Here is an 85,759-nt window from a genome sequence, read left to right on the forward strand (position 1 = left end):
GCTCCCGGGAACGCCGCCGCAACTCTTCATTGACCGAGGGGCTGCGGGGGGACATGCTGTTAACTCCTGCGTTGACTGGCTGAGAGCCAATATACTCAGCAGGTCTCCGGATGTCCGCCCCGACGCGGCCAGGACTCCGGTCGAGCTGCCTGGGTCGGGCGACGCGGGGGATCGTCCGACCCGGGCGGCTGTGGTGTCGGTGACGCGCCTGAGACCCGCACCTTTGCAGATCGCAGGGGTGGGGTTGTCGCTCTGTGCTCGCCCTTTGGGTGGATCCTGCGATCCTGCAAACCGCAGGCAGCGGTGCGCCGCGCATTGCTGCTGGTCCATGCGTACCGCCATGTGCCGCGACAGGCTGAGCGAGACGGTTCCTGCTTTCTGTTCCTGCTTTCTGCGCGGCGGTGCCGACCGCTCCCCGGCTGCCGATGGTCTGGCCGCGCCACGTACGAGCTGGGACTCCTCTCCGTCGCGCACGGGCGGAGGCGAACGCACCGATCGTGATCACCTGCAACGAGCCGCCGGCCATTGATCGTTCGGATCGCCCCGCCCCACCCGCTCCAGGCGGACGATGCCGATGTCGGAGCGTGGGAGCCGAGCGAGGCCGCTGTCCTCACTCTGGACGGCAGCCTCGCTGTCTGTCTGAGAGGCTCACTTCAGATCCAGGGCGGCACCACTCAGGACAGGGGCTTCACGCTGTTCCGGTCGTCTCGGCGGGACGGTCCCGGGCTCCGGCGGACAGCAATTCCATGAGGCGTTGCCAGGCCGGGGAGGAGCCGGTGACATGGGAGTACATCAGGGTGAGCGCTGCGGGTTGGGCTTGTCCGCGCTCCGGGTGGCGGGCGTCCCAGGCAGCGATGGCGGTGGCGAGCTCGACGAGCCGGGGGTCGTCGGGGGCGCGGTCGAGGGCCTCGTCACAGGCCCGGTAGAGAGCGCGGAAGTCGGGGTCGGCCAGGGCCGCGTTCTTCTCGGCGACCCATTGGGGTACCGACCGCGGTGACAGCGCTACGAGCATGATCCAGACGTCGCGCTCGATACGAATCAGCCGCTCGCTGATGCCGAGGGCGCGTACGCGCTCAAGGATGTCGATGATCTCGGCCGGCAGGAACAGGGCGTCACCGGCAGCCAGTTGGGCTATGTTGCGGCGGTGGTGGGTGAGATCGCGGATCCTTTCCACCAGTGTCCGGTCGATCTCGGCGACGGCTTCGGCGAACTCCTCGGGCCGGGCGGCGAGGAGCTCCTCGACACGGGCCAGCGGCACGCCGGCGTCGGCCAGGGTTTTGATGCGGATCAGATCCACCACGGCCTGGGCGTCGTAGCGGCGGTAGCCGGAGGCGTCGCGTGCGGGTTCGGACAGCAGGCCGCGCTGATGGTAGTGCCGCACGGCGCGCACCGTCACGCCCGCGTGGGCGGCGAGCTGGCCGATGGTGAGCATGAACCGCCCTTTCCGTACACGCGCTGCCACAGGTCATGGACGGCTTCGGTGACGGCGTCCGGGCAGTCGAGGTGGATCGTACTGTGCCGGGCCCGGTCGAGGGCGCGGTGCTCGCCGTGCCTCACCGAGGCCGCCAGGGCTTCGTAGAGCCGGCACTTGTCCTGCGCCATCTGCCTCAGGGCCCGCTTGGACATGAGCAGGCGCATCGCCGGGTCGGTGCCCAGCGCGGTGAGCGCGATCAGTGGTACGTCGGGGAGGCTGCCCCCGGCCCGCAGTTCGTCGCGCAGCCGCGGCTGATCGCTGCGCTCCTGCGCGCCGGCCCGCAGCCATGCCAGGTCGAGGTGCCGCTCGATGAGCGGCTCGCACACCTGCTGCGGCCACGACGCGAACATGCGCCGGTAGTAGCCGCGCGAGAGGAGGCGCACCAGCCGCAGTACCGGCGTGCCCGGGACCTTCTGGGACCTGAGGTGCGGCAGGTAACGGTCCCAGTCCTCGTGAAAGGAGTCGAGGTAGACGAAACCCGCCACCTCGTCGGGAAACAGTTGCGCGAAGCGGCGCGCGTAGGCGCCGCCAAGGGAGTGCCCGACGAGCACGTACGGACCGGGGACGTCGGCCGCGTGCAGCAGCAGGCGCAGCTCGGTGGCGACCTCGGCGGCGGTGCGCGGCAGAGCTGCCGGGCCGCTCCATCCCGTACCGGCGCGGTCGTAGAGGACGGAGGTGGTGAAAGCGGCAACCCGCTCGTGGACGTTGAGGTAGTCCAGGCCGACCGCGCCGGCACCGGGCAGAAAGACGACGGCCGGGCCTCCGGTGCCCGAGCGGTGGAGGAGCAGGCGCCGTCCCCCGACATCGTGGAAGTGGCCCAGGGGGGCCGGGTGTGAGGTGTGCATGAGATCGATGGTGCAAGCCTGACGCAGGGTCAACGTCAAGTCGTTGTCTGCCCCGACGGCCATGTGGCGCGGGAGCCCGGACTTCGCGGCGAGGTGGCGGCTCGGGGTGTCGTGGGAGCAAACCCAGCTCGGGATGCGGCCTTGGGCGGTGATGTCTGTCGCTCCACCAGCGTCCATTGCCGGTGAGGGCGGCGCGTTCGGGGAAGGAAGCCCAAGCCTGGGCGGCCGGCGAGGAATCAGGAGCCCCGCGGGCCGAAGGCCGGGGTGAGGCGTCGAAGGGACGAGATGGGCACCGATCACTCCGGGGGATGTGGGGAAGCGGGCGGTGCAGCACGGTCTCGCGCCGCACCGCCCGTGGAGGCCGGTGGCCTGCTGTCAGGCGCAGGCCTCGGTGCCGTGGGTGGCCCTACTTTTGCGCCGGGCGTGTTCGGATATGGGCGTTCGTTGCTTCTTCGCGGTGCAGGAGTGCGGGATCAGGGCGTTTGCGCGACCAGTTGGTCGGCGAGTTTGCACAGTCGGCGGACCGTGCGGTCTTCCATGGCGACCGGAGCGGCCGGGGAGAGCGCGGTGCGGTCGTAGTAGGCACCGGGAACGAGTTCGGTGGCCGGGTCGCACAGGCGCGCCACGCGTTCGGCGCCCTCGGTGGCGGGGTCGCCTTCGTGCGCGTACAGAGGGAGCAGGGCGGTGTCGCACACACCGGGGTGCACGCTGACAGAGGTCCACGGCGCCTCGGCCCGGGCGAAGATGGTCAAGGCGAGCTGGGACTGGGCGTAGGCGGCGAGCCGGGAGTACCGCTTGGCGCGGTGGGGGTCGTTCCAGGTGATGGAGGCGGTGCGGTGGGTGGAGGAGGACACGTTGATCACGCGGCTGCCCGGGCGGGCGCTGAGCGGCCCGCGAAGTTCGTGGGTGAGGAGGTAGGCCGCCAGGAAGTTGACCTGAAGGGCCAGTTCGTTGCCGTCGTCGGTCATCGTGCGGCGTTCGGGGGCGGCGACGGCGGCGTTGTTGACGAGGACATCGAGGGCGGGGTGCTCGTCGGCGACGCGGGCGGCCATGGCCCGTACCTCATTGAGGCGGCTGAAGTCGGCGACGGCCAGGCGCAGCTTCAGGACGTTGGCGCCTGCGGCCACCAGGCGGGCGATGGCGTCGTCACCGGATGCCTGGTCCGGAGCGTGCACGATGACCGTATCGCCCCGGGCGGCGAGCAGCCGGGCGGTCTCCCAGCCGATGCCGGTGGTGGCGCCGGTGACCAGCACAGACCTGGAGGCAGGCGAGACAGCGAAAGACATGAGAATCCACTCCGGGAAGGAAAGTGCGGCGGTGCTCCGCTGGGCGGGGCGCTGCCGTGCGAGCAGAGAGCGGACATCGGGAGCGGTATGCGCGCCGACGAGCCGCTGCGAAGGGAAACGACGCGGGGCCGAGCCGTGAGCGCAGCCGTAACGTCAGTGGGGAGAGGGGCTACCGCCCTGACAGCGAGCAGCACACCGAGCCGGGCAGCGCCGTATGCGGCGGCCGGTCGTCATGGCGTAGATGGCTGTTCACACCCCCATTGAAGAAGGCGGAGCGTGTGGGTTCAAGCGGTACTCGGTCTCCCTGACGCCCTTCTGACACGCCGGACGCACGCTCTTCCGACCGCGCTCCCCTTCCCGCGACGGCACCACGGGCAGATTCCCTGCTGCTTGTCCTGCGTGGGTGCTCAATGGTTGGCGGGCGGCACCGGAGTGCCGCCACGGCATTCGTGTCGCCCATCGGCAACGGCTGGCGCGGCGTGTTCGGCAACTTCTCCACCCCGGACGACAGGGCAACCATCGTCATGGCGTGCGGCGACAAGGCGGCTGATGACCTTGTCGTCAACCTGCGGGCCCAGTCCCGGAACAAGGGCGCCAGGAAGCGCGATGAGCGACGGGCCCGGTTCGCGCGCATCGCCACGCAGACCGCCGTGCAGGCCGCCGAGCAGGCCGGCTGCAAGGCGCCCCCCGGACAGGAGATCAACCGGGTTCCCAATGTCCCGCCATTGATATCGATGACGCCGAGGGGGAAAGCCACCGGGACATGTACGGGAATCAACGCTCCTGTGCTTGAGAGCGTCGCCGATCCGCTCGCCCCCATGGAAGACTGCTTTGTCCTCGACGAGAAGGGCGAGCCGTCATTCCGGCTGGCTGCCTACTACGGCCCCTTCGTACAGCACGGACGTGTGGATACTTCGGTTCGAGGGGGCACCTTCACCACACCGGCAGGCAGCTCAGACGGCCTGTACTGGACCTCGGTGTCCTGCCCGAAGCAAGGCGGTACGGCCTTTTATACGGCGGAGACGCTGCGCACCTCCGGAACCTTCACCCAACCCGATGCCGCCGCCCAACAGGCGGGACTCACACACTTCGTCAGACGATCAGCACAGGCTCACGGCTGCAGCCTGAGGCTCGCAGCCGCCGAAGGAGTGGGGCGCGAACAGCGTTGAAATGCCCTCGAATCGGCAGCGGCCACCGCTGCAACGGACGACCGTGAGTGTGTGGGGGGCTGGAGCAGGTGGCGGGCGAGCCAGGCGCCGCAGTCGCGGGGGCGGGACCTCAGCGAATGGTGTGCCGTGAGCCGAATGCTGTGATCGTGAAGGGCCCGTCGAGCTCGTAGTTGCCGCCGCGGGCGATACGGCGGACGGCGCCGACCCGGTCCACCGAGTCGCGCCACTCCTGGGCGGTGTCCGGGTTCTTCGGGTGGGTCAGATCATCGGTCCGTACGTCGAAGAACGCGTCGAGCCACTCCTTCTCCCCGGCCTTGGACGGAGCGCCGACCTTGTCGGTGGTGCGCTCGATGAGCGCCGGCAGGGCGTCGGCGTCGCTGCCGGTGCCGTGCTGGATGGCGGCGTCATACAGTTCGGCGCGGGCCAGAGCGGTGCTCAGGCCGAGCCGGTCGGCCTGGTCCCTCGCGGGCTTGTAGTAACGGTCGTCGACCTGCTGATCCTGGACGTGCCGGAACCGGTCGTCCTGCGCCGCCTGCTTCCAGGCAGCGATGTAGTCGGCCTCGGGTAGGCCGCCGGCGTCCGCCTCCTCGTTCGCCTGCCGTTCCAGCGCGGGTACGAAGCGGGCCAGCGGGTTGCCGGGGACCTGCCGGGTGTAGGCGCGGATCACCTTCAGCGCGTCACCGTCCCCGGTCGTGAAGCCGGCCCGGCCGGCGGTGATGCCCCGTCCGTCGTGCAGATTCTCGGCGTAGCCGTACTGGATCTCCGGCGTGCCGTTCTCGAACACGCTGACCAGCTGGTCCGCCCGGCGCCGCTGGTCTGCCGTGAGGGCGTGGCCGCCCGCGGAGGCGGTGGCACCCGGCTGCCCAGGACTCGTGCCGATGTCCGGCGTGCCGGACCGATCGGCACCGCAAGCGGTTGCTCCGGCGGCGACGACCAGGGCCAGCGCAGCAGTGCGGAGCATGCGAAGCATGCGTCGATGGCGGATGCGGGTGTGCAAGATGATCCTCCCACCGAGATCCTAACGGTGGTTTGTTGACCACGAGCGGTGGTGGCGGGCGGCGGAAGCGAGAGCCTGAGCCTGTGCACGTATGACCTCGGCTCGGTCGGAAAGACCGGTCGATGCCGCCCGCAAACCGGCCGGGCACGGCCCCGGCCACCCTGGCGACTGGAAGCCGGTCTCGACGTTGCTGCCCCCCATCTGTCGGCGAAAGCTGCGAAGCCCCTCTGGCCCAGCTCGCGCCGCTGTGCCGCGACGTCGGCAGGCGTGGTGCGCTTCTCGGCGTACAGCTGGGTGGAGTCTGGCTGTCGCATCGTCTTGAGTGCCGTGCCCACCCTCTCCGCGCTGTTTGCCGGATGCATCCCTGTGTCGGATCACGTACGAGTGGGAGCAATGGGGCGGTGCGGGGGATCGCCTGACCCATGCGGGTGTCATCTCGGGAGCGCGCTCTTGACGCCCGCAAGCCGAGCCGCCATGCGCACACGCCCCAGGCCCGTCAGGGCGCATGTCGGCTGCGGCCGGACCGGGAATTCGCCGGCCCGGCCGCAGGCTCACGAACGCCGTGTTCTCGACGTACAGCGTGCTCGACGCCGGCGGCTCCGTACGTGCTGGACGGTCGGGCCGCCCCGCGCGGTGCTGCCGGCGGCGCGTCCGCGTGCGTCCACGCCCGGCCGTCCTGCGCGAGGCGTGGCTACCGGCCCGATACGATCCACCGTCAGGGAGTGCCGACGGACGTGCCCAAGGCCGCGCCGACGGCCTCCGGCTGCGGAGCGCGCACTTCCTTCGGCCGTGGCGGAGTGAACGTCACGGGCAGGGAGAGCAGGCGGCGGGAGACCCAGGCCGACTGCCACTGCAGCTCTGCCTCGGGCACCGCCAGCTCCAGGTCCCTGAGCGTGCTCAGCAGGATGTCGATGCCCGTCTCGGCGATGGCCTGTCCGATGTCGCGGCCGGGGCACTCGTGGGGGCCGGTGGAGAAGGCGAGGTGACCCGAGTTGTGGACGACCGGGCGTCCGGGCTCGCGGGCGGCGGGGTCCGCGTTGGCCGCCTCGATCCCCAGGATGATCATGTCGCCGGCCTTGATCTGCTGGCCCGCGATGGTCATGTCGCCGGCCGCCCAGCGGGTGGGCAACAGTCCGATCGGCGGGAGGTCCCACAGCACCCGCTCCAGGGCCTCGGGCAGCGTCATCTGGCCACTGGTCAGGTCATGGCTGAACTGACGCTGCGTCAAGAGCACCAGCAGGGTGTTCGCGATCAGCGCGACCGTCGGCGTGTAGCCGGCGACGAAGATCATACGCAGGTGCTCGACGACCTCCTGCTCGCTGAGGCCCGCCTCGTGGTCCAGGAGCCGGCTGACGAAGTCCCGGCCGCCGACGGTGTTGGCGACGCCCTCACCGGCCCGCCTGCGCCGGACGAGCTCCTCCATGGTGCGGGTGACGAACGCATTGCCCTCGGCGGCCCGCTCGTTGCCGCTGGTCAGATCCCGCACCGCGGTCACCAGGGCGGGGCTCTCCTCCTCGGGCATGCCGTACATCCAGGCCATCACGAGGGCCGGCAGCTGCGCGGCGTACTCGGTGACCAGGTCGGCGGTGCCGCGGGAGGCGACGCAGTCGATGAGACGGTTGGCGTACCGGCCGATGTAACGGCGCAGGGAGTGCCGGTTGAAGTCCAGGCTGTCGACCACGGCGCTGCGCAGCCGCGCGTGGGGCACGCCGTCCTCGAACGCCACGATCGGCTGGTACGCGGTCATCGGCGCCAGGGGGTGGTCCGCCGGGATCCGGCCGTCCTGGTAGACGCGGCCGCGGCGGGAGTCGCAGACCACGCGGGAGTTGCTCTGCATGACATCGCGTATCGCGTTGTAGCCCAGGACCAGATAGGCCGGGATGTCGCCGGGAACGAGGACCGGCGCGACGTCCCCGTACTGCCTGCGCAGCTGTTCCAGCACCGGGCCCAGGGGCTCGGCGTCGGGGCCGTAGATCCGCTGCCAGGGACCGCCGGCGCTCCGGTCGTGCGCAGGACAGCCGGGAGGCGGTGCCGGTGCGGACGGGGAACGGGGGTCTGGATACGTCATGGTGCCTCCCAGCGGCAATACGAGCGGGCCCCTGCTGCCCAGCCCGCCGTTTCGCGCTGTGGCTTCCGGCTCCCCCCCGGTGCTGGGACACATCACGCCCTGTGCGACGACACACAGGGCGTGATGATCAGCATTGTCAGCAGCCTACCGTTCAACCGGACGCGTGATCAGCTGAGTCGGAGCCGGCCGGCCAGGGCCGATGACGATGGGGGGAGTACGGTCAGGAAGCTGTCCGCCTTCGGTGGCGGCCGGCGGCGGGGCGGACTTCCGGGCTGTTCAGCGGCCCGGCCGACTGGGTGTGGGGTTGCGCGGCTGCACCGTCATGGGAACCCGGTCGGGCCGGGCGACAGCGGAGATCACCTGCCGCGGGGTGTGGCCGCTGACGGGGGTCATGCGCCAGTCGCGCAGTACCTCCGCGATGGCGATGGTGGTCTCGGCCAGGGCGAATTGATCGCCGATGCATTTGCGGTTGCCGCCGCCGAAGGGCATGAACGACCGCTTGGTCCCGGGGTTCAGCCACCGGTCCGGGTTGAACGTATGGGGGTCCTCGAAAGCCTCCGGATCGCGGTGGACGGCGTACATGCTGAACGCCACCTCGGTGCCCGCGGGCAGCGTGACATCGGCGAGGGTCACCGGCGCGATGCTGCGGCGCATCAGGAATGTGACACCGTGCAGGCGGATCACCTCGTCCAGCACCCGGCGGATCAGGGTCAGCCGGGGGACGTCTTCGATGGTCACCGGGCGGTCGGGGCCGACGACCTCCAGGACCTCGGCCACCACCTGCCGGTCGACCTCGGGGTGGTGCGCCAGGTAGTGCCAGGCCCAGGCCAGGGTCGAGGCCGTGGTCTCGGCCCCGGCGAAGAGCAGCGTGGCCACCTCGTCGCGGATCTGGACGTCGCTGAGGCGGACCGGAACGTCGTCGTGGACCTGCGCCCGCAGCAGCTGTGCGAGGAGGTCGTCGTGCTCCTCGGCGTGGCCGCCGGCGTGTGCGGTGGTGATGACCTGGTCGATCACCTCGGTCAACCGCGCGGACGCCCGGTCGAAGACGCGGTTGTAGCGCACCGGCAGGCGATCCAGGATCTTCGGTGAGGCAGCGCGCTTGAGGAGCATGTCCAACAGCACCGGCAGCTCGGTACGGATCGTTTCCACCGCCGGTGTTCCGACGTCCGTGCTGAACAGCGACATGGCAATGGAGTCGATCGAGTAACCGGCGGACTCCTTGTAGATGTCCACCTGCTGACCCGGCTGCCAGGAATCCGACAGGCGCCGGGCGTTGCGGCTCATGATCAGGGAGTAGTCCGCGATGCGCTTCGGGCCGAAAAGGGGTGCGAGGAAGCGGCGGTTGCGCTTGTGCAGCTCCCCGTCCGCGGTGCTCAGCCCCTCGCCGGCCAGTCGCTTGAGCCGCTGGAAGAACCGGCCCTTCTCGAACCACCGGCCCTTGTCCACCAGGACCTCGTGCAGCCGCTCGGGTGTGGTGGCCATGTAGACGGGCATCGAGCCGAGCTGGATCCGGACCAGGCCGCGGTCGTCGGCGTGGTCCCGCAGCGACAGGAAGAAGCCGAAGGGATCGCGGATGAGAGTCGGCGCGTGCCCAAGGAGGGGCAGGGCGCCCGGCACGCGGGGTATCGGTCTCGTTGCGACGGAGGAGGCGGTGTCCATGGCCACGTCGGGTGTCCTTTGCTGTCGGCGGCGCTGAGCACCGAGGTCCGGGCAGGTCGTTGATCAAGTCTGCCCATAGTGCGCCGCGACAACGCGGAAAGGGAATGCGGGAGTCCACACCGTGGGAGCGGCGTGGCCGGGAGTCGTGGACGAGGGCTCGTTGATTGCTGCATCAGTGCAAGTGGGAGGGGACGTGCGGGGGCGTCGGGTAAGGGGTGGCGCGCGAGGAGCGCGAAGCGGAACGGGCTGCTCCGCGCGATTACGCTGCCTCCATGGACCTCACCGAGCAAGAAGACGACATTCTTGGCCATATGTGGCTCAAGTCCGGTGAATCTGTGCGAATTCGCGACTTATGGAGAGAGATCAACGAGTCTCGTGCCCTCGGCGGCGAGAAGCCCTATGCCTACACCACGGTGGCCACGGTGGTGCAGAACCTCAAGGGCAAAGGAGCCGTGGAGAATGCTGGTGGCCGGCTCGACGGCTACCGTCCCGTATACGCCCCGGAGGCGCGAGCGGGGGACCGGATGGCGCAGGCGTGGAAACGTGCTCCCGACCCCGACGCCGCCATGCGGCACTTCCTGTCGGAGATGACCGAGGGGGAGCTGGGCTGCGTCGAGCACGCCCTCGCCTCCGTGCGCGCACGCCCCGCCGCCCGGCAGGAGGAGCCGTCGGCAAGTGAGCGGCCGACGCCGCAGGAGCAGCTCCTCCTGCCCCCGGCCGCTGGCGGAAGGGGGCGGCGCGGTGAGCGTCACAATGACCCGAACGTACTGATCAGCGGCTTGCTCGAACTCCAGATGAAGGCTCGCGGGACCACCAAACGCGCGGTCGCGAACCGTATCGGGATCCACGAGAAGACGGTCGCGAACCGCATGGCGCGGGCGGCCGGGCTGCCCTCGGAGATGCTGGGGGAACTGGTCGAGGCCCTGGAGACGCCGGACGACATCAGCGCTGCCATCTTCCGGCTCGCCGGGCGCGTCGCTCCGTCCAGGAAAGTTGTCGCCCCCCAACTCTCCCCGGACCTGCCCGCCTACCGGGCCTACCTGGACAGCATCAAGCGCCCCTCTGTCCTGTACGGCATCGGATGGCGCGTCGTGTACTACAACCAGGCCTATCGCGAGCTCTTCTCGCCAGGGCCGCACATCCCCGTGTTTCCCGGGGCCATGCCGCTGGAGAACGGCGTCCTGTACATGCTTCGGCATCCGAATGCCGCCCGGCTCCTGGGCGCCGGCGACATGGAAGCGTACGACCGGCACTGGCGCACCCTCGCGCTGGCTCACTTCGCGGCGGTGTACCAGGAAAACCGGGACCACCCCGAGCTGCAGTACGTCCTGCACGAAATCGAGAAGAGTCCCGGTCTCTACGCCTCCTACCGAAGCGTTGCGAAATGGATCCGGGAACACGGCGACACCGCCGTCAGCAGCGAGCCGCGGCCGTTCTTCGACCCGCGCGGCGAAGGACGCGTCACCCGGGCCCAGGTGCTGACCGAGGCGCATCCGGGCAGTCCGCTGCAGCATGCCACCTGGGTCATCGAGGGCGACGTCGTCGACGACTGACGGTACCTCTGACGCGGTGGCGCGCACGGCAACCAGGATTACTACGCGCCGTCGTCGAACGGGAAAGCCGTGTTCCATTCCGTGGCATGAGCGCTCCGGACCAGCAATGATGGTCCCGGCCACCCCGCACACAGCCCAGCCGGAACGGGGCCGGGCGAGGCACGCTCCACGCCCGTCCAGCCTGCGAGGTGGCGCCGTGAACGTCGACCCGGACCCGGTCGGCGCCCGATCGACCAAGGCCCGGCCCGCGTGAGCCGGCCGGATCTCAGGGGGACCGCAATGACATCGGGACACTGCTCGGCTCCTGGGAGCCGCAGCTGACGCGACGCCACGCGTCAGTTCCGGAGTTCCGGGGCAACTGCTCCGGGCGCCGGGCCCGGCAACAGCCGGCGCGCTGTTGCGGGCAATCCGCGCCATGCGCAGCAGAACACTCCGAAGGCCGGTGGCCGCCCCTCCGCGGGAAGGGGCGGCCACCCACGACCTGCACTCCAGAAAATCCGTGACCGACCGCGGCCTGCGCCGGAATATACGACTGGACCACGCAGGGGATGGCCCAGCCTGAATGACGGTGCTTGCTTCTCTCGCCTCCGCGTTCCGATGCGCAGTGAAGGGTTTCCTCATGTGCACACATGCGAGCGGGCTGTCCCCGCCATGATCTCCGCCACGGCGGCGGCGCCACGGTGGCGATGACCGAATTCCTGTACTCCCGACCAGGGTTGGCCCCCCACGCCGGGTGGCGGGCTGGAAAACCGGCGCGCCGGAGACTTCTTGTTCTCCGCCGCCCAGGAACGGACGCCGGAACACCCCCTGGCGCCCGCGGCCCGTCCGGGGTGCCACCCGCTTCCTGGGTGGCACCCCGCACTCCCTGTTCGATCTATTCAATGCGGTCGAGGAAGCCGAGCACCCGGCGGGTGACCTGCGTTGCGGCGTGCTCGTCGTACGACGGCAGGCTGCTGTCGGTGAACAGGTGCCGGTCGCCGGGGTAGAGGAACAGCTCGGCATCCAGCGCCGTTTCGACGAGCGCGCGGGCCGCGTCCACATCGCCCTCCCCGGCGAAGAACGGATCCCCGTCCATGCCGTGGACCTGTACGGGGACATCCTGGGGCCATGCCCCGGCGAACTCCGAGACCGGGAGGCACGCTTCGAGCAACAGCGCACCCTTCGCGCCGGGACGGGTCTGGGCCAGCTTCTGTGCCGGCAGGACGCCGAGCGAGAACCCGAGGTGGACGAGTCCCGCAGGCAGCCCTTCGGCGGCGCCGGTTCCGCGAGCGATCACCTTGTCGAAACCGACACTCTCGGCGTAGCCGACGCCTTCATCGAGGTTCTCGAATATCTGCCCGTCGAACAGGTCGGGGACGTGGACGGTGTGTCCGGCCCGTCGCAGCTACTCGGCGAACTCGCGGATGCCGGCGGTCAACCCGTGCCCGTGATGGAAAACCAGCACCTCAGCCATGCTGCTCCCCTCGTGTTGCGGTAGCCGGGCGGCACCGCGGCACGAGTATGACCCACAGCACTGACACCCATGCGCAGCCGGTGCTGAATCGAGGTCTCTCCGCATCAGCGGCTGACCGCGATGACAGGGCCGCGCCCCAACCGAGCCACGGGCTGCTCCCGATGGCACGCCGCAGCGACGCGCAGCGGATCACCATCACCAGGGGACGACGCCCTCGTCGTCGAAGAAGCCGCCGCGTGGTCCGTCGTCCGGCAGGGTGGCGAGCCGGATGGCGATCGCGGCACCCTGCTCGGGGGTCCGCGGCGCGTTGAAGCCGGTGAAATCGGTCGCCACGTAGCCGGGGCAGCAGGCGTTCACGATGACAGGCGTATCGGCGAGCCGGCGGGCGTACTGGGCCGTGACGCTGTTGAGCATGGACTTCGACGGCGCGTACGCGGCCATGACCGGGCCGGTCCGCAACGTCAGCGAGCCCATGTTGCTCGACATGTTGACGATGCGCGGCGCGTTCGCGCGGCTGAGCAGCGGAAGCATCGCGTTCGTCACCCGGACCACCCCGAACACGTTGGTGTCCAGCACGGCGCGGACGACATCGAGGTCGAGCGTGGTCGGATCCTGCGCGCCACCGTCGGTCCGGCCGGAGATGCCCGCGTTGTTGACGAGCACGTCGAGCCGTCCCGCCGTCCGCTCGATGGTCGCTGCCGCCGCGGCGACGCTGGTGTCGGAGGTGACGTCGAGCGCGACCCCGAACGCGTCGACGCCCGCGGCCCGCAGCTGCCCGACGGCCTCCTCGCGCCTGGCGTCGTCGCGAGCCCCCACTGCGACCGTGAAGCCGATCGCTCCGAGACCCTGTGCGATGGCGAGACCGATTCCCTTGTTCGCGCCGGTGACCAGCGCGGTCTTCGTGTTGTTCACCCGATCCATGCTCGGCGGGCCGTGCGTCGCCGTCCAATATCGGATCGGTGGGCTGTGATACTCGGCGGGTATCAGTAGGTAGGCTGCCCACGTGGACGATCTGGAGACCCGTGAACTGCGGTACTTCCTCGCCGTCGCCGAGGAGTTGCACTTCGGACGCGCCGCCGGCCGGCTCGGGATCGCACAGCCGCCGCTCTCGCGCGCGATCCGCCGGCTGGAGCAGCGGCTCGGTGTCCAGCTCCTCGACCGGGACCGCCGTGGGGTGGCGCTCACCGATGCCGGCAGAGTGCTGCTTCGGGAAGCCGGCGCGGCCCTCGACGCGATCGCGGCCGCCGCACGCCGGACGCGGCATGCGGGGAACCCGAAGCGGCCGCTGGTGCTCGTGACGAAGGCCGGGGCATCCCACGAGCTGCTGCGGCGGCTCCTCGACGCGCTTGCGAGCGAACCCGGTGCGCCACCGGTCGAGGTCCTCCTGTGCGAGGTCGGCGAGCAGGCGGGGCTGCTCCGCGACGGGCATGCCGACGTGGCACTCATGCACCGCCCGTTCGACGACCTCGCCGGATTCGACACCGAAGACCTCTGCGTCGAAGGCCAGGTCGCGATCCTCCCCGCGGGGCATCCGCTCGCAACACGCGAGCGGCTCACGCTGGCGGATGTCCGTGACGTGCCGGACCTGCCGATCGCTCGATGGCCCCGGCTCGACGGGTCCTACCCGGACGGCCCCGGGCCGGAGGTGCGCACCCAGTCGCAGCTCGCCCAGCTCGTGGCACTCGGCAGAACGCTGCTCGTCATCCCCGCCTCCAGCCGTGCCTGGCAGTGGCCCGAACATGTCGCGGTGCCCGTCGTCGACGCCCCGGAAGTCACCACAGTGATCGCCTGGCCGCCGGGCAGTCGCTCCCTGGCGGTCGCATCGCTCGTCCGCTCGGCAGCCGAACTCCGCGACACGGGGCAGCCTCCGCCCGTCGGCCCGGTACCGCCCGACCGCGCGCAGTGACAGTGATGGCGACAGCGCGCCACCATCTGATTCCGCCGCGCCCGGAGCCGTGTAACTGCCTCGTGCAACGATCGAGAGGCGGCTGATACGGGCCCTCGGGACGGCCGCAATACGGGGCTGGCTCACTCGTCGGCAGAGGCGCATTCCAGCGCCTTCCGGACCGAGTCCGGCGCAATCCGGACGCCCCTCACGTCCCGAAGGAGCAGACATGACCACGCAGGCCATGCCGCACGCTCGGCGGCCCGAGCGCACCGCGCTGCGTACCGCCCTCGCCGTCGCGGTGACCGGTACCGCCATCGCCCTCCCGACGAGCACGGCGTTCGCCGCGCCCGGAGGCGGCCACGTCAAGGAGGTCAAGGCTCAGAGCGGCGAAACGCTGAAGCTGGACGGCAAGTCCGGCAGCGTCAGCGTCCAGGATCCCGAGCACGGCTTCACCGGTGTGCTGAACCACGACAAGCCCGGCCCGGTGCAGAGCCGGATGGATCCGAACGGCACGTACACGCTGGTCTTCCCGAAGCCCGCGGCGCAGGCGGACGCCGCGACCAAGGTCGTCTACAAGCACGACGGGAAGACCACGCAGACCTTCGACCTTCCCAAGGGCTCCGCGGCCGACGGCCGCTGACCGCTCCGCCCGACCGGCGGCCCCCGGCGCCATCCCATCCCTCGGCCGGGGGCCGCCTCCGGCCGAGGGCGGGCCTCCAGGCATCCGTGCTGATCGCGATGCCCGCGGACCGGTGGGTACAGGGGAGCCGGTCTCGCGCGTGCAGGATTTCCGAGCGGCCGCGGTGCGGTTTCCCGGCATCGTGCCTGTGCCCGCAGAACTTGCGCCCGCAGAACCGGCGGAATCCTCGATCCGAGTAACACGCCGATGGTCTTTCGGCTGCCTACGGCAGGTGATTTCACCTGCCCGCCCAGGAAAGACCGTATCCGTACCGAAGTTTTCCAAGAGCCGTTCTTATTCTTTGCCCGGATCCGGTTGTATCTCGTGGTCGGCCCCCGCCCATCTCGTGGTCCGGGACGCTTTTACCGTGGTCGGTCGCTGATTGGCGGACGACATTTTACGGAACGTTGGTGCGGGGCTGTAAACGCCGGACCCGCAAGTGCCTTCTATACGGTCGGATGCCCGCAGCGGCATTCGACCGTCTGCACGCTGAAACAAAGGCTCTCGATGTTCTTGCCCCCCTTCCCTTTCTCCCGCGCTCCCCTGGAGACAAAACCACCGGCAGCCGATGACGATGACACGACCGGCCGTACGGGGACCGCGGCCGGCAACAGCACAGCCGGTGCGGCGGTCTTCCGGGGCGCCCCGGCGCACCCGCCACGGACCCTGCTCGATGTGCTGAACGCCTCAGTGGCCGCCCACCCCGGGGCGCCCGCCCTCGACACCGGGGACGAGGTGCTCGACTACCGTTCCCTGGCAGCAGAGGTCGGCCGGCGCGCCCATGTCCTCACGGCGCGCGGCATCGGGCCCGGTGACCGGGTCGGCGTGCGGGTCGCCTCCGGCACGGCGGAGCTGTATCTGTCCATCCTGGCGGTGCTGCGCAGCGGTGCGGCCTACGTGCCGGTCGACGCCGACGACCCGGAGGAGAGGGCGGCCTCGGTCTTCCGCGAAGCGGGGGTGTGCGCGGTGCTCGACGGCGCGGCCGAGCCGCGACGCTCGGGCCCGGAGGGCGACTACCCGCCGCCCGGAGTCCACGACCGCCCCGCATCGCCAGGTCCGGACGACGACGCGTGGATCATCTTCACCTCCGGGTCGACCGGCGCGCCCAAAGGAGTCGCCGTCACCCACCGGGCCGCCGCGGCGTTCGTGGACGCCGAGGCGGGGCTGTTTCTGCGGGACGGCGACCGGCCGTTGGGGCCGGGCGACCGGGTGCTGGCCGGACTGTCCGTGGCCTTCGACGCCTCCTGTGAGGAGATGTGGCTGGCCTGGCGGAACGGCGCGTGCCTGGTGCCCGCGCCGCGCTCGCTGGTGAAGGCGGGACATGAGCTGGGGCCGTGGCTGGTCGAGCGTGGGATCACGGTGGTCTCCACGGTGCCGACGCTGGCCGCGCTGTGGCCGGACGAGGCCCTCGCCGCCGTACGGCTGCTGATCGTGGGCGGGGAAGCCTGCCCCGCCGGGCTCGTGGAGCGGTTCGCCACCCCGGGCCGGGAAATGTGGAACACCTACGGGCCGACCGAGACCACCGTCGTGGCCTGTGCCGAGCGCATGCTTCCCGGAGCGCCGGTACGGATCGGGCTTCCGCTGGACGGCTGGGACCTGGCGGTCGTCGACGCCGACGGGGCGCCGGTGCCGTACGGCGCCCCGGGCGAGCTGGTCATCGCCGGCGCGGGCCTGGCCCGCTATCTCGACAGGGCCAAGGACGCCGAGCGCTTCGGCCCCTGTCCGGCTCTCGACGCGCGGCGCGCGTACCGTACGGGAGACGTGGTGCGCGCCGACCCCGAAGGGCTGGTCTACATCGGACGCGCCGACGATCAGGTCAAGGTGGGCGGCCGGCGGATCGAACTGGGGGAGATCGACGCGGCGTTGGCCGACCTGGACGGCGTCCGCGGGGCCGCCGCGGCGGTGCGTACCACTCCGGCCGGCGGGCGGATCCTGGTCGGTTACGTGGTGACGGAGGACCGGCCCGGCACGGGAGCAGGGGCCGTCTTTCGTCCCGAGTCGGCGCGCAAGGTCCTGGCGGACCGGCTGCCCGCCGCGCTGGTGCCGGTACTGGCCGAGGTCGCCGAGCTGCCCACCCGTACGTCCGGAAAGGTCGACCGGGACGCGCTGCCCTGGCCACTGCCCGCGGTGACGACGGGCCCAGGTGCCACGGATGCCCATCGGTCCGGCGGTCCGGACGCGCAGGAGGCAGAGGAGGCAGAGGGCGCCGGGAGCAGCGGCTCACGCGGAGATCTCCGCGGCACGGCCGCGCGGCTCGCCGACGCATGGCAGGAACTGCTGGGCGTACGGCCCGGCGCGGACAGCGACTTCTTCGCCCTGGGCGGCAGCAGCCTGAGCGCCGCCCAACTCGCCTCCAGGCTTCGTATCGACCACCCTGGTGTGTCGGTGGCCGACCTCTACCGGCGACCGGTTCTGCGGGAAATGGCGGCCCATCTTGAGACGCTGACTCCGCCTCAGGCGCCCGCCGTCACCTCGAATGACAACAGCATCCGTGAAGGCAGCGGGGAGGCTGTCGGCAACAAAGGAACTCACGGCAGTGGAGGCGGAGCGGCAGGCCGTGGCGCAGCGCCCGCCGAACGTCGCAGAGGCCGCCGACGTACAGGCCCGGGGTGCGCGGGTCTGGGACGTACAAGCCCGGGACATGAGGACCCGGTGCCCGCGGACACCGGCGCCACCCGCCCCGGCCAGGCCCGCCGCGAGCCGTCCGGCACCGGCCCCGTCCGGCCCGTTCCGCGCCGCGCCGGCGCCTTCCAGATCGTCGTCCAGACCCTGCTGTACGGGCTGACCGGGCTGCGTGTCGCGGTCGGGCTGGCCGCCGCCGACAACGTACTCGGGCTGCTGGCTCCGCAGACCTGGGCGCCGCACACCTCCTGGTGGGTGGTCTTCGCCGGCTGGCTGGTGCTGTTGAGTGCCCCGTCCCGGTTCGTCGTCGGCGCGCTCGCCGCCCGTACGCTCACCCGCTCCATCACCCCGGGCACGTATCCCCGGGGCGGACGGGTCCACCTGCGGCTGTGGGCCGCCGAACGGACGGTGGCGGCGTTCGGCGTGCCCGCGCTGCTGGGCACGCCGTGGGCACGGCTGTACGCACGGGCCCTGGGCTGCCGGGTCGGCGCCGACGTGGCGCTGCACGCCATGCCGCCGGTGACGGGGCTGGCCGAGTTGGGCGAGCGCGCCAGCGTGGAGCCGGAGGCCGATGTGTCCGGCTGGTGGCTGGACCAGGATGTGCTGCGCGTCGGAGCCGTGTGCGTGGGGGCGGGGGCCCGGGTGGGGCACCGCTCGACGCTGATGCCCGGCGCCGTGCTGGGCCCCGGTGCCGAACTGGAGCCCGGCGGCTGCCTGGACGGGACCGTACCCGCCGGACAAGCCTGGACCGGCTCGCCCGCCCGGCCCGCCGAGGACCACGCGCGTACGGCGGGCAGCGACTGGCCCGCCTCCCGCCCGGCCCGCTCCCGGCGCTGGACCGCCGCTTACGCCCTGACCCTGGCCGGACTGCCGGTGCTGCCGCTGCTGGCCGCACTGCCCGCGCTCACCGGCGTCTACGCGCTGGTGCATGACTGCGCGACGCTCTCCGACGCGGCACTGCGGCTGTTCGCCGCGGCCCCCGCGATCGCCCTCGTCACCACGGTGTGCTGGATCCTGCTGGTCGCTGCCGTGGTCCGGGTGCTGGGACGCGGCATCCGGCCCGGTACGTATCCGGTGCGCGGCCCGGTGGCCTGGCGCGCCTGGCTGGTCACCCGGCTGCTGAACGGCACCCGGAGCAGCCTCTTCCCCCTGTACGCGAGCCTGGCCACCCCCCTGTGGCTGCGGCTGCTCGGCGCCCGGGTCGGCCGGCGTGCCGAGATCTCCACCGTGCTGCCGCTGCCGTCCCTGCTCACCGTCGAGGACGGCGCCTTCCTCGCCGACGACACGCTGGTGGCACCGTACGAACTGCGCGGCGGCTGGCTGCGCCTGGGCACCGCACGTGTCGGACGGCGGGCGTTCGTCGGCAACTCCGGGATCGTCGGCCCCGGCCGGGAGGTCCCGGACCAGGCGCTGATCGGCGTGCTGTCGGACGCGCCCGCGCACAGCAAACCCGGCTCGTCCTGGCTGGGGCGGCCCGCGCTCCCGCTGCCGCGGATCCCCTCGTCCGCCGACCCGGGCCGTACCTTCGAGCCGCCGCGCCGGCTGGTGCTGGCGCGGGCGGCCGTCGAGCTGTGCCGGGTGCTGCCGCTGATGTGCTCGGTGGCGCTGGCCGAAGTGGTGCTGATCGGCGAACAGTACGCCCTGAGCGCCGGCGGGTTCGGGCCGGCGGCACTGGCGGGCGGGGCGCTGCTGCTGCCCTGCGCCCTCCTGGCCGCGTTGCTGGCAACCGCCTCCAAATGGCTGCTGGTCGGGCGTTTCCGCACGGGCGAGCATCCGCTGTGGTCGTCGTTCGTATGGCGCAACGAGCTGTACGACACCTTCGTGGAATCGCTGGCCGTACCGTGGATGGCCGGCGCCTTCACCGGCACGCCCGTGCTGAACTGGTGGCTGCGCAGCCTGGGGGCCCGTATCGGGCGCGGCGTGTGGTGCGAGACGTACTGGCTGCCGGAAACCGACCTGGTCACGCTCGGGGACGGGGTCAGCGTCAACCGCGGCTGTGTGCTCCAGACGCATCTGTTCCACGACCGGATCATGCGGCTGGACGCCGTACACCTCGCGGCGGGCGCCTCCCTGGGGCCGCACGGGATAGCGCTGCCGGGCGCCACGGTCGGCGAACGGGCCGCCGTCGGGCCGGCGTCCCTGGTGATGCGCGGCGAGACCGTACCGGCCGGCACCCGGTGGGCGGGCAACCCGATCGCCGGTGAACGCCACGGTGCGGTGCCGCCGCCGGGTGGGGAAATACCGGAGGCATTGCCAACCGGCAGCGGGAGCGCGGAAATGGCCCCGGCACGCCAGGCCTGCTGAGCCGGAACAGCGCGGGGCGGCGGACCGACGGACGTCGGCCGCCGCCCCTGCAAGCGCCGTCAGCGGCCTGCCCTGTGCGGATCAGAAGCCCGCGGCTTCCTTGCGGCGCAGCTCCGACCATGCCCGGGCGCCGAGTTCGGGGCGCAGCAGTACATCGGCGGCGGTGCAGGCCAGCGCCTCGGCGGAGGCCAGCATCGCCTTCCTGCCCTCGGGGCGGCCGGCCGCCTCGGCGAACCGGGGGGTGTGGTCGGACTCGTCCGGGCCCAGGATGGCGACGAAGGGGTGGATCGCGGGGACCCGGGCGCTGACGTTGCCGATGTCGGAGGAGCCGAGGTAGACGCCCGGGGTGGGCTCTCCCACCGTCATGCCGGCGCGTGCGAGGTGCCCGGCGAAGCTCTCGGACAGTACGTCGTTGTTGCGGAAGTGCTCGTAGCGCACGGATGCCTGCGCGACCTCCGCCCTGGTGCCGGTGGCCAGGGCGACGCCCTCGGCGCACCGGGTGAGTTCCGCCGTCAGCTCGTCCAGGAGGCGCCCGGTGACTCCGCGGAGTCCGAAGCGGCCCTCCGCGTACTCCGGCACGATGTTCGTGGCCCGGCCGCCCTCGGTGACGATGCCCTGGATGTGGGAGCCCTCGGGCAGCCGGCGCTGCACCGTGGCCAAGGCGGTGAACAGCTGGACGAGCGCGGCGAGGGCGTCCCGGCCCTCGGTGGGGTTGCCGGTCGGGTGGGCGGCGCGGCCGTGGAAGCCGACGCGGTACTGCACCTGGGCGGTCAGCGGGGCGGACGACCAGCTGTGCACCCCGGGGTGGAACATCAGCGCGGCGTCGACGCCGTCGAAGACTCCGGCTTCCACCTCTATCGCCTTGCCGCCACCGCCCTCTTCGGCGGGGGTGCCGACGACGAGCAGGGTGCCGTCGATGTCCGGCAGGGCGTTCCGGAGGGCCAGCGCCGCGCCGAGTCCGGCGCCCGCTATGAGGTTGTGGCCGCACGCGTGCCCGAGGTCCGGCAGCGCGTCGTACTCCAGCAGGAGCGCGACACACGGCCCGTCGCCGTTTCCGGTACGGGCCGTGAAGGCCGTCTCCAGGCCGGCCACGTTCCGCTCGACGGTGAATCCCGCGCTTTCGAGTTCCTTGCCGAGCAGGGCGGCGGACCGGTGCTCCTCGAAGGCCGTCTCGGGGTGCCGGTGCAGTTCCAGGGCGATGTCCCACAGCCGGGGCGCCAGTTCCGCTGTCGCGCGCCCGATCCGGTCGTGGACGCTCTCGGTGCTGGGCAAGGGTTCCTCCTGGAGATGGCGGTGTCGGGGTGGGGTGTTCAGTGGGCGGGGTCAGGCGAGGGTGCCGGCGCGCCGGCGGATCCACGGGGTCATGGCGGCGATGAGGATGCCGAGGAGGATGGCGGCGGCGCCGGTGGCGCCGAAGTACACGAGGTCGGAGACCTTGCCGTAGTACCGGACGAGTTGGGCGCCGATGCCCGCGCCCATCGCCGGGGCGCAGAACCACACGGCCAGGGTCTGGCCGTGGAAGGCGCGCGGCGCGAGACGGGTGGTGACCGCCATGCCGACCGGTGCGAGCAGCAGTTCGGCCACGGTCTGCGTCAGGTACACGAGGACCAGCCAGGGCGCTGCCACGCGGTCGCCCTGCGTCAGGGCCACGGCCACCGGTATCAGCAGGAAGGACGCTCCGACGAAGAACAGCGAGGCGCCGAACTTCAGTGAGGTGGCGGGCTGCCGCGGTCCCATCCTGGTCCACAGGGAGGCGAGCAGCGGTGCGAGCAGCAGGCCGGCGCCGGGGTTGACCGCGAAGAACCACGAGGACGGGAAGTGCCATCCGAACAGGCCGGCGTCCGTGCGTTCGGCCGCGAACAGGGTCAGCACCGAGGAGAACTGGTTGAAGATCGTGTAGAAGGCCGCGGCGGCCACGAACAGCGGGACGTAGGCGGCCAGCGCGCTCTTCTCGCCGCGCTCCGTCCGGGGGCTGGCGAACATGACCACGAAGTAGACGACCGGTACCGCGACCGAGACGCCGGTGATCAGGTCGATGCCCGCCTCCAGCGTCAGCGTGCCGGTCAGGCCGGCCACGCAGCCGGCCACGGCCAGCGCGAGGACGACGGCACCGGCGCGCCGGGCGGCCCGCGCGCCCCGGCCGGGCGGGAGCGGCGCGTCGGGCCGGTCGGCGCTGTCCGGCAGGTGACGTCGGCCGAGTACGTACTGGACGAGACCGAGGGTCATGCCGGCGGCGGCGCAGGAGAAGCCCCAGTGGTATCCCCAGCCCTGCCCGAGCCAGCCTCCGACGATCTGCCCGAGCAGCGCCCCGATGTTGATGCCCATGTAGTAGAGCGAGAAGCCGGCGTCCCGGCGGACGTCGTCGCGGCGGTACAGCTTGCCGACCACGTTCGCGGCGTTGGGCTTCAGGAAGCCGGTGCCCAGGATGATCAACGCGAGTCCGGCCCAGGTCGACCAGGCGGTGGGCACGGCCATGGCGTAGTGGCCGCAGGCGATCGCCACACCACCGACGAGTACCGACCTGCGGCCTCCGATCAGGCGGTCCGCGAACCATCCGCCGACGACCGACAGCAGGTAGACGAGGGTGCCGTACGCGGAGACGAGGGAGGCGGCGGTGCCCCGCTCCATGCCCAGCCCGCCGCCGGCGGCCGTGTCGGACAGATAGAGCACCAGCAACGCCTGCAACGCGTACCAGCTGAAGCGCTCCCACATCTCGACGCTGAAGAGCGTCACCAGGCCCCGGGGATGGCCGAAGAACCACCGGTCGGCCCCGGTCTGCGGACCGTCCGGCGGAGAACCCGGCTGCTTGCCGCTCGTCAGCACCATGGGGCCGTCCTTCGCTGTCGGGCCGATGCTCGATCGGCGCGAGGTTCTTTCCCGGGGCCGGACGGCCGGGAAGCGCCTGCGGCGGGACGCGCCGTCGCGCCCGGGCCGCCGTATCAGTCTTGACAGCCCTCCCAGGGCTGTCCACGACCTGTTTCCTCTACGTGCCATGCCTGGCGGGCATGGACCGGGACCGCAGGGCGCCGGGGGTGCGGAGCGGGAGCGGTGGGGGCGCGTGCCGGTCAGGCAACGCTCGCGTCGGGGAAGGTGCGGACGCAGAAGTCGCGCACCTCGGTCACGCACCGCCCGATGAGTTCCGCGGCGTAATGCGTACCGTTCCAGAGGGCGAACAACGGCAGATCGACGCGTTCACCCGGGGCGGGACCGGTGATCACCAGCGGAAGCAGGCCGTAGTGCGGTTCGTCGGCGACGACGGCCACGCCCTGCCCGCGGGCCGCCAGCGCCTGGGCGGCGCGCGGCAGGTCCATCTCCTGTACGGACTGCCGGCCGAGCGGGCCGGACATCCTCGACAGGTGCTCGTCGAACACCCTGCGTGCGGAGTAGGCGCGGGTGGGAACGATGAGCCGCTCCTGTACGAGATCCGCCAGCGGCACGGTGGAGCGTCCCGCCCAGGGATGTCCGGCGGGCACCTGGGCGAACACCGGGAAACGTACGACGAGACGGACCTCCAGGTCGGTCGCGCCCGGATGCGAGGAGAAACCCAGATCGGCCTGCCCGCTGGACACGGTATCGACGACGGCCGCCGTGGGAACCTCCCTCAGGTTGAGCACCGCGTGCCGCGAGACGGCGGCCAGCGGGGCGAGCACGTCGTTGATGGTGGTCACCGTGGAGGCGGCCGTCAGGCACGGCTCCCGGCCTTCGGCGAGGGTGCGCATCATCGCCACCGCCTGGTCGTGCCGGGTCACCAGATCGCGGGCGACGGGCAGCAGGCGGGCCCCGGCCGGGCTGATGTGCAGCCGGCCACGGTGGCGTGCGAAGAGTTCACAGCCCAGGGAGGTCTCCAGCTGACGGATCTGCCGGGACAGCGAGGGCTGGGCGACGTGCAGGGCTCGCGACGCCGCCGAGACGGACCCGGTGCCGGCCACCGTCAGGAAGTAGCGGATCGTGCGGATCTCCATGGCGTCTGTTTACCAGGAGCGGGCGGCGGCCCGGCCGCGGACACCGTCGCGGACGGCGATGAAGCCGGTCAACTCCGCGGGGAATTCCGCGAGTAGGCGGGACGAATCCCGGCTCACGAAGGAGCGCGCCCTCCCCGGCGACGGGCGCACGGATTCTTAGAAACTTCTTAAAACCATTTGCTAAGGTCGGAAACGGGTCGGCACCCGACGACGTGCGTGTCCGGCCGCAGGAAACCGGCCAAGAACGCCTCGATGCCGAGAGAACCCCGGCGCGTCCGGCGGGCGGGGGAGGTGGACGCCACGAAGCGCCACGTCTGCCCGGTGGCCGCGTCCGTGCCGTACCGTAGCCGCACGGGCCCGCCGGAATCCTGCTCCGGTCGATTACGGCCGGTCGGTGGAGAAATCCTGCGATGAATCTGCCCAAGTGAGGTGCAGGGGTGCCGATTGAGCGCCTTCCCTCGGGGAGCAGCCTTTCCTTGAATGTCCCGCCGGGCCGTACCGGCTTGCCTTTCGCGCCTTTCAGGGGGCGCGAATTCCTCCAGGCGTGTGGAACGACGGAAGCAGAACGACATGAACGACGACGGGCGGGGCGAGGCGGCAGACCGGGGCGGACCGTACGGCGTGCCCGTGCGCCGGACCGGCCCCGCGCACGGTGCGGACCCACTCATACCCACCGGGCGCGCGGACGAGCTGGCGGCCCTGGACGCGGTGGCGCACGAGGCGCTGGCGGGGCGGATGCGGGCCGTGCAGCTGGAAGGGGGCGCCGGGACGGGCAAGTCCACGCTGCTGCACCACTGGCTGGACACCGTCCCCGACTTCCGCGTCCTGCGGGCGCGGTGCTGCCTGCTCCAGCGCGATGTCGCCTTCGGCACGGCCCGGCGGCTGCTGCACCCGCTGCTCGCCGCCGCCGGTGCGGCGGAGCGCCGGTCGCTGCTGGCGGATGCGGGGGAGGCGGTGGCACGTCTGCTGGGCCCCGAGGAGCCCGGGGGCGATGACGGCGGGCCGCACCCGGACGGCACCGTCGAGGTGCTGGCGGGACTGGACCGCCTGGTGCTGCGGCTGGCCCGGGAGCATCCGCTGCTGCTGGCGATCGACGATCTCCAGTGGGTCGATCCGCTGTCGCTGCGGTGGCTGGCGCGCCTGGTCAACCGTACGGACGCCTATCCGGTACTGGTGGCCGTCACCACGCGTACCGGCGAACGCCCGGATCCCGGCGCCCTGTTCACCGACCTGGTCCATCCCGCCACCTGCCGCACCCTCACGCTCCGGCCGCTCACCCCGGCGGACGTGGAAGCCCTGGTGGCCGCGGAGTTCGGCGTACCCCGCCCGGACCCGTCCTTCTGTACCGCCTGCCACGCCGCCACACAGGGACACCCCCTCTTCCTGCGCGCTCTGCTGGGCGACGCCCGCAGCAATGGCCTACGGCCCACCCACGAAGACCGGGACAAGATCGCGGACTTGAGCCTGTCCGCGCTCGTGCCCGAGATCGGGCACTGGCTGAGCCAGGGCTCCTCGACCCTGACCGAGCTGGCACGGGGGATCGCGATCCTGGGCGACGGCATGCCGCGGGCGCTGCTCGCGGCCTACTGCGGCACCGGCAAGGCCGTGCTCCGCTCCGCCGAGCGGCAACTGCGTTCCCTCGGGGTACTGCGCGAAGGCGAGGACCTGCGGTTCATCCACCATGTGGTCCGTGAGGCGGTGCTGGCGCAGTGGTCTCCCCAGGAGGTCGGTGCGGCCCACGCGCGGGCGGCCCAGGTCCTGCACCTGAGCGGGCGCCCCGCCGAGGAGACGGCCGCCCACATCACGGCCGCCGGGCCCCTGACCGGCACCTGGGCCCTGACGGTTCTGCACCGGGCCGCCGACGAGGCCCTGCGCCGTGGCGCCGCCGAGACGGCCGTCGCCTACCTGCGGCATGCCCTCTTCCAGCCGGCCGCGCCCACCGAACAGGCGCAGGTGCTTCTTCACCTGGCGGACGCCGCGAGCTACTACGACACCGCGCTCGCCGCCTCGTACGGTTCGGCCGCGCTGGAGGGCCTCACCGACGAGTCCGCCCGGTGCGCGGCCCTCGGCATCCTGGCCTACTCGCACCTGCTGTCGCCGGGCAGCCACAGCGGCCCGCTCGGCCTTCAGCGGCTGAGCGCCGAGCTGACCGCCCGCACCAGCGCCACGAGCGGCGACCGGGAACTGCTGCTGCGTACCCAGGCGTTGATCGAGTGGCTGGAGTTTGAACACCCTGCCACGCGTACGGCGTTCGCCGCTTCCCACCCGGTGCCCGACGCCGCCCCCCATACCGCCTCGCACGCCGTAGCCCGCCCCGTGCCCGACGCCGTGCCCGACGGTGTGCTGGGCGGCGGCACCCTCGGCGAGCGCCAGCTGCTCGCCATCCGCGCCTTTACCGCCCTACGGGCAGGCCGCCCCGCCGAAGAGGTCACCGCGCTGGTGGACCAGGCCCGGGCCAACCTGCCGGCCTTCTCCCACAGCCTGTTCCCCCTGCACTCCTTCGTCGGCCAGTCCCTTCTGTACCTGGACCGTCTCGACGAGGCAGGCGACCTGTGCACCCGGCTGCTGCGCGAGACCCAGGACAGCGGCAGAGACCTCCTGGCCACCTACCTGCTCATCTTCCGCGCCGCCGTCGCCTTGCGCAGAGGGGACATCGCCCAGGCCGCCACCGTGGTACGCACCGCGTCCGAGAGAGCCGGTGCCACAGCCGTGTCACCGTGCCGTACGACGCTGGACATCATCACGGTCGACACGCTCATCGAACAGGGCGACCTGCAGGCGGCCGAGCGGGCCGCCGCCGGCTACAGCGCCGCAGCCTTGGCGGAGACCTCCTGGGAAGGGCCGCGGATGCTGATGAGCCTGGCCACACTGCGCACCGCCCAGGGCGACCCGCGCAGCGGCCTGGCCCTGCTGCGGGAGAGCAGCCACCACTTCGAGACGGCCGGCATCGTCAACCCGGCGATCGTCCCCTGGCGTTCGCGGGCGGCCGGGATCAGGCTCCTGCTGGGCGACACGCGCACCGCACAGGCCCTGGCCGAACAGGAACTGGAGCTCGCGCGGGAATGCCGGATACCGCGAGCCGTCGGCGTGGCACTGGTCGCCTCCGCGAACGCGCACGCGGCCACCACCGCGCGGGGCCCGGAGCGGGGTACGGAACTGCTGGCCGAGGCGATCGGCGTCCTGGAACGTACCCCCGCGCTGCTGGAGCTCGCCCGGGCCCTGCACGCCTTCGCGGGTGCGCTGCTGCGCCGAGACGACAAGTCCGGCGCACGCAAGGCACTGCGCCGTGCGGGGGACATCGCGGCCCGGTGCGGTGCCTTCCGGCTGGCGGGCCGCGTGCAGCAGCGGCTGCACGACGCGGGGGGCCGGGTCACCGGCCGGGAGACGGATGGCGGCAGCACACTGACCGCGGGCGAGGAACGCGTCGCCGTACTGGCGGCCGCGGGGATGAGCAACAGGGAGATCGCCGAGTGCCTGTTCGTGTCCCTGCGGACCGTGGAAACCCATCTGACCGCGACCTACCGCAAACTCGGCATCGGCGGGCGGCCTGAATTGGCCGCCGAAATGGCGGCATTGACCGGGGCGCGTGGCCAAGGCCCGACCCCCACCGCCTGACCCTCGCTTTCACGGCTCGGCCCCGAAGTCCGCGTTCGCGGCGGTTCCTCGTGGTTCCGGGCCGCGGTTTCCCGTGGCCCCCGGCCACCACGGCCGCTACGTGGGGAATACCCTGATGTTTTCTTCCCGCAGTTCCCAGAAGCGCCATTGCGTGACATAACTGGGCCGTATCCGCGAGGCGTTGACCCATGAACAGGAATCGCCCGTTCACGAGCGCTCCGGCGCCCCGAGAGAAAAGCAGTCAGACATGAGATGGATGTCCGTGTGCGCCGTAGCGGCCATAGGAGTCGCAGCGACCGCGGGACCGGCCGTGGCGGCTGCTCCGTCCGCCGCCCGGCACCAGACCGCAACGGCCGGACCGAAGGTGCACTGCACGTCCAAGAATCCCGGCCTGGCCGGAAAGCTGGCGGGCGACATAGCCAAGGCGCTGGCCGGCCGGAAGAGCATGGCGTCGCTCTCCTTCTACGACCGGCCCACCGCCACCAAGTGCACATTCGACCCTGACAAGCAGTACGACTCGGCCAGTGTCGTGAAGACCGTCATCCTCGGCGCACTGCTGTACCAGAAGGGCGGAACCCTCACCCCGACGGAAGACGCCCTCGCCCGCAAGATGATCACTGTTTCGGACAATGGAGCCGCGACCACCCTGTGGCGGCAGCTGTCCGACCTGAAGGACCCGAAGAAGCCGGACCCGGTAAAAATCCAGGAATTCCTCGACAAGGCCGGGATGCGTGACACCGTCCTCGACAGGGAAGGCAGCTGGGGCCTGACCCAGGTCACCGCGAACGACCAGGCCAGGCTGCTGCGTCTGCTGTCCGGCACCGACAACTCGGTCCTCGGGGCGAAGGCCCGCTCCTACGCGCTCGACCTCATGCGGCAGGTGCAGAGCGAGCAGCGGTGGGGGGCCACCGCGGGCGCTCCGGTCGACGCGGTGGTCCATGTGAAGAACGGCTGGCTGCCCCGCAGCAAGAATCCCGACGTCCCGGACTTCGACAAGGGGGACTGGAAGGTGAACAGCATGGCCGTCCTCTCGGGGAAGGGCTACGACTCGGGACTGGTCGTCCTCACCGAGAACAACCGGGTCCCCGAAGGGCACCCGGCCGAGGAGGGGATGAATTACGGCATCGAGACGATAGAGAACATATCCCGCGCCATATACCGGGACGTTTATCCCGGGGCGCAAGGCTACGACCCGGCCCGGTAGAGGGTGACACCGCCGCCCCGGGCGACGGCGGCGTAGCCGCGGTCGGCGAGACGGCCCATCGCCCCGGCTTCCTGCTCGGCGGTGACGGGGCCGTCTTCGGGCCGGTCGGTGACGGCGACCCACTGCGGACGCGCGCCCGGCCCGCCGGGGTAGTGGGGGAAGAGGAACACCCGGGTACGACCGGTCAGTTGCGGGGCCAGCCGGTTGGACGCGGCGACATCGGCGCCGTCGGGGATACGGGCCAGCACCCGCCGTACGGCGTCGGCCTGGGGATCGCTGCGCCATGTCTCCGTACGGGCCAGGTCGCTCAGCGGCTGGAACGGCAGTACGCAGACGGTGACGAGGAGCGAGACGGCGACCGCGCCACCGGTCAGCCTGCGCCGGCCGGCGGCTGTGGGCCGGGAGGCGCGGACGCGCCGCAGGCCGTCGATGAAGGCGATGAAGACGACCGGCATGAGGACCGCGCTGTAGTGGGCGGTGGTGCCCCAATAGCTCGGGGTGGTGGACCAGAACCGCCAGGCGAGCGTCGGCACCGCCACCAGAAGGAGCGGGGAGCGCAGGGCGAGCAGGGCGGTCGGGGCCAGCAGCAGGGCGATCGTGCCCCACTTCGTGGCGGGCAGCAGCAGACGGCTGAAGGGGTCCGTCGTGTCCCCGCCCGCGCTGGAGAGGTACGTGTACGTATGGCCGGGGTTGAACGCGGGCACGATCACCCCGATCACCAGCACCAGGATGACCGCCGAGCCCAGGACGACCGCGCCGCCCAGCCGCCGCCGGCCCTGGAGGACGAGGTGGACGCCGATGGCGGCGACGGTGAGCGGCAGGTCCTCCTTGACCAGGACCAGCGGGAACGCGAAGGCCACGGCCGGAACCCAACGGCGCCGCACCAGCTGTTCCAGGCTGAAGGCGAGCAGCGGAACGGCGAAGGCCACCTCGTGGAAGTCGAAACCGGCCGCCTGCGCGAGGCCGAAGGACAAGCCGTACGCCACGGCGATGCCGGTGCCGGCCGCCACGCCGAGCGTACGGATGCCGAGCCGGGCCACGGGCACCACCGAGCACGCCAGGAGCGCGGCCTGGGCGATCAGCAGGGTCAGCGGGGAAGGGCAGGCCGCGTAGAGGGGCGCGAGGGTGGCCAGCACGGGGTGGAAGTGGTCCCCGAGGAGGTTGAAACCGGGGCCCTTCAACTCGGAGACGGGGGCCCGCCCCTCGGCGTAGGCACGTACGGCTTGCTCGAAGATGCCCAGGTCGAAGCCGGTGGACTGTAGATGCAGATGCCGCAGTACCGAGAGCGCGGCGTAGACGGCGAAGAAGCCCACCGGCAGGCTGCGGCAGATGATCCGCGCCGTCCTGCCGGGCAGGGGCGGCCGGACAGCCGCGTCGTGTGCTTCGGGCAGGGCCGGCCGCGGCAGAACGAGGTTGCTGGGGGACAAGGGGATCCTTTGGTGCGTAGGCGCGCCGGGGCCGTGCCGGGGCTGACGGGCCGCTGCCTGCGGCCGGGGCTCGGGGAGGTGTGCAGTGGGCGGCCGACCGTAGGAAACGCGGATAAGCCCGCTTCTTAGGCCGCGTCGAGGACCCGTTCCCGTACGGCCTGCACGTCCCTCAGAGGGCGGCTCCTACTGCACGGGGCCGCTCCACGCAGCCCAGTCGTGCCGGGAGAGCACAGTCCACCAAGTGCGGTCGCTGTCGGGCACGCTCAGGCCCGCCTCCACTGTCAGGCGGTCGGCGGCGTCCCGCGGCAGTGCGAAGCCTGTTGTCCACACCTTCGTCATTCCGGGCAGCAGCTGTGTGAAGCCCAGGCCGACGCGATGCTCGTCGCCGCCCTCCGTGATGGGAACGGCCGGGCGCCCCTTGGCATCCTTCACTCCGACGCTCGTGTAGTCCGCGAGGTCCAGGTAACCGGCCGAGCCGTTGCGGTACGTGATCTCCACAGCCACGGCCCGGTCGCCCGGCGAGTAGCCGCCGGCCCCCGCCTCGGGGGTGTACGGCTTGGCCGAGACGGTCACCTGCAACCCGTCCGGGAAGCAGCGGGTGGCATGGAAGGGCAACGTGCCACCGGCGGGTGCCGCGGTGGGCCCTGCCGGCGTCGACGGGTACGAGCTGGTCCGCACCGGCGGAGTCGGCCCCGCCGGATCGGCACAGGAGACCTGGTGGAAGGCGTTGGTGCTGACCAGCGTGCCGTTGAGGACCCACGCGGTGGCCAGCGCCCCGAGGACGGCACCGGTCAGGACCGTGGCCCGGTTGCCGGTGCCGTCCCGGTTCGCCCGCCGGGCCGCGACGACGACCACGACCAGCGCGATGGGGCTGAGACACGCCGCCGCCCAGTACGCGGCCTCGACGGGTCCGATGACCAGTCCGAGGGCGGCGAGGACGGCGAGGGTGAGGGCCGCGGCGCCCAGCCGGTCCCTCGACGCCGGACCGCGCGGTTCCGGTCGCGGCTGTCGGGAATGTGTCATGAGGGCTCCGCGGCTCCGGATCACCGGTGGGTCAGGGGCATGTGCCGGGCGGGATCAGCAGGCCGTTGCCGGGCGGGATCAGCAGGCCGTCTTGCCGGTCCAGGCTTTCAGGGTGGACCCGTATACGGCATAACACGTGTCCTGGTCCGCGGGGGCCTTTTCGTAGCTGATGCTGGACCAGTTCGGCCCGCCTTCCGAGGCGGTCCGCCAGAAACCGGTCCACCAGAAACCGGTGTACTTCGACAGCGTCACATCCACCTCTCCGGTGGTACCCGGATCGATCGTGGCCGTCTTGCACTGCCCGACGGGGAACGCGCCGACGAACTTGTTGTTGACGGCGAAGTCGGCAACATAGGCACCCTTGTTGCAGACCTTGACGCTGCCCGTCCTACCGTCCGCCGCCGACGCCGCCGAAGCGGCGGCCAGACTCGTACCGGCCATGGCCAGCACGAGCGTGGCGGTGACACCTATGGATCGAGACGTGAGTTTCATGGGCTCTCCCGGGTCGTGGGGAATCGGCAGTGCGGAGGAATCCGTGCGACGGATCAGTGGAATGAGTGGAACGGAGAAGGAGCAGCCCGGTCAAGAAAACACCGGCGATTTCGTGGGAGCGGGAATCAAGCCTTCGGTGACCACGAGCATCCCGGTGACGGACGCGTGGCGCGTGTGCTGTGGTGGCGGCCCCCGGCCGGAGGGTGGGATGGCGCCGGGGGCCGCCGGTTCAGGGGCGGTCAGCGGTCACCGCGAGAGCCGGCGCGGCGCGCGGCCAGGTGCGCTTGAGGCGCCGGGTGGACGCTGTGTTCACGGCGTACATGCATGCTCCTTCATGGACGTGCACGGTCCGGCGTGGTGTGGGCAGCAGCTGTGGATCGGACAGCGGCACCGGTACGGGGTGGCGTCCGTCGACGTGGGCGATTGACGATGCGGGGCCACACGGTGACGGCAGCCGGGAGGCACGGGCGCCCCGTGGCCGGGTGGCGCGTTGACGGCCGAGGTCTGCAGTGCGGGCCCGGTGTCGATTTCAGGGGCGAACAGCACGGGCACCAACCCGGCTGCCGCCGCCATCACACCGATGGCCAGCAGCAGACAAACGGTTCGGAGCATGGCATCCCCCTACCGCGTGCCGGGCACGTAGCCCTGCACACACGCCGGTCGCATCAATTCCCAAGCGGTCGAAGCGGCCATTGCCGCCGAGCAATCCCGTCCTGGTAGGACACAGGAAAGGCCCGGAGCCTTCGAGTCGCCTCTTGAGCCCGATCGGGCTCGTTCCGGTTGGCCGCGGGGTGTTTTCGCCTGCCGGTTGGCAACCGTAACGAGAATTTCTAAGACCGGTTCTCATTTTTCCGGCTCCGGAAGAATCTCGTGGTCGGGCCGACGGATTCTCGTGGTCCGGGCGGGGCAACCGAAGCCATTCCCACCGGTCCGGTCTACTGCGTACGTACGGGGGGGTGCGGGGCGGACGCGCAGGCGCTCGCACCTCCGCCTGTCGTACGCGGCCGGACCGGGCCATCAGCGGGCCATCAGCGGGCCATCCATGGGCGGGAGTTGCATCACTCCCCGCCTCTCGGGCTCTGGATCAACTCCCCTCAGGGGGCGCACAACAGCGCCCCCGGCGCACTCTCTGCCAACTACCTGATGTTTGCGCCCCCTGAACGCAAAGGCGCCCCCTTTCGCGCCGTACCGGCGGCGCACTTCCACCTGTTTCGCTTATTGCTGCACACGGCCCTCTTGTTCACCAACGGCCGTTCGCCTCACTCCTGTTCACCTTCCGGAGGAAATGTGCCCGTACCGGACCGTGTCCCCGACCGCGTCCCCGGTTCCGCCGTGACAGACACCGCTCCCGGCCCGCCCGCGGGTGGCGCGCCCACCAGCCTGAGCACGCAGGCCGCGCGCCAGCTGGCGACCACCACCAAGACCGAACCCCAGATGCAGGCCATCACCTCCCGATGGCTGCTGAAGGCGCTGCCGTGGGTGGACGTCAAGGGCGGCACCTACCGGGTGAACCGGCGCCTGCAACTCCGTGTCGGGCGGGGGCGCGTGCAGTTCGAGCACAACGGCGCGGACGACATCAAGGTGATCCCGCAGACGCTCACCGAGCTGCCCGTCCTGCGCGGTTACCCCGACATCGAGGTCCTGAAGGAGCTCGCCGGACGTTTCCGGGTCCGGGACGTCCGGGCCGGTCAGGTTCTCTTCCAGGCGGGGCAGCCCGTCACCGAGACGTATCTCGTCGTGCACGGCCGCTTTGTCCGCTATGCGGCCGGCAAGTACGGCGAAGAAGAGGTCGTCGGTGTCGTCACGGACGGCGACCAGCTGGGGGACGAGGCGACCGGCCGGCCCGACCCGCTGTGGCCGACATCGGTCCGGGCCGAGACCGCGGGCGTCCTGCTGGTGCTGCCCCGGGACGTGATCACGGAGTTCACCGACCGCGTACCCTCCCTGGCCGTGCACTTCACCGCGTACGCGGAGCGGCAGCGGGGCCCGATGAACCGCCGGGGCGAGGCGGACGTACCGGTGCGGGCGGGACACGTCGGCGAACCGGCGCTGCCCGGCGGCTACGTCGACTACGACCTCACCCCGCGCGAGTACGAACTCTCCCTGACGCAGAGCGTGCTGCGCGTGCATTCCCGGGTCGCCGATCTCTACAACGAGCCCATGGACCAGACGCAGCAACAACTCCGGCTCACCGTGGAGGAGATCCGTGAGCGCCAGGAGTGGGAGCTGGTGAACAACCGGGAGTTCGGGCTGCTGCACAACACCGACTACGGGCAGCGGATCAGTACCTGTACCGGCCCGCCCACCCCCGACGACATGGACGAGCTGCTGTCCATGCGCCGCAAGACGCGGCTGTTCCTGGCCCACCCGAAGGCGATCGCCGCCTTCTTCCGGCAGTGCAACAAGCGCGGACTGGTCCCGGGGTCGGCGGACGTCGACGGGCACCAGGTCCCCGCCTGGCGCGGTGTGCCGATCTTCCCGTGCGGCAAGATCCCCGTCAGCGAGACGCACACCAGCAGCATCATCGCGCTGCGCACCGGAGAGGCCGACCAGGGTGTCGTCGGCCTGTACCGGACCGGCCTCCCCGAGGAGCACCAGCCCGGCCTGAACGTCCGGTTCATGGGCATCGACCGGGCCGCCGTCATCAACTACCTCGTCACCGCCTACTACTCGCTGGCCATCCTCGTGCCGGACGCGGCCGGCGTCCTGGAGAACGTCCAGCTCGGCCGCACCGTCGACTGACCAGTGGAGTTCGGATCATGACCACACCCACGACCAACACCGCCACCCCGTTCCGGCTGCCCGGCCCGCCGAGCCTCGCCGGTACCCGGCCGACCCGGCGCGGCGGCGCCGTACCGGGGCTGAGGTACCGGCCCGCCGCCCCGGCCGACCCGGAGAAAGCCGCGGAAATCGACCACAGGCTGGAGGACTGGGCCCGGCAGCTGGACCTGTTTCCCGCGCAGTGGTCCGGCGACTTCAGCGATTTCCGGTTCGGCCGGGCCGTCGTCCTGCAGCACCCCGCCGCGGCCGACCTCGAACGCCTCACCGCCGCCGGCAAACTCCTGCTGGCCGAGAACATCGTCGACACCTGCTACTGCGAGGAGGACGAGGGCAAAGGCGGCGCGCGCCGTGGCCTGGGCGGTCGCCTGATCATCGCGCAGTCGGCCCTCGACCCGTTCCACGGCACTCCCGGTACGGAGGAGGAGTGGCGCCAGGGTGTGCAGGCCGACGGGCCCCTGCGCTCGTACTACTGGGCCCTGAAGGACTACGCGGCCCTCGCCACCCCCAGCCAGGCCGGCCGGTTCGTCCACGACATGGCCCGGCTGCACCTCGGCTACCTTGCCGAGGCGTCCTGGGCGGAGGCGCGGCACATGCCGCGCGTCTGGGAGTACCTGGTGATGCGGCAGTTCAACAACTTCCGCCCCTGCCTGTCGATCGTCGACGCCGTGGACGGCTACGAACTGCCCGAGGCCGTGTACGCCCGCCCGGAGATCCAGCGGATCACGGCCCTGGCCTGCAACGCCACGACCATCGTCAACGACCTGTACTCCTTCACCAAGGAGCTGGCGAGCGACCCGGACCACCTGAATCTGCCCCAGGTGGTCGCCGCCAACGACCAGTGCGGTCTGAAGGCCGCGTACCTGAAGAGCGTCGACATCCACAACCAGATCATGGAGGCGTACGAGACGGAGGCGGCCGAGCTGGCCGGGACCTCCCCGCTCGTCGAGCGGTACACCCGGAGCCTGTCCGACTGGGTGGCCGGCAACCACGAGTGGCACGCCACCAACTCCGACCGCTACCACCTGCCCAACTACTGGTAGGCCGATCCGGATCCTGCACCACGGCAAGGAGTCACGTTGACCACTGCGCACGCCCCCACCGCACGCCCCATGCCGGCCCAGTCCACGTACCAGGCCCGCGTCGCCGAGTACTGGAACACCGAGGAGAACCCGGTCAATCTGGAACTCGGCAAGATCGACGACCTGTACCACCACCACTACGGCATCGGGAACGCCGACCGGTCCGTGCTGGACGAGCCGGACCCCGTCCGGCGCCGCGAACGCATCACCGGCGAACTGCACCGCCTCGAACACGCCCAGGCCGAACTCCTCGCCTCCCACCTCGGCGCCCTGTCGCCCGCCGACCGCGTCTTCGACGCCGGGTGCGGACGCGGCGGTGGCAGCGTCGTCGCGCACCTGCGCCACGGCTGCCACGCCGACGGGGCCACCATCTCCGCCAAGCAGGCCGACTTCGCCAACGAACAGGCCCGTAAACGCGGCATCGACGACAAGGTGCGCTACCACCACCGCAACATGCTCGACACCGGTTTCGCCACCGGCGCGTACGCGGCGTCCTGGAACAACGAGTCGACCATGTACGTCGAGCTGGACCTGCTGTTCGCCGAGCACGCACGGCTGCTGCGGCGCGGCGGGCGCTACGTGGTGATCACCGGCTGCTACAACGACTCCTACGGGCGCGCCTCACGCGAGGTCTCCCTCATCAACGCCCACTACATCTGCGACATCCACCCGCGGTCGGCGTACTTCCGCGCGATGGCCCGCCACCGGCTGGTCCCCGTGCACGTCCAGGACCTCACCGAGGCCGCGCTGCCGTACTGGGAACTGCGCAGCCAGGCCGACCACCTGGTCACGGGCATTGAGGAAACCTTTCTGACCGCGTACCGCAACGGCAGCTTCCAGTACCTGCTGATCGCCGCCGACCGGGTCTGAGAAACGTTTCGGGGCCCCGCCGGGCCGGCCGCGTGCCGGCTGGCGGGGCTTCTGCGGCCGGTGGGCGTGCCGGGCACGGCCGTCCCCGGACCTTCACAGGAACCCTGCGGGCAGCCAATGGCCCATGGCGTGCAGATGCTTGAGGGCCGCGGCGAAGGAATAGCAGTCGAACAGGGCCGAGTGTGCCCTGCCCGCCGCGGGCCTGGGAAGGTTCAGTACCTCCCACAGGCGCCCCACGTCGGCAGGCGCCGTTTCCGGGGCGATGGAGTTCAGCCAGGGCCGGATGTTGAGGAACTTGGCGGAGAGGAAGCCGTTCTTCACCTCGTCGCCCCGGGCCCGCGCCCACCCGACGTTTTCTCCGAGGACGACCATGTCGTTGCCGTAGGAGAGGACCGGCAGCCCCCGGCAGAACCCCAGGAAGTCGCCGAGCGCCTCCGCCGGGGCGAGGGCTCCTTGGTCCACGTCCTGCTGGGTGATTCCGGTCAGCTCGGTGAAGTAGCGCGACAATCGGGGATTGGCCAGGGGGCGGACCAGGGCTTCGTACTCCTCGACGACGGAGCAGTCGTCGTCCAGGCGCAGAGCTCCGATCTGCACGATCTCCCGGAGCTGCCCCGGTGCCGACCAGTCCTGTTCCAGGGATCCCGGCCACGATGTGAATTCCAGGTCGAACACGATGAATTCCGACGGACCGGTCTCTCCGCTCCCTGGAGAGTGGGTTCCGGACGCGCCGGCTGTCCCGCCGCTCGCCCGCCACCACGGCGGGAGCGGGCCGCCCGCGGGGCGGTTACTCACCGGCCGGCTCCGATGCCGCGAGCTGGGCCCAGACCGTCTTGCCCAGGGCGTCCGGAGGGGTCCAGCCCCAGGACTCGCTGATCCGGTCGACGATCCACAGGCCCCGGCCGCTGCCCGCGAACGGGTCCGGGGGCGCGAGGGCAGGAGTCCTGCTGCCGGAGTCGGAGACGGCACACAGGATGCCGGAGTCGTCGTGCGCCAGTGCCAGCCAGGCCGCGCACAGCACGTCCGACCCGGGCCCTTCCGCCGCGGTGGGCACCGGGGCGGCGTGGCGCAGGGCGTTGCTGACGAGTTCGGAGACCACCAGGGTCGCGTCCGTGACGACCGACGCGTGGATGCCCCACCCTTCGAGAGTGGTGGCGGTGAAGCGGCGGGCTTCCGCGATGGTGCGGTAGGCGCCGCTGAGCGCGCACGCGGCGAAGTGCCGGTCCTGGCCCGGCTCCGCGTGGAAGACGTCGTGCACGGTCGGTGCCGGATGTGTCGTCATCACGATCTCCGCCATGGGGCATGTCGGGGGCTGGGCCGCGCTGTCGGGGGAGGGTTAATATCGCGGTCGGCCGTCTTCCGCTGCAAGTACATCTGCAATTGCATCGGTAAGAACGTCCGCGCGGCGCCTGTTTCACGCCATGTGCGCACGGATCCGTACCGGTCGCAGGCACACCTCGGGCAAGGGGAGAACCAAGTGGAGTCATGGCCCAACGGCATATGCGCCAGCGCCATCAACGGCGCGGTGTGGCGCAAGAGCCGCCGCAGCAATCCCAACGGCAACTGCGTTGAGCTGGCCGTTCTCGCCGACGGAGGAGTGGCGGTGCGCAACTCCCGGGATACCGGGGGGCCGGCACTGGTCTATACCCGTGCTGAGATCGCGGCCTTCGTCCAAGGGGCCAAGGACGGGGACTTCGACGACCTGGCCGGGCTCGGCTGACGCATATGTCGGCCGGATAGTTACCACGGCTGTACGAACCGTGCACGCGATGGAACACTGGGCGTTCGCCCTACCGACAGGGGAACCAGCATGATCGCCGCGCAGTCCGGGCGCACCCCGCCGCCGCGCCCCCACATCGAACATCCCCGGGGCGGCCCGACGGTGCTGCGGATCATCCTGGGCACGCAGCTGCGCCGGCTGCGGGAGGCGGCGGGCATCACCCGCGAGGCGGCCGGGGACGCCATCCGCGGCTCGCACGCCAAGATCAGCCGCCTGGAACTGGGCCGCGTCGGCTGCAAGGAACGCGATGTGGCCGATCTGCTGACGCTGTACCAGGTCACGGACGAGACCGAGCGCGCCGAATTCCTGACGCTGGCCCGCGGGACCAGCACACCCGGATGGTGGCACCAGTACAGCGACGTCCTGCCCGGCTGGTTCGAGACGCTCATCGGCCTGGAGGAGGCCGCCTCCGTCATCCGTACCTACGAAGTGCAGTTCATCCCGGGACTGCTGCAGACGGCGGAGTACGCCCGCGCGGTGTGCCGACTCGGAAGCCTCTCCGAGCGGGAGGTCGCCCGCCGGGTGGAACTGCGGCTGCGACGGCAGGCGCTGCTCACCGCGCCCGGCGCGCCGCGGCTGTGGGCGGTGATCGACGAGGCGTCCCTGCGGCGCCCGCTCGGCGGCCCCGGCGTGATGGCGGCGCAGGTGCGGCACCTGCTGGAGCTGACGCGCCTACCCCACGTCACCGTGCAGATCGCCCCGTTCCACCTCGGCGGACACGCGGCGGCGGGCGGCCCGATCACGATCCTGCGCTTCCAGGAGCCGGATCTGCCCGACATCGTCTACCTGGAGCAGCTGACCAGCGCGCTCTACCTGGACAAGCGCGACGACGTGGACCACTACCTCGCCGTGATGGACCGGCTCAGCGCCCAGGCCGAATCGCCCCGGGCGAGCCAGGCCATCCTGGAGCAGCTGATCGAGGACGCGGAACGGGACTGAGCGCCGGCCGCCGCGAAGCGGCGCCGCCTAACGCTTGCGGGCCACCCCGCCGTACTCGATCCACTCCTGCGTGAGCTGCTTGGGGCCGATGTCCGCGTCCGGCATCCAGGTCGACACCTCCACCAGGCCCGGTTCGAGGATCTCCAAGCCGTCCAGGAAGGACGCGAGTTCGTCGGCCGTGCGCACCCGGCCCCACTGGCCGTGGGTGCTGACCCGCATGAACTCGGTGACGAAGTCGCGGGTGGCCCGGTCCTCGCTGACGAGCTGGCACACGACCAGGAAGCTGCCGGGGGCCAGGCGCTCCGCGACCCGCCTGATCAGGCCGGCCGGGTCGTCCTCGTCCGGGATGCAGTGCAGGACGGACACGAACAGCGCGGCCACCGGCCGGCTGAAGTCGATCAGCCGCTGCACCTCGGGGTGCCCCAGGATGCCGTCGGTGTCGCGCATGTCGGCCTGGATGACCGCGGTGTTGTGGTTCTCCTCCAGCAGCGCCCGGCCGTGCGCGAGCACGATGGGGTCGTTGTCGATGTAGACCACCCGTGCGTCCGGGGCGACCCGCTGGGCGACCTCGTGGACGTTGTCCTGGGTGGGCAGGCCCGAACCGTGGTCGATGAACTGCCGTATGCCGTGCTCCTGCGCCAGCCGGCGGACCACTCGCCGCAGGAACCGGCGGTTGTTGACCGCCAGGGTCCGGGTGCTCGGCACGACCTTGTCCAGTTCCTCGCACGCCGCGCGGTCCACGGCGTAGTTGTCCTTGCCGCCGAGGTAGTAGTCGTACATCCGCGCCACGCTCGGGATGCTGACGTCGACGGTGCCGGACAGTGGCCGCGCGTCCTGACTCATGTGCTGCTCTCCCGTCGCTCGGGCACCCCGCTGAGGCACCAGGGCCGGCCGCTCCCGTGGGAGGTCACCGTGCCGGTGGCGTCCAACATACCCAGCCACGGGCGGGCGTCGCAGGCTTCCGGGCGCACTCCGCCGCGTATCAGGTGCGCATCGGGCGGGCCGCGGCGGAACAACGGCCGGGTGCGGTGACAAGGGCCGAACGGCCCCAATTCGGCGGTACGGGGTGTCGGATGCGTATACAGCAGCGGTACCCGGGGAAGCAACCAACTTATACCACGGACCACCGTGCAATCAGGTTCCTATTTGTGGTATTTGCCATTACTTTATTCGCCGCAGAAGATCTTTTTACCTGCATATGCTTGCCCCGGTCTACGTTCCGGCCTGTACTGTTGTAAATGGCGTATGCGAAATCTTTTGCTCGCCAAAAGGGTGCGTGGGGGTGCTTCTGGTGACACGGGGGAAGCTTTTAGGTTCCGTCATTATGGTGCCGATGCTCGCATGGACCGTGCGACTCGCCATCTCCTCGATCGTCCCCTCTCCGATTGTCCCGTCAGGACGGCCCCGGCCGAATTTTCCTGCGGGTCCTACCAAAGAATGCAGAAATGTTTCTGTGTGCTGGAGGGGCGAATGGACAACAAAGTCATCACCGTTCTCGTCGTCGACGACCAGACCCTGCTCAGGGAGACGCTGTGCGACGTGCTCGCCGCCCAGCCGGACATCAAGGTGGTCGGCGGCGTGGCCAACGGGGACGCGGCGGTGCACATGGCCGGCGAGCTGCGCCCCGACGTGATTCTGCTGGACGGGTCGGAGCCGTACGGAGTCGTCTCCGGCGTCGAGGCCATGCACCGGGTGTCGCCGCGTTCCCAGTGCATCGTGCTGACCTCGTTCCACCATCCGGCGCTCGTTCAACAGGCGCTGCAACTGCGCGTGAGCGGATTCCTGACCAAGAATTTACGGCGCGCTGAGGTGCTCGCCGCGATCCGCAGTGTGACCAGTCATCCGGGGCAGATATTCATGTCCGTACCAAAGGAAAGCATGGCAGCGCTGCCGCATACCTCCACGGCCCGTCTGTCCGCCCGCGAGCTGCAGATAATGGAGAACGTGGCCCGCGGGCTGAGCAACAGCCAGATCGCCGCCCGCCTCACCATCACCGAAGCGACCGTGAAACGCCATCTGAGCAATGTTTTCGAAAAACTGGGCGCGGTTTCCCGGATCGATGCCGTGAACAAGGCGAAATCCATGCTGATTCTCGGATTCTCCCGGAACACCGGACCGTATCCACGGCCGGAGGTGCGCCTCCAGGTACAGGCCGGCACCTGAAACGACCGGACCGCGCCCCGCGGAAATCCTCCGCCCGGGGCGCGGTCCGGTGCCGGTTCACACGCGCTTGAGCACGTGCAGGATGTACTCGTCCCGGTTGAGCGGGTTGGGCCCCTCGGGCCGCGGCCGTACGGGCGGCTGTCCGGCGGCCGGCCGGTAGCCCCGGTGCTCGGCCAGGAACACGCCCTCGCCCTGGGTCAGTCCGGGAACCCGCTGGTTGAAGTCGTGCACGAGGCTGGTCGGCATTGTGCCCTCCAGCCGGAAGACGTCCCCTTCGGCCGTCGGCACACCGGGAGTCGCCCCCAGCTCCGCGAGCTTCGCCAGCACCGGGCTGAGCCGGGTGGCGGGCACCTCCAGCTCGAAGGAGCTGACCGGCTCGTGCACCTCGGTCCCGGCCTGGCGCAGCGCGTCCATCAGAACCAGCGGCGTGGCCTTGCGGAAGTCGTCGGCCGCGCTGACCGGACTGGCGAAGCCGGTACGGGTCAGGGTGACGGCGCAGTCGGTGACCTGCCAGCCGTACAGACCGTGCCGCAGCGTGGTGTGCACCGTCTCCTCAATGGCCTTGTGGAAAGCCAGCGGGAGCGAGCCCAGTTCCACCGCCAGGCGGAACGTGATGCCCGCGCCCGGCTCGGCCGGTCCTACGTGCAGACCCACGGTCGCCCAGAAGTAGTTGTGCGTCCGTGTGTCCAGCTCGATCAGCGCCTCGCCCGTCCCCACCGGCTTCTCGATGCAGACCGTACGGGTCGGGTCGAAGCGGACCCGTACGTCGAAGGACTCCGCGAGCGTGCTGCCGAGGATCTCCTTCTGCACCTCCCCGTAGAGGCGCACCACCGCGCCGGCCGCGTTCTCCTCGTCCTGCCGCAGGTCGATCGAGGGGTCCTGCTCGTCCAGCATGCGCAGCGCGGCGTGCAGCCGCCCGGCCTCCGCCGGACGCTCCGGCCTGATCACGGTCTCCAGGCTGGGCGGGGCGAAGAAGTTCCGCGGCGGCGGGCCGTCGAGGTGTCCGGCCCGGTCACCGACCCGTACGTCCTTCAGGCCCCACGCCTGCGCGATGTCCCCGGCGGTCGCCCGGGTCTCGCTGGTGGCCGATCCGTGTTCGAAGACCCGCAGCGCGGTGATCCGCCCGGCGTGCTCGGTGACCCGGCCGGTGTGGTCGACGCGGTGCAGTGTCACCGCGTCGCGGGTGCCCAGCGTGCCGGAGACCAGCCGCAGGTACGCGACGGCCTCCCCGCGCGATCCGCGGTCCACCTTGAACACGGTGGCCCGCAGCGGCGTGTCCTGCGCTTCGTGCACGGACGGCAGCAACTCCCGGATACCGCGCACCAGGTGGTCCAGGCCCTCGCCGGTCAGCGCGGACCCGAAGAACACCGGGTGCGCCAGACCGCGCGCGGTCTGCGCGGCCAGTTCCTCCGCGTACTCCTTCTCGGTCAGTACGCGTTCCTCGTCCAGGTAGGCGGTGAGGAAGGCGTCGTCGTGGTCGGCGAGCAGCTCACCGACCCGGACGGCGAACTCCGGGTCGGTGTCCGGTCCGAGCGCGGTCGCGCGGGCCCGCGGCGTGCCGGCGTCCGCCACGGCGGACAGTGCCACCGCGGTCGGGGTGAGCCGGTCGCGGATGTCCCGCAGTACGCCGTCGGGGCGCGCGCCACCCCGGTCGATCTTGTTGACGAAGACCAGCGTGGGGATGTCCAGCCGGCGCAGGGTCCGCATCAGGATGCGGGTCTGCGGCTGGACGCCCTCGACGGCCGAGACGACCAGGACGGCGCCGTCGAGCACCCCGAGCGCCCGCTCGACCTCGGAGATGAAGTCGGAGTGCCCCGGGGTGTCGATGAGGTTGACCTTGAGATCGTCCAGGACGAACGTGGCCACGGCGGAGCGGATGGTGATGCCGCGCTGCCGCTCCAGCTCCATCGAGTCGGTCGTCGTGGTGCCGGCGTCCACGCTGCCGATCTCGTCGATCACTCCGGTGCGGTGCAGCAGGCGCTCGGTGAGACTGGTCTTGCCGGCGTCAACGTGGGCCAGGATGCCCAGATTCAGCTTGTTCATGGAGGGGGTTCGGATTCCTCTGCGTCGTGATGCGGACCTTTCCTGCCGGATTCGTGGTCGCCTGCCGCATCGTTCCGCCCTCTCTGACGTCGCTCGGATCCGCCCGACGGGGACACCCCCACAGGCATGATCACGGTAGCAAGGGCCGTCGCGGAGGGTCAGGGCTTGACGGCGACTATCAGCCAGTCGCCGAGGAGGTTGTCGATCCGCTCCGCCTGCCGTACCCGGAAGCCGGCCTCCTCGATCTCCGCGCGGTACTCGTCGACGCTGCTGGACGAGCTGTCGCCGCGGATCAGACCGTGGTTGAGCCGTTGCAGCACGTCGTGCACCGTCGTGGTGGCCGGATCCGTCATCAGGTCGTAGACCACCAGCGCCCCGCCGGAGGGCAGCGCCTCGCGGATGCGCGCGAGGAGCTTGCGCCGCTGCGGTACGGGCCAGTCGGGCAGGACGTGCCCGGTCACCACGGCGTCCGCGGACGGCAGCGGATCGGTCAGGAAGTCGCCGCCGTGGAAGCGGACACGGCCTTCCAGACCGCGCTCACGGATCAGCTCGTCGGCCAGCGGCGCCAGCCCGGGCAGGTCGAACACGGCGCCTTGCAGGTGCGGATGGGCCAGCGCCACCCGCGTCGCCAGGTTGCCCCGGGCGCCGCCGATGTCGACGAAGGACTTGTACCCGCTCCAGTCGACGCGGCGCGCCAGCTCCTCGGCCGTGAAGGAACTGAAGGTGTCGAAGTGCGCCATGACCTGACGGGCGCGGTCCGGGTCCTCGTAGTGCTTGGGGTACGCCTCGGGCCCGTGCGCCTCGGCGCCGGAGCCCGCCTCGCCCTCCTGGAGCGCCGTCGTCAGCCCGGCCCATACGTGGTAGTGCTTGCGGGCGTGCTGGAGGACGGTGCCGCCCAGGAATTCGGAGGCGCCGGAGACCAGGAACGCCTGTGCCGCGGGGGAGTTGCGGTAGCGGTCGCCGTCCGCCTCCAGCAACTCCAGCGCGACGAGCGCGTCGAGGAATTCCTTGGCCAGCGGGTGGACGATCCGCAGCTTGTCCTTCACCTCCCCGACGGTCGCGGGTCCATCGGCGAGCAGGTCGAACAGGCCCAGCTCCACGGCGCTGTGCAGGGCCTTCGCCTGGTGGTACGCGGTGGTCAGGTGCAGCAGCGACCGGGCCTGGGCCACGGGTGCGAGCGGTGCGGTGGTCATGGGTCTCCTTGGCCGGTAAGGGGGCGGGGGCGGAAAGCCGCGGGCAGGGTGTTCTCACACGGCGGGCGGCCCGAACCAGGTGCGCAGGGCGTCGGTGAGCCCGTCCGCACCCGGCTCCGGGGCCGCGGTCCAGCAGATGTAGCCGTCGGGCCGTACGAGCAGCGCGGCCAGCCCTTCGACCGCGGAGCCCGGCTCCGCGACGCCCTCGGCCGCGACCAGGTCCACCCGGTCCTTCCACGCCGCCACCTCGTCGGCGAGCGGCTGGTCGGAGCCGAGGGTCAGCAGGACGCCGCGCGCCGTGTGGAAGTACGTGCTCAGCCGGCGCGTACCGTCCTCCGTGACGAGCGGCAGGTCCGGCACGCGGCGCCCCAGCAGCGGGTGTTCGCCCGGCATGGGGTAGCGCACGTCCAGCGCCGAGATGAGGCCCGCCAGGTAGCGGTTGGTCTCCGGGACGTGCAGCAGCTCGATCATCAGCTCCCGCAGCCCTTCGAAGCGCGGGTCCGGGTCGATCAGCACCGCCTGCGCGCGGGTGTTGCGCAGCACGCCCGCGGCGATCGGGCGGCGCTCGGCCTCGTAGGTGTCCAGCAGCTCCGGCGGAGCCGTGCCCGCGATCGTCGCGCCCAGCTTCCAGCCGAGGTTCACCGCGTCCTGGAAGCCCAGGTTGAGGCCCTGGCCGCCGGCGGGCAGGTGGATGTGGCAGGCGTCGCCGGCCAGCAGGACCCGGCCGTCGCGGTACCGCTCGGCCTGGCGCGAGGTGTCGGTGAGCCGGGAGAGCCAGCGCACGTCGTGCATCCCGAAGTCGCTGCCGGCCACCTCGGTGAGCGCGGCCCGCACGTCCTCCTCGGTGACCGGCGCCCGGCGGTCGGCGTAGGGCCGGTCGAAGAAGGCGACGGTGGCCCGGTAGATGTCCGGTTCCAGCGGGAAGGCGGCGAACCAGGCACGCAGGTCGTGCCGCATGACGCCGTAGGGCCGCATCGGGCCCATGCCCTCCCCGTGCGGCAGCTCCTCGCGGAACCGCGCGTCCGCGATCACCGCGAACATGTGCGGGTCCTGCCCGGGGAAGTCGATGCCGAGCAGCTTGCGTACGGTGCTGCCGCCGCCGTCGCAGCCCACCAGGTAGGAGCACTCGATCTCGTACGGCCCCTCGGGCCCGCTGACGGAGACGGTCACCCCGTCGGCGTCCTGCGTCAGCGATGTCAGCGCGTGCCCGCGGCGCAGCTCGGCGCCCAGTTCCAGGGCCCGCCCGGTCAGCAGTTCCTCGGTGCGCACCTGGGGGACGAACAGCGCGTACGGGTGCCGCGTGTCGAACGACGAGAAGTCGAGCGGGACCCCGAGGCTGGCGAAGTTCCCGCCGCGCAGCTTCGGCGCGTCGGCCTGGAATTCCTCGCCCAGGCCGCGCATGTCCAGCAGCTCGACGGTGCGCGCGTGCACACCGAGGGCCTTGGAGAAGTCGACCGGCTCCGCCAGACGTTCCAGCACCAGGGTCCTGGCACCGGCCAGGCGGAGTTCGCAGGCGAGCATCAGGCCGGTCGGCCCGGCGCCGGCGATCACCACGTCGTACCGCATACACGCTCCTCGGATCAGTGGGTTGCCGCCGAGCATGCTGACCGCGCGCATTCAAGGCGCCGTCCAGCCGGAATCCGGAGCGGGTGGCTCGAAGTGTGCTCGAAGCAGGCTTCGTAGCGTGTCCGCGACCCTACGGAACCGAGGACGCTCTATGCCGTTCACCCAGAAGGAAATCACCTACCTGCGCGCGCAGGGCTACGGCCGGCTGGCGACGGTCGGCGCCCGCGGAGAACCCCACAACGTGCCCGTCTCCTTCGAGATCGACGAGGAGCACGGCACCATCGAGATCACCGGCCGGGACATGGGCCGCAGCCGCAAGTTCCGCAACGTGGCGAAGAACGACCGGGTCGCCTTCGTCGTGGACGACGTGCCGTGCCGCGACCCCGAAGTGGTCCGGGCCGTGGTCATCCACGGCACGGCCCAGGCGCTGCCCACCGGCGGCCGGGAACGCCGGCCGCACTGCGCCGACGAGATGATCCGCATCCACCCCCGGCGCATCGTCACCTGGGGCATCGAAGGGGACCTGTCCACCGGGGTCCACGCACGCAATGTCACGGCCGAGGACGGAGGACGGCGATGAGGGAACTGCCCGAATTCCCGTGGGACGTGCTCCTGCCGTACAAGAAGCGGGCCGCGGCCCACCCCGACGGGCTGGTCAACCTGGCCCTGGGCGAACCGGTCGACGCCACGCCCGACGTGGTGCGCGACGCCCTCGCGGCAGCGGCCGACGCGCCGGGCTACCCGCCCACGGAAGGGACGCCCGCGCTCCGCGAAGCGGCCGCCGCCTGGCTGCACCGCCGCCTGGGCGTGACGGTGGACCCTTCGGCCGTACTGCCCGCGGTCGGCACCAAGGAGCTGATCGCCTGGCTCCCGTCGATGCTGGGCACCGGCCCGGGCGACACGGTGGCCTTTCCCCGGCTGGCGTTCCCCACCTTCGACGTCAGCGCGCGCCTGGCCGGAGCAGCGGGCCGGCCGGTGGACTCGCCGCTGGAGCTCGGACGCGAGCCGGCGAAGGTGGTCTGGCTCAACTCGCCGTCCAACCCGGAGGGCCGGGTGCTGTCCGTACCGGAGCTGCGCGAGATCGTGGCCTGGGCGCGGGACCGCGGCGCCGTCCTCGTCAACGACGAGTGCTACATCGAGTACGGGTGGGACCGGCGGCCGGTGTCGCTGCTCGACCCGGCGGTGTGCGGCGACAGCCACGAAGGGCTGCTGGCGGTGCACTCGCTGTCCAAGCGGTCCAACCTCGCGGGCTACCGCGCGGGCATCTGCTCCGGCGACCCGGCCCTGATCGGCCGCCTGCTCCAGATACGCAAGCACGCCGGGCACGCCGTCCCGGCCCCCGTGCAGGCGGCCATGGTGGCCGCGCTGGAGGACGACGCCCACGTGGAACGGCAGCGGGACCGGTACGCGTACCGGCGGCGCGTCCTGCGCACGGCCCTGGAGGGAGCCGGATTCCGCGTCGAGCACTCCGAGGGCGGTCTGTTCCTGTGGGCCACCCGGGGCGAGCCGTGCTGGCCCGCCGTACAGAAGCTGGCCGATCTTGGCATCCTCGTCGCCCCCGGGGCCTTCTACGGCGAGGCCGGTGAGCAGTACGTACGGATCGCGTTCACGGCGACCGACGAACGCATCGCCGCGGCCGCCGCCCGGCTGACATGACGGCGGACACGCGGGCTGTCGTGCGGGGGCCCCGGCCGGTGGCACTGCTGCTGCCCGGCCAGGGCTCCCAGTACCGGCGGATGGCGGCGGGGCTGTACGCGGCCGAGCCGGTCTTCGCCGAGGCGGTCGACGAGGTGCTGGGCGCGATGGGAGCCGAGGGCGCCCGGATGCACGCCGACTGGCTGGCCGAGCGGCCGGACCTGCCGGTGGACCACGTACTGCGGGCCCAGCCGCTGCTGTTCGCCGTGGACTTCGCGCTCGGCCGGCTGGTGACGAGCTGGGGCATCCGCCCGGTGGCGCTGCTGGGCCACAGCATCGGCGAGATGGCGGCCGCCACGCTCGCCGGGGTGTTCTCGGTGCGCGACGCCGCCCGGGTGGTGCTCGACCGCGTGACACGGCTGACGGCGGCGCCCCCGGGCGGCATGCTCGCGGTGGCGGAATCCGCCGCCTCCCTGGAACCCTTCCTGAGCGGCGGCGTGGTGGTCGGCGCCGTCAACGCGCCGCGGCAGACCGTGCTCGGCGGGCCGGAGGACGCGCTGCGCGCCGTGGGGGAGACCCTGCGGGCCCGCGGCATCACCGCCCAGCGGGTACCGGCGCTCAGCCCGTTCCACAGCCCGGCCATCGCCCCGCACGCCAGGGGCGCCGAGGCGGTCCTCGCGGCGGTGGAACGCCGGCCGCCGCGGACCGTGGTGCACTCCTGCTATACGGCGGCACCGCTGACGGCACGCCAGGTCGCCGACCCCGCGTACTGGGCCGCGCACCCGGTGGACCAGGTGCGCTTCTGGCCCGCTCTGGACGGGCTGCTGTCGCCCGGCGGGCTGGTGGTGGTCGAGGCGGGCCCCGGCCGTACGCTGTCGAGCCTCGCCCTGCGGCACCCTTCCGTACGCCGTGGGGACTGCAAGGTCGTACCGCTGTCACCGAAACGGGCGGGCAGCCCCGACGACGATCGGGCGGCGCTGGCGGAGGCGGTGCATGCCTTGCGGGCCGAGGGGTATCGCATTCCCTGATGCGTGCGGTATGACGATCAGGTACTGGTCGGCTACCGGTCAGGTGCCACTGGCCTCTGCTCGTCTTGAGAGATGTGCGCCCGTACCCCCGGGTCGTTGGCCAGGGCCGGGGGAAGCTTGGTCTTCGTGTCGATCCGGGTTGCGAGGATCTGACTTGGCAACACTGACGCGCCTGTGAGATCGGCGCCGCTCAGGTCGGCTCCTTCCAAATCGGTCTCGCCGAGAGCCAGACCGGCCAATTTCGCCCGGTACAGATCCGCGCCGCGCAGGTCGGTGCGCCACAGGCTCGCGCCACGAAGGTCCGAGGCTCCCAGGTCCGCCCAGCGCAGTGTGGCGTAAGCCAAGTCTGCACCGCGCAGATCAGCCAGGGCCGGCGTCGCTTTGCGGAGGTCCGCCCTGCTCAGATCCGCGCCGGCCAGATTGCTACCTGTGAGCCTCGCACCCCACAGGTCCGCGCCGCTCAGGTCCGCGTTCCTCAGGTCTGCGCGGCGCAGGATCGCTCTGTACAACTGAGCCCGATTGCGCTCAGCGGCGACGGGGGAGGTGGGATCCCATCCCAGCTCGGCACCGGGAAGGTGAACGGAGCGGAGATCGGGAACGAAGGCGCCGTCATGGGCGGAGTCCCGGCTGCTGATCACGTCGAGCGCGGCGAGGACATCGGGGGGCACCTGTTTGCCGCCTTTCGGCGGGCTGGCGGCGTGCGTGCGAATGTAGGAAGCCAGCACATTGGCGATGGTGGGATGGTCACGGGGGAAGTCCTCCATGTTGCGCTGGAGGGCGTAGATGCCGCCCAGGCGCACGTCCACCGAGTCCTCGCCCAGCTGGCCCACGGCCGCGGTGTACCGCTCGGTGATCTGCCCCTCCCTGGTGGTGCTCAGTTCGTCCCGGCTGATCCGCAACTGGTTGTCCACCTGGCGGTGGGAGAACCAGAGACTCAGCACCGCGACGACGGAGGCGAGCAGCACCGAAGTCAGCTCGACCAGGCGGGCCCAGTCCAGCTCCGGGCGCCGGCGGGCGCCGTCGGCCGATGGCGGTCCGTTCCCGGCCCGGGAGACGCGCCGGACCACGCGGTGCAGTTGGTGACTCCGTCGGTTGCGCATGCTGCCATTCGACCGCTACTGCCGGCAGGTGGCGGCGGGTTCCGTGGAAGCCGTGCGGACGGGCGCCCCGGGATGCTCCCGGAGCGCCCGCTCACACGCCGTACCTACTCCTCCACCACCGCCACCGCCCGCGTCCATCCGGCCCCCGCTCCCGCGATCTTGAACGGGAAGCAGGACACCAGGAACCCGTCCGGTCCGGGCAGCGCGGCGAGGTTGTCCAGCCGCTCGATCTGGCAGTACTCCCGTTCCCGCCCCACGAAGTGGGCGGGCCACAGCACACCGCGGTCGCCGGTGCGCTGGTACTCCTTGATCATGTGTCCGAACGGCGCGTCGAGGCTGAACGCGTCGGTCCCGATGACCCGGACGCCGAAGTCGAGCAGCAGGTGGGTCGCCGCGGCGTCCAGGCCGGCGAACTCGGTGAAGTACTCCGGTTTTCCGGCCCGCCGGTCCGCGCCGGTGTGCAGCAGCACGATGTCGTACGGACGCGGGTCGCGGCCCGCCTCGTCGAGGGCCCGCCGCACCCGGGCGGCACCGATGGCGCCCACCGGCTCGTCGGTGAGGTCGAGTTTGAGGCCCGGCCGCAGAAACCAGTCCAGCGGCATCTGGTCGATGTGGCGCGGTGTGCCGTAGCGCGCGCGGGACCCGTAGTGCGACGGGGCGTCGACGTGGGTGCCGGTGTGGGTGGTCAGCCGCAGGGTGTCGAGGGACAGCAGCTCGCCGTCCGGGAGGTCGGCCGGGTCGAAGTCGATGCCGTGGTGGCGCCGCATCCCCTCGGCCATGTGCCGGCCGCCCTCGGCCGGGGTGAGGACTTCGTGTTCGACCGGGTCGACCTCCCACCGGTCGGCGTCCACGGTTGTCGAAAGATCGATGATGCGCATGTCGGTCCCTTCCGGACGCCTACCGCAGGCAGGCCCCGCCGTCCACGGTGAGCACCTGTCCGTGCAGGCCGCCGGCCTCGGGGCGGCACAGCAGCGCCACCACGTCGGCCACCTCCCCTGCGGTGGCCAGCCGGCCCGTCGGCGTACGCCGCAGCAGGCCCTCCAGCACCTGGGCGGGTACGGGGTCGGATGCGCCGCCGTCGATCTTGCCCGCGGCCACCGCGTTGACGGCGACGCCCTTCCCGGCGAGTTCCACGGCCAGGTACCGCACCAGCGTCTCCAGGGCCGCCTTGGCCATGCCCAGGCCCGCGTAACCGGGGACGACCGTCCGGGCGCCGATGCTGGAGACCGCGACGACGCGGCCCGTCTCCGGAGTCATCAGGGTGTGCAGGCGGGCCGCCCCGTACAGCAGCGGCCCCACCGCGACGGCACCGTCGCCCAGGTACTTGCCGATGTGCGGGGACGCGGTCGGAGCCGGGTGGAAGGAACCGGCGGCGTGCACCAGGACGTCCAGCCGGCCGTGGGTGCGCCGGATGTCCTCCAGCAGCCGCACCACACCGGCGGGACGGCCGATGTCCGCGCGCATCAGCCGTACCTTGCCGCCCTCCTCGGACAGCTGCCGTTCGGCCGCCAGCGCACCGTCCTCGTCGTGCGCGTAGTTGAGCAGCACCTCACTGCCCGCCGCGCTCAGTTTGCGGGCGACGGCCAGCCCGATGCCGCGGGTGCCGCCGATGACCAGTGCCACCGAACCGCTCGCCGCCGATGCGCCGTTGATCTCTGTCATACGCGTGTCCTCCTTGGACATTCGGTGGTCATACGGTCGTCACGCCCCGGTGTGTGTGCCGTCCGGCGCGGGCCGGCCGGCGGAGTCACCGGCGCCGGGCGCGGTGTCCTCCGGGAGCAGGTGCAGTGCCCCGAGCCGGGCGGCCAGGGCGGTGGTGCCGGACCGCTGTCCCTTCGCGGCCAGATAGCCGTCCGGTCTGATCAGCACCCAGCCGCCGGGCGGGACGCCGAGCGTCTTGCGCAGTGCGTCGTCGGGATCGGCGAGGGCGGGGCCGTCCTCGCCCGCGTGGGGGACGACGGTGCGTACCTGTACGGCCCGCCCGTACCGCAGCGCCAGCTCCGCGGCCTGTTCATCGGCGGCATCGGCGGCATCGGCGAACAGCAGAAGCAGCCACCGGGGATCGGTGAGCGCCTGCCGCAGCGCCCGGTGGCCGGGGTGACGTGCCGCGTCCTGTTCCGTGCACGCGACCAGGTGCCCGGGGCGTACCCCTGCGGCGCCGTCGGCCGCGCCGTACGTCAGCGGACTGTCCGCGTAGTGCAGGGCGAGGCCGGACATGCCCGCCATGATCCGGTGCTCGACGCGCCGTTTGAGCGGTCGTACCGCCTTGAGGACGGACAGTCCCACGGGCATGGCCACCGGCGCCACGGTGTTGCGCAACGCCACCAGGGCCGTGGCCGTACGCGTGGAGGAGAGCAGCTTGCCGCCCACCGGGATGCGTTCGGCGGCATAGGTGTCCAGCAGCTCTTCCCGCGCGTGGCCGCGCACCACGTCCGCCAGCTTCCACGCCAGGTTGTAGGCGTCCTGCATGCCGGTGTTCATGCCCTGGCCGGAGGCCGGGCTGTGGACGTGCGCGGCGTCGCCGGCCACGAAGCAGTGCCCGGAGCGCATGGCGGTGATCATGCGCTGCTGTACGCGGAAGACGGAGACCCAGGTCGGCTCCGAGACCGCCACCGGGCCTCCGAGACCGCGCGCCAGGGACCCGGCGAGCCTGCGCCGTACCGTCTCCGGATCGGCCCCCTGACCTGCGTATTCGGTGTCCACCGCGCGCCACTTGCCGGGGTCGGGGAACGGCACCAGCAGCACGGTCCCCGAACCGGTGTGCACCAGGTGGTTGCTGTCGCGGGACAGGCCGGCGTCCAGGACGACGTCCGCGTTGAGCCAGGTCTGTGTCGCGTCGCCGACGAGCCGCAGGCCCAGACGCTCGCGCACGGTGCTGCGGGAGCCGTCCGCACCCACCAGCCAGGGCACGGTGACCTGTTCCGAGCGGCCGTCACGGCGCAGTTCGGCGTCCACCCGGCTCCCGGCGGGCACGCAGTCCGCCAGTTCCACGCCCCACTCGATCCCGACCCCCAGCCCGGCCAGGCGCTCGCGCAGGATCTCCTCCGTACGGACCTGGTCGAGCATCAGACTGAACGGGTAGGCGGTGGGCAGCCGTCCGTAGTTGGTGTCGAAGCGGATCAGCTCCCGGCCGCGCAGGTGCACGGTGAAGTGGACGACCGGACGGCCCCGCGCCACCAGGGCGTCCGCCAGGCCCATCTGGTGGCACGCCTCCAGGGTGCGCGGATGCACGGCCAGCGCCCGGCTGGTGGTCGCCGGGCCGTCCGCCCGGTCGATCACCCGCACCCGTACGCGCCGGCGGGTCAGCTCGTGCGCCAGGGTCAGGCCGACGGGTCCGGCGCCGGCGATCAGTACCTCCGGGCCGCCCGTCTCAGGCGGCATGCGCGGTCTCCGCGAAGCGCTTGGCGAGCGCCAGGGTGGCTGCGCTGTTGCCGCCGACCGCCGCGCGCACCCGGGCCCGTGCGTCGGCTGCCGTGGCGTCCGCGCCGAGGATGCCGGAGATGGCGGCTTCGTTGATCCTGACGGTGTGCTGCGAGGTGACGCGCAGCCCGTTCCCGGTGTCCCGGATCGACCACTCGCCGGTGTGCAGGGTCATCAGCGGCGGGGTGCCGATCTGCTTGTAGACGATCCGTCGCTCGTCGGGGAAGCAGACCCGCACCGACTCCGTCGTGTGCTCCGAACCGTCGTTGGCGCGGGTGACCATGGTCATCACCTGCACGCCGGCGGACGGCTCGGTGAGGTCGAGCCGGGACACGTGCGGCAGCCGCTCGGGCCATTTCCCCGCCTCGGCGAGGAACGCGTACACCGCCTCGGCGGGGGCGTGTACCGTCTCGGAGTCCTCGAACGAGAACAGCAGCTCCGCGTCGGACCCCGGGCGCTCGGCCAGCGCCTTGATGTTCGCCAGTTCGGTACGGCTGTTGCGGTCGGTCGCGGTGGTGATCCACTCCACGTCCTCGGGGCGGTCGTCCACCGCCGCGAACGTGTGGTGGAGCGTCAGCTCGCAGTGCCCGCCCGGCCGCTCCCGCAGGACCCATTCGCCGCTCATCGCGGCCACCGGGGGCGAGCACACCTCCTGCCGGAACCGGACGCTGAGCCCGTCGGGATCCAGGGAGCGGTGCGACGTCCAGTGTTTGACCTCGCCGTTCGCGGTGGCCCAGATCCGCAACCGCTCGCTGCGGGCGTCCAGCTCCGCGCGCTCCACGTGGACGGTCGGGGTGAAGTGCCTAGGCCACTCGGCGGCGTCCCGGATCAGGGCGTACACCCGGTCGGCGGGGGCGTCGATCTCCGTGCGGTGCTCGGCGTGGTGGGATGTGGGTGCGGGCATGCGTCGTCGGTTCCTCTCGGTGTTCGGGCGGGCGGTCCCGGAGTACGGGGGCTCGGGGGTACGGGCGCGGGTGTACGGATGCGGCGGGGCGGCGGGTCGGCGGGTCAGTAAATGCCCAGCCCGCCGCAGACGTTGAGGGCCTGCGCGGTGATGGACCCGGCCTCCTCGCCCGCCAGGTGGCCGACCAGGGCGGCCACTTCCTCGGGCGTGGAGTAGCGCCCCAGCGGGATCTTGTCGTTGAAGCGGGACAGCACGTCCTCCTCGGTGGTGTCCCAGGTGGCCGCGTACGCCTGCCGTACGCGGACGGCCATCGGCGTCTCCACGTAACCCGGGCACACGGCGTTGACGGTGACCCCCGTGGGCGCCAGCTCCTTGGCCAGCGCCTTGGTGAAACCGATCAGGCCCGCCTTCGAGGCCGAGTACGGGGCGCCCAGCGGAACCCCCTGCTTGCCGCCGGTGGAGGCGATGCTGATGATCCGTCCGGCGGCGCCCGCCTGCTCCAGACCGCCGGTGGTCAGGGCCTCACGGGTGACCAGGAAGGCGCTGTTGAGGTTGGTGTCGATCACGTCGTACCAGAGCTCGTCGGGGATGCGCGCGGTCACTCCGCCGCCGCTGCGCCCCGCGTTGTTCACCAGGACGCCCAGCGGCCCGTAGCGGTCGACCGCGGAGCGCACCACCCGCTCCACCGACTCCCGGGACCGCACGTCCCCCTCGCACCCGGCCACCTCCAGCCCCTCGTCCCGCAGTTCCTTGACCACGGCGTCGACGTTCTCGCGGTTGCGGGCGCACAGGAACACCCGCAGCCCGCGGGCGGCGAGCGTCTTCACCACGGCGAGCCCGATGCCGCTGGTGCCGCCCGTCACCAGGGCGGTCCTGGGCGTGGCACTGGTAGTCATGGCCTATTCCTCCGATGTCGCGACGGTGTCGTGGTCTGCGGCGGGCGCCTTCGCGCGGCGCGCCCGGCATGCCGGAAGCGGACACAGGCTTCGCCTCGCCCGTCCCGTACGCCCCAGCCTGCAAGGGCCCGTTCGAGGCTGGACCGACCGCGGTTGGGGCCGTTTCCGTGCGGCGCGGCCGGGCGATCACGGTCCGAACACGGCTCGAAGAACGGTCGAAGACCGGCTGCCACGCTCACGCCGAGCGGCCGCCCCCAGCCCGGCCGCCGGAGAGGAGAGTCGTATGACCGCCCCGGAACAGCCGTCGGGCGTCCCCGTGGACACCGCGCTCTACCAGGAGATCCAGCACTTCTACGGACGCCAGATGCGCTGCCTGGACGAGGCGCGGGTCGAGGAGTGGGCCGGCACCTTCACCGAGGACGGCGTCTTCGAGGCCAACGCCCACCCGGAGCCGTCCGTCGGGCGGGCCGCCATCGCGGCGGGGGCCCGCAAGGCTGCCGCCCTGCTGGCCGAGCAGGGCGTCCAGCGCCGCCACTGGCTCGGCATGCTGGAGGCCGACACCTGCGCCGACGGCACCGTCCGCGCCCGTACCTACGCCCTGATCATCAGCACGCCACGCGGCGGCCAGGCCGCGGTGCACCTGAGCACCAGCTGCGACGACGTGCTCGTACGGGAAGACGGCCAACTCCGCGTGCGGCACCGCGAGGTACGCCGGGACGACATCCGGCCCGAGTAGTGCAGCCCCGACCCGCGAGCGAGAGAGGAGCCGTGCCCATGGCCGAGCGCCACCCCGACGGCCCGCAGGACAGTACCGCCGAGGGGCCGCCGCTCGACGTGCTGGCGCAGTTGACGGGCGGCCCCCGCATCGACGACCTGCTGTCCCGCGCGGCCCGCCGCGCCCCCGGACGGCTCGCGCTGAGCGGCCCCTCCGGCGACCTGACCTACGCGGCCCTGGAGGAGCGGGCGACGCGGTGCGCCGCCGCGCTGCGCCAACTGGCCGGTGAACCCGGCGCGGTGGTGGGCATCGCCGCCGTACTGGACACGTCGTTCGCCGTGGCGTACTTCGGCGCCTCCCGGGCCCAGCACGTCAGCGCGATGTTCAATCCGCTGCTGCGCGAGGAGCGCCTGACGCATGTGCTGCGCTCCGCGGGCGCGCAGACCGTGATCGTCCCGCCGGAGATGTACGCGCGTGTCCAGGCCGTACGGGGGGACCTGCCGGCGCTGCGGACCGTGGTGCTCACCCACCGCGAGGCCGGGTTCCAGGAGGCCACGGCGGACGTGCCCGCGCTGGACGAACTGATCGACGCCGCGCCCGCCACGGCGCCGTTCGCCGGCCGCGACCCCGAGGCCGTGGCCAACCTCCAGTTCACCAGCGGCACCACCGGTGCGCCGAAAACCGTCATGCTCACCCACCGCAACCTGACGGTGAACGCGGCCCAGACCGCGTACACCCACCGGCTCACCCCCGAGTCGGTGCTGCTCAACACCCTGCCGTCGTTCCACCTGATGCACCTGAACATCGCGGTGACCGTCGGCGCCACCCACCTGCTGCGGCCCGGGGACGACACCGTGCGCGCGCTGCGCGAGGGCGCCCGCCACGGCGCGACGCACCTCTACAGCCTGCCGGTACGGCTGGCCCGGCTGGCGGCGGACGGCCGGCTGCCCGAGCTGTCCGTGCCCACCCTGCGGGCCGTGCTCTCCGGTGGATCGGCCCTTCCCGCCCGGACCGCGGACATCCTGGGCGAGCACTTCGGGGTCCCGGTCGTGCAGGGGTACGGGCTGGCCGAGACCGCGCCGTCCACGCACTTCGACGACCTGGACCACCCGGTGGCCGGATCGTCGGGCAGGCCGGTGCCCGGCACCGCCTGCCGGATCGTGGACCTGCGGACCCGGGCGGTCCTCCCGGTGGGCGGCCGCGGCGAGATCCAGGTCAAGGGGCCCCAGCTGATGAAGGGCTACCTCGGCCGGCCGCGGGAGGAGTCGGTGGACCCGGACGGCTGGTTCTCCACCGGAGACATCGGCGAGACGGACGCGGCGGGGCGGCTGTTCGTCGTCGACCGGGTCAAGGACGTCTTCAAGTGCGACAACTGGCTGGTCTCGCCCCTGGAGATCGAGAACGTGCTGGCCCGCTGCCCCGGGGTGACGGACTGCGCGGTCTTCGACCACCCGGACGAGTTCAGCGGCGCCGTCGCGCACGCGCTGGTGGTCCTGGCGGACGGGGCCGCCGGCCGCGACGCCGTCACGCGCTTCGTCAACGATCAGCTGCCCTACTACCAGCACATCAAGTATCTGGACGTCGTACGGCATATCCCGCGCTCGCCCACCGGCAAGATCCAGCGCCGCGACCTGCGGGAACAGACCCTCGGCGGCGGTCGGCAGCACGCCCCGGACGGCACCCGCCGGAACGCCCCGAACAGCACCCACCACACGAAGGGCACCTCCACCATGTTCACCTTCATCAACCGGTTCACGGTCCGGGGCGACACCGCCGAGTTCGAGAAGCGGGTCGGTGAGATCACCGCCCACATGGCGCGGCAGCCCGGCTTCCACTCGCACCGGCTGCTCCGCTCCGCCAAGGACCCGCAGGTCTACGTCGAGATCGCCGAGTGGGACGACGCCGAGTCGCACGGCCGCGCGGTGCGCACCGAGACGTTCCAGCAGGCCGTACGCGAGGTCCAGAAGCTCGCGAGCGCCGACCCGGCCCCGTTCGTCCCGGTCACCGCGGCCGGCTGACGGCAGGCCGCCGCGCCGACCCACCGGCCCCACCCACCGATACAGAAAGGCTCCACCGTGACCAGCACCTCTCCCACGGCGCTTCCTCCCGCCGTCATGCGGCTGCGCGAACTCGCCCTGAGCGCCGCCTGCGCCGCCGCCGTCCGCGCCGCGGCGAGCCTGGGCGTCGCGGACGCCCTCGGGGACGAACCCGCGGACGCCGGCACGCTCGCGAAGGCGGTACGGGCCGACGCGGGCGCGCTGGAGCGCCTGCTGCGCGCCCTGGCCTCGTACGGCGTCTTCACCGAACTCCCGGACGGCCGCTTCGAGCACACCGACGCCTCCCGGCTGCTGCGCGAGGACGCCCCGCGCGGCCTGCGCTACTCGGCGCTGTGGGCGACCGAGCCCTGGACCTGGGCGCTGTGGCCGAAGCTGGCGGACGCGGTCCGCACCGGGAAGGAAGAGTTCACCGGGCTGTACGGCACCGAGTTCTTCGACTGGCTGCACACCGCCGAGGCCCGCGAGTCGGCCCAGGTGTTCGACAAGGCCATGACCCAGTCCAGCGTGCTGTCGGCGCGCGCCATCGCCGACGTGCTCGACCTGGACGGCGTCGGCGCCATGGTGGACATCGCCGGGGGACAGGGCATGGTGCTCGCCACCCTGCTGGAGAAGTACCCGGCGCTGCGCGGCACCCTCTTCGACCTGCCGAAGGTCGTCGCCGACGCCGACCCGCGGCTGCGCGAGGGCGGCACGCTCGCCGGACGGGCCCGGCTGGTGGCCGGTGACTGCCGGGAGTCGGTGCCGGAGGGCGCCGACCTGTACCTGCTGAAGAACATCCTGGAGTGGGACGACGAGAGCACGGTGCGGACCCTGCGCAACGTCGCCAAGTCGGCCCCCGCCGGGGCGCGCGTCGTGGTGGTGGAGAACCTGATCGACGGCAGCCCCGAGACCCGGTTCACCACGGCCATGGACCTGATGCTGCTGCTCAACGTCGGCGGCAAGAAGCACACCAAGGCGGGGCTGAGCGCGCTGGTGGAGCAGGCGGGACTCCAGCTGGAGGACGTCCGCCCGGTCAACTCCTACCTGCACATGTTCGTGAGCAAGGTCCCCGCGTAGTCCCTGTTTGTACGGCGAGACTCCCGGCCAATTGTTCAGGCCGGGGGTCTCGCCGTACGGATGTCACACGGTCGCGGGCTCGCCCTCCTGGAACAGGTCGGACCGGACCCGCAGGGCCTGGTCGCCGTAGGCGATGCGCCGCAGGACGGAGCGGTAGGCCGGGGTGCGCGAGACCAGCATCGCCGCCTTCGGGCGGACGACCGCGGACACGCGTCCGGTCGACAGCATCATCCGGCTCTGCATCACCTGGACACGGGTCGCCCGCTCGGTCTCCGGACGGCGCCGCGCCGCCACCGCATCCAGGAAGCGCTCGCTCAGGTCCCGGCGCCGCAGGCCCTCGCACAGCACCGGGTGCGCGGCGACCGCGTCCTGGACGGCGAGGTTGATGCCCTGGGCACCGATCGGGCTGTGGGTGTGCGCGCTGTCGCCGATGAGCAGCAGACCGTCGCGCGCCCACGTACGGGCGGAGCCGGCGAACACATCCAGCAAGGACACGTCCTTGAAGCTGTTCACCTGCCGGTCCACCTCGTCCGCGTACTCGGGCACGGCCGCCCGGATACGCTCCTTGACGTGCGCGAACCCCCGCTCGGCCAGGGCCTGGTAGCCCTTGTGCGGCAGCGTCCAGCCGAGCTGTACGCAGTCGGGGAAGGACGTGTAGGCCAGCACCGGGTTGCCGCCGGCCCGGAAGATGCGCACCGTGCGCGTGGCGGGCGCGGTCAGCTTGCACCACAGGACGTCCTGGTCGAACAGCTCGATGCGGTCGTACGGGATGCCGGCCAGCTTGCGTACCGTCGAATACCGCCCGTCCGCCCCGACGACGCAGTCGGCGCGCACCACGAGCCCGTCCGCCCCGCCGCCGCACACCACACCGCGCACCACGCCGCCCTCCTCCACCAGCCCGTTGACCTTGGTGCCGGTCAGGCAGGTGAAGCGCGGGTGGGCCCGGCAGCGCTCCAGCAGGTCGGTCAGCAGGTGCTGCTGCGGCAGGCTGAGCAGGCAGTTGTACGGGCCGGGGAGCCGCCGGTAATCCCCGTTGATCAGGGTTCTGCCGTGCTCCTCCAGCCGGAAACCGTCGTGCTCGTGACAGCCGCGCTGCCGGGCCCCCGCCAGGACGCCGAGCGCGTCGAGCAGGGCCTGCCCGCCGGGCTGAAGGATCTCGCCCCGGTAGGCGCGGTCCAGTGAGCGGCTGCGCTCGACCAGCGTCACCCGCGCCCCCGAGCGCAGCATCAGCAGCGCCAGGGTCAGCCCGGCCGGGCCGCCGCCGACGACGCACACATCCGCGTGCGCGTCGTCGGCCGGCGGCCGGGCGGGGCCGGTCACAGCTCCAGGCTGACGCCGTACTCGGCCAGCCAGGTGTTCATCCACAGCACCAGCTCCAGACTGCCCCGGTCGTACGGCCGGCTGACATCGCCGACCGGCCGCCGCAGCAGATCGCGCGCCCGCCCGAGGTCCAGCAGATCACGGACCGGCGCACCGCTGTCGGCGAGCAGCGCGGCCAGTTCGTCGCGCAGCAACTGCTCGTAGACCGGGTCCTGCGTGGCGGGGTAGGGCGTTTTGACCCGGGTGACCACGGACTCCGGCAGCAGGTCGCGCACCGCGGCCCGCAGCAGGCTCTTCTCCCGCCCGTCGAAGGACTTCATGGCCCACGGCACGTTGAAGACGTAGTCGACCAGCCGGTGGTCGCAGAACGGCACCCGTACCTCCAGACCGGTCGCCATGCTCATCCGGTCCTTGCGGTCCAGCAGGGTCTGCACGAAGCGGGTGAGGTTGAGGTAGGTCACCCGGCGCAGCTCCGCCTCCCGCGCGTCCTCGCCGGGCAGTACGGGGACCTCCTTGCGGGCCTCCTCGTACCGGTCGCGCTGGTAGCCCGGCAGGTCGAGCTTGTCCAGCAGCTCGCGGTCGAACAGGCCGCGGCCGCCGAAGTACCGGGCCGAACCGGCGGTCAGCCACGGGAACGTACCGGCGTTGACGGCCGCCTGCCGGTGGAACCACTGGTAGCCGCCGAAGAGTTCGTCCGCCGCCTCGCCCGACAGGGCCACCGTGCAGTGCTCCCTTACCTGCCGGAAGAACAGGTACAGCGACGGCCACATGTCGCCCCAGAAGGCGGGCGGCAGGTCGGTGGCCCCCAGAACGGCGGCGCGCACCGCGGGCGCCGCGAGATCCGCACTGTCCAGCACCACTTCCGTGTGGTCCGCCGCCACGTGCCGGACCATCTCCCGTACGTACGGCGCGTCCGTGTTGCCCCGTACGGCGTCCGGCTGGAACCGGGTGCCCGCGCCGGAGAAGTCCACCGAGAACGTACGGACCGGACCGTCGCCCGCCCGCGCCGCCAGCGCCGTCACCGCCGAGGAGTCCAGCCCGCCGGAGAGCAGGGTGCACAGCGGCACGTCGGAGACGAGCTGCCGGCGCACCGTGTCCGTCAGCAGGTCGCGCACCGTGGCGATGGTGGTCTCCAGGTCGTCGGTGTGCTCCCGCGCCTGGAGCGTCCAGTACCGCCTGCGGGTGACGCCGGTGCGCCCGACGGTGACCAGCTCGCCCGGCAGCACCTCGTGCATCCCCGAGAAGACGGTCCGGCCGGGCGTCTTGACCATGTCCAGCACTTCGCACAGGCCCTCGGCCGTCACCCGGCGCCGCAGCGACGGGTGCGCGAGCACGGCCTTCGGCTCGGAGCCGAACAGCACACCGGTGGCGGTGGGGTGGTAGTAGAGCGGCTTGACGCCCATCCGGTCGCGGACCAGCAGCAGTTCCTGCCGGGCCTCGTCCCATACGGCGAAGGCGTACATCCCGTTGAGCCGGTCCACCAGGCCCCGGCCCCACCGGGTATAGCCGTGCAGCACCACCTCCGTGTCGCAGTGGGTGCGGAAGCGGTGCCCGTGGGACTCCAGCTCGGCCCGCAGCTCACGGAAGTTGTAGATCTCCCCGCTGAACGTGATGACGTGGCTCGTACCGTCCGGCAGCGTGCTGTGCATCGGCTGCCGCCCGTGCGCCGGGTCGATGACCGCCAGCCTGCGGTGGCCGAGCGCCGCGTGGCCGCCGGTCCACAGCCCCGCGTCGTCCGGGCCCCGGCAGGCCATGGTGTCCGTCATGGCCCAGGCCGTCGCCCGCTCCTGCGCCAGATTGCGTTCGAAATCGATCCAGCCGGCGATTCCGCACATCGGCCGGTCCTCACTTGTCCCGCGCGGCGCCGCCCGCGGACGGGGACGCGCCGGCGAGCGCCGCGTTGGTCATCTCGATCAGGGCGCGCGGCGTGGTCGCCTGCTCCAGCGCGTCGTCCCCGAGTTGGACCCCGTAGTCGCGCTCGATGCGTCCCACGGTGTTCAGCAGCGCCAGCGAGTCGTAGCCGAGGGCGTCGAAGGCGACGTTCTCGACGTCTCCTCCCAGGTCGACCGATTCCTCCTCGCCCGCGCACTCGCGCAGCAGGGTGAGCAGGTCGGAAAGGGTGAGCAGGGTCATGACAGTCCTACCTTTCGGGAGGTGAAGAGAAGGAAGGGAAGCGGCCGCGGGGCCGGGCCGTGAAAGAGGGCGGGGAGCGGCGGCTCAGTCCCGGCCGCGCACCACCATCGCGGAGTTGAACCCGCCGTGACCGCGGGCCAGAACCAGTGCGTGCCGCAGCCGCGCCGGGCGGGGAGCACCGGTCACCAGGTCCAGCGTGTCCGGGACCTCGCCGCCGTCCACGTGCACCGTCGGGGGGACGACCTGGTCGCGCAGCGACAGCAGCGCCATCGCCAGGTCCAGGGAGGCGCCGCCGGCCAGCAGGCGCCCCGTCATCGTCTTCGGCGCCGTCACCGGCACCCCGCGCGGGCCGAACTCGGCCGCCAGCACCCGGGTTTCGACCGCGTCGAGCGCCGGAACGCCCATCGCGTCGGCGAAGACCACGTCCACGTCCGCCGGACCGATCCCGGCGTCGTCGAGCGCCAGCCGGAGCGCTCTGCGCAGCCCCGGCTCCCGGCCCGAGCCCGGACGGGGGTCGAAGGTGGCCGCGTAGCCGGCGATCCGCCCGTAGACCTGCGGGGCACCCCGCTCCTCGGCGGCCCGGGGCTCCTCCAGGACCAGCAGCGCCCCGCCCTCGCCCGGTACATATCCCGAAGCGTCGGGGGAGAAGGGCAAATACGCGCGGCGCGGGTCGGTCCGGGTGGTCAGCCCGCCGGAGCGGGTCATGCACAGCCAGCCCCACGGGCACAGCGAACCGTCCACGCCGCCGGTGAGCATCAGCGGCGTACCGTCCCGGATGTGCCGCCGCGCCTTGGCCACCGCGTCCAGCCCGCCGGCCTGCTCGGCCACCAGCGCGCCGCCGGGGCCCCGCATAGCGTGCCGGATCGAGATCTGACCGGAGTTGACCGGATAGAACCAGGCGAAGGACTGGTACGCGCTGACATGCGCGCCGCCCCTGCTCCACAGGGCCTCCAGCTCCCGCTGGCCGAAGTCGAAGCCGCCCGCCGACGCGGCGGTGACCACCCCGGCCGCGAAGTCGGGCATCGCCCGCGGGTCCGCGCCCGCGTCGTCCAGCGCCTCCTCGGCCGCGACCAGCGCGAGCCGGGTCATCAGGTCGGTCTGCGGCAGCAGCCGGTTCGGCAGCCGTGCCGGGTCGAAGTCCGCGATCTCCCCGGCCAGCGAGGAGGTGTAGCCGGACGGGTCGAACCGGGTGATCCGGCCGATCCCGCTGTCGCCGCGCAGCGTCGCGGCCCAGAACCGTTCGGTGCCCAGCCCGTTGGGCGCGACCACACCGAGCCCGGTGACCACCGGCCGGAGGTCGCCGCCGGGGCGGCGGGCGCCGGTACCGGGGGCGGGGGCGAGTTGACCGGTCACCGCTGCCTCCCCGGCTCGGTGAGCACGATCGCGCTCTGGAAGCCGCCGAACCCGCTGGCCACGGAGACCACGGTGGACACCGCCGCCTCCCTGGCGACCAGCGGCACATAGTCCAGGTCGCAGTCGGGATCCGGCTCCCGCAGGTTGGCGGTGGGCGGGATCACCCCGTGCTCGATGGTCAGCGCGCTGGCCGCGACCTCCAGCGCGCAGATGGCTCCCAGCGAGTGGCCGATCATCGATTTGATGGAGCTGACCGGGACGGAGTACGCGTGCGGGCCCAGGGCCCGCTTGAACGCCGCCGTCTCGTGGAGGTCGTTCTGCTTGGTCGCCGACCCGTGGGCGTTGACGTAGTCCACCTCCGACGGGTCGACGCGCGCGATGTCGAGCGCGCGGCTCACCGCCTCGGCCAGCTCCCGCCCGTCCGAGCGGAGTCCGGTCATGCTGTACGCGTTGCACCGCCCGGCGTACCCGGCGATCTCCGCGTACGCGCGGGCCCCCCGCCGCCTGGCGTGCGCGTACTCCTCCAGCACGAAGAACGCCGCCCCCTCGCCCAGCACGAAGCCGTTGCGGGTGCGGTCGAACGGCCGGGACGCGGTCGCGGGCTCGTCGTTGCGCGGCGTGGTGGCCTTGATCGCGTCGAAGCACGCCACCGTGATGGGGGAGATGGCGGCGTCGGACGCCCCGGCCACCATCACGTCGGCCGCGCCGTCGCGGACCAGGTCCGCCGCGTGGGTGAGCACGTCGATGCCCGAGGTGCAGCCCGCCGAGACCACCCCGGCCGGGCCCTCCGCCTCGGCCAGCCAGGCGATCTCGGCCGCCATCGACGAGGGCACGAAGTAGTCGTAGAGATACGGCACCCCGTGCGCGTCGTCCACCTGCCACAGCCGGCCCTCGTCGCTGACCACCGCGTACTCGCGGTCCAGGCTCATCGTCATGCCGCAGGCGGTGCCCGCCATGACGCCGGTGCGCAGCGGGTCCGCCTCGCCCGTCACCCCGCTGTCCGCCAGCGCCTCCTTCGCGGCCACGTACGCGAACTGCATGGTGCGGTCCCAGGCGCGGACCTGCCGCTGGCTCAGCCCCTCCGCCGCCGGGTCGAAGTCGCACTCGGCCGCCACCTGGGAGCGGAAGGGCGAGGCGTCGAAGGACGAGATCGGGCGGGTGGCGGTGCGGCCCGCGGTGAGCATCTCCCAGAACGGTTTGGTGCCCACGTCGCCCGGAGCCACCACCCCGATCCCCGTGATGACGACGCGTCGCGCGTCATGGATCTTGGACACTGAGTCTCCTCTGCCGTCGTCGCGCCACCGGGGGCGGCACGAGCGCGTCGAGGCACAGCGTGACCTTCGGGATTCAAGGCGGTTTGGAGGCGGATTCGACGCCCGGCAGACGGGAATGCGACGGCCGGGCCGCAGCGCGGCTGCGGCCCCTCAGGCGGGCTGCCGTCCGGTCCCGGCCGCGAACTCCGTCGCCGGACGGGCGTCCAGCTTCTCCCGCAGCCGGCGCAGCACCGCGATCGCGACGCGCAGGTCCTCGACCGGGACGTCCTCGGCCAGATACTCCAGCCACCGCCGCTCCAGGGGGCGGAGGTCGTCCAGCGCCTGCCGGCCGCGGGCGGTCAGTTCGACCAGCGGGCTGCGCTGGTCCTGCGGGTTGGGCCGGGTCGCCACGATGCCTTCGGCCTTCAGCCGCTCGACGGTCTGCTGGACCGCCTGCCGCCGCAGCCCCCGCTCGCGGGCCAGGCGGGCGACCGTCGAGGGGCCGCTCAGCAGCAGCCCGGCCACCTGCCAGCGCGCCGAGGTCAGCCCCGCGTGGGCGGTGAGGCTGTCGCCTTCGCGGAGCAGTCGGCCGTTGACCGCGAAGACCTCGGCGGTCACCTCGATCAGGGCGTCCAGGTCAGGGGCTGAGGAATCCATGGCCACAGCGTATGTCCTCGCCGGAGAACGACAAGACCTTGTCAAAAGCCGGGGCGGTGATTACGCTCGGCATCCGGCCCAGGTGCCGATGGTGATCAACGTGTGTGTAGGGGGCCGCAACCGCCGGCCTGGAGAGTGAGGAACCGTGTCATCCGCAAATCCGGGCCCGGCGGGCGCGGCGGACCAGACAGGCGGGGCGTTCACGCACCGGCAGATCCTGACGGCCATGTCGGGGCTGCTGCTGGCCGTGTTCCTCGCGGCGCTGGACCAGACGGTCATCGCCACCGCGATGCGCACCATCGCGGACGACCTCCAGGGCCAGACCGAGCAGGCCTGGGCGACGACGGGCTATCTCATCGCCTCCGTCCTGGCGATGCCGTTCTACGGCAAGCTGTCCGACATCTACGGGCGCAAGCCCATGTACCTGATCTCCATCGTGGTGTTCATCAGCGGCTCGGTGCTGTGCGGCACGGCCGGCTCGATGTGGGAGCTGGCCCTCTTCCGGGCCGTCCAGGGACTGGGCGGCGGCGGGCTGATGTCCCTGCCCACCGCGGTGGTCGCCGACCTGGCCCCGGTGCGCGAGCGCGGCCGCTACTTCGCCTTCCTCCAGATGGCGTGGGTGGTGGCCAGCGTCGCCGGTCCGCTGGCGGGCGGCTTCTTCGCGGAGGCCGGCGAGGTCTTCGGCGTCGACGGCTGGCGCTGGGTGTTCCTGCTCAACGTACCGCTGGGCCTGCTGGCCCTGGTCACCGTGCGCAAGGCCCTGAACCTGCCGCACGAGCGGCGCGAGCACCGCATGGACGTACTGGGCGCGGCGGCGCTGGCGCTGTTCCTGGTGCCGCTGCTGATCGTGGCCGAACAGGGCCGGACCTGGGGCTGGGGCTCGCCCGCCGCCCTCGTCCTCTTCGCGCTGGGCGCGGCCGGGCTGGCGGTCTTCATCCCCGTCGAGCTGCGGCGGGGCGACGAGGCGATCCTGCCGCTGGGACTCTTCCGGCGCGGCAGCATCGCGCTGTGCTCGGCGGTCAACTTCACGATCGGCGTCGGCATCTTCGGTACGGTCACCACCCTGCCGCTGTTCCTCCAGATGGTGCAGGGACGGACCCCGACCCAGGCCGGGCTGGTGGTCATCCCGTTCATGCTGGGCACCATCGCCTCCCAGGTGGTCTCCGGCAAGCTCATCGCGTCCTCGGGCCGGTTCAAGAAGCTGGCCGTCGTGGGCCTGGGCTCGATGGCCGGAGCGCTGCTGACCATGGCCACCACCGGTGCGGCGACGCCGATGTGGGTCATCGTCCTGATCGTGCTGTGGCTCGGCGCCGGCATCGGCCTGTCACAGACCGTCATCACCCTCGCCATGCAGGCTTCGGCCCCCAAGAGCCAGCTCGGCGTGGCGAACGGCGCCTCCGGCCTGTGCCGGCAGATCGGCGGCTCCACCGGCATCGCGGTCCTGTTCTCCGTGATGTTCGCGGTGGCGCTCGGCCACCTCGCCGACCTGCTGCACAGCTCCCGCTTCGAGCGCCTCCTGACGGACCCGGCCATCACCGGCGACCCTGCCAACCACCGCTTCCTGGAGATGGCCGAGTCGGGCCAGGGGGCGGGGATCAACCTCGACGACACGTCCCTGCTGAACGGCATCGACGCCCGGCTGATGCAGCCGGTGACGGAGTCCTTCGCCCACGGCTTCCACGTCATGTTCCTCGCCGGCGGCGCGGTGCTGCTCGTCGGATTCGTCATGACCTGGTTCCTGCGCGAACTCCAGGAGGAGACGGCGCCGGAGGAGGAGCGGCCGGCCGAGAGCGGCGCCGGGGCGAAGAACGGGCCGCTGCCGGCGTCGGACGCCTGACCTGACGAAGACGGGCCCACGCACCCGTCCGACGCGCTCCGGCGCGGGGAACGTCCGATTCCCCGCGCCGGAACGGCCGGTTCCCGGCACCCGGCCGCCCGGGACGGGCCGGTCTGCCACCAAGGTTGCAGTTTTCCCTTCCGGTTTCCGCTGCCGGGCTTCACTTCCGTTGCCTTCGCTTGGGCCCCCGTTCCGCCGCCATTAGCGTCTGGATCCGTTCGGCCGACGGTGTGACCACAGATTCAGCGGAGGCGGAAGAAACCATGGACTTCAAGGCACTCGGCCCCATCCGGGCCGTCAACGACCGACTGGCCTACACCCCGAGCGCTCCGAAAGTGAAGCAGGTGCTCGCCCTGCTCGTGATGCGGGCCAACCAGATCGTCAGCCTGGAGTCCATCCTCGACGAACTGTGGGGCGACGCCCTGCCACGCACCGCCGTCACCACCGCGCAGACCTACATCTACCAACTGCGCAAGGACTTCATCGAGGAACTGGGCGTGGACCCGCAGGAGCGCGCCATCGTCACCGCGCCGCCCGGCTACCTGCTGCACACCCCCGAGGAGTCGCTCGACACCCACCACTTCGCGCGTCTGGCCGACCGGGCCCAGGCGTGCCACGCCGCCCACGACGCCGAGGGCGCGGTCCGGTGGGCCGAGGAGGCGCTGGCCCTGTGGCGCGGCACCCCCCTCGCCGACGTACCCTGCGGCCGGGCGCTGCGGGACTACGTCAGCAACCTCGACGAACGGCGCGTCTCCGTCCGCAAGCTCCGCATCCAGGCCGCGATGGCCCTCGGCCGGTACGGCGAGCTGATCACCGACCTGCGCTCCCTGGTGATGGAGTACCCGTACGACGAGTGGTTCCACGCCCAGCTCATGCTCGCCCTCGGCAAGGCCGGCCGCCGGGGCGAAGCCCTCCACGTCTACCACAGGGTCCGCCGCCTCCTGCGCGACGAACTCGGCCTCGATCCTTCGCACGACCTGCAACGGGCGCAGGAGGAGGTGCTGAAGTCGGCGTCTTGAGGGCCGCGGCCGGTGTCCTCACTGGCCGATCTGCGAGATGCCGTTCGCGAGGCTGCCCACGACCTCCAGCACCCAGCGGCCGAACCCGGTCTGAGCGACCAGCACGCCCAGGGTCAGGGCGAGCGCCACGGTCACGCTCTGGTCGACCCGGCTTCTGGCCTGTACACGTCGGCGTATGAGCAGGAAGACGATGACAGCGAGAAATACCGCCACGTTGATCGTCAGCACCGGCCACTCCTCCCGTCGGACGAGTACGTCCGCGCCTTCCTGTGTAGCCCGAACGAAAAGGCCGGGTGGAGAGGTTGGTCAGGGTTGGCGGCAATGCACCTGTCTGGCCGAATCGTTCGGGCTGCGACAGGAGGACGTGCTGCCGTCCGCGCCCGGAACCGTGCCGACGCCACCCGCACCCGGCCCCACCGGCCGGGTGCGGGAGACACCCCGGTACATACGGGGCTCAGACGTCCACCGGCAGCCCGGGCAGCAGCTTCTCCAGGGTGATGGGGAAGTCGCGGACGCGGACGCCGGTGGCGTTGTACACCGCGTTCGCGATGGCGGCGCCGGCTCCGCAGATGCCCAGTTCGCCGATGCCCTTGGCACCCAGGGGGTTCGCCCTGGCGTCGTGGCCGTCGAGGATGACGGCTTCCACGTCGGGGACGTCGGCGTGGACCGGGATCAGGTAGTTCGCCAGGTCCCGGGTGACGAAGGCGCCGGATCGCGGGTCGACGACGGCCTCTTCCTCCAGGGCGGCGCCGAGGCCCCAGATCATGCCGCCGATCAGCTGCGAGCGGGCCGTCTTCGGGTTGAGCACGCGGCCCACGGAGAACACGCCGAGCATCCGGCGCAGCCGGACCTCGGCGGTGTCCGCGTCGACACCCACTTCGGCGAAGTGGGCACCGTAGGTGTGGATCGAGTAGGCCGCGTAGTTCGGGTCGTCACCCATGAAGGCGGTCTCGCCCACCGCCTCCAGCCCTTCGGGGTGGTGGCGCCGCACGATCTCGTCCAGGGCCTCGGACGCGTCGCCGACGCGTACGCGGCCGTCGGCGAACACGGCGTCCGCCGGGGCCGAACCGTACAGGGGAGAGCGCGGGTCGGAGCGTGCCGCGTCCAGCAGTTGCCCGCGCAGAGCCGCGCAGGCGCGGTCTGCCGCGGTGGCCGAGTTGGCGGCGCCCCACGAGCCACCGGACCCCCAGCTGCGGGGGTAACCGGAGCGCCCCAGCTCGGTCCGCACCCGGTCGGGCGGCAGCCCCAGCCCGTCGGCCGCGACCTGGGTGAGGATCGTGTAGGTGCCGGTGCCGAGATCGGTCATGTCCGTGCGGACGACGGCGGTACCGTCCGGCTCCAGCCGTACCCGTACCGCCGTCGGCCCCTGGAAGTGCCCGCGGATGGCCGCCGACATGCCGTAGCCGACCAGCCACCGCCCCTCGCGCACACTCGCCGGAGTCGCGGGACGGTGCTTCCAGCCGAACCGGCGCGCGCCTTCGCGCAGGCAGTCGACCAGGTGCCGGTCGCTGTACGGCACGCCTCGCTCGGGATCGACGTCGGGCTCGTTACGGATGCGCAGCTCGACCGGGTCCATGCCGAGCGCGTCGGCCAGTTCGTCCATCGCCGACTCCACGGCCAGCAGGCCGGGTGCCTCACCCGGCGCCCGGACGTCCGCCCCGCGCGGCAGGTCGAGCGGCGTCAGCCGGTGGCTCGTCGCCCGGTGGGGCGCGGCGTACAGGCTGCGGCTGGTCGCGGCGGTCTGCTCGGCGTACTCCACGTCGGGGCTGGTGTGCATGGTGACGTCGTGGGCGATCGCGGCCAGCCGCCCGTCGCGCCCCGCGCCCAGCCGGACCCGCTGGCTCGACGTGGGGCGCAGGCCGACGAGCTGGAAGAGCTGCTGCCGGGTCAGCGCGACCTTGACCGGCCGGCGCAGTTCGCGGGCGGCCAGCGCCGCCAGGATCGTTTCGGCATGGACGCCCAGCTTGGAGCCGAAGCCACCGCCCACGTAGGGCGAGACGATGTGCACCCGCTCCGGGGCGATACCGAGCGTGGCGGCGACCGAGGCCCACGCCGCGTCGACGATCTGGCAGCTGACGTGCACGACCAGGTCCTCGCCCCGCGGCTCGGCCAGGCACGCGTGCGGCTCCATCGGCATCGAGAACGCGTACGGCGTGGTGTAGCGCCGGTCGATCCGGACCGGCGCGCCGGCGAACCCGGCGGCGAAGTCCCCCACCGCGGTGTCGGCGGGGAGACCCGCGTTGACCACTTCCGGGACGTATGCCTCGGCTTCGTGCGCGGCGAAGTCGAAGCGCCCGCGCCCCTCGGCGTACTCCACGCGCACCAGCCCGGCCGCCCCGCGGGCCTGCTCGAAGGTCGTGGCCACGACGAACGCCACCGGCTCGCCGTGGTGGCGGACGTCCGGGCCGGTCAGCACCGGCTGGGCCCGCCAGTATTCGAACTGCACGGACTCGTCGCGGGGGCCCTGCGCCGGGGCGTTGCGGTGGGTCAGCACCATCCGCACGCCGGGGGCGCGTTCGGCCCCGGCGGTCTCGATGCGGGTGATGCGGCCCTTGCCGATCGTCGCGCCGACGACGACCCCGTAGAGCGGCCGGCCGGCCTCCCACTGCTCGTAGGCGTAGGTGGCCCGGCCGGTGACCTTCAGCGGGCCGTCGACGCGGTTCAGCGCTCGCCCGGTGATCATCTCGCCTCCTCAGCCCGACCGGACCGGCTGCGCCGCCTGTGCCAGCGTCCGGCACAGCGTGCGCCTGGCCAGCTCGATCTTGAAGTCGTTGTGCCCCTGCCCCACGGCGTCGCGCATCGCCGCCTCGGCGGCGGCCCGGTAGGTGGCCGTCGTGGCCGGCCGGCCACGCAGCGCGGCCTCCGCCTCGACGGCCCGCCACGGCACGGTCGCCACCCCGCCGAGTGCCACCCGCGCCGAGTCGATCGTGCCCTGCCCGGCCGAGACGACGGCGGCCACGGAGACCAGCGCGAATTCGTAGGACGCCCGGTCGCGCACCTTGCGGTAGAGCTGCCGGCCCGGCGGCGGGGGCGGCAGCAGCACACTCGTGATCATCTCCGCGGGCCGCAGCACGGTCTCGATGTGCGGGGTGTCGCCCGGCAGCCGGTAGAAGTCCGCGATGCCGACACGGCGTACGGACGCGCCGGGACCGAGCAGCTCGATCTCCGCCTCCAGCGCGGTCAGCGCGACGGCCATGTCCGACGGATGGGTGGCGATGCAGGAGCTGCCGGCGCCGAGGACCGCGTGGGTACGGTTGTAGCCTCCGATCGCCGCGCACCCGGCCCCGGGCTCCCGCTTGTTGCAGGCCGCCGCCGTGTCGTAGAAGTACGGGCACCGCGTGCGCTGCACCAGGTTCCCGCCGGTGGACGCCTTGTTGCGCAGCTGGCCCGAGGCGCCGGAGACCAGCGCCTGCGTCAGCACCGGGTAGCGGGTGCGGACGCGGATGTCGGCGGCCACGTCGGAGTTGGGGGCCTGGGCGCCGATCCGCAGGCCGCCGCCCGGCAGCTCCTCGATGTCCCGCAGCGGAAGCCGGCTGATGTCGACCAGGTGGGTGGGGCGCTCGATGCCGAGCTTCATCAGGTCGAGCAGATTGGTGCCGCCGCTGATGAACTTCGCGCCGTCCCTGGCCGCCGCGGCGACGGCGGCCTGTGCCGCCACCGCCCGTTCGTACGTGAAGGACCTCAACCCGGGCCTCCCGCCGCCGCGCCGCGGATGGCCGCGACGATGTTCGGATAGGCGGCGCACCGGCAGAGGTTGCCGCTCATCCGCTCGCGGATCTCCTCGTCGGTCAGTGCGATCCGCGGGTCGGCCACATCGGCCGTGGCGTGGCTGGGCCAGCCCGCCGCCACCTCGCCGAGCATGCCGACGGCCGAGACGATCTGGCCGGGCGTGCAGTAGCCGCACTGGAAGCCGTCGCACTCGACGAAGGCGGCCTGCAGGGGATGCAGGTCACCGGGGTCGCCCAGCCCCTCGATCGTCACCACGTCGTCGCCCTCGTGCATCACGGCGAGCGTCAGACAGGAGTTGACGCGCCGGCCGTTGACCAGCACCGTGCAGGCGCCGCACTGTCCGTGATCACATCCCTTCTTGGTCCCGCCCAGGCGCAGCTGCTCGCGCAGCGCGTCGAGCAGCGAGGTCCGCGGGTCCACCGCGAGCCGCCGCTCCTGATGGTTGACGTGCAACGTGACCGTGGTGAGCCGGTCCCCCTCGTCCCGGCTCCGCCCCACGGCCCTGGTGACCGAATCGCTCATCGCAGCCCTCGCGGGTGTCGTCCGGATGATGTGCGCCGCTGTGCCGGGCGCGGCAATCGTCCCCAGATTCCCGCAAGGACCCGGATACCGGGAGGGTTGCGGCGGAGACCGTTTCGCGATCCGCGGGCCGCCGCCGCTGTCACGGCCCGCCACCCGGGGGCGCCGCTGTCACGGGCCGCCGGTCTCCACCGGGTACGGCACGTACGTACGCCGGTCCGGCTCGATGGCCAGGCGTCCGCCGGCCGGGGGCCGCGCCCGCTGGGCGCAGTCGCGCCGCTCGCAGATCCGGCAGCCCAGGCCGATCGGTGTCGCGGCCCGCGGGTCGTCCAGGGCGACGCCCCCGGCGTGGACGAGCCGGTGCGCGTGGCGCAGTTCGCAGCCGAGCGCGACGGCGAACTCGGCGCGCGGGGCGTGGTGTCCGAACCCGCCGCGGGTGATGGTCCGCGCGAGCCAGAAGTACCGCTTGCCGTCCGGCATTTCGGCGACCTGGGTCAGGATCCGGCCGGGCGCGGAGAACGCCTCGTACACCGTCCACAGCGGGCAGGTGCCGCCGAGGCGGGAGAAGTGGAAGTCGGTGGCGGACTGGCGCTTGGAGATGTTGCCGGCCCGGTCGACCCGCAGGAAGGAGAACGGCACGCCGCGGCGGCCGGTGCGCTGCAGGGTGCTCAGGCGGTGGCACACCGTCTCGAAGCCGACGCCGAAGCGGGCGGACAGCATCTCGATGTCGTAGCGGACCTCTTCGGCGGCCCGGTGGAAGGAGGCGTACGGCATGAGCAGGGCGCCCGCGAAGTAGTTCGCCAGGCCGATACGGGCCAGGGCCCGCGACTCCGGCGAGGTCAAACCCGTTGCGCCGTACGCCAGTTGGCCGAGCAGTGGACCGTGTTCCAGCAGGGCGAGCTGGGTGGCGAGCTGGAAGGCGCGCTGGCCGTCGCTGAGCCAGGGGGAGAGGAACAGCAGCCTGGCGCCGGGGTCGAAGCGCCGGGCGTCGGCGGAGCGGCCCGGGGACGCCTCGACCACCCGGACGCCGTGCCGGTCGGCGAGCCGTGCGGCGAGCGCGTCGGCGGTCCGGCCCGGCCGCAGGCCAAGGGCCTCCGCCGTCCACTCGGCCTCGGTGTCCAGGGGCTCGAAGTGGTTGTGGTGGGCGTAGAAGAAGTCGCGTACCTCGTCGTGCGGCTCGGCAGGGGGCAGCAGCGTGCTGCCCGAGCCCGGCGAGGCGAGGGCGGCGGCCTGCTCGGCGGCGTCCCGGTAGCGGCGGTGCAGCGCGATCAGTGCGCGGGCGACCTCCGGGTGGTCGCGGGCGGTCTCGGTGATCTCCTCGGGGGCGGGCAGCGGCACCCCGCACGCCTCGTCGGACAGGGCGGCCCGCAGGTCGGTGGCGAGCCGGTCCTCGTCCGCCTCGGAGAAGAACTCCGTGTCGACGCCGAAGACCTCCGCGATGCGCAGCAGTACGGGAGCGGTCAGCGGGCGCTGGCTCTGTTCGAGCTGGTTGGCGTAGCTCGTGGAGATGCCGAGGGCACGGGCCATGTCGACCTGGTTCATGCCGTGTTCGCGGCGCAGCCGACGCAGCCTGGCGTGGGCGTAGACCTTGCGGGCGGCCGGTCGTCGGGCCATGGCGCACCTCCCGTCGCGGGCCGCCGGCAGCGGTGCCGGAGCGGCGGTTCTTGCGAACATAGCATCCGCAGAATTCGCAGCTTTCGCAGATTCACCCGCCCGTGCTGTACGGATTTTGCAGATTGGCGCGGTGGTCCGGCAGGCCCGGGAGGGGGCAGCCTCGGATACGTCAGCACCGCCCGACGGCTCACGAGGAGTCCCGTGATCGAGCACCACGTCCGAGTCCACCCCAGCGCCGACCGGCTCCAGCGCGAGGACCAGCTCGCCTGGAAGCTGGCGTCCGTGGCCGCCGAGACCGGGGAGCCGGACGCCGACAGCGTCACCATGGCCGTCAACCGGGTGATCGACAACGCCTCGGTCGCCGTCGCCGCCCTGCTGCGCCGCCCGGTCGCGGTGGCCCGCGCGCAGGCCGCCGCGCACCGCGGCGCCGCCCCGGGGGCCTCGGTCTTCGGAACCCGCGCCCGCACCTCCCCGGAGTGGGCCGCCTGGGCCAACGGCACCGCCGTACGGGAACTGGACTTCCACGACACCTACCTCGCCGCCGACTACTCCCACCCCGGCGACAACATCCCGCCCCTGCTCGCCGTCGCCCAGCACACCGGCCGCACCGGCGCCGACCTGCTGCGCGGCATCGTCGCGGCGTACGAGATCCACGTGGCCCTGGTCAAGGGCATCTGCCTGCACGAGCACCGCATCGACCACGTCGCCCACCTCGGCGCCGCCACCGCCTGCGGTCTGGGCGCCCTGCTGCGCCTGCCGACGGAGACGGTGTACCAGGCCGTCCAGCAGGCGGTGCACACCACCACCGCGACCCGCCAGTCCCGCAAGGGCGAGATCTCCAGCTGGAAGGCGTTCGCCCCCGCCTTCGCCGGCAAGGCGGCGATCGAGGCCGTCGACCGGGCGATGCGCGGCGAGACCTCCCCGTCGCCCGTCTACGAGGGCGAGGACGGCTTCCTGGCCTGGATGCTCGACGGCCCGGACGCCGACTACACCGTCCGGCTCCCGGAGCCGGGTGCGCCCCGGCGCGCCATTCTCGACACGTACACCAAGGAGCACTCCGCCGAATACCAGGCCCAGGCGGTCATCGACCTGGCGCGGCGGCTGCGCGAGCGGATCCCCTCGCCGGGGAAGGTCCGCTCGGTGGTCCTGCACACCAGCCACCACACCCACCGCGTCATCGGCTCCGGCGCCAACGACCCGCAGAAGTACGATCCCACGGCCAGCCGCGAAACCCTCGACCACTCGGTGCCGTACATCTTCGCCGTCGCCCTCCAGGACGGCACCTGGCACCACGAGCGCTCCTACGCGCCCGAGCGCGCCCGCCGCCCGGAGACCGTCGAACTGTGGCAGAAGATCACCACGGTCGAGGACCCGGAGTGGACCCGCCGCTACCACGACCCCGACCCGGACCGCCGCGCCTTCGGGGGCCGTGCGGTGATCACCCTGGCGGACGGTTCGGTGATCGAGGACCAGCTCGCGGTCGCCGACGCGCACCCGGCCGGAGCCCGCCCGTTCGACCGCCCCGCCTACGCGGGCAAGTTCCGCACCCTCGCCGGGAACATCGTCACCCCGGCCGACCAGGACCGCTTCCTGTCCGCGGCCGAGCACCTGGCCGAGCTGACCGCCCCCGGCCTGGACGGCCTGTTCCCGGTTGTCGACACCGAGGCCGTCGCCGCGTACGACGCGAAGCTCCCGAAGGGCCTGTTCTGATGCTGCACACCCGCACCACCCCCGCCGAACGCCGCCGCACTTTGCGCGAACGGCTGGCCACCGGCCGCCTGCTGACCGTGCCCGGCGCCCTCAACCCGCTCTCCGCCCGCCTCATCCAGGACACCGGTTTCGAGGCCGCCTACCTCTCCGGCGCCGTCCTCGCCGCCGACCTGGGCCTGCCCGACATCGGCCTGACCACCTCCACCGAGATCGCCGCCCGCGCCCAGCAGACGACCCGGGTCACCGACCTGCCCGTCCTCATCGACGCCGACACCGGCTTCGGCGAACCGATGAACGCCGCCCGCACCGTCCAGCTGATGGAGGAGGCGGGACTCGCGGGCCTGCACCTGGAGGACCAGGTCAACCCCAAACGCTGCGGCCACCTCGACGGCAAGGCGGTCGTCCCCCGCGAGGAGATGACCCGCCGCATCCGGGCGGCGGTGGACGCCCGCCGCGACCCGGACTTCCTGCTCATGGCCCGTACCGACGCCCGCGCGGTGGAGGGGCTGGACGCGGCGATCGACCGGGCGAAGGCGTACGTCGACGCCGGCGCCGATGCGATCTTCCCCGAGGCCCTTGCTAGTTCTGCCGAGTTCGAGGCGTTCCGCAAGGCGGTCGACGTACCGCTGCTCGCGAACCTCACCGAGTTCGGCAAGACGCCCCTGCTGGACACCCGCACCCTGGAAAACCTCGGCTACAACATCGCCCTCTACCCGGTCACCCTGCTGCGCCTGGCGATGGGCGCCGTCGAGGACGGCCTGCGCACGCTCGCCGCCGAGGGCACCCAGGAGTCCCTGCTGCCGCGCATGCAGACCCGCTCCCGTCTGTACGAACTCCTCGGCTACGAGGATTACGCGGCCTTCGACTCGGCCGTCCACGACTTCACCCTCCCGCCCGGCACCTGATCCCCGGGCACCGCCCCCCGGCACCTGATCCCCGGCACCTGACCCACCGAAGGCAGGCCCCCATGCCCAGCACCGCGCCCGCGATCCACCGCGGCCTCGCCGGTGTCGTCGTCGACACCACCGAGATCTCCACCGTCATCCAGGAGACCAACTCCCTGACCTACCGCGGCTACCCGGTCCAGGACCTGGCAGCCCACCGCTCCTTCGAGGAGGTCGCCCACCTCCTGTGGTACGGAGAACTCCCCGACGCCGCCCAGCTGCGCGACTTCCGGGCCCGCGAACGCGCCCTGCGCCCCCTGGACCGCACCACCTCCGAACTGCTGGCCCGGCTGCCCGAGACCTGCCACCCGATGGACGTGCTGCGTACGGCCGTCAGCTTCTTCGGCGCCGAGGACCCCACCGAGGACGACGGCAGCCCCGCCGCCCACCGCGCCAAGTCCCTGACCCTGCTGGCGAAACTGCCCACCGTGGTCGCCGCCGACCAGCGCCGCCGCCGGGGGCTCACCCCCGTCCCGCCCGACCCGGAACTCGGCTACGCCGAGAACTTCTTCCACATGTGCTTCGGCAGCGTGCCCGCTCCCGAGGTGGTCCGCTGCTTCGAGGTCTCCCTCGTGCTCTACGCGGAACACAGCTTCAACGCCTCGACGTTCACCGCCCGCGTCGTCACCTCCACCCTCTCCGACCTCTACAGCGCGGTCACCGCAGCGATCGGCGCCCTCAAGGGCCCGCTGCACGGTGGCGCCAACGAGGCCGTCATGCACATGCTGGAGGAGATCGGCGATCCGCGGCGCGCCGGGCCGTGGCTGGACGAGGCGCTGGCCGCCAAGCGCAAGATCATGGGCTTCGGCCACCGCGTGTACCGGCACGGCGACTCCCGCGTACCGATCATGCAGGACGCGCTGGACCGCCTGGTGGCTCGGGCCGCGAGCCCGGAGACGACCCGCCTGGCCACCCTGCACGCCGCCCTGCGGCACACCATGATCAAGCGCAAGGGCATCCACCCCAACCTGGACTACCCGGCCGGCCTCGCCTACCACCTCATGGGCTTCGACACCCCGGCCTTCACGCCGATCTTCGTGATGAGCCGCGTCACCGGCTGGACGGCCCACATCACCGAACAACTCGCCCACAACGCGCTGATCCGGCCCCTCGCCTCCTACGCGGGGCCGGACCAGCGGGCGGTGCCGGCGACGGCTGGATAGCGTGTGTGCTTCCCGGCCGCCCCCGTGCTGCCGCGCGGGCCCCTCAGCCCGCGCCACCAGGCCCCTCAGTCCTGGTCGTAGGTGTGGAACCCCCGGCCGGTCTTCCGGCCGAGGAGTCCCGCCTCCACCATCCGGTGCAGCAGCGGCGGTGGCGCGTAGAGCGGCTCGCGGAACTCGTCGTACAGGGACTCCGCGATCGAGGCGACGGTGTCCAGGCCGATCAGGTCCGCGAGCCTCAGCGGTCCCATGGGGTGGGCGCAGCCCAGTTCCATGCCCGTGTCGATGTCCGCCGCGGTGGCGAAGCCGGACTCCGCCATCCGGACCGCGGCCAGCAGGTACGGGACGAGCAGCGCGTTGACGACGAAGCCCGCCCGGTCCTTGGAGCGGATCACCGTCCTGCCGAGCACGCGCGTCGCGAAGTCCTCGACGGTGGCGGCCGTCGCGGCCGACGTGTGCAGCGAGGTCACGACCTCCACCAGCGGCAGTACGGGCACGGGGTTGAAGAAGTGCAGGCCCACGACCCGGTCCGCGCGGCCGGTCGCCATGCCGAGCCGCATCACCGGCAGGGAGGAGGTGTTGGTGGCCAGCACGGCGGCCGGATCTTCGACGATCTTGTCCAGTGCGGCGAAGACCTCGGTCTTGACGTCCGGGTTCTCCACCACGGCCTCGATGACGCACTGCCGGTCGGCCAGGTCCTCCAGGCTGCCGGTGAACACCAGGCGGGCCAACGCGTCCCCGGCCGCGGCCTCGTCCAGCTTGCCGCGCCGCACCGCGCGGTCGAGCGACGCCGTCACCCGGTCGTGCGCGGCCCGCGCCGCGACGGCGTCCGCCTCGCACACCACCGTGTCCAGCCCGGCCCGCGCGCACACCTCGGCGATGCCCGCCCCCATCTGCCCGCCGCCGACCACGCCGACCCGCCGGATCTTCCCGCTCACGCCCCGGCCTCCGTCCGCCGCACGAGGTGACGCGTGTACGCGTCCGGGGTGAAGAACAGCGGAAGTTCACCCGCCAGCGCGGTCCGCTCGAAGAGCGCGCTGGCCTCGTCCACGGGCGCCCACGGGTACTCCGTCCCCAGCGCCTCGACCTCCCCGTCCAGCAGCCGCAGCACCGTCTCCCGGTCGATCACCCGGTGCCGCAGCCACTGCCAGATCTGCGCCCGCGCGATCTCGGCGGTGGCCGCGTCCTCCATCAGGCCGTACAGGGCCACGGCACCCTGGCCGCGTAGCCAGGCGGCGAAGCAGCGCAGCGCGACGGCGATGTTGGTGCGCACGCCCTCCGGAGTGGGCGGGCTGCTGATGCGGCGCACCGACAGCAGATCGGCGGGCGTCACGTCCACATCGTCGCGGGTGCGGTCGAGCTGGTGGGGCCGGTCCACGAGGACAGCGTCGAAGACCTCACGGCACACCGGCACCAGGCCGGGGTGCGCCACCCGGGAACCGTCGAAGCCGTCCTCCGCCTCCCGCTCCTTGTCCAGCCGGACCTTGGCGAGCGCGGCCTCGTTCGCGGCCGGGTCCTCGCCGGGAACGAGGGCGGCCGTACCGCCGATGGCGTGGGCGCCGCGGCGGTGGCAGGTGCGGACGAGCAGTTCGGTGCAGGCCCGCATGAAGGGCGCGGTCATCGTCACCTTCGCCCGGTCCGGCAGCAGGAAGTCGGTGCGGTGCCCGAACGTCTTGATCAGGCTGAAGAGGTAATTGCAGCGGCCGGCGTGGAGACCCGCGCTGTGCTCGCGCAGCTCGTAGAGGATCTCCTCCATCTCGAACGCGGCGGTGACCGTCTCGATGAGGACCGTGGCGCGGACCGTGCCGCGCGGTATGCCGAGCAGGTCTTGGGCGAGGACGAAGATGTCGTTCCATAGCCGGGCCTCCTGCCGGTTCTCCAGCTTCGGCAGGGAGAAGTACGGGCCGCGGCCGGCGTCGATCTGCCGCTGGGCGCAGTGGAAGAAGTACAGACCGAAGTCGACCAGGGCGGCGGGGACCGGCCGGCCGTCGTACTCCAGGTGCTCCTCGTCGAGGTGCCAGCCGCGCGGACGGACCATGACGGTGGCGAGCCGCGCGGGGTCCCCGAGCCGGTACTCCTTGCCGTCGGCGGTGGTGAAGTCGATCCGCCGCTCGATCGCGTCGAGCAGGCTGAGCTGCCCGCCGATGATGTTGTCCCAGGTGGGGGAGGTGGCGTCCGCGAAGTCCGCCACCCACACCCGGGCGCCGGAGTTGAGCGCGTCGACGGTCATACGGCGCTCGGGCGGGCCGGTGATCTCCACCCGCCGGTCGGCCAGGCCCGGGGCCGGCGGCGGGACGCGCCAGGACGGGTCGGCCCGCACGGCTGAGGTGACCAGGGGGAAGTCGAGCGGCGAGCCCGACGCCAGACGCAGCGCCAGCCTGCGGCGCTCCTTGAGGACGTCCCGGCGGCGGTCCGCGAAGGCGCCGGCCAGCCGGCCGACGAAGTCCAGGGCGGCGGGCGTCAGGATCTCGTCGTGCCGGTGCCCCGGAGCGGCGTGGACACGGACGCGGTGGGTCAGTGCGCTGGTGAGCATCGGGTTCTCCTGAGCATCGGTTCTCCTGAGAAAGGGGGAGCGGAGGGGTGGGCGGGGACGATCGCCCGCCCCTGCGCCCGGACCGCGGGCCGGCTGGCTGGAGCGCCTAGTGGAACTGCTCCTCCTCCGTGGAGCCGGCCAGCGCGGTGGTGGAGGAGGTGGGGTTGACGGCGCCGGCGATCAGATCGAAGTAGCCGGTGCCGACCTCGCGCTGGTGCTTGACGGCGGTGAAGCCGTGTTCCTGCGCGGCGAACTCGCGCTCCTGGAGGTCGACGTAGGCGGTCATGCCGTGCTCGGCGTAGCCGCGGGCGAGGTCGAACATGGCGTGGTTGAGGGAGTGGAAGCCGGCCAGGGTGATGAACTGGAAGCGGTAGCCCATCGCGCCCAGCTCCCGCTGGAACTTGGCGATCTGGTCGTCGTCCAGGGCCGCGCGCCAGTTGAAGGACGGCGAGCAGTTGTAGGCCAGCAGCTTTCCGGGGTACTCGGCGTGGATCGCCTCGGCGAACCGGCGGGCCTGGTCCAGGTCCGGGGTGCCGGTCTCCATCCACAGCAGGTCCGCGTACGGGGCGTACGCCAGGCCGCGGGCGATCACCGGGGCCATGCCGCTGACGACCCGGTAGAAGCCCTCGGCGGTGCGCTCACCGGTGCAGAAGCGGGCGTCGGCCTCGTCCACGTCGCTGGTCAGCAGGGTGGCGGCGAGCGCGTCGGTGCGGGCGACGAGCACCGTCGGCACGTCCGCGAGGTCGGCGGCCAGGCGGGCCGCGCCCAGGGTGCGGATGTGCTGGGAGGTGGGCACCAGGACCTTGCCGCCGAGGTGGCCGCACTTCTTCTCGGAGGCGAGCTGGTCCTCGTAGTGGATCCCGGCCGCGCCTGCCGCGATCATCGCCTTGGTCAGCTCGAAGGCGTTGAGCGGGCCGCCGAAGCCGGCCTCGGCGTCCGCGACGATCGGCACCAGCCAGTCGATGCCGCCGTCCGCAGATGCCGCGCCCGCGCCCTCGGCGGTGGCGATCTGGTCGGCGCGCAACAGCGCGTTGTTGATGCGGCGCACGGCCTGCGGAACGGAGTTGGCCGGGTACAGGCTCTGATCGGGATAGGTCTGACCGGCCTGGTTGGCGTCGGCGGCGACCTGCCAGCCGGACAGGTAGACGGCCTGCAGCCCGGCCCTGACCTGCTGCACCGCCTGACCGCCCGTCAGCGCGCCCAGCGCGTGGATGTAGTCCTGCTCGTGCAGCTGACGCCACAGCCGTTCGGCGCCGCGCCGGGCCAGGGTGTGCTCCTCCCGGACGCTGCCCGACAGCCGCACCACATCCGCCGCACCATGCCTCCGCTCGACGCCCCGCCACCGCGGATCGGACGCCCACCGCCGCGCCAGTTCCGCGGCCGCCTGCGTGCTCGCTTCTGCCATGACCGTCTCCTTGCGTGCTGTTTCGTCTGCCAACCCGTGTGTTGCGTTGCCGCGGAGTGGCACTGCGTGTCTCAACTGGGATGCGGCCCGCCGTCGCGCCGCGTGGCGAGGTGAGCAATGCTGCCGGTGCGGGCTGCCGTCCTTGCCGGGATCCCCGACGTCAGGGCGGAAATCGAGCCCCGGTTCCGGGCGGCTGCGGCCGGGCCCGGCGGGCCGCGTGAGCACCACCCTGACACTGGCACTGAGTGCCAACAAGGGTGTACGCATGCCAACCTTTGCGAATCTTCCGGCGGCGTTCTGCCAAGGTTGCGAAGGGAGTTCGGAAGGCGCACCCGAGGGCCTGTCGCCTCACCCGGGAGCTAAGGGCGGGACCGCTCCACGACCATGGCCGCGCCGGCCAGTGTCCACGCGACGAGCGCCGCCCACGCCACCACGTGCCCTGCCGTCCCCCACAGACCCGCACCCGTCACCCACCCCGCCTGGTGCGTGGCCACGGCGTACATGCCGATCGGGAAGACCGCCGACCACCAGGACGGCTCGTAGCGCAGCGGTACGCGGTGCCTGAAGTGCCGCCACACGCCGGCGCCCAGCAGTACCGGGATCAGCGCCGTCGCCCACACCGCCACCACCGTCGACACCACGACGATCGCCGTCCGTACCGGCCCGTCCCACGGGGCGGAGAGCAGCACGCCGGTTCCCGCCAGGACGCTGATGGCCCCCGCGCCCATGGCGATCCAGTACACCGGGGTCAGGTCCGCCGGGGCGACACCGTGGCGGCGCAGGCGCGTCCACACCAGCGAGGTGATCGAGACGTACGCCAGGACGCCCGCCGCCCAGCAGCAGATTTCCGCCACGGCCGTCGTGGGCCCGGTCCGTAGCGCCGTACCGGCCACGACGACCGACTGCGGGCCGACCACGAGCAGGAACCAGCTGCCGTCCGGCCGCGCCGACCGGGACCGGGCCACGGTGACCACCGCACGCGGGACCAGGACCGCGCAGCACAGGGCGCCGCCGGTCAGCAGGGCGACGGCGAGCGGGCGCCAGCGGCCCGCGGCCAGGTCGGCGGCGAGCACGTCGGAGGCCGCCACGAACGTGAAGAACCCGAAGGCGCGGGCGGGGTCGGCCGCGTCCTGCGCCACCCGGCCGCGGTACGCGGCGATCCGCCACCCGGTCGCGACGACCAGACCCGCGTAGACGGCCACGCCCAGACCCAGCAGGACGTGGGCCACCGTGTGCGCGCCGACGGTGCCCGCCGCCCGGGAGACGATGCCCGCGGCCATCACGGAGGCGAAGCATCCCGGTGGGAGCCGCCCGACGGCTTCCCGGGCGCGCGTCCTGCGGGTGTCCTGCGCGGGTACGGCCTGGTGGCCCATCGATACTCCAGCTGCCTGGCTCCCGCGGGGCGACCGCGGCCACGGGAGCGGTAGACGACGTACGGGCGGAAGATGTACCCGAGGGGCGCGGTGAACGCGTGGACCAGACGGCTGAACGGCCACAGGGCGAACAGCGCCATGCCCAGCAGGGCGTGCAGCTGGTAGGCGAAGGGCGCCCGGGCCATGGCGCCGACATCGGGATCGAGGGCGAAGAGGCTGCGGAACCAGACCGAGACGCCCAGCCGGTAGTCGTACGGGTTGGTGACGCTGGAGGCGGTGGCCAGCAGCCCGGCGAGCAGGACGACGGCCAGCAGGGGATACACCAGGCGGTCGCTGCGGCTGGTCGCGGCGCGGACGGCGGGCACGCGCAGGCGGCGGTGGAGGAGGATCGCCAGGCCGGCGACGGCGGCGAGGCCCGCCAGGCCCCCGATGGTCAGGGCCGTCAGGTGGTACAGATGCTCGCTGACGCGCAGCCGCTCGGTCAGGGCCTCGGGTACGAGCAGGCCCATGACGTGACCGCCGACGACCAGGAACAGGGCGTAGTGGAAGAGCGGCCCGCCGATGCGCAGCAGCCGGGCTTCGTGGAGCTGGCTGGAGCGGGTGGTGAAGCCGAAGCGGTCGTAGCGGTAGCGCCAGGCGGTGCCGGCGATCAGGGTGGCCAGGACGAGGTAGGGCAGCACTCCCCACAGGGCGATGTGCACATGGGTCACCTGCGGGCTCCTTCGGTACGCGGCGATCCGGACGCGGGAAAGGGGTCGAGGCCCACGTTCTCGGTGGGAGGCCCGGTGCGGGCCAGGCCGAGGGCGGCGGCGCGGTCGGCAGCCGCAGGTGCCGGCAGGGTGTCGCGCACGGCGCGCAGCACGTCGGCGTAGGGGCTCCGGTGCAGTTCCAGGGCGTGCCCCAGCAGGTCGAGGGCGGGCCGGTGTTCACGCAGCAGAGCCAGCCCGGGTTCGGGACAGCGCGCGCTGAATTCCAGTACGGCGGGGAGGAAGTCGGGCAGTTCACCGCCGCCCGGCCGCCAGCCGTGGGCGCGGTAGAGGCCCTTGAGGCGCGCGAGGGACGCGCCGCGGCGGCGGGTGTCGCCGTCGGTGTAGTACGTCAGGTGCAGGGTGCGGCGTCGGCTGCGGTCGAAAGTGAGGACGTAGCGGGCCGCGAGGTCGAGGGGCGGTACGGCCCGTGCGTAGGCGCAGAAACGCAGTAGCGCGGCCGGCGACTCGCCGGGCAGCGCGCGCATCGCCTCGGTGACGGCGGCCAGCCGTACGGGCCAGTCGCCGTCGGGATAAGCCAGCAGCAGGGAAGCCGCCTGATGGACGGCCGAACGGACGGCGGTCACTGTTCGCTCTCCCGGCGGCGGGGGAAGACGGCGCTCACCGCTCGCTCTCCCGGCGGCGGGGGAACAGGCCGCGGGGGAGGCCCCTGCCGTCCCAGTTCAGCAGGTTGACGCGACCGCGCAGCCCGTCTCCCGCCGCGACGGGTTCGGGAACCGGCGGAGCGTGGAAGGAATCCATGCCCGTCAGCCCCACGTCGTACATGCCCGGACCGCCGTCCCCGTCCAGGCTGCATCCGCCGTCCACCGTGTCCGGGGGGACGGTGCCGGTGTAGCTGGTGGGGATCACATAACGGTCCTCGTACTTGGCCAGGGCCAGCAGCCGGTACATGCCCTCGATGTCACGCTCGCCCATACCGACGCTCCGGGCGATCGCGGGATCACGGGGGTCGCCGAGGTTGATGCGGCGCATGTGCGAGCGCATCGCGGCCAGGCGGCACAGGGCGGCTTCGACGGGCGCCGGATCGCCCGCGGTGAAGAGCTGCGCGAGGTAGTCCAGGGGGATGCGCAGCGCGTCGATGGCGCCGAAGAGGCTGGCCGGGTCCTCGCCGTCATGGCCGCTGCGGATCAGGGAGTCGACGATGGGGGACAGCGGCGGCACGTACCAGACCATGGGCATGGTGCGGTACTCCGGGTGCAGTGGCAGCGCCACGCGGTAGTCCGTGATCAGCGCGCGGACCGGGGAGTTGCGGGCGGCGGTGATCCAGTCGTGTGAGATGCCGGATGTCTCGGCGGCGTGGGCGACTTCGGGGTCGGTGGGGTCGAGGAAGCAGGAGAGCTGGGCTTCGTAGAGGTCCTTTTCGTCGGGGGTGGCCGCGGCTTCGCCGACCTTGTCGGGGTCGTAGAGCATGACGCCGAGGTAGCGCAGTCGTCCGACGCAGGTTTCGGAGCACACGGTGGGCTGGCCTGCTTCGATGCGTGGGTAGCAGAG

General features: G+C 71.9%; 68 protein-coding genes and 1 pseudogene (1 of these 69 only partly in view). 24 read left to right on the forward strand and 45 right to left on the reverse strand.

The features are described from left to right. The 4 genes from IH45_RS0108465 to IH45_RS0108480 all read right to left on the reverse strand — a co-directional run. Positions 1-55, reverse strand: the 5' end (the start) of a protein-coding gene (locus tag IH45_RS0108465; RefSeq protein ID WP_050514648.1) for a TetR/AcrR family transcriptional regulator. Its footprint begins 701 nt before the window's first position; 55 of the gene's 756 nt are visible here — the first part of the coding sequence; the start codon lies at positions 53-55; its stop codon lies off the left edge, out of view. A 633-nt stretch (positions 56-688) separates the two neighbouring features. Continuing rightward, positions 689-1,432: a MerR family transcriptional regulator gene (locus IH45_RS0108470; RefSeq protein ID WP_030663815.1), complete on the reverse strand. Its 744-nt coding sequence runs from the start codon at positions 1,430-1,432 to the stop codon at positions 689-691. Continuing rightward, complete coding sequence (locus IH45_RS0108475) at positions 1,393-2,319, reverse strand: alpha/beta fold hydrolase (RefSeq protein ID WP_030663816.1); 927 nt, start codon at positions 2,317-2,319, stop codon at positions 1,393-1,395. Before IH45_RS0108475 ends, IH45_RS0108470 begins: the two co-directional genes overlap by 40 nt. A 473-nt stretch (positions 2,320-2,792) precedes the next feature. Further along, positions 2,793-3,605, reverse strand: a complete 813-nt coding sequence (locus IH45_RS0108480) for an SDR family NAD(P)-dependent oxidoreductase (RefSeq protein WP_030663817.1) — start codon at positions 3,603-3,605, stop codon at positions 2,793-2,795. A 449-nt stretch (positions 3,606-4,054) separates the two neighbouring features. On the opposite strand from IH45_RS0108480, the gene IH45_RS0108485 reads away from it, so the two are divergent. Further along, positions 4,055-4,774: a hypothetical protein gene (locus IH45_RS0108485; RefSeq protein WP_030663818.1), complete on the forward strand. Its 720-nt coding sequence runs from the start codon at positions 4,055-4,057 to the stop codon at positions 4,772-4,774. A 109-nt stretch (positions 4,775-4,883) separates the two neighbouring features. Here the strand turns inward: IH45_RS0108485 and IH45_RS0108490 are convergent, their stop codons facing one another. The 3 genes from IH45_RS0108490 to IH45_RS0108500 form a co-directional block, all read right to left on the reverse strand. Continuing rightward, positions 4,884-5,735 carry a chitosanase gene (locus tag IH45_RS0108490; protein WP_158812975.1) on the reverse strand — a complete coding sequence of 284 codons (852 nt, stop codon included), beginning with the start codon at positions 5,733-5,735 and terminating at the stop codon, positions 4,884-4,886. 751 nt (positions 5,736-6,486) lie between these two features. Further along, on the reverse strand, positions 6,487-7,839 hold the full coding sequence (locus IH45_RS0108495; protein ID WP_030663820.1) for a cytochrome P450 family protein: 1,353 nt from the start codon (positions 7,837-7,839) through the stop codon (positions 6,487-6,489). A 276-nt stretch (positions 7,840-8,115) separates the two neighbouring features. Beyond that, positions 8,116-9,498, reverse strand: coding sequence for a cytochrome P450 (locus IH45_RS0108500; RefSeq protein ID WP_050514662.1), 1,383 nt, complete (start codon positions 9,496-9,498; stop codon positions 8,116-8,118). A gap of 272 nt (positions 9,499-9,770) precedes the next feature. Between IH45_RS0108500 and IH45_RS1000000145115 the strand changes: the two genes are divergently transcribed. After that, positions 9,771-11,051, forward strand: a complete 1,281-nt coding sequence (locus IH45_RS1000000145115) for a BlaI/MecI/CopY family transcriptional regulator (RefSeq protein ID WP_078897356.1) — start codon at positions 9,771-9,773, stop codon at positions 11,049-11,051. Positions 11,052-11,925: 874 nt separating this feature from the next. On the opposite strand, the pseudogene IH45_RS01000000143345 reads toward IH45_RS1000000145115, so the two are convergent. Both IH45_RS01000000143345 and IH45_RS0108515 read right to left on the reverse strand, forming a co-directional pair. Next, positions 11,926-12,504: pseudogene (locus tag IH45_RS01000000143345) on the reverse strand (dienelactone hydrolase family protein). A gap of 195 nt (positions 12,505-12,699) precedes the next feature. Continuing rightward, positions 12,700-13,425 carry an SDR family oxidoreductase gene (locus IH45_RS0108515; RefSeq protein WP_030663826.1) on the reverse strand — a complete coding sequence of 242 codons (726 nt, stop codon included), beginning with the start codon at positions 13,423-13,425 and terminating at the stop codon, positions 12,700-12,702. Positions 13,426-13,507: 82 nt separating this feature from the next. On the opposite strand from IH45_RS0108515, the gene IH45_RS0108520 reads away from it, so the two are divergent. The 3 genes from IH45_RS0108520 to IH45_RS0108530 all read left to right on the forward strand — a co-directional run bounded on the left by IH45_RS0108520 (position 13,508) and on the right by IH45_RS0108530 (position 19,997). After that, on the forward strand, positions 13,508-14,410 hold the full coding sequence (locus IH45_RS0108520) for a LysR family transcriptional regulator (protein WP_030663828.1): 903 nt from the start codon (positions 13,508-13,510) through the stop codon (positions 14,408-14,410). Between the two features lie 208 nt (positions 14,411-14,618). Beyond that, complete coding sequence (locus IH45_RS0108525; protein WP_030663830.1) at positions 14,619-15,032, forward strand: hypothetical protein; 414 nt, start codon at positions 14,619-14,621, stop codon at positions 15,030-15,032. A 546-nt stretch (positions 15,033-15,578) separates the two neighbouring features. Next, the gene (locus IH45_RS0108530) at positions 15,579-19,997 is read left to right on the forward strand and encodes a Pls/PosA family non-ribosomal peptide synthetase (protein ID WP_030663832.1); all 4,419 of its coding nucleotides are present in this window, start codon (positions 15,579-15,581) and stop codon (positions 19,995-19,997) included. A gap of 81 nt (positions 19,998-20,078) precedes the next feature. Here the strand turns inward: IH45_RS0108530 and IH45_RS0108535 are convergent, their stop codons facing one another. From IH45_RS0108535 to IH45_RS0108545, 3 genes are all read right to left on the reverse strand, one after another. After that, positions 20,079-21,269 carry an amidohydrolase gene (locus IH45_RS0108535; RefSeq protein WP_050514652.1) on the reverse strand — a complete coding sequence of 397 codons (1,191 nt, stop codon included), beginning with the start codon at positions 21,267-21,269 and terminating at the stop codon, positions 20,079-20,081. A gap of 51 nt (positions 21,270-21,320) precedes the next feature. Beyond that, the gene (locus IH45_RS0108540; RefSeq protein WP_030663838.1) at positions 21,321-22,823 is read right to left on the reverse strand and encodes a peptide MFS transporter; all 1,503 of its coding nucleotides are present in this window, start codon (positions 22,821-22,823) and stop codon (positions 21,321-21,323) included. 239 nt (positions 22,824-23,062) lie between these two features. Then, complete coding sequence (locus IH45_RS0108545) at positions 23,063-23,959, reverse strand: LysR family transcriptional regulator (protein WP_030663840.1); 897 nt, start codon at positions 23,957-23,959, stop codon at positions 23,063-23,065. Positions 23,960-24,529: 570 nt separating this feature from the next. Here IH45_RS0108545 and IH45_RS0108560 point away from each other — a divergent pair. Further along, positions 24,530-27,574 (forward strand): helix-turn-helix transcriptional regulator, encoded by a 3,045-nt coding sequence (locus IH45_RS0108560; RefSeq protein ID WP_078897358.1) that lies wholly within the window; start codon positions 24,530-24,532, stop codon positions 27,572-27,574. Positions 27,575-27,821: 247 nt separating this feature from the next. Further along, complete coding sequence (locus tag IH45_RS0108565) at positions 27,822-28,778, forward strand: serine hydrolase (protein WP_032917003.1); 957 nt, start codon at positions 27,822-27,824, stop codon at positions 28,776-28,778. On the opposite strand, the gene IH45_RS0108570 is transcribed toward IH45_RS0108565, so the two are convergent. The 3 genes from IH45_RS0108570 to IH45_RS0108580 form a co-directional block, all read right to left on the reverse strand. Further along, positions 28,760-30,205, reverse strand: coding sequence for a DUF2079 domain-containing protein (locus tag IH45_RS0108570; RefSeq protein WP_050514653.1), 1,446 nt, complete (start codon positions 30,203-30,205; stop codon positions 28,760-28,762). The genes IH45_RS0108565 and IH45_RS0108570 overlap by 19 nt on opposite strands. Positions 30,206-30,388: 183 nt before the next feature. Beyond that, positions 30,389-31,228 (reverse strand): hypothetical protein, encoded by an 840-nt coding sequence (locus IH45_RS0108575; RefSeq protein ID WP_030663853.1) that lies wholly within the window; start codon positions 31,226-31,228, stop codon positions 30,389-30,391. 78 nt (positions 31,229-31,306) lie between these two features. Next, positions 31,307-31,720: a hypothetical protein gene (locus IH45_RS0108580; RefSeq protein ID WP_158812977.1), complete on the reverse strand. Its 414-nt coding sequence runs from the start codon at positions 31,718-31,720 to the stop codon at positions 31,307-31,309. 1,332 nt (positions 31,721-33,052) lie between these two features. On the opposite strand from IH45_RS0108580, the gene IH45_RS0108590 reads away from it, so the two are divergent. From IH45_RS0108590 to IH45_RS0108600, 3 genes are read left to right on the forward strand one after another with little or no spacing between them, the layout of a single operon-like run. Further along, a complete protein-coding gene (locus IH45_RS0108590; RefSeq protein WP_030663858.1) occupies positions 33,053-34,462 on the forward strand; it encodes a family 2B encapsulin nanocompartment shell protein in 1,410 nt (469 codons plus the stop codon). Positions 34,463-34,479: 17 nt separating this feature from the next. Then, positions 34,480-35,541: a family 2 encapsulin nanocompartment cargo protein terpene cyclase gene (locus IH45_RS0108595; protein WP_030663861.1), complete on the forward strand. Its 1,062-nt coding sequence runs from the start codon at positions 34,480-34,482 to the stop codon at positions 35,539-35,541. Between the two features lie 36 nt (positions 35,542-35,577). After that, positions 35,578-36,450: a geranyl diphosphate 2-C-methyltransferase gene (locus IH45_RS0108600; protein WP_030663864.1), complete on the forward strand. Its 873-nt coding sequence runs from the start codon at positions 35,578-35,580 to the stop codon at positions 36,448-36,450. 93 nt (positions 36,451-36,543) lie between these two features. On the opposite strand, the gene IH45_RS0108605 is transcribed toward IH45_RS0108600, so the two are convergent. Continuing rightward, a complete protein-coding gene (locus IH45_RS0108605; RefSeq protein ID WP_234440463.1) occupies positions 36,544-37,122 on the reverse strand; it encodes a 3'-5' exonuclease in 579 nt (192 codons plus the stop codon). A gap of 112 nt (positions 37,123-37,234) precedes the next feature. Further along, positions 37,235-37,729, reverse strand: coding sequence for an ATP-binding protein (locus IH45_RS0108610; RefSeq protein WP_050514666.1), 495 nt, complete (start codon positions 37,727-37,729; stop codon positions 37,235-37,237). A 195-nt stretch (positions 37,730-37,924) separates the two neighbouring features. Between IH45_RS0108610 and IH45_RS0108615 the strand changes: the two genes are divergently transcribed. Together IH45_RS0108615 and IH45_RS0108620 are read left to right on the forward strand one after the other, a co-directional pair. Next, positions 37,925-38,167, forward strand: a complete 243-nt coding sequence (locus IH45_RS0108615; protein WP_030663873.1) for a DUF397 domain-containing protein — start codon at positions 37,925-37,927, stop codon at positions 38,165-38,167. 90 nt (positions 38,168-38,257) lie between these two features. Beyond that, positions 38,258-39,166 carry a helix-turn-helix domain-containing protein gene (locus tag IH45_RS0108620; protein WP_030663875.1) on the forward strand — a complete coding sequence of 303 codons (909 nt, stop codon included), beginning with the start codon at positions 38,258-38,260 and terminating at the stop codon, positions 39,164-39,166. Positions 39,167-39,193: 27 nt separating this feature from the next. Here IH45_RS0108620 and IH45_RS0108625 read toward each other — a convergent pair whose 3' ends face one another. Beyond that, positions 39,194-40,009, reverse strand: coding sequence for an SAM-dependent methyltransferase (locus tag IH45_RS0108625; RefSeq protein WP_030663878.1), 816 nt, complete (start codon positions 40,007-40,009; stop codon positions 39,194-39,196). A 627-nt stretch (positions 40,010-40,636) separates the two neighbouring features. Between IH45_RS0108625 and IH45_RS0108630 the strand changes: the two genes are divergently transcribed. Beyond that, the gene (locus IH45_RS0108630) at positions 40,637-41,329 is read left to right on the forward strand and encodes a response regulator transcription factor (protein WP_050514654.1); all 693 of its coding nucleotides are present in this window, start codon (positions 40,637-40,639) and stop codon (positions 41,327-41,329) included. 57 nt (positions 41,330-41,386) lie between these two features. Here IH45_RS0108630 and otr(A) read toward each other — a convergent pair whose 3' ends face one another. The 3 genes from otr(A) to IH45_RS0108645 form a co-directional block, all read right to left on the reverse strand. After that, complete coding sequence (gene otr(A), locus IH45_RS0108635) at positions 41,387-43,372, reverse strand: tetracycline resistance ribosomal protection protein Otr(A) (RefSeq protein WP_030663885.1); 1,986 nt, start codon at positions 43,370-43,372, stop codon at positions 41,387-41,389. Between the two features lie 158 nt (positions 43,373-43,530). Continuing rightward, positions 43,531-44,565 (reverse strand): methyltransferase, encoded by a 1,035-nt coding sequence (locus tag IH45_RS0108640; RefSeq protein WP_050514655.1) that lies wholly within the window; start codon positions 44,563-44,565, stop codon positions 43,531-43,533. Positions 44,566-44,619: 54 nt separating this feature from the next. Continuing rightward, entirely contained in the window at positions 44,620-46,131 is a 1,512-nt protein-coding gene (locus IH45_RS0108645; RefSeq protein WP_030663892.1) for an FAD-dependent monooxygenase, read from the reverse strand. 151 nt (positions 46,132-46,282) lie between these two features. Here IH45_RS0108645 and IH45_RS0108650 point away from each other — a divergent pair, with 151 nt between their 5' ends. Genes IH45_RS0108650 through IH45_RS0108660 form a run of 3 tightly spaced genes read left to right on the forward strand, consistent with a single transcriptional unit; the run spans position 46,283 to position 48,794 of the window. After that, positions 46,283-46,711, forward strand: coding sequence for a PPOX class F420-dependent oxidoreductase (locus IH45_RS0108650; RefSeq protein WP_030663895.1), 429 nt, complete (start codon positions 46,283-46,285; stop codon positions 46,709-46,711). Beyond that, positions 46,708-47,787, forward strand: a complete 1,080-nt coding sequence (oxyQ, locus tag IH45_RS0108655) for a 4-dedimethylamino-4-oxo-anhydrotetracycline transaminase OxyQ (protein WP_030663898.1) — start codon at positions 46,708-46,710, stop codon at positions 47,785-47,787. The genes IH45_RS0108650 and oxyQ overlap by 4 nt, the downstream gene beginning before the upstream one ends. A 38-nt stretch (positions 47,788-47,825) precedes the next feature. Beyond that, positions 47,826-48,794: an acyltransferase domain-containing protein gene (locus IH45_RS0108660; protein WP_234440464.1), complete on the forward strand. Its 969-nt coding sequence runs from the start codon at positions 47,826-47,828 to the stop codon at positions 48,792-48,794. A 32-nt stretch (positions 48,795-48,826) separates the two neighbouring features. On the opposite strand, the gene IH45_RS0108665 is transcribed toward IH45_RS0108660, so the two are convergent. The 6 genes from IH45_RS0108665 to IH45_RS0108690 form a co-directional block, all read right to left on the reverse strand. Beyond that, a complete protein-coding gene (locus IH45_RS0108665) occupies positions 48,827-49,894 on the reverse strand; it encodes a pentapeptide repeat-containing protein (protein ID WP_078897362.1) in 1,068 nt (355 codons plus the stop codon). Positions 49,895-49,998: 104 nt separating this feature from the next. After that, complete coding sequence (locus IH45_RS0108670) at positions 49,999-50,772, reverse strand: cyclase family protein (protein ID WP_030663908.1); 774 nt, start codon at positions 50,770-50,772, stop codon at positions 49,999-50,001. A gap of 19 nt (positions 50,773-50,791) precedes the next feature. After that, entirely contained in the window at positions 50,792-51,556 is a 765-nt protein-coding gene (locus IH45_RS0108675) for an SDR family oxidoreductase (protein ID WP_030663911.1), read from the reverse strand. 39 nt (positions 51,557-51,595) lie between these two features. Continuing rightward, positions 51,596-53,275 (reverse strand): FAD-dependent monooxygenase, encoded by a 1,680-nt coding sequence (locus IH45_RS0108680; protein WP_030663915.1) that lies wholly within the window; start codon positions 53,273-53,275, stop codon positions 51,596-51,598. Further along, positions 53,265-54,218 (reverse strand): aromatase/cyclase, encoded by a 954-nt coding sequence (locus tag IH45_RS0108685; protein WP_030663918.1) that lies wholly within the window; start codon positions 54,216-54,218, stop codon positions 53,265-53,267. The genes IH45_RS0108680 and IH45_RS0108685 overlap by 11 nt, the downstream gene beginning before the upstream one ends. Before the next feature lie 104 nt (positions 54,219-54,322). Next, on the reverse strand, positions 54,323-55,114 hold the full coding sequence (locus IH45_RS0108690) for an SDR family NAD(P)-dependent oxidoreductase (RefSeq protein ID WP_030663921.1): 792 nt from the start codon (positions 55,112-55,114) through the stop codon (positions 54,323-54,325). A gap of 283 nt (positions 55,115-55,397) precedes the next feature. Between IH45_RS0108690 and IH45_RS0108695 the strand changes: the two genes are divergently transcribed. From IH45_RS0108695 to IH45_RS0108705, 3 genes are read left to right on the forward strand one after another with little or no spacing between them, the layout of a single operon-like run. Further along, positions 55,398-55,850 (forward strand): nuclear transport factor 2 family protein, encoded by a 453-nt coding sequence (locus tag IH45_RS0108695; RefSeq protein WP_030663923.1) that lies wholly within the window; start codon positions 55,398-55,400, stop codon positions 55,848-55,850. A gap of 38 nt (positions 55,851-55,888) precedes the next feature. Continuing rightward, positions 55,889-57,847: an AMP-binding protein gene (locus tag IH45_RS0108700; RefSeq protein WP_030663926.1), complete on the forward strand. Its 1,959-nt coding sequence runs from the start codon at positions 55,889-55,891 to the stop codon at positions 57,845-57,847. Between the two features lie 57 nt (positions 57,848-57,904). Further along, on the forward strand, positions 57,905-58,942 hold the full coding sequence (locus tag IH45_RS0108705; RefSeq protein WP_030663930.1) for a methyltransferase: 1,038 nt from the start codon (positions 57,905-57,907) through the stop codon (positions 58,940-58,942). A gap of 63 nt (positions 58,943-59,005) precedes the next feature. On the opposite strand, the gene IH45_RS0108710 is transcribed toward IH45_RS0108705, so the two are convergent. The 6 genes from IH45_RS0108710 to IH45_RS0108735 form a co-directional block, all read right to left on the reverse strand. Continuing rightward, positions 59,006-60,262, reverse strand: coding sequence for an FAD-dependent monooxygenase (locus tag IH45_RS0108710; protein WP_050514657.1), 1,257 nt, complete (start codon positions 60,260-60,262; stop codon positions 59,006-59,008). Continuing rightward, a complete protein-coding gene (gene asnB, locus IH45_RS0108715) occupies positions 60,259-62,097 on the reverse strand; it encodes an asparagine synthase (glutamine-hydrolyzing) (RefSeq protein WP_030663936.1) in 1,839 nt (612 codons plus the stop codon). The genes IH45_RS0108710 and asnB overlap by 4 nt, the downstream gene beginning before the upstream one ends. A gap of 10 nt (positions 62,098-62,107) precedes the next feature. Next, positions 62,108-62,395 carry an acyl carrier protein gene (locus IH45_RS0108720; RefSeq protein WP_030663939.1) on the reverse strand — a complete coding sequence of 96 codons (288 nt, stop codon included), beginning with the start codon at positions 62,393-62,395 and terminating at the stop codon, positions 62,108-62,110. Between the two features lie 84 nt (positions 62,396-62,479). Next, positions 62,480-63,748, reverse strand: coding sequence for a tetracycline polyketide synthase chain-length factor subunit OxyB (oxyB, locus tag IH45_RS0108725; RefSeq protein WP_030663942.1), 1,269 nt, complete (start codon positions 63,746-63,748; stop codon positions 62,480-62,482). Beyond that, complete coding sequence (gene oxyA / locus IH45_RS0108730) at positions 63,745-65,013, reverse strand: tetracycline polyketide synthase beta-ketoacyl synthase subunit OxyA (RefSeq protein ID WP_032917032.1); 1,269 nt, start codon at positions 65,011-65,013, stop codon at positions 63,745-63,747. Before oxyA ends, oxyB begins: the two co-directional genes overlap by 4 nt. Before the next feature lie 159 nt (positions 65,014-65,172). Next, positions 65,173-65,658: a MarR family winged helix-turn-helix transcriptional regulator gene (locus IH45_RS0108735; protein ID WP_050514667.1), complete on the reverse strand. Its 486-nt coding sequence runs from the start codon at positions 65,656-65,658 to the stop codon at positions 65,173-65,175. Between the two features lie 145 nt (positions 65,659-65,803). Here IH45_RS0108735 and otr(B) point away from each other — a divergent pair, with 145 nt between their 5' ends. Continuing rightward, complete coding sequence (gene otr(B) / locus IH45_RS0108740) at positions 65,804-67,495, forward strand: oxytetracycline resistance efflux MFS transporter OtrB (protein WP_030663949.1); 1,692 nt, start codon at positions 65,804-65,806, stop codon at positions 67,493-67,495. A 263-nt stretch (positions 67,496-67,758) separates the two neighbouring features. Further along, on the forward strand, positions 67,759-68,514 hold the full coding sequence (locus IH45_RS0108745) for an AfsR/SARP family transcriptional regulator (protein WP_063762958.1): 756 nt from the start codon (positions 67,759-67,761) through the stop codon (positions 68,512-68,514). 18 nt (positions 68,515-68,532) lie between these two features. Here the strand turns inward: IH45_RS0108745 and IH45_RS0108750 are convergent, their stop codons facing one another. The 5 genes from IH45_RS0108750 to IH45_RS0108770 all read right to left on the reverse strand — a co-directional run bounded on the left by IH45_RS0108750 (position 68,533) and on the right by IH45_RS0108770 (position 74,376). After that, positions 68,533-68,742, reverse strand: coding sequence for a hypothetical protein (locus IH45_RS0108750; protein ID WP_030663954.1), 210 nt, complete (start codon positions 68,740-68,742; stop codon positions 68,533-68,535). Positions 68,743-68,968: 226 nt separating this feature from the next. Then, positions 68,969-71,197 (reverse strand): xanthine dehydrogenase family protein molybdopterin-binding subunit, encoded by a 2,229-nt coding sequence (locus IH45_RS0108755; RefSeq protein WP_234440465.1) that lies wholly within the window; start codon positions 71,195-71,197, stop codon positions 68,969-68,971. A gap of 9 nt (positions 71,198-71,206) precedes the next feature. Further along, positions 71,207-72,199, reverse strand: a complete 993-nt coding sequence (locus IH45_RS0108760) for an FAD binding domain-containing protein (protein WP_030663960.1) — start codon at positions 72,197-72,199, stop codon at positions 71,207-71,209. Next, entirely contained in the window at positions 72,196-72,765 is a 570-nt protein-coding gene (locus tag IH45_RS0108765) for a 2Fe-2S iron-sulfur cluster-binding protein (RefSeq protein ID WP_078897364.1), read from the reverse strand. Before IH45_RS0108765 ends, IH45_RS0108760 begins: the two co-directional genes overlap by 4 nt. 168 nt (positions 72,766-72,933) lie before the next feature. Further along, on the reverse strand, positions 72,934-74,376 hold the full coding sequence (locus IH45_RS0108770) for a short-chain fatty acyl-CoA regulator family protein (protein ID WP_030663966.1): 1,443 nt from the start codon (positions 74,374-74,376) through the stop codon (positions 72,934-72,936). A 201-nt stretch (positions 74,377-74,577) separates the two neighbouring features. Between IH45_RS0108770 and IH45_RS0108775 the strand changes: the two genes are divergently transcribed. From IH45_RS0108775 to IH45_RS0108785, 3 genes are all read left to right on the forward strand, one after another. After that, the gene (locus tag IH45_RS0108775; protein ID WP_030663969.1) at positions 74,578-76,086 is read left to right on the forward strand and encodes an MmgE/PrpD family protein; all 1,509 of its coding nucleotides are present in this window, start codon (positions 74,578-74,580) and stop codon (positions 76,084-76,086) included. Beyond that, on the forward strand, positions 76,086-76,991 hold the full coding sequence (gene prpB, locus IH45_RS0108780; protein WP_030663972.1) for a methylisocitrate lyase: 906 nt from the start codon (positions 76,086-76,088) through the stop codon (positions 76,989-76,991). The genes IH45_RS0108775 and prpB overlap by 1 nt, the downstream gene beginning before the upstream one ends. Positions 76,992-77,053: 62 nt before the next feature. Beyond that, complete coding sequence (locus tag IH45_RS0108785) at positions 77,054-78,193, forward strand: bifunctional 2-methylcitrate synthase/citrate synthase (RefSeq protein WP_030663975.1); 1,140 nt, start codon at positions 77,054-77,056, stop codon at positions 78,191-78,193. Between the two features lie 65 nt (positions 78,194-78,258). Here the strand turns inward: IH45_RS0108785 and IH45_RS0108790 are convergent, their stop codons facing one another. The 7 genes from IH45_RS0108790 to IH45_RS0108820 all read right to left on the reverse strand — a co-directional run. After that, positions 78,259-79,128 carry a 3-hydroxybutyryl-CoA dehydrogenase gene (locus IH45_RS0108790; protein WP_030663978.1) on the reverse strand — a complete coding sequence of 290 codons (870 nt, stop codon included), beginning with the start codon at positions 79,126-79,128 and terminating at the stop codon, positions 78,259-78,261. Continuing rightward, complete coding sequence (gene aceB, locus IH45_RS0108795; RefSeq protein ID WP_030663981.1) at positions 79,125-80,723, reverse strand: malate synthase A; 1,599 nt, start codon at positions 80,721-80,723, stop codon at positions 79,125-79,127. Before aceB ends, IH45_RS0108790 begins: the two co-directional genes overlap by 4 nt. 106 nt (positions 80,724-80,829) lie before the next feature. Beyond that, positions 80,830-82,128: an isocitrate lyase gene (gene aceA / locus IH45_RS0108800; RefSeq protein WP_030663984.1), complete on the reverse strand. Its 1,299-nt coding sequence runs from the start codon at positions 82,126-82,128 to the stop codon at positions 80,830-80,832. Between the two features lie 359 nt (positions 82,129-82,487). After that, positions 82,488-83,501, reverse strand: coding sequence for a tellurite resistance/C4-dicarboxylate transporter family protein (locus IH45_RS0108805; RefSeq protein WP_050514658.1), 1,014 nt, complete (start codon positions 83,499-83,501; stop codon positions 82,488-82,490). After that, positions 83,408-84,211 (reverse strand): respiratory nitrate reductase subunit gamma, encoded by an 804-nt coding sequence (gene narI, locus IH45_RS0108810; protein WP_030663990.1) that lies wholly within the window; start codon positions 84,209-84,211, stop codon positions 83,408-83,410. The genes IH45_RS0108805 and narI overlap by 94 nt, the downstream gene beginning before the upstream one ends. Continuing rightward, positions 84,208-84,834 carry a nitrate reductase molybdenum cofactor assembly chaperone gene (gene narJ / locus IH45_RS0108815; RefSeq protein WP_030663993.1) on the reverse strand — a complete coding sequence of 209 codons (627 nt, stop codon included), beginning with the start codon at positions 84,832-84,834 and terminating at the stop codon, positions 84,208-84,210. Before narJ ends, narI begins: the two co-directional genes overlap by 4 nt. A 34-nt stretch (positions 84,835-84,868) precedes the next feature. Next, positions 84,869-85,759: nitrate reductase (locus IH45_RS0108820; RefSeq protein WP_030663996.1), on the reverse strand; the 891-nt coding region annotated here is incomplete at its 5' end.

Source organism: Streptomyces rimosus subsp. rimosus (genome assembly GCF_000720725.1).
Taxonomy (GTDB): Bacteria; Actinomycetota; Actinomycetes; order Streptomycetales; family Streptomycetaceae; genus Streptomyces; species Streptomyces rimosus_A.

What these genes read in the sequence shown, in the direction of transcription:
- IH45_RS0108470 (WP_030663815.1), bottom strand. Translation starts at nt 1,432, where the DNA reads ATGCTCACCATCGGCCAGCTCGCCGCCCACGCGGGCGTGACGGTGCGC.
- IH45_RS0108475 (WP_030663816.1), bottom strand. Translation starts at nt 2,319, where the DNA reads ATGCACACCTCACACCCGGCCCCCCTGGGCCACTTCCACGATGTCGGG.
- IH45_RS0108480 (WP_030663817.1), bottom strand. Translation starts at nt 3,605, where the DNA reads ATGTCTTTCGCTGTCTCGCCTGCCTCCAGGTCTGTGCTGGTCACCGGC.
- IH45_RS0108490 (WP_158812975.1), bottom strand. Translation starts at nt 5,735, where the DNA reads ATGCTCCGCACTGCTGCGCTGGCCCTGGTCGTCGCCGCCGGAGCAACC.
- IH45_RS0108495 (WP_030663820.1), bottom strand. Translation starts at nt 7,839, where the DNA reads ATGACGTATCCAGACCCCCGTTCCCCGTCCGCACCGGCACCGCCTCCC.
- IH45_RS0108500 (WP_050514662.1), bottom strand. Translation starts at nt 9,498, where the DNA reads ATGGACACCGCCTCCTCCGTCGCAACGAGACCGATACCCCGCGTGCCG.
- IH45_RS1000000145115 (WP_078897356.1), top strand. Translation starts at nt 9,771, where the DNA reads ATGGACCTCACCGAGCAAGAAGACGACATTCTTGGCCATATGTGGCTC.
- IH45_RS0108515 (WP_030663826.1), bottom strand. Translation starts at nt 13,425, where the DNA reads ATGGATCGGGTGAACAACACGAAGACCGCGCTGGTCACCGGCGCGAAC.
- IH45_RS0108525 (WP_030663830.1), top strand. Translation starts at nt 14,619, where the DNA reads ATGACCACGCAGGCCATGCCGCACGCTCGGCGGCCCGAGCGCACCGCG.
- IH45_RS0108530 (WP_030663832.1), top strand. Translation starts at nt 15,579, where the DNA reads ATGTTCTTGCCCCCCTTCCCTTTCTCCCGCGCTCCCCTGGAGACAAAA.
- IH45_RS0108540 (WP_030663838.1), bottom strand. Translation starts at nt 22,823, where the DNA reads ATGGTGCTGACGAGCGGCAAGCAGCCGGGTTCTCCGCCGGACGGTCCG.
- IH45_RS0108545 (WP_030663840.1), bottom strand. Translation starts at nt 23,959, where the DNA reads ATGGAGATCCGCACGATCCGCTACTTCCTGACGGTGGCCGGCACCGGG.
- IH45_RS0108560 (WP_078897358.1), top strand. Translation starts at nt 24,530, where the DNA reads ATGAACGACGACGGGCGGGGCGAGGCGGCAGACCGGGGCGGACCGTAC.
- IH45_RS0108565 (WP_032917003.1), top strand. Translation starts at nt 27,822, where the DNA reads ATGAGATGGATGTCCGTGTGCGCCGTAGCGGCCATAGGAGTCGCAGCG.
- IH45_RS0108575 (WP_030663853.1), bottom strand. Translation starts at nt 31,228, where the DNA reads ATGACACATTCCCGACAGCCGCGACCGGAACCGCGCGGTCCGGCGTCG.
- IH45_RS0108580 (WP_158812977.1), bottom strand. Translation starts at nt 31,720, where the DNA reads ATGAAACTCACGTCTCGATCCATAGGTGTCACCGCCACGCTCGTGCTG.
- IH45_RS0108595 (WP_030663861.1), top strand. Translation starts at nt 34,480, where the DNA reads ATGACCACACCCACGACCAACACCGCCACCCCGTTCCGGCTGCCCGGC.
- IH45_RS0108610 (WP_050514666.1), bottom strand. Translation starts at nt 37,729, where the DNA reads ATGACGACACATCCGGCACCGACCGTGCACGACGTCTTCCACGCGGAG.
- IH45_RS0108620 (WP_030663875.1), top strand. Translation starts at nt 38,258, where the DNA reads ATGATCGCCGCGCAGTCCGGGCGCACCCCGCCGCCGCGCCCCCACATC.
- IH45_RS0108625 (WP_030663878.1), bottom strand. Translation starts at nt 40,009, where the DNA reads ATGAGTCAGGACGCGCGGCCACTGTCCGGCACCGTCGACGTCAGCATC.
- IH45_RS0108630 (WP_050514654.1), top strand. Translation starts at nt 40,637, where the DNA reads ATGGACAACAAAGTCATCACCGTTCTCGTCGTCGACGACCAGACCCTG.
- IH45_RS0108640 (WP_050514655.1), bottom strand. Translation starts at nt 44,565, where the DNA reads ATGACCACCGCACCGCTCGCACCCGTGGCCCAGGCCCGGTCGCTGCTG.
- IH45_RS0108645 (WP_030663892.1), bottom strand. Translation starts at nt 46,131, where the DNA reads ATGCGGTACGACGTGGTGATCGCCGGCGCCGGGCCGACCGGCCTGATG.
- IH45_RS0108650 (WP_030663895.1), top strand. Translation starts at nt 46,283, where the DNA reads ATGCCGTTCACCCAGAAGGAAATCACCTACCTGCGCGCGCAGGGCTAC.
- oxyQ (WP_030663898.1), top strand. Translation starts at nt 46,708, where the DNA reads ATGAGGGAACTGCCCGAATTCCCGTGGGACGTGCTCCTGCCGTACAAG.
- IH45_RS0108665 (WP_078897362.1), bottom strand. Translation starts at nt 49,894, where the DNA reads ATGCGCAACCGACGGAGTCACCAACTGCACCGCGTGGTCCGGCGCGTC.
- IH45_RS0108670 (WP_030663908.1), bottom strand. Translation starts at nt 50,772, where the DNA reads ATGCGCATCATCGATCTTTCGACAACCGTGGACGCCGACCGGTGGGAG.
- IH45_RS0108675 (WP_030663911.1), bottom strand. Translation starts at nt 51,556, where the DNA reads ATGACAGAGATCAACGGCGCATCGGCGGCGAGCGGTTCGGTGGCACTG.
- IH45_RS0108680 (WP_030663915.1), bottom strand. Translation starts at nt 53,275, where the DNA reads ATGCCGCCTGAGACGGGCGGCCCGGAGGTACTGATCGCCGGCGCCGGA.
- IH45_RS0108685 (WP_030663918.1), bottom strand. Translation starts at nt 54,218, where the DNA reads ATGCCCGCACCCACATCCCACCACGCCGAGCACCGCACGGAGATCGAC.
- IH45_RS0108690 (WP_030663921.1), bottom strand. Translation starts at nt 55,114, where the DNA reads ATGACTACCAGTGCCACGCCCAGGACCGCCCTGGTGACGGGCGGCACC.
- IH45_RS0108695 (WP_030663923.1), top strand. Translation starts at nt 55,398, where the DNA reads ATGACCGCCCCGGAACAGCCGTCGGGCGTCCCCGTGGACACCGCGCTC.
- IH45_RS0108700 (WP_030663926.1), top strand. Translation starts at nt 55,889, where the DNA reads ATGGCCGAGCGCCACCCCGACGGCCCGCAGGACAGTACCGCCGAGGGG.
- asnB (WP_030663936.1), bottom strand. Translation starts at nt 62,097, where the DNA reads ATGTGCGGAATCGCCGGCTGGATCGATTTCGAACGCAATCTGGCGCAG.
- IH45_RS0108720 (WP_030663939.1), bottom strand. Translation starts at nt 62,395, where the DNA reads ATGACCCTGCTCACCCTTTCCGACCTGCTCACCCTGCTGCGCGAGTGC.
- IH45_RS0108735 (WP_050514667.1), bottom strand. Translation starts at nt 65,658, where the DNA reads ATGGATTCCTCAGCCCCTGACCTGGACGCCCTGATCGAGGTGACCGCC.
- IH45_RS0108745 (WP_063762958.1), top strand. Translation starts at nt 67,759, where the DNA reads ATGGACTTCAAGGCACTCGGCCCCATCCGGGCCGTCAACGACCGACTG.
- IH45_RS0108755 (WP_234440465.1), bottom strand. Translation starts at nt 71,197, where the DNA reads ATGATCACCGGGCGAGCGCTGAACCGCGTCGACGGCCCGCTGAAGGTC.
- IH45_RS0108765 (WP_078897364.1), bottom strand. Translation starts at nt 72,765, where the DNA reads ATGAGCGATTCGGTCACCAGGGCCGTGGGGCGGAGCCGGGACGAGGGG.
- IH45_RS0108770 (WP_030663966.1), bottom strand. Translation starts at nt 74,376, where the DNA reads ATGGCCCGACGACCGGCCGCCCGCAAGGTCTACGCCCACGCCAGGCTG.
- prpB (WP_030663972.1), top strand. Translation starts at nt 76,086, where the DNA reads ATGCTGCACACCCGCACCACCCCCGCCGAACGCCGCCGCACTTTGCGC.
- IH45_RS0108785 (WP_030663975.1), top strand. Translation starts at nt 77,054, where the DNA reads ATGCCCAGCACCGCGCCCGCGATCCACCGCGGCCTCGCCGGTGTCGTC.
- aceB (WP_030663981.1), bottom strand. Translation starts at nt 80,723, where the DNA reads ATGCTCACCAGCGCACTGACCCACCGCGTCCGTGTCCACGCCGCTCCG.
- aceA (WP_030663984.1), bottom strand. Translation starts at nt 82,128, where the DNA reads ATGGCAGAAGCGAGCACGCAGGCGGCCGCGGAACTGGCGCGGCGGTGG.
- IH45_RS0108805 (WP_050514658.1), bottom strand. Translation starts at nt 83,501, where the DNA reads ATGGGCCACCAGGCCGTACCCGCGCAGGACACCCGCAGGACGCGCGCC.